Consider the following 115343-nt stretch of genomic DNA (forward strand, 5'->3'; position numbering starts at 1 on the left):
CGGAATGTCGTTGACCTTCGAGAGATCGGCGCCGGCCGCGAGGATGAACGGCTTGCCCGTAATGGCCACTCCCGCGATCTCTCCCGAGCGTGCACGCGTTCGCAGGGATTCGATCGTCGCGTCGAGTTCCAGCAGTCCGATGGGACCGAACGTGTTGGGACGCGTGTGGTCTTTTCCGTTGTCGAGGGTCACAAGGGCGAGTGTCTTGCCCGACGGCATCGTGACGTCACGCACGTAGTTGTGGGTCACGACCTCATCGCGCGACATCTCGACAAGCGGATTGAAGTCGATGTTCGAGTAGTTCGTCTGAGTCACTTGCGACGTCCGTTCCACGAGGGGTTCTCCCAGATCACTGTTCCGCCTTGACCAAGGCCGACACACATGGCGGTGACGCCGTAGCGCACCTCGGGATGCTCGGCGAACTGCGCCGCCAGTTGGATCATGAGGCGAACACCAGATGCTGCCAGGGGGTGTCCGACGGCGATCGCACCGCCCCACGGGTTCACCCGCGGATCGTCGTCAGCAATGCCGAAGTGGTCGAGGAACGACAGCACCTGAATGGCAAAGGCCTCGTTCAGCTCGAAAAGTCCGATGTCGTCGATGCTGAGTCCGGCCTTGCGCAGCGCCTTTTCCGTCGACGGCACGGGTCCAAGTCCCATGATCTCCGGATCGACACCGGCAAATCCGAAACTCACCATGCGCATCTTGGGGGTCAGGCCGAACTCCTTCACGGCGTCCGCGCCGGCGAGAAGGCTCACGGTTGCACCGTCGGTCAGGGGAGACGACGTGCCAGCCGTTACGCGGCCGTGCGGGCGGAACGGTGTCCGCAGCCCGGCGAGCCCTTCCATCGTCGTCTCCGGGCGCATTCCCTCGTCTTGCGTCGCAAGGCCCCAGCCCGACTCGCTGCGCGTCGCGACGGGAATCAGGTCAGGCTGCAGCTTTCCGTTCTCGTAAGCGGCAGCGACCTTGTGCTGACTCAGCATGCCGAAGCGGTCAGCGCGTTCCTTCGTCAGATGCGGAAACCGGTCGTGAATGCGCTCGGCGGTCTTGCCCATGTCGAGGGCGTCGGCGCTGACGAGCTTCTCGGCGAGGAATCGCGGGTTCGGGTCTGCGCCGATTCCCAACGGGTGGCGACCCATGTGTTCGACACCGCCCGCGAGGGCGACATCGTATGCTCCGAACGCGATGCCCCCGCCGACGGTGGTCACGGCAGTCATCGCACCGGCGCACATGCGGTCGATGGCAAAGCCCGGAACCGACTGCGGCAGGCCCGCCAGCAGCGCGGTCGTGCGACCCAGTGTCAGACCTTGGTCTCCCTGCTGCGTCGTCGCGGCGATCGCCACGTCATCGATGCGGTCCTTCGGCACATCGGGATTTCGCTCGAGGAGCCCGGTCATCGCCTTGACGACGAGGTCGTCGGCGCGCGTCTGCCAGTACATGCCCTTCTCGCCCGCGCGACCGAACGGGGTTCGGACGCCGTCAACGAAATAGACGTCAGCGTTGCTCGTCACTCTGCCTCCTTAGGGGTTCTTCTCGACCCTACGAGGCGGAGTTGGCGTGATGGAATCCTTTGCTTGTTTCTACGATGCAGATTCCGGCTCGGGCGCGCCGATTTGGGCAGCATCCACAAACGCTTGGGCGATTGATTGTGCGGTCGCTTCACATTGCCACGCACGTGCTCCGGACGCACGGAGCCTTGCGGCGATTGCCTCGGCGTTCACCGATGCTGGCGGGTGCCAGGCCACCTCCCGCAAGAGCGAGGGTTTCAGCACGTTCTCCACCGGCATGCCAAGTGCGTCCGCGATCTTCGCGATCGCTGGCTTGGCGCGTTTGAGGCGCGCGTCGGCTTCCGGGTCGCGATCTGCCCACGCGCGCGGCGGTGGTACGTGATCGCCGTTGCCTCGTCGCACCTCCGGAATGTCGTCGGTCGTGAGTCCGCGTTCGACGGCCGACCACCATCTGTCGAGCTCAGTTCTGCTGGCCCGTCCGGTGAACTCACGCAGACCGGCGAGTGCTTCCTTGGTCTTAGGCATCGATTTGACGACCGTGACGAGGGAGCGGTCGGGAACGAGTCTGCCCGGTGCGGTGTCAGTCTCGCGCGCGAGCTCGTCACGCGCGTGCCAGAGCTCGCGTGCAACGGCCAGATGCCGTGAACCGCGAACCGAGTGGATGCCGCTGAGTTTGCGCCACGGATCGGGGCGGGGCGGCTTCGGCTCCGCATGAAGCTCGGCGTCGAACTCTTCCCGCGCGATGCGCGTCTTGCGCTGATCGACGAGGCGCTGCTCAAGCTCGTCGCGCACGTCGACGAGCAGCTCGACGTCGAGTGCAGCGTACTCAAGCCATGGTTGCGGCAGGGGGCGCGTCGACCAATCGGCAGCTGAGTGCTCCTTTGCGAGGTGAACGCCGAGCGTGTCCTCGACGACGGCCCCGAGCCCGACTTTTGACATGCCGAGCAATCGCGCGGCCAGCTCCGTGTCGAAAAGCGTGTGCGGATCGATGCCGACGTCGCGCAGGCTGGGCAGATCCTGGCTTGCCGCGTGCAGGACCCATTCGTCGTCGCCGATGGCCTCGTTGAGATCGTCGAATCGGCCGATCGCTGGCGCATCGAAGAGGAAGACGCCGGAGCCCCGCCGGAACACCTGAATGAGGTAGGCCTTCTGAGAGTAGCGGTAGCCGGAGGCGCGTTCCGTATCGATCGCGACAGGTCCTGACCCTGCGGCAATCGAGCGCAGGGAACTGGCGTATTCGGATGCTGTGTCGATGACGTGACGATCAGTCACGAGCCGTCCTGCGGGCGGAAAGCAATGTCACTCCTTCGGTCGTGGGCGGAAGGCCGGCGAGCATGCACAGCAGCTCGGCCCACCCCTCCACGTGGGCGGACACACTCGACTCGAGAGGTGTCCACGATGCCCTCAATTCAATCTGAGCTCCGTCTCCCTGGTCGGCTAGCTCACCAAACCCCGTCGAGAGGATTCTGGTGGCGGTCCCTGACGCGGCGGTGTACTTGGCGTCGCGAGCGTCGAGTGCATCGACGAGCCAGGACCAGGCGACATCAGTGAGAAACGGGTCGAGCCCGATCTCTGTCTCAAGCGGCGCTTGCGCAAAGCAAACAACGCGAAAGCGTCCGTGCCACGACGACGGCTCACTTGGATCGTACAGGATGATGAAGCGACCAGTGCCGAGTTCGGAATCCGTTCCGTGAGCGCTCGGCCGAACATCCGCCGACAGCGCAAGCGCGTGCGGGGCAAGCTGAGCCGGCGCTGGAATCTCAGAGACGACAAGCTCTTCGCGAAGTGCAGCAGCGCGCACGGCTGCCGCGGCCTCGGTGAATTCCTGGGGCACGTCTTCGATTTCCGATCGGTCAGCCACACCCAGAGACTAGAGTTATTCTGCGATGAAACGACCGTGCCACGCCGACCGGCGCTCCCGACGACTGTGGCCGCTGAGTGCCTCCGCCCTCGCCGTTGCCGCTTTCGGCGGCTTCGCCGGCGTGACGGCAGAGGTCGCCCGACGTGTGGTGATTCCCGACGTGTCGCGGGCGAACAACACCAAAGTCGTGCACGTCGACGCTTCTGAGCAGACGATCACGCTCTCATCGACTCCAGACACCCGGCTTCCCGGGCGCTACGGCCTCTGGGTCAATCGGCTGAGCGACTACGTGCGTCTTGGCGAGATCGTGGCTGAGACACCGCGCACGGTGACCCGTCGCGTGCTCTCCGACCTGCCCGATCCTGTCCGCCACGGAGGAGCGTCGTTCAGCGGCTGGTACTACCGGGATGTCGCGGCTCTCGGTCTGCCCGTGCAGGACTGGGACGTCCCCACAGAGAACGGGGCAGCACCCGCCTGGTACTTTCCGAGCGACGCCCCGCTCGCGCGAGGGTGCGCAGTGCTCGTGCATGGCCGAGGAGTGCAGCGCAACGAGGTGCTGCGCGCCGTGCCGGTCATTCGTGCGCAAGGATACGACTGTCTCGCCATCTCGTACCGCAACGACGGCGACGCCGCGGCCTCACGCGACGGTCGCTACATGCTGGGGCAGACCGAGTGGAAAGACGTGGATGCGGCCATGCGCGAAGCCGCGCGCGCCGGTCACACGCGCTTCGTTCTCATGGGCTGGTCGATGGGCGGCGCCGTGTGCCTTCAGACGGCGGCACGATCGGAACGCACGTCTGACATCGCCGGCCTCATTCTCGAGTCGCCCGTCGTGGATTGGCGCACGGTGCTGCGGTATCAGGCCCGAGCCTCCCGCATCCCATCTCTCGTTCGCGACGCGGCCATGTGGCTCGTCGGCAGTCGACTGAGCCGCCTGGTCACGGGGCAGCGAATTCCGATCGATTTCGACCGGCTCGATCGTGTCGCGCACGCGGTCGACCTGCGGCATCCGGTGCTTATTCTGCACAGCGACGACGACGGATTCGTGCCGTCGGATGCCTCGCACGCCCTCGCCGAGGCGCGCCCAGACCTCGTGACCCTCGACACCTTCGCGGTCGCGAGGCACACGAAGCTCTGGAACTACGACAGCTCGCGCTGGAACCGTACGATCACGCGCTGGCTCGCGTCGCTCAGCTGAGTCAGCGGGCGTCGGCGCTCTTTTCGCGCACCTGGCGCTTGATGCGCGCGAGCATCCCACTCATTCCGCTCAATCGAAGCGGCGAAACCGCTCGGCCGAGACCGAGCATCTGCGGGAAGTCGTCGGGCACAGCGAGCACGTCGTGCATGCTGAGCCCCTCGAGTCCCTGGGCGAGGATGCTTGCGAAACCGCGCGTCGTCGGTGCTTCGCGCGGTGCCGATGCGATGACCGATACCTCGTCGTCGGCGACCTCGACCGTCAGGAACACGGGCGACTGGCACTCGACGACTCGCTCGAGCAAGTCGGGATGGTCAGCGTATCGATCGGGAAGCTCGGGCAGCTCGTTCGCGAAATCGAGCAGCAGCAGAAGCCTGTCCTGCTCCTCAAGGTCAAGAAACTCGTCGCGGATCTCCGCGAGCGCTCCCGTCACCGGTGCATCGGACATGCCCTTGGTCCCTTCTTCACGCGCGCCGCGGCTGTGGAGCGGCGCCCGGCTCATCGCCGATCACAATAGGAACGCCGACAGAGCTGCCCCATTCCGTCCACGAGCCATCGTAGTTGCGCACGTTCTGAAGGCCGAGCAGGTGACGAAGCACGAACCACGTGTGGCTCGAGCGCTCTCCGATGCGGCAGTAGGCGATCACATCGTCGCTTGTGCCAAGCCCTGCCGTTTGCCGGTACACCGCGTCGAGCTCGCTCACAGGCAGGAACGTCCCGTCCTCTGCGACGGCCTTGCCCCACGGCACGTTCGCTGCGCTCGGAATGTGCCCCGCCCGCAGGGCACCCTCTTCTGGATATGCGGGCGCCGTCGTACGATCGCCGCGGTACTCCTCGGGGGACCTGACGTCGACGAGCGGCTTTCCGAAGTGCGCAAGCACGTCGTCGCGATAGGCGCGCAAGGTCGAATCATCGCGGGCAACGACGGGGTACTCCGTGGCTGATCGCTGTGCAGCATCCGTTGTGAGCGCTCGCCCTTCGGCGATCCATTTGTCTCGCCCGCCGTCGAGAAGACGCACGTCGGCGTGACCGAAGAGGCTGAAGACCCAGAGCGCATATGCGGCCCACCAGTTGCTCTTGTCGCCGTAGATCACCACGGTGTCGTCGCGCGCGATTCCCTTGCGGCTCAGCAGCGCGGAAAATCCCTCGCCGTCGACGTAGTCGCGGGTCACCGGGTCATTGAGCTCGGTGTGCCAGTCGATCTTCACAGCTCCGGGAATATGCCCGGACTCGTACAGCAGAACATCTTCGTCGGATTCGACGACGACCAGACCTGGGGAATCGAGGTGCTCCTGAAGCCAGTCCGTGCTGACGAGACGGCTCGGGTCGGCGTAACTCGCGAACTTCTCGGTTCCTGCATCGGCCTCAACGGTCATCGTTCCTCCTCTGTACTCATGGCGGGCACGCCGGTTCACGGCGTTAAGCTGGATGCTGTCATGCCCGACGATACGCTCGCGGGCTGAGTGTTGTCGTGCGCCAGCGTAAGAGTCTGACACAAGCCGACAGCCCGCATTCACGTGAAGGCCCGCCACCCGATGAATATTCCCCCGTCACAGACCGGGACCGTCAAACACCTCGTCGACCGCCGTCCCGAGATGTCGGGGGAGGACCTCGCGGCGAACCTCGTGCCGCCGCCTCAGTTCGCCACGGCGAGCTTTGACTCCTATCGGCCCGACGATGACTATCCCTCGCAAGCTGCCGCCGTCGACTACCTGCGCACGTTCTCTGCAGGGGCGGTCCCGAAGAAGCCGAAACTGTTCTCTCGCAAGCCAAAACAGGATGCTGTGAAGCCCGGCGTTTACCTGGACGGCGGCTTCGGCGTCGGTAAGACGCACCTGCTCGCGGCGCTGTGGCACGCCGAACCCGGAACGAGGAAGTACTTCGGGACGTTCATCGAGTACACGGCGCTCGTTGGTGCCCTCGGCTACTCGGGCACCGTGAAGCTGCTCTCAGGATCGACGCTCATCTGCATCGACGAGTTCGAACTCGATGACCCGGGCGACACCATGATGATGACGCGACTGCTGACCGAGCTGGCCGCACAGGGCACCCGGCTTGCGGCGACGTCGAACACGCCGCCGAACGCCCTTGGCGAGGGACGATTCGCCGCGCAGGATTTTCTTCGCGAGATCCATTCGCTCGCGAGCACGTTCGAGACGCTCCGTATCGACGGCGTCGATTACCGCAGGCGCGCCATCGAAGGCCACTGCGCAACAGCGACCGACGCCGAGATCGACACGGCGCTCGAGCAGGCGACAGCATCTGGTTCCAGCATGACCGACGACGACTTCTCAGCCTTGATCGAGCATTTAGCCGTCGTGCACCCTTCTCGGTTCATCCGACTGCTCGACAACGTCGACGAGATCGCCCTCCGCGACGTGACGCAGCTGGACTCGCAGGCCGCAGCTCTGCGCCTCGTGGCATTCATCGACCGCGTGTACGACGCACAGCTCCCGATCATCGCGAGCGGCATCCCCCTCGACACGGTCTTCTCAGAAGAGATGCTCTCCGGCGGTTTTCGCAAGAAGTATCTGCGCGCCATGTCTCGCATGATCTCTCTGACGACGCAGTCCTGAAACGCCCCGTTCACACGCGAACGGTTCTGTAACCGGGCCGAAACGCACGGTGTCAGTCGTCGAAACATTCCCGCCAGATGCTGAGTGCACGGCGACGTCCGTCGCCGGCAGCACTATCGAGAGGCAGGGAACATGGATACCGGAAGCATTGCCTGGGCCGTCGTGGCCACAGCGCTTGTGCTCCTCATGACGCCGGGCGTCGCGTTCTTCTACGGAGGGCTCGTCAAAGCGAAGAGCGTCGTGAGCATGATGATGATGAGCTTCGGGGCTCTCGCTCTGATCAGCGTGCTGTGGGTGCTCTATGGCGCCAGCATGAGCTCGGTCACGGGCCTCTGGGACTTCTCGGGGAACCCTCTCACCGACCTCGGTCTCACAAACCTCGCCGCAGGGGAGACGGCGAACACCGACCTGCTGGGATCAGCCTTCGGCGCGACGTTCGCCATTATCACCGTCGCCCTGATCTCCGGCGCGATCGCCGACCGCGCACGATTCGGCTCATGGATGCTGTTCGCCGGCGTGTGGGCGACGGTCGTGTATTTTCCGGTGGCCGCGTGGGTGTGGGGCGGCGGCTGGATCCTGCATCTCGGCACCGTGCTCTTCGGCGAAGACAGCACCACAGCCGTGATCGACTACGCGGGCGGAACAGCAGTGCACATCAACGCCGGCGCTGCCGCGCTTGCGCTTGTGCTCGTGCTCGGAAAGCGCACGACGTTCGGCACCGTCGCCGACAAGCCTCACAATGTCCCCCTCGTGCTGCTCGGTGCCGCGCTGCTCTGGTTCGGCTGGTTCGGCTTCAACGCCGGTGCCGAGTGGACAAACGACCTCGCGAACGTAGGGCTCATCACCATCAACACGCTTGGCGCAACAGCGGCCGCAATCATCGGCTGGCTCATCGTCGAGCGGGTGAAAGACGGCAAGCCGACGTCCGTCGGGGCTGCTTCGGGCGCCGTATCAGGTCTCGTCGCCATCACGCCTGCGTGCGCGAACCTCACGCCAGGCTGGTCGCTGCTTCTCGGGATCATCACGGGAGCCGTCTGCGCTCTTGCCGTCGAGCTCAAGTTCCGGCTCGGCTATGACGACGCTCTCGACGTCGTCGGCATTCATCTGGTCGGCGGCCTCATCGGCACCGTATACCTCGGGTTCTTCGCCACAGGCACGGGACTGTTTCTCGGGGGAGGGCTTCAACAGCTCACGCTGCAGATGCTCGCCGCCGGTGCCGTGCTCGCATACAGCTTCGGTGTCGCCTGGCTCGTTGCAACAATCATCGAGAAGACAATCGGCTTCCGTCTCGCACCCGATGCTGAGGTCGCGGGAATCGACAACTCGGTGCACGGAGAAAGTGCCTACGACATGGCCGTGCGGGAAACGGTCTGACGTCTCGTTTGCCCGTCCCTGTGTGCGTGCGGGGACGGGCAAACCTCTCGCTACGCTGAGAGTATGACCCGACTTTCCAGCAGCTATCGCACGACAGAGACCGACCAGATCACTCAGGATGCTGAAGATGTCACTGCCGCACGCGAAATGATCGAAAAGGCGGTTCCCGACGGGTTCGAGATCATCCAGCTCGATATCGGCAAGACCGAGGAAGGTGCTCGCGTGACGGGCATTATCCGGTCGACGACGATCACGCCGATTGAGGCGTCTGGACCCGATTACCCCAGCGCACTCGAGGCACTGCGCGCACAGGTTCCGGATGGCTGCGTCAGCACGGGCATCCTGATCGTCGAGGAGTGAGCCGGGCTCCGCAGCGCGACGAAGCCCGAACATGAAAAAACCCCGACACTCTGAGGTGCCGGGGCGGAACGTGGGCGATACCAGATTCGAACTGATGACCTCTTCCGTGTGAAGGAAGCGCGCTAACCAACTGCGCCAATCGCCCGCATCGGCGGCCTCTGGCCGGTGCGACACTCGATACTAACCGAGAAAGTTTGTCCGCGCACAATCGGCATTAGCGACAGCATCCGAAGCCATAAACGACACGCGCGAGATGCGCCGGTTTGAACATTCGCGGACTTTTCGGTTACAGTTTTTGAGCACGCAGAAATGCGAGCAACGCGGATGTGGCGCAGTGGTAGCGCATCACCTTGCCAAGGTGAGGGTCGCGAGTTCGAATCTCGTCATCCGCTCGAGTGCTGAGGATCAGTCTCAAGGCTGGTTACGGCCTGTGGGCATCACCCACACGCGGTGGCGTGGCCGAGAGGCGAGGCAGCGGCCTGCAAAGCCGTCCACACGGGTTCGAATCCCGTCGCCACCTCGCCTCAAATGAAATAGCCCAAACGGGCGCGATTGGCGCAGCGGTAGCGCGCTTCCCTGACACGGAAGAGGTCACTGGTTCGATCCCAGTATCGCGCACAGAAAAACCCTTCGGCTTCGGCCGAGGGGTTTTGTGTTTCTCGAGCGCGGTCCAGGGCACAGCGCAAGGCGACTAAAGTTGACTAGGTCACATGCCAGCCAGCCAAGGAGTGAAGACCGGTGCCAGACGGATTCGATCTGTTTTCTGACCGCTCCGTTGTCGCCATGCGCGTCAACGGCGAGCTCAAAGATCTCGCGACGACGGTAACGGCGGCAGACGAGGTGGAAGCGGTCGATATCACGTCCGCCGACGGTCTGAACATCCTGAGGCATTCGGCCGCGCACGTGCTCGCGCAGGCCGTACAGCAGATCAACCCCGAGGCGAAGCTCGGAATCGGGCCGCCCATCACCGATGGCTTTTACTACGACTTCGACGTCGTGGAGCCCTTCACGCCTGACGATCTCAAGGCGCTGCAGAAGAGCATGGAACGCATCGTGAAGCAGGGACAGCGCTTCGTCCGTCGCGTCGTGACCGAAGACGAAGCACGCGCAGAGCTCGCATCGGAGCCGTACAAGCTCGAGCTCATCGGCCTCAAAGGCAACTCGGGCGACAGCGAAGAGAATGAGAACGTCGAGGTGGGCGGTTCGGAGCTCACGATCTACGACAACGTCGACCCGAAGACCGGCGAGACGCTGTGGAAAGACCTGTGCCGCGGACCGCACCTCCCGTCAACCCGGCTCATCGGCAACGGCTTCTCACTCATGCGCGTCGCCGCCGCATACTGGCGCGGGTCTGAGAAGAATCCTCAGCTGCAACGCATCTACGGCACCGCGTGGCCAACGAAGGACGAGCTGCGGGCCTACAAGACGCGGCTCGAAGAAGCGGCGAAACGCGACCACCGTCGTCTGGGGGCAGAACTCGACCTGTTCAGCTTTCCCGATGAGATCGGATCAGGCCTCGCGGTGTTCCACCCCAAGGGCGGAATCATTCGCGCGGAGATCGAAAACTACATGCGCGAGCGACTCGTCGCCAACGACTACGAGCTCGTCAACACACCGCACATCACCAAGGGGCATCTGTACGAGATCAGCCAGCATCTGAACTGGTACAAAGACGGCATGTTCCCGCCCATGCACCTCGACGAGGTCATCGGCGAAGACGGCGCCGTCGTCAAGCAGGGTCAGGACTATTACCTCAAACCCATGAACTGCCCCATGCACAACTTGATCTATCGAGCGAGGGGACGCAGCTACCGAGAGCTTCCACTACGACTCGCGGAGTTCGGGACGGTCTATCGATACGAGAAGAGCGGTACCCTCGCCGGGTTGACGCGGGTTCGCGGCCTGACTCAAGACGACGCGCACATCTACGTGACCGAGGAGCAGATCCGCCCGGAGGTCGCACGGCAGCTTGAGTTCGTTCTCGAGACGCTGCGCGGCTACGGACTCGACGACTTCTATCTGGAGCTGTCAACGAGAGACCCAGAGAAGTCCGTCGGCTCTGATGAGGCATGGGAAGCGGCGACGGAGACCCTCAGGCAGGTCGCGCTCGAGTCCGGGCTCGAGCTGGTCGATGATCCGGGCGGCGCCGCCTTCTACGGTCCGAAGATCTCGGTTCAGGCTCGCGACGCCATCGGACGCACGTGGCAGCTCTCGACCGTGCAGCTCGACTTCAACCAGCCGGAGCTCTTCGAGCTGGAGTACACGGCTGCAGATGGCAGCCGCAAGCAGCCGACGATGATTCACAGAGCCCTGCTGGGGTCGATCGAGCGCTTCTTCGCGATTCTGCTGGAACATTATGCGGGCGCATTCCCGGTATGGCTTTCGCCGGTTCAGGTCGTCGGCATTCCCGTCGCCGACGAGTTCGGGCCGTACCTTGATGACGTCGCATCGCGCCTCCATGAACGCGGCGTCCGTGTCGAAGTCGACCATTCGGACGACCGCATGCAGAAGAAGATTCGCACGCACACCAAGTCGAAGGTTCCTTTTCTGCTCATCGCCGGCGAAGAAGACCGCTCGCAGGGCAGCGTGAGCTTCCGGTTCCGCGACGGCACGCAGCTCAACGGCGTTCCGGTCGATGAAGCGGTGTCTCGAATCGTCGCGAGCATTGAAACCCACGAGCATGTCGTAACAGCGTGGGCACAATGACGCACGAGCAGGAACCCAAGGCCGAGACCCCCCAGGACTTCCACCTGGCGGGCGTGCCCGACGAATTCCAGCGGCTGTGGACGCCGCACAGGATGGTCTACATCCAGCAGGGTGAGCCCGAAACTGAGGACTGCCCCTTCTGCAGGGCTCCGAGCATGGCGGATGAAGACTCTCTCATCGTCGCTCGCGGTCGGCACGCCTTCGTCATCTGCAATCTCTTCCCGTACAACTCGGGTCACCTTCTCGTGTGTCCGTACCGTCATATTTCGACGTATGATTTGGCCACGCCAGAGGAAGTTGCTGAGATCGGAGAGCTGACCCAGATCGCGATGCGCGTGGTGCGCTCCGTCTCAGGCAACCACGGTTTCAACCTCGGGATGAACCAGGGCGCCGTTGCCGGAGCCGGAATCTCGGCGCACCTGCACCAGCACATTGTGCCGAGGTGGGCGCAAGACGCCAACTTCCTTCCCATCATTGCCAAGACCAAAGCGCTTCCTCAGCTGCTCGGAGAGGTTCGTGAGACCCTCGCCGAAGCTTGGCCGAAGCCCGAACACACAGAAAATGAGCATCATGACTGAGAGCAACTCGCAGAACGAATTCGGCACCGGCCGCGTCAAGCGCGGACTCGCGGAGATGCTGAAAGGCGGCGTCATCATGGACGTCGTCACGCCCGAGCAGGCGCGAATCGCCGAAGACGCCGGAGCCGTCGCCGTGATGGCGCTCGAACGCGTTCCCGCCGACATCCGCGCTCAGGGCGGCGTCGCGCGAATGAGCGACCCCGATCTCATTGATGCGATCGTCGCAGAGGTGTCGATTCCCGTCATGGCCAAGGCTCGCATTGGGCACTTCGTGGAGGCGCGGGTCCTCGAGGCCCTTGACGTCGACTACATCGACGAGTCCGAGGTGCTCAGCCCGGCCGACTACGTCAATCACATCGACAAGTGGCAGTTCACGGTTCCCTTCGTCTGCGGTGCGACAAACCTCGGAGAGGCACTCAGGCGCATCAACGAGGGCGCCGCAATGATCCGCTCAAAGGGCGAGGCTGGCACGGGCGACGTGTCCGAGGCCACCAAGCACATCCGCAAGATCACCTCAGAGATCCGCGGCCTCACCGCACTGTCGACAGACGAGCTCTACGTAGCCGCGAAGGAGCTTCAGGCGCCTTTCGCACTCGTCGAGGAGATCGCACGCACAGGAAAGCTTCCCGTCGTGCTGTTCACAGCCGGGGGAGTGGCTACGCCTGCGGATGCTGCCATGATGATGCAGCTCGGCGCCGACGGCGTCTTCGTGGGATCGGGCATCTTCAAGTCAGGCAATCCAGAGCAGCGTGCCGCCGCCATCGTGAAGGCGACCACCTTCCATGACGACCCCTCGGTCGTTGCCGACGTCTCTCGCGGCCTTGGCGAGGCGATGGTCGGAATCAACGTCGGCGATCTTCCTGCACCGCACCGCTTGTCTGAGCGTGGCTGGTAGACCCCGGATCGGCGTACTCGCCCTGCAGGGCGACGTCAGAGAGCACCGGACAGCGCTGAGCCATTTCGACGTTGACGTCGCCTCCGTGCGGACTGCAGAAGAGCTTGCTCACGTCGACGGCCTCGTTCTCCCGGGTGGCGAGTCGAGCGTCATCGACAAGCTGAGTCGCCTCTTCGGAATCGCCGAGCCGTTGTCGACGGCAATCGGCGACGGGCTGCCGGTCTTCGGAACGTGCGCAGGACTCATCATGCTCGCTCGACGACTGACGGACGGCATCGCCGGGCAACAGACTTTCGGGGGACTGGACGTGACGGTGCAGCGGAACGCGTTCGGCTCGCAGACGGACTCGTTCGAAACCGATGTGGACGTTGCCCTTCTCGGAGCTCCGCCCGTGCACGCAGTATTCATCAGGGCACCACTCGTCACGGACGTCGGGCCGGCCGTTCGGGTTCTGGGCCGCCTCGGTGACGGCAGGGTCGTCGCCGTCGAGGATGGCAACGTGATCGGCACATCGTTCCACCCGGAAGTCTCCGGAGAGCTGCGCTTTCATGCACGTTTCGTCGAGCGTGTTCATGCCCGTGCGGCGTGAGGCGCCACGCCGCGGAACTCAGCCTGCCGTAGAATGACAGCACGCTAATAAGACGCAGTAAGGGAGCACATGTCAGGGCACTCTAAGTGGGCGACGACAAAGCACAAGAAGGCGATCATCGACCAGAGGCGCGCCAAGTCGTTCGCGAAGCTCATCAAGAACATCGAGGTTGCCGCCAAAATCGGTGGAGCAGACCTCGCCGGAAACCCGACCCTCCAGGATGCCATCCAGAAGGCGAAGAAGACGTCGGTTCCGAACGACAACATTGATCGCGCGGTCAAGCGAGGTGCTGGTCTCACCGGCGAGACGATCGATTACACGACGATCATGTATGAGGGCTATGGCCCCAACGGCGTCGCCCTCCTCGTCGAGTGCCTCACCGACAATAAGAACCGAGCGGCCGCCGACGTGCGCACGCTGATGACGCGTAACGGCGGCACGATGGCCGACCCCGGAAGCGTTGCCTACAACTTCGCTCGGAAGGGTGTCATCGTCGTTCCACAGGAGGAGACGACCGAGGACGACATCCTCGCTGCAGTACTAGAGGCCGGAGCTGAAGAGGTTCAAGAAGAGGGGGACACCTTCGAGATCATCACAGAAGCTACCGATCTCGTGCCCGCGCGTTCTGCCCTTCAAGCGGCGGGAATCGACTACAACTCGGCTGATGTCGCGTTCGTGCCCAGTCTCAAGGTCGAGATCGATGCGGACACAGCGCGCAAGGTTTTCAAGCTCATCGACGCGCTCGACGATTCCGATGACGTGCAGAATATCTACAGCAACTTCGACCTCAGCGCGGACGTTCGCGCCCAGCTCGAAGACGACGAAGACTGACACGTGTCCCTTCGAGTTCTCGGCATCGACCCAGGGCTCACGCGCTGCGGCATCGGAGTGATCGACGTCGCCTCGAACCGCGAGGCCCAGCTCGTCCACTTCGGGGTGCTTCGGAGTGAGGCCAATGCCGAGATCGAAGCACGGCTTCTGACGATATCCCGCGGCATCGAAGACGTTCTCGATACGCACGCGCCTCATGCCGTCGCTGTCGAGCGCGTCTTTGCCCAGCACAACCTGCGCACGGTTATGGGAACGGCTCAAGTCAGCGGAATAGCGCTTGCCGCTGCCGCGAGGCGCGGGCTTCGCGTGGGACATCACACGCCGTCTGAGGTCAAGGCTGCGATCACGGGATACGGCTCAGCTGACAAAAAGCAGGTGGCGACGATGGTCGCCCGGGTTCTGCGGCTCGAGTCGCCTCCGACTCCCGCAGATGCCGCCGACGCGCTCGCACTCGCGCTGTGCCATGCCTGGCGCATCGGAAGCCGTGTCACTCCCGCGGGAACCGCGGCCGAAACCCCGGCGCAGCGCGCGTGGCAGGACGCAGAACGAGCATCGCGTAAGCGGAGCGCGCCGCGAGCCTGAAGCGGTTCGTCAGAGGCACCACGTAGGCTGAGAACGTGATTTCTTCGGTACGCGGGACTGTGCTCTCGACGCATGACGGCAACGTGGTCATCGAAGTGGGCGGAGTCGGTCTCGCCGTCCAGGTCACGCCAGAGCACGAGCTTGCGCTCCGTGTCGGAGAACCGGCGTTCGTTCACACGAGCCTGATCGTCCGCGAAGACGCGCTGAGCCTCTTCGGGTTCGAAACCAGTGAGCAGCTCGAGATCTTCGAACTGCTCCTCAGCGTCAACGGTGTCGGTCCCAAATCCGCACTTGGGGTTCTCTCGACACTCGGTCCGGGTCAAGTTGCTGCGGCCGTCGAGAATGAGGACGATAAAGCGTTCCGCGCGGTCAGTGGAATCGGCCCCAAGACGGCAAAGCTCATCATCCTCTCGCTCGCAGGCAAGGTGACGAGCCTCGCGTACGCAGACGATGCGAGCGCTTCGCCGCGCAGCGGGAGCGGCGAAGACGTGATCGTCGCTCTCACAGGGCTTGGCTGGGCCGAACGCGATGCCGAGAGCGCCCTGACCGCTGTGCTCACGGCGCAGCCCGACCTCGCGACCGCGCCCGTGCAGACTCTGCTGCGCCTCGCCCTCGCGCAGCTCGGCCCCGCCACGTCGAAAGGAGGGCGTGCGTGAGCGAAAACGATTTGACCTCGTCCAACGTGCTCTCCGAGGCAGAACTGGCGTTCGAGGGTGCGCTTCGCCCGTCAAGCCTCTCCGAGTTTGTCGGGCAGCCCAAAGTTCGCGGTCAGCTGGAGCTTCTCCTGAAGGCCGCCAGCATGCAGAACCGCACGCCGGATCACATTCTGCTCGCGGGACCTCCCGGACTCGGCAAGACGACACTCGCCATGATCGTCGCCCACGAATCGGGCCAGCCGCTGCGCATGTCGAGCGGCCCGGCCATTCAGCACGCCGGAGACCTTGCCGCCGTACTCTCGAGTCTCGTGCCAGGCGAAGTCCTGTTCATCGACGAGATCCATCGCATGGCACGGTCCGCCGAGGAGATGCTGTACCTGGCGATGGAGGATTTTCGCATCGACATCATGGTCGGCAAAGGAGCGGGTGCAACGTCCGTCCCGCTCGACCTCGCACCATTCACGCTCGTGGGCGCGACAACGCGCTCGGGACTCCTGCCGAACCCACTTCGCGATCGTTTCGGCTTCACGGCCCACCTCGAGTTCTATGACGACGATGACCTTGCGAAAGTGATCGAGAGGGCAGCGCCCATGCTCGACTTCTCTCTCGACGGTGAGGGCATCGCGGAGATCGCAGGGCGGTGCCGGGGGACTCCGCGCATCGCAAATAGACTGCTTCGACGCGTTCGCGACTATTCGCTCGTTCACGGCACGGCCGGCGACGTCACGGCTGTTCGCGAGGCTCTTCGGCTCTACGACGTCGATGAGCTGGGTCTCGACCGTCTCGATCGCGCCGTCATGAATACGATTCTCACCCGGTTCGGAGGAGGCCCCGTCGGCTTGAGCACCCTCGCCGTCTCCGTGGGAGAGGAGGGTGAGACCATCGAGAGCGTCGTGGAACCGTTCCTCGTGCGAATCGGCCTGCTGACGCGAACTCCGCGAGGCCGCATGGCGACGCAGCTGGCCTACCGTCACTTCGGCATTGCCTCCGCCCAGGAGTCGCTCCCACTCGATACCCTATAATCGACTCTGGCCCACCGGCCGTCCCCCAACCAGCGGTATTGCGCCGCGGAAAGCCGTGTATTTATATGGACCCGTTAACTCTTGCTATGTTGGCCATCCTGGCCGTTCTGATCTTCTTCATGTTCCGGAACAGCCAGAAGCGCAAGCGCGAGCAGCAGGAGCTGCAGTCCAAGGTAGCTCCGGGTGCTGACGTCATGACCAACTTCGGGCTCTTCGGCACGATCGTGTCGATCGATGACGAAGACAACAAGGTGGAGCTCCAGACCGGGCCCGGTGTTGTGCTCACCGTGCACCGTCAGACGATTGCGCGCGTTGTCGAAGACACAAATGATGCCGCCGACAATGACGATGAGGACGCGACGGACGACACGACCGAAACCGACGACGCGCAAGACAGCTCGTCGAATGGCGACAACAAGTCCGACAACGCGTAGGCCCTTCTCGAGGCGCCAGGCATCCCGCAACTAGAAAGCTGAGTACATAGGTGTCTCCACGCTCCACACCGACCCGACAGGCCACGAGGTCACTTTCGTGGCTGGGCTTCATCATCCTCGTGCTGCTCGCAGTCCTGACGGGCGGTGTGCTCTGGGGCGGCGCTTCGTTTATCCCGAAGCTCGCGCTCGATCTCGAGGGCGGGACACAGATCATCCTCGAGGCAGAAGTCGAGGACGGCTCATCTGTGTCGCAGGAGCAGCTTGACCAGGCGGTGTCGATCATTCGACAGCGGGTCAACGCCTCGGGTGTCACGGAAGCCGAGGTGACAACGGAGGGCGGACGCAACATCGTCGTCGCGATTCCCGGCGTCGCCGACCAGGAGACTCGCGACCGCGTGACGTCGACAGCAAAGCTCTCTTTCCGACCCGTTCTCGTTGCGGGTGAGCCGTCGAATGAGTTCGTCGGTGAAGATGGCCAGGCCACACCTTACCCGTCGCCGGAGCCGACGGTGCCAGACGAGCCAACCGCATCGCCGACGAATGCCAGCGATGACAGCTGGATCACGCCCCGGCTCCAGCAGGAGTACCAGGCCTTCGACTGCGATGCCGAACGAGCCGAAGCAGCAAACGCGCCAGAAGACGAAGCCATTGTTGCGTGCGAGGCCGACGGCACGGTGAAGTACATTCTCGGACCTGTCGAGGTGGAAGGCGCGCACATCAGCGATGCCTCTGCCGGAATGGGACAGACGCAGACAGGCGCGACAACCGGGCAGTGGGTCGTCAACCTGGAGTTCGACGGCACGGGTGCCAAGGCATTCGCCGACGTGACGTCGCGCTTGACGGGTGCCGAGTCGCCGAAGAACCAATTCGCGATCGTCCTCGACGGAGAGGTCATCTCGGCCCCGAGGTCGCAGGCCGTGATCTCCGACGGTAAGGCGCAGATCAGCGGAAACTTCACAGAGGACTCAGCTAAGGCTCTCGCCGATCAGCTGAAATACGGCGCGCTTCCCATCAACTTCACGGAGCTCAGCTCCAACCAGATCTCCGCGACCCTCGGCTCTGCTCAGCTTGAAATCGGCTTTATCACCGGCCTCATCGGACTGCTGCTCGTCGTCATCTACACGCTGTTCCAATACCGGCTCCTCGGCTTCGTGACGATCTTGTCGCTCGTCATCGCCGCGGCACTGACCTATCTCGTGATCGCGATTCTCAGCTGGCGAGAGGGGTATCGTCTGTCGCTCGCGGGCATCGCCGGCCTGATCGTCGCAATCGGCTTCACTGTGGACTCCTTCATCGTCTACTTCGAGCGAATACGCGACGAGCTCCGCGATGGGCGAGGGCTCGAATCCGCTGTCGAGGCAGGCTGGAAGCGCGCGGCACGCACGATCTACTCGGCTAAGGGCATCAACCTCCTCGCGGCCGTCGTTCTCTATGTGCTCGCCGTGGGAAATGTGCGCGGTTTCGCATTCACGCTCGGCGTGACCACGATCATCGACGTCCTTGTCGTCGTCATCTTCACGCACCCCATGCTGCAGCTTCTTGCAAAGACGCGCTTCTTCTCGAGTGGGCATCCGCTCTCCGGGCTCGACCCAGAAGCGCTCGGTGCGGTGTACCGCGGCAGAGCGCAGTTTCGAACTCCGGTGTCAGCCAAGCGTTCAAAGATCGCGTCCTCAAGCAAGGAAGCTCAGAAGCGCCAGACGATCGCCGAGCGGAAGAAGGCCGAACTGGCTTCTACCGGCTCCGCGAAGAACGACGAGAAGGATTCCTGATGGCCAGCTTCGTTCGATTCGGAAACGACCTCTACACGGGAAAGCGCTCCGTCAACTTTGTCGGAAACCGCCGCGTGTGGTTCTCGATCGCCGCCCTTCTGGTGATTGCGTCGATCCTCACCCCGATCATCAAGGGCGGCTTCAACTTCGGGATCGAGTTCACGGGCGGCTCCCAATTCTCCATCTCCAACGCTCAGAGCACGAACCAGGATCTTGCGACGGATGCTGTCGCGGAGGTCGTTCCCGACGCCGTGGCACGTGTCGTGATCGTCGGCGAAGACGGCGTGCGCGTGCAGACCGACCAGCTGACGGCCGACCAAACGCACGAGATCACGAGGATCCTCGCCGAGTCTTACGGGGTCGACACCTCCGACGTCAATACAAACTTTGTTGGCGCGACGTGGGGCAGCGACGTCACCCGAATGTCTTTGACCGCCCTTGTGATATTCCTCGTGCTGACGTTCATCATCATGGCGCTGTACTTCAGAACGTGGAAGATGTCGGCAGCGGCGATCATCACGCTCGCCGACGTGCTCGTGATCACTCTCGGTGTCTACGCAGCATCCGGTTTCGAGATCACTCCAGCGGCAGTCATCGGATTCCTGACGATTCTCGGGTACTCGCTCTACGACACCGTCGTGGTCTTTGACAAGATTCGTGAGAACACGCACGAAGACGGTGAGGACTCGCCTCGAACGTTCTCAGAATCTGTGAACCTCGCGGTCAACCAGACGCTCGTGCGGTCGATCAACACGTCCGTCGTCGCCGCGCTGCCTGTCGCGGCGATCCTCGTGATCGGTGACTTCCTTCTGGGAGCAGAGACCCTGCGCGACATTTCGCTGTCGCTCTTCGTGGGAATCATCGTCGCGACGTACTCGACGATCTTCGTCGGAGCGCCCCTGTACGCACTGTTCCGTCAGAACGAGCCGGACATCAAGAAGCGCGATGCGCGCGTGCTCGCGGCACGAGAGAGGGCATCACGCGCCGAGCCGGTCAGCTAGCCCGCTCCGGAGCAGTATCCTTGAGAGCTCAAGGAGGTGATCCGCGATGACAGAGACGACGACTCCTCAGTCAGCGTCGCTGCGTCGGCTCGTGCCGCGCATTTTCTCGCGCGCGCAGCCCGTCGGCGCCGTGGATCGGCTTATTCGCACGGTGCGCATGCACCAGCCCAAGGCTGACGTCTCGGTCATCGAGCGCGCTTACACGGTGGCGGAGAAGGCGCACAGGGAGCAGAAGCGGCGCAGCGGAGAGCCGTACATCACACATCCCGTGGCGGTCGCCCAGATTCTCGCGGATCTCGGCATCGGCTCGAAGACGATAGCTGCTGCGCTCCTGCATGACACCGTCGAAGACACGGAGTACACGCTCGACGAGCTGAGGGCGGAGTTCGGCGACGAGATCGCGATGCTCGTCGACGGCGTCACGAAGCTCGACAAGGTCAAGTACGGCGAGGCGGCGCAAGCAGAGACCGTTCGCAAGATGATCGTTGCGATGTCGAAGGACATTCGCGTTCTGATCATCAAGCTCGCGGACCGCCTCCACAATGCCCGAACCTGGGGCTTCATGCCGCCGGAGAAAGCAGCGAAGAAGGCGACGGAGACACTCGAGATCTACGCCCCGCTCGCGCACAGGCTGGGAATCCAGGCCATCAAATGGGAGCTCGAGGATCTGTCGTTCGCAGTTCTGCAGCCGAAAATCTACGCCGAGATCGAGAGCCTCGTCAAGCAGCGCACGCCGCAGCGGGAACACTTCATCCAGCAGGTCATCGACGCGATCAACGACGACCTCAAGGCCCAGAAGATTCGCGGAAAGGTCGTTGGCCGGCCCAAGCAGTACTATTCGATCTACCAGAAGATGGTTGTGCGCGGCCGCGACTTCGACGAGATCTACGACCTGGTCGGCATCCGCGTGCTCGTCAACAGCGTCCGCGACTGCTATGCGGTGCTCGGGGCCATCCATGCGCGCTGGACGCCGATTCCCGGCCGGTTCAAGGATTACATCGCGACACCGAAGTTCAACCTGTATCAGTCGCTGCACACGACGGTGATCGGCCCGGAGGGAAAGTCCGTCGAGATCCAGATCCGCACCCACGAAATGCACCAGCACGCCGAGTACGGTGTCGCCGCTCATTGGAAGTACAAAGAGCGGATGAACGGGGGCAAGGGCTCCGGCCCGTCGTCGGACACCGACCTGGCATGGCTCGCCCACATCTCGGACTGGCAGGCAGAGACCGCAGATCCAAGCGAGTTCCTGGATTCTCTGCGCTTCGAAATCGGCGCCAAGGAAGTTTACGTCTTCACGCCTAAGGGCCGCGTCATCGGGCTTCCGTCCGGCGCGACCCCGGTGGACTTCGCTTATGCGGTGCACACCGAGGTGGGCCACCGCACCATGGGCGCCCGAGTCAACGGTCGGCTCGTGCCCCTGGAGACCGCTCTCGCCAGTGGGGACGTCGTCGAGGTGTTCACCTCGAAGAACCCGGACTCCGGCCCGAGCCAGGATTGGCTCGGTTTCGTCAAGAGTCCTCGCGCCCGCAGCAAGATCCGGCAGTGGTTCACGAAGGAACGCCGAGACGAGGCGATCGAGCAGGGCAAGGATGCTATTGCGCGAGCATTCCGCAAGCAGAACCTTCCGCTGCAGCACTTGGACTCGCTCAACGAGGTTGTCTCGCAGCTGCACTACAACGACGTCTCTGCGCTGTACGCGGCTGTGGGAGAGGGACACGTCTCCACACAGTCGGTTCTGGAGAAGATCGCGGCGATCGTGCACGGAGACGCCGAGTCCGAACACACTGTTGTCGACATGCCGGTGCGCGGGCGGCCACGGGGTCGCCAGACGAACAGCGAATCCGGAGTCCTGGTCAGGGGAGCGCCCGACATCCTCGTCAAGCTCGCCAAATGCTGCACGCCAGTGCCCGGCGACGAGATCGTCGGCTTCGTCACTCGCGGTTCAGGCGTGTCGGTGCACCGATCCGACTGCCACAACGTCCAGTCGCTTGTGCGGGAGCCGGAACGGATGATCGACGTGGAATGGGCGCCGACCTCCAAGGGGCTGTTCCTCGTAAACATCCAGGTCGAGGCTCTCGATCGGGCGGCATTGCTCTCGGACATCACTCACGTGCTCAGCGAACATCACGTGAACATTCTCTCGGCGACCGTCACGACGTCTAACGCCCGATTGGCGATAAGCCGGTTCGTGTTCGAGATGGGGGATACGACTCACCTCGAGCGCGTGCTGAACGCCGTGAGACGGGTCGATGCCGTGTACGACGTGTACCGCGTCAACGGAGGCTGAGTCGCTGTTACGCCGCTTCAGGGCGTTGCTGGCCTCGTTCAGCAGCAGAGATCACGCGCGCGAAGAACTCAAGACCTCCCGTCTTTCCCGGTCGACGGCGGGCTGCTGCCAGGTCGTTCGCACAAGCACGCACGACATCTGGATCGTTGTCGCACAGGGAGAGGACGAGATCGATGTCATGAACCGTCCGGTGCACATCGATCGCGATGTCGCTGATCGTGCGCGAACGTGTCGTCACGAGAGGACTGCTTTTTCCGAACCGCGTGACCTCTGACGCATGGACGCTGATCTCCCGATAGCGGACTCCCGCCCTCCACGCCCCTGGGGGCCGTGTCCGGGGCCTCAACTCAAGCGCGCCGATGACAGCGGTTCCTGCACCGTGCACCCACGCGGCGGTTCTGCCCACGACGATGTCATGCTCGTTCACAGCAGGGGCGAGCGCGAGAGCTCTCAGTTCTGGCCTGTCAGGTTCGTCGACGGCGCAATATCCCTCATGGACTCCCCACAGCAGACCATCGAGCCTCGCTGCGCTGAGAACGGCGATCGGCAGGTCGGAGCCATAGAGCACGGGCGGAATCAAACGGGTCACGACTCCATGGTCACTGAATCCCGCCGCTGCAGTGCAGGCACGCCCACGGGTGTGGAGAATGCGCGGCAACGACGCCCTCTGTGGACAGCTAGTCGAGCGCCTTCAGCCACTCCCTCTGCGTGCGCAGCGTCTCTGCAACCTCATCGGCGCGCTTGTGGTCTCCGGCCGACTTCGCCTCGTCGAGCTCTGCCTCGAGTTTCGACAAAGAATCGTGAAGCTGCGACGCGAGCCCCTCGGTGCGCGCCTTCTTCTCGGGGTTGTTCTTTCGCCAGTTGTCTTCGTCGCGTTTGCGCACGGCCTGCTCGATGCGACGCAGGCGCTCTTCCACGCTCTTCACCTTGTCGCGCGGGACACGGCCGATCTCTTCCCAGCGCCTCTGAATGCCGAGCAGCTGCGACTTCGCCTTGTCGAGGTCCTGTTCATCGGCAATCGGCTCAGCTTCTCCGAGCAATTCAAGCTTTTTGTCGTAGTTCTCTTTGTACTCGGCGTCGTCTCGCGCGTCGACTTCGGCTTTGGCCGCGTAGATTTCATCTCCAGCCGCCTTGAACCGCGCCCAGAGCGCATCGTCGTGCTTCTTGCCGGCCCGACCGGCGCGCTTCCAATCGTCAAGCAGACGACGGTACCCAGGAACGCCGTCGACGCCCCGCGGCACCAAGGCTTGGGCCTGTTCGATGAGCTCCTGCTTACGCTGCCTGGCAGAGCGATGCTGAGCATCGAGTTCAGCGAAAAAGGCGCGTCGTTCTTGCTCGATGGTCGTGCGCGCCGTCCGGAATCGCTTCCACAGCGCATTCGCCTGAGCCTTCGGCAGTCGAGGACCGTCTTGCTGATGCGCCTGCCAGCGCGCGAAGAGATCAGCAACCTGAGTTGTCATCTGCTTCCACTGCACGCGAGCGGGATCGAGTGCGGCGAGAGCTTCGATCTCTTCGACGATCGACTCGCGCTCGGCGATCGCCTGCTTCTGCGCTTCGTCCGCTTCGGCCTGCTGCTGTTCACTCAACTCATCGACGGTCGTATCAAGCGCGGCTACTCGTGCACGCAGCGACTCGACGTCTCCGACCGCGCTCGGCTCGCGAAGGTTCTCGGTCAGATTGGCGACGGCTTTGGCAATATCCTTTGCCGGCGCTCCGCGCTTGGCGCGCTGCTCGAGCAGGGTGACCTGCCCTGCGAGATCGGTGAACTTGCGCTCAAAGTACGCGAGAGCCTCGTCTGGCGTACCGTCGGGAAACTGCCCGACCTCTCGCCAGGCGTCGCCCTCGCGAACGAACACCGTTCCAGTCTCGTCTGCGCGACCCCACGGTTGTTCTTGTGTCTCTGCCACGTGCCTCTACCTAGTTGTTTCGTGACCGCGCTCACGGTCGTGCGGAACTGAGTTTCCAGCCTATTATGCGGTGTGAAGTACCGGGGCGGTCTCTACTCAACCGTTATGCCGTTGATGACCGTTTCGACGGCAGGGGGGCCGTCGGCAGAGCCGTCGGCCGTTCCTTCGTCGACCACCGCCTTCTTGAGTTCGTCGAGTCCGCTCGTCACGGTTCCCAGAACGGTGTATCCACCGGCTTGATCCGACGGGATCGTCGTGTCTTCGTAGACGATGAAGAACTGGCTGCCCATGCTCTCGCCGTTGTTGCCCTGTCGCGCCATCGCGATCGTGCCCGCGGGGTAGAAGTCATCTTGGGGAGCGTTCTCGATCGGCCCCCAGCTGTAGCCGGGGCCTCCGGTGCCGTCACCGTTCGGATCCCCGCATTGAAGAACGCCGAAGCCTTCTGTCGTCGTGAGGCGGTGGCAGCTGAGCCCGGCGTAGAAGCCTTCCTGGCTCAGGTAGATCATGTTGGACACGCCCTGTGGTGCGGCAGCGCCGTCGAGAGTGATGTTCAGCGGGATATCGTTGATCGTCATCTGGCCCGTCCACTCGCGGTTCTCTGCGAGAGAGGCGTCAGGCTTCGAATACTGCGAAGCGGATGCTGTCGGCGTCGGCGTCGTGCTGGCCTCAGGGCTGCCAGGGCCCTCCGCGAAGTAGAACACTTGGGCGAAGCTCACGCCGACAGCCACCAGAACCACGAGCACGCCGGCGATCCAGTTGTCACGAACGCGGCGCTTGCGACGGTGGTCGTGCACCGTTTGGCGCGCCTGATACGCGCGAAGCCGATTGCGATCGAGACGTGCCTTCTTCTCGTCCTGCTTGCTAGGGGCCACAGATTCCTCCAACGTGTTGGCCGACGCCCGGGTGCGCGGCCGGTCCGCCGCGAGCGAGACTGCGGCGTTACCCAGAAGAACTTTACTTCGGGAGCGGTCGCGCGGTGCAAAGCTTACCGTCATGTCTGTCAGGCGGAGCCGATAGCCTGACGGAATGGCGAACACCGGTGCGGCGTACCAGCAGTCCAACGTGCCTCTTGCCGTGCGCATGCGACCGCGCAGTCTTGACGAGGTCGTGGGACAGAAGCACCTGCTCGCGCCAGGATCACCCCTCGTGGCTCTCGCGAGCGACTCCGGAGGAACCTCCGGCTCAGTGTCGGTGATCTTGTGGGGTCCGCCGGGGACAGGCAAGACGACGATCGCGCAGACCATTGCCAATTCGTCCGGACGCCGGTTCGTTGAACTGTCTGCCGTCACGGCGGGGGTCAAGGACGTCCGTCGCGTTATGGAAGAGGCGCTCAACAGCAGAGACCTCTACGGGCTTTCGACCGTGCTCTTCCTCGACGAGATCCACCGGTTCACGAAGGCGCAGCAAGACGCCCTGCTTCCGGGAGTCGAAAACGGATGGGTGATCCTCGTCGCGGCGACAACCGAGAACCCCTCGTTCTCCGTGATCTCGCCGCTGCTCTCTCGCTCGCTGCTGCTCACCCTTCAGCAGCTCACCGACGACGACCTCGGTGAACTCGTCGATCGGGCAACACACGACGAACGGGGGCTCGGCGATCGTGTGAGCCTCGACGACGACGCACGCGACGCGATCATTCGACTCGCCTCGGGCGACGCCAGGCGCGCGCTCACCGCCCTCGAAGCAGCCGCCGTCTCAGCATCCGCCGACTCAGACTCGCCCGTGATTACGGCCGATACGGTCTCCCAGGCTGTCGATCGCGCTCTCCTCCGCTACGACAAGAACGGCGACGAGCACTATGACGTCATCAGCGCGTTCATCAAGTCCATTCGAGGTTCCGATCCGGATGCCGCGCTTCACTACCTGGCACGCATGATCGAGGCCGGCGAAGACCCCCGCTTCATCGCCCGCCGCATCGTCATCTCAGCATCGGAGGACGTCGGCATGGCTGATCCTGCGGCACTGCAGGTCGCGGTCTCTGCCGCGCACGCCGTTCAATTCATCGGGATGCCGGAAGGGCGGATTCCCCTCGCGGAAGCTGTTGTCTACCTCGCGACCGCGGCGAAATCGAACGCGGCGTATCTCGGCATCGACGAAGCGATCGCCGATGTTCGAAACGGACGGATCGGTCGAGTGCCACTGCATCTGCGCGACGCACACTACCCCGGAGCGAAACGGCTCGGACACGGCAAGGGCTACGTCTATCCCCACGATGCAGAACTCGGGGTCGCCCGCCAGCAGTACCTTCCCGATGAGCTCGTCGACCGCCAGTATTACCGGCCAACGCAGCACGGCAACGAACGCGACGTCTCGACGCGATTGCAGAAGCTCCTGCGTATCATCCGCGGCTCACAGTCCTGACTGCGCGTGCTAAGCTATTCGTTGGCCTAAACCGACGAGCACGAGCGGCTGCGAGCTCGATCGCGTGATGGGAGCCGTTCTGTAGCCGAACGACCTGGCCAATCCCTCTGCCCTGCCGTGCGCTCACGCGCGCTCGCAAAGCACTGTTAGAGATTTCATACCGAAAGGACACCGTGTCAAACACGTCCCGTTCAAAGACGCGCCTCTCGCGCGCACTCGGCGTCGCCCTGACCCCGAAGGCCGCGCGCCACATGGAGAAGCGTCCCTATGCTCCTGGTGAGCACGGCCGCACCAAGCGCAAGGCAGATTCCGACTACTCGGTTCGCCTGAAGGAGAAGCAGCGTCTCCGTGCCCAGTACGGCATTCGCGAGAAGCAGCTGAAGATCGCGTTCGAAGAGGCACGACGCCACAAGGGCCTGACAGGTGAGAACCTCGTCGAGATCCTCGAGTCACGTCTCGATGCCCTCGTTCTGCGCGCCGGCTTCGCACGCTCCACCGCTCAGGCCCGCCAGATGGTCGTGCACCGCCACATCATGGTCGACGGCAAGATCGTCGACCGCCCCTCGTTCCGTGTCAAGGAGGGTCAGCTCATCCACGTGAAGACCCGCAGTGAGTCAAGCGAGCTCTTCCAGGTCGCTGCTGCTGGCGGACACGCCGAGGTGCTTCCGAAGGTTCCCGGCTACCTCGAGGTTGAGCTTGACAAGCTGCAGGCACGTCTCGTTCGCGCCCCGAAGCGCGCCGAGATCCCCGTGACCTGTGAGGTTCAGCTGGTCGTCGAGTACTACTCGGGTCGCTGATCACAGCACCATCGGAGGGTCACGGTTCGCCGTGGCCCTCCTTTGCGTATGCGGACGCTCTGCGGCAGAGCGCACCGGGTAGGATTGTCGAGGGCTTCGAGGAACATTCGACGAGGAGATGAAGATGAAGAACCTGCTGTTGCTTCTCGTGGGCGTCGCGACCGGATTCGTCGTGGCCCACAAGGTCAATCAGACGCAAGGCGGCCGCGAGTTCTTCGCCGACGTCGATGCCAAGATGCGTGAGTTCACCGACACCGTCGCCGAAGCGTACCGCGAACGCGAGGCAGAGCTGCGAGAGACGATCGACTCGCTCGTCGAAGACGCAGAGGCGGCGATCGACGATCTCAACAAGCGGTGACAACACTTTTCATCATTCACGAACGAACGGACATATGAAGACTTCCGAGATCCGTCAGCGCTGGCTTGATTATTTCGGGGAGCGGGGCCACACGGTTGTTCCGAGCGCCTCGCTTGTGAGCGAAGACCCAACCGTGATGTTCACGATCGCCGGAATGGTGCCGTTCATCCCGTACCTGACCGGGCTGATTCCCGCGCCGTATCCGCGAGCGACGAGCGTGCAGAAGTGCATCAGGACGAACGACATCGAAGAGGTGGGGAAGACCCCGCGGCACGGCACGTTCTTCCAGATGACTGGAAACTTCTCGTTCGGCGACTACTTCAAGAAGGGCGCGATCGAGTACGCCTGGGATCTGCTGACGACGTCGGAGTCCGACGGTGGGTACGGGTTTTCCGAGAAGGATCTCTGGGTCACCGTCTACAAAGATGACGACGAGGCCATCGCTCTGTGGAAGAGCATCGCCGGGCTGCCGGACGAGCGCATTCAGCGTCTCGATAAGGACACGAACTACTGGTCGACGGGTCACCCGGGCCCGGCCGGGCCGAGCTCAGAGATCTTCTTCGATCGCGGGCCGGCCTACGGCCCAGACGGCGGCCCCGCCACCGATGACGATCGTTACGTCGAGATCTGGAATCTCGTGTTCATGCAGTACGAGATCGAGAACGTGCGCAGCAAGACCGAGTTCGACATCGTCAGAGAGCTTCCGTCGAAGAACATCGATACCGGCATGGGTCTTGAGCGCGTCGCCTTCCTCAAGCAAGGCGTCGAGAACATGTACGAAATCGACCAGGTACGGCCTGTCCTCGATCGCGCGTCCGAGCTCTCGGGCCGCCGTTATGGCGCCGATCACGACGACGATGTGCGCATGCGCGTTGTCGCCGATCACGTGCGCTCGTCGCTCATGCTCATGAGCGACGGCGTCATGCCCTCGAATGAAGGACGTGGATACATTCTGCGGCGGCTTCTTCGCCGCAGCGTCCGCGCCATGCGTCTTCTCGGCGTCGAAGGCCCCACATTCCCTGAGCTCTTCTCGGCCTCACGCGATGCCATGTCTCCCGCATACCCCGAAGTCGCCCGGGACTACGATCGAATTTCCCAGGCAGCGTATGGCGAAGAAGACACGTTCTTGCGCACACTCGCCAGTGGAACGACGATTCTCGACCTCGCGGTCGACTCGTCGAAGAAGACCGGAAGCAGCGTGCTGGCGGGTGACACCGCATTTCTCCTGCACGACACGTACGGCTTTCCGATCGACCTCACTCTCGAGATCGCCGACGAAGCCGGACTGACCGTGGACCGCGACGCGTTCGACTCGCTCATGTCGCAGCAGAAGCAGCGGGCGAAGGCGGATGCGAAGAACAAGAAGTCGCAGGTGGCGGATCTCAGCGTCTACAGCGCGTTCCGCGCACTCGGGGAGACGCAGTTTCTCGGCTACACCGAGATGACAGCCGACTCGCGCGTGCTAGGCATCATCGTGGACGGAGAATCCGTGACGAGCGCGGCTGCAGGTCAGACCGCTGAGGTCATTCTCTCGGAGACGGCACTCTACGCGGAGTCCGGCGGTCAGGATGCTGACAAGGGCACGATCGTCGGCGACGGCTTCGAGCTCGAGGTGCTCGACGTGCAGCGCCCCGTCAAGGGCCTCATCAGTCACACCGTCACCGTGACGCGCGGCGTCGTCTCTGTTGACGCGGCTGCCACAACGGTTGTCGACGCCGAGTACCGGCGCGGCGCACGCCAGGCCCACTCGGGCACCCACGTGATTCACGCAGCGCTTCGGCAGATCCTCGGCCCCAACGCGCATCAGTCCGGTTCATACAACAAGGCCGGGTATCTCCGGCTCGACTTCTCGTGGAACCAGGCTCTGTCGCGCGAGACCCTCACGGAGATCGAAGAGATCTCGAACAACGCCATTCGCGACAATCTCGATGTTGTCACACGGGAGATGCCGCTCGACGAGGCTAAGTCGCTCGGCGCAATGGCGCTCTTCGGTGAGAAGTACGGCGACGTCGTGCGTGTCGTCGACATCGGCGGGCCGTGGTCTCGCGAGCTCTGCGCCGGAACGCACGTGTCGACGAGCTCAGAGATCGGCATGATCAATCTCGTGAACGAGTCGTCGGTCGGCTCGACGAACCGGCGCGTCGAATCACTCGTCGGTCTTGAGGCTTTCGACGACCTTGCGGCCGAAAGAGCGATCGTGCGCGAACTCACGGCCTCGCTCAAGACGCCGAGAGAGCAGCTTCCCGGTCGAATCACCGACCTCGTCGCGAGCCTCAAGCAGGCAGAGAAGAAGATCAAGGAGTACGAGCAGCAGGCACAGGCGCAGCGTGTACCCGAACTGCTCGGCACCGTTGAGACCGTCGGTGCCACGCGCGTCGTGGCGCAGTCGCTCGGGTCGATGGGCTCGGCCGACGATGTTCGGACGCTCGTCACGACCGTCCGCGAACGTCTCGGAAGCGAACCCGCTGTCGTCGCGCTTGCGGCGAACGTGAAGGATCGTCCCGTGATCATCATCGCCACGAACGAGGCAGCGCGTTCCGCGGGAATCCGGGCAGGGCAGCTCGTTCGCACCGCTGCAGGCGTTCTCGGGGGCGGCGGAGGCGGCAAAGACGACATGGCGCAGGGCGGGGGACAGGACCCAGCAGCGATTCCCGCGGCCCTGACAAGCGTTGTCGACGCCGTGACGAGCTGAGCGTGTGCGATTTTCGCACGGGAGTGCGTCTCGGCGTCGACGTGGGCAAGGCCCGCATCGGCATTGCCCGGTGCGACCCTCTCGGCATGCTCGCAACACCCGTCGAGACCGTTGCCCGCGACAGTTCGGGCTCTGCGGACGTGACGAGAATCGTCGAGATCGCGCACGAGCAGAATGCACTCGAGATCGTCGTCGGTCTTCCGCTCTCACTCTCGGGTGCGCACACCCCGTCGACGGAGGACGCCGTGGCGTTCGCCCATCGGCTGGCCACGACCGCGGGGCGCCCGGTCCGACTCGTGGATGAGCGGCTCTCGACCGTGACGGCGCACTCCGCGATGAAGGATACCGGCCGCTCTCAGAAGCGTTCCCGTAAGATCATTGATCAGGTTGCCGCTGTGATCATCCTGCAACATGCGATCGACACCGAGAAGACGACGTCAGAGCCGCCTGGAGTCCAGGTGGAGACAACACCGGAATCGTGAGTACGAATGCCCACTGAGCCCACCCCAGGCGAGGACCCGCTTCGCCATTTGTTCGACGAGCACGCCGACGAGCCGTCAGAATCTCGTCCTCTCTCGCGGCGAGAGCGCCGCATGCGCGAGAACGCCAGCAGTGACGCGGCTGACGACGCGCCGGCCGCCGATGGTGACACAGCGACCACTGATTCGGCGCACGGAGCTCCTCGCGACGACGCGGGGGAGAGCGCGCCATCGGAACCCGTCACGTCGAGCTTCGACCTGCTCGTCTCGCAGACCGTCGCAGAAGACCGCGCCGCACGGCGCCGGAGGCGCGGACAGGCCTCGTCCGAGAAGCCGAAGAAGCGCTCGAGCGTGATTCTGTGGACCGTGCTTCCGCTCATCGTCATCGCGGCGATCGTCGCGAGCGGGTTCTACGTGTGGAACACGTTCGAGCCTCAGATCCGCAGCGTCATGGGCTGGCAGGAGCCGATCGACTACGAGGGCGACGGCACGGGCGAGACCCTCGTCGTCATTGCAGAGGGCGACACCGGATCAGACATCGCCGCGACGCTCGCCGAGTCGGGCGTGACGAAGACCTCGAAGGCGTTTTATCAGCTTCTGCTCACACAGGAGCCAGAGCCGACGTTCCAGCCGGGCACGTACTCGCTCAAGAAGAAGATGAGCGCCCAGGCCGCTCTCTCCGCACTGCTTGATCCCGACAACAAGGTGGAGCGCACGGCGCTCATTCGCGAGGGCATCACCGGAGAGACGATTCTTCAGCGTCTCAGCGAAGCTACAGAGATTCCCCTCGACGAGCTGCGCGAGGCAGCATCCGACCCGACGGCATTCGGGATTCCCGAGACTGCCCCGTCGATCGAGGGCTGGCTGTTCCCCGCTGTGTACCAGTTCGAGCCCGACATGAGCGCACACGACGTCATTCAGACGCTTGTCGACCGCATGTTCCAGGCGCTCGACGAGGCCAACGTCGCACCAGAGAACCGCGAGACCGTGCTGACCACCGCCTCGATCATTCAGCGAGAGGCTCGGCAGGAAGATGACTTCTACAAAGTCTCGCGAGTCATCCAGAACCGCCTCGACAAGGGCATGAAGCTGCAGATGGACTCGACCGCGCAATACGGGGTCGACACCGGAAGCGACTCCGTCTGGTCGAGCAAAGAAGCGCTCGAATCCGACAGTCCGTGGAACACGTACAAGCACGAGGGTCTTCCGATCGGTCCCATTGCAAGCCCCGGAGATCTCGCTATCGACGCCGCCGTCAATCCAGCTGCCGGGGATTGGCTGTACTTCGTGACTGTCAATCTCAAGACCGGAGAGACGGTGTTCTCGACGACGAACGCCGAACACGAGAAGGCCGTCGAGAAGCTGCGCGCCTGGTGTGCGGAGAACCCGGGAAACGGATGCTGATGCGCGACCGGCTCGCCGTTCTCGGTTCTCCGATCGCACACTCGCAGTCGCCCGCCCTCCACTCGGCCGCATACCGGGTCATGGGGCGGCCGTGGAGCTACGACCGCATTGAGATGCGCGAGCACGAGCTCACGGCGTTTCTGAACAGCGCTGACGCCGCGTGGCGAGGGCTCTCCCTCACGATGCCGCTCAAGAAGGCTGCATTCGCAGCATCCGAGACTCTCGATGACGATGCCCGCCTCACTGGCGTCGTGAACACTCTTCGACTGAACGATGGACCGGTGGCCGGCTTCAACACCGATGTCGAGGGGATCGTGCGCGCCGTGCGCGCAGCAGGGTTGCGAGCACCGGACGCTGTTCTCGTTCTCGGCGGTGGCGCCACCGCGGCCTCTGCTCTCGTCGCCGCAGGCCGGCTCGGCGCGTCCCACGTGGAGATCGCCGTGCGCGCGCCGGCGAAGGCGCAAGGACTGTTCCCTCTTGCGCACGAGGTCGGTGTCGAGCTCGCGATTCGCGAGCTGTCGTCGAGCGTCGTCGCATCGCACGCGGACGTGATCGTGAGCACACTGCCCGGCGGAAGCGAAGCCGCAGAGCAGTACACGGCCGATACCCGGCGGCACGCACTGCTGTTCGACGTTGCGTATTCCCCATGGCCAAGCGCCGTCGCCCGCGCGTGGCACGACGTCAACGGCTCCGTCATCAACGGACTCGGGATGCTCGTGCATCAGGCTCTGCTCCAAGTGCGCGTCTTCGCGTCGGGCTCACCCGACGCGGTACTTGACGACGAACAACGCGTGCTCGCGGCAATGCTCGACGCCGTGCATCTCGAGGCCGACGGCCGAGCATGATGGAAGCAACAGCGTCACGCGGTCACCGTGTCATCGACGCTGTGGAAAGATAGAGGCATGCTTCGTTGGCTCACGGCCGGAGAATCCCACGGCCCCGAACTCATCGCTGTGCTTGAAGGGCTCCCGGCCGGCGTGCCCGTATCGCTCGACGCCGTACGCGCTGATCTTGCCCGTCGCAAACTCGGCTACGGCCGAGGCAGCCGCATGAAGTTCGAGCAAGATGAGCTCACACTCTCAGGCGGTGTCGTTCAGGGGACCTCACTCGGCAGCCCAATCGCCATCCGGATCGGCAACACAGAGTGGCCGAAATGGACAGAGGTGATGAACCCGGAGCCCACGGAACTCAGCGAGAAGTCCCGCGGACGGGGCGCCCCGCTCACACGACCGCGCCCCGGGCACGCCGACCTCGTCGGCATGCAGAAGTACGGCTTCGACTCCGCGCGACCGATTCTGGAGCGCGCCAGCGCTCGCGAGACGGCCGCGCGCGTCGCTCTCGGCGCTGTCGCTCGCGCATTCCTCGCTGAGCTCGACATCCGTCTCGTCAGCCACACGCTCTCGATCGGGCCGGTCCGAGTGCCGGACGACGCGCCGCTGCCTCGCCCCGAGCACGTTGAGCAGCTCGATGCTGACCCGCTGCGCTGCTTCGATGCAGAGACAAGCGATCGGATGGTCGCAGAGGTCGACGACGCGCGTAAAGCGGGAGACACGCTCGGCGGCGTCGTCGAGGTGCTGGCGTACGGCCTTCCGCCCGGCCTCGGATCTCACGTGCACTGGGACCGACGCCTCGACGGACGCCTCGCCCAGGCGCTCATGGGAATCCAGGCAATCAAAGGCGTCGAAGTCGGCGACGGCTTTACAACGACGACACGACGCGGCTCGGAAGCGCACGACGAGCTCTACACGGACGACGGCTCGATCCATCGGACGAGCGATCGAGCAGGCGGCACCGAGGGCGGAATGTCCACGGGAACCGTTCTGCGCGTGCACGCGGGAATGAAGCCCATCGCCACCGTCCCGCGAGCGCTGCGCACCGTCGATGTTGTCACGGGAGACGAAGCAACCGCGCACCACCAGCGTTCCGACGTGTGCGCGGTTCCCGCGTCGGGAGTTGTCGCTGAGGCAATGGTCGCCCTTGTACTCGCCGACGCAGTTCTGGAGAAGTTCGGCGGCGACGCGGTCGACGAGACACGCCGCAATCTCGAGTCGTACCTCGAGAGCATCCCCACGACCTTGCGCTCGGCGGGAACCGCCGAAACGTCGCTCTGAGATGGTCGTGAAGCAGCTCCCACTCGTGTTCATCGGGCCCATGGGCTCCGGAAAGACTCGCATCGGCCGGCGCGTCGCCAAAGCGTTGGGGGAGCGGTTCATCGACACCGACAAGTCGATCGTCACAGAGCACGGTCCGATCAGCGCGATCTTCGAAGAACATGGAGAAGAGTACTTTCGCGGACTTGAACGCCGCGCTGTCGCCGAGGCGCTGACCGCGAAGGCCGTCATCTCGCTCGGCGGCGGAGCCGTCGTCGATGTGGAAACACAGCGCCTCCTCGAGGGCCACACCGTGATCGAGCTCACGGTGACGGCCGAGGCCGTGCTCGCGCGCATGGACACCTCGAAGCGCCCCCTCTTGAAGAACGGGCCAGAGGCGTGGGAGCGCATCTACGATGAGCGTCGCGCCGTGTACGCCCGTCTCGCGACGGCGACCTTCGACACGTCATCAGGCCCGATCTCACGCATCGCCGATGACATCGTCGCCTGGGTGAGAAACTGACGAAGGAAGGACACCATGACGGACACCACCGAGATCACCGTCGAGGGCACGGACCCCTACAGCGTCACGATCGGCCGAGCGAACCGGCTGGAGGCCGCCGCGCAGCTGAGCTCCTCCGTGGCGAAGGTGCTCATCGTCCACCCGCCGACACTCGCCAAAGCCGCAGAAGAGCTTCGCGAAGTGCTGTCAGACGGAAGGCAGGTTCTGCTCGCTGAGATTCCGGATGCTGAGGCAGGAAAGCGCGTCGAGGTCGCAGCGTTCTGCTGGCAGATCATGGGACAAGCCGACTTCACGCGAACGGACGCTGTCATCGGATTCGGCGGGGGAGCCGTGACCGACCTCGCCGGCTTCGTCGCCGCGACCTGGCTGCGCGGCGTCGAGCTGCTGCAGATTCCTACGACGGTTCTCGGAATGGTCGACGCCGCCGTCGGCGGCAAAACGGGGATCAACACGGCCGAAGGCAAGAACCTCGTTGGCGCGTTCTACGCACCGAAGGCCGTCGTCGCCGACCTTGACACGCTGGAGCCCCTACCGCGGAACGATGTTCTCGCGGGCTTCGCTGAGGTCGCGAAATGCGGATTCATCGCCGAGCCCGAGATCCTCGACCTCATCGAGAACGATGTCGACGCGGTCACGAATCCCGCAACCGAGCAGTTCCGCCGCGCGGTCGAGCTCTCGATCGGGGTCAAGGCGCGCGTCGTGGGCGAGGACTTCCGCGAATCTGGCTTGCGCGAGATCTTGAACTACGGGCACACCCTCGGGCATGCCATCGAGCACACGGAGCGCTATCAGTGGCGGCACGGGGCCGCGGTGAGCATCGGAATGGTGTACGCCGCAGAGCTGTCGCGCCTTGCGGGGCGGCTCTCGGACGACGCGGTGGATCGTCATCGCAGCATCCTTGGCTCCCTCGCGCTTCCGATGGAGTACCCCGTCGGGCGTTGGAAGACACTGCTGGCCACGATGCAGCGCGACAAGAAGGCACGTGCAGGGATGCTGCGGTTCATCGTTCTCGACGACTTCGCACGGCCCACCGTCTTGCAAGCGCCCGACCAGTCCCTGCTCTTCTCGGCCTACCAGGAAATCGGATCGTAGGCCATAGGCTGTTTTCATGACGCGCATTCTCGTTCTCAACGGCCCCAATCTCGGCCGTCTCGGTACACGGGACCCCGAGGTCTATGGCACGCAGACGCTCGACGACCTGCGGCGCATTCTGAGTTCCGATGCCGGAGGGCACGACATCGTCGTGCGGCAGACCGACGCCGAGAGCGAGCTGCTGGGCTGGCTGTACGAAGCGATCGACGCGGAAACGCCCGTCGTCCTGAACGCCGGGGCCTGGACGCACTACTCCTACGCCCTGCACGACGCCGTCGAGATGGTGACCTCGTCTGGCGTGCCCGTCATCGAGGTGCACATCTCTAACCCGCACGCGCGCGAGCAGTTTCGCCATACGAGCGTGCTGACGGCCGTGGCGACCGGTGTGATCGCGGGTTTCGGGTTCGACTCGTATCGCCTCGCCGTGGCGCAGCTCGTGCGCTGAGCGTGTGCTTCTTTGGCGGCGTCGCGCGCTGCCGGTAAACTTGCACGCCGGGCCGCATTCGGCCCCTCATCTTCCACCGAACGGACATCCATTTCATGGCATCAACCGCTGACATCAAGAACGGCGCCGTCCTCAGCATCGACGGCAACCTGTGGAGCGTCATCGAGTTCCAGCACGTCAAGCCAGGCAAGGGCGGCGCGTTCGTGCGCACAAAGCTCAAGAACGTCGTCTCAGGCAAGACCATCGACAAGACGTTCAACGCGGGAACCAAGCTCGACTTCGAGAACGTCGATCGTCGCGAATACACGTACCTCTACAACGACGGCGACTCGTTCGTCTTCATGGACCAGAGCGACTACGACCAGATCCAGGTTCCCGCCGCCGTGGTCGGCGACGCCGCCAACTTCATGCTCGAGAACCAGTCGATCACGATCGCGATGCACGACGGAAATCCGCTGTACGTCGAGCTTCCGGCATCCGTGATTCTCGAGATCACGTACACAGAGCCCGGCCTCCAGGGCGACCGGTCGACGGGCGGCACAAAGGGCGCGACCGTCGAGACAGGCTACGAGATCCAGGTTCCGCTGTTCGTCGAGACCGGAACAAAGGTCAAGGTCGACACTCGCACGGGCGACTACCTCGGTCGCGTCAACGACTAGTGAGCGCACGTTCAAAAGCGCGCAAGCGCGCCATCGACATTCTGTACAGCGCCGACGTGCGCCAGCAGGATGTTCGGGAGGCGCTGAGCGCCGAAGCACAACGCGCGGCGAGCGAGCCGGCACGAGAGGCCTCGTGGCTCTACGCTCGCGACATCGTCGACGGTGTCATTGAAACGCGCGCCGAGATCGACGAGCAGATCGAAACGTATGCGCAAGGCTGGACGATTGCCCGCATGCCGGCGGTCGACCGTGCGATTCTGCGCATCGGAGTGTGGGAGATCCTGCATAACGACGAGGTGCCGACGGGCGTCGCGATCAACGAAGCCGTCGAGTCGGCGAAGACGCTCTCGACCGATGAATCTGCTGGATTCGTCAATGGGCTCCTCGGCAAGATCGCGGAGGCCGCCGGCAGCGTGTGACTGCGCGCGGTCGCCGTGCGATAAGATCAGTCGACCAACATCCTTTAATGCCGTCCAGAGAGGCGGAGAAGGGAGTGGCGCATTGAGCATGCGCACTGTGCTGCACGCTGCAGACATCTCTCGAGCGCTCACCCGCATCGCACACGAGGTTCTCGAGTCGAACAAGGGCGCAGATCGCCTCGTCGTTCTCGGCATTCCGACCCGCGGGGTTGCGCTCGCAGACCGAGTGGCAGAGCTCATCAGCTCGATCTCGGGCACTCGCGTCCCCTCCGGCGCGCTCGACGTGACGATGTACCGCGACGACCTGGCTCGTCATCCCACCCGCACGCCCGCGCCGACCAGCATTCCGGAAGGCGGAATCGACGGCGTGACTGTGGTGCTCGTCGACGATGTTCTGTTCTCGGGCCGGACCATTCGCGCTGCACTCGATGCTCTGGGAGACATCGGGCGACCTCGGGCCGTGAGACTTGCGACGCTCGTTGATCGTGGGCACCGTGAACTGCCCATTCGGCCAGATTTCGTCGGGAAGAACCTCCCCTCGGCGTCGCACGAGCGCATCAACGTGCGCGTCGTCGAATATGACGGCGAAGACGCGGTGACGATCGAGGAGGTCGGCCGCTGATGCGCCACCTGCTCACAACGAAAGACGTCTCTCGCGACGCCGCCATCGGACTGCTGGATGTCGCAGAGGATATGGCCGCGACGCAGCGCAGAGAAGTCAAGAAGCTGCCGACGCTGCGCGGAAAGACAGTCGTCAATCTGTTCTTCGAGGACTCCACACGCACGCGCATCTCGTTCGAAGCAGCGGCGAAGCGACTCTCGGCTGACGTCATCAACTTCAGCGCGAAGGGATCGAGCGTGTCCAAGGGCGAAAGCCTCAAAGACACAGCGCAGACCCTCGAGGCCATGGGCGCGGATGCTGTCGTCATCCGGCACAGCTCATCCGGCGCTCCTCGAACCCTCGCCTCCAGCGGATGGATCTCAGCTGGCGTCATGAACGCGGGCGACGGCATGCACGAGCATCCGACCCAGGCGCTCCTCGACGCCTTCACCCTGCGCGCACGCACACACGGAGCAGCGACGAGGGGAAGAGGCCTTGACGGTCTGCACATCGCCATCGTCGGCGACATTCTGCACTCCCGTGTGGTGCGCTCGAATGTGTGGCTGCTCACGACGCTCGGGGCCACCGTCACCATCGTCGCGCCGCCGACGCTCGTTCCCGTCGACGTCTCGGCATGGCCCGTCAGGGTCTCCTACGACCTCGACGAGGTACTCAAGACCCGTCCGGATGCCGTCATGCTGCTGAGAATCCAGGCCGAGCGGATGCATGACGCGTTCTTCCCCAACTCCCGCGAGTACACGCGCAGGTGGGGACTCGACGACGAGCGCTTCGCGATGCTTCCGAAGAGTACGATTGTCATGCACCCTGGGCCGATGAATCGCGGCCTTGAGATCTCGTCGTCGGCCGCTGACTCTGCACAGTCGACGGTGCGCGAACAGGTCACCAACGGAGTGTCGGTGCGAATGGCCGCGCTCTACCTGCTGCTGTCCGGCGAACGAGAGGAAATCCAGTGACGACCCAGACCCTGCATATCTCGGGCGCTCGGCTGTCGAGTGGGCAGGCAGCGGACATCCTCGTCGAGGGCGGCATCATCACCGAGGTCGGCAGCGTGGGTGCTCCCGCAGGCGCGACGCGCATCGATGCCGACGGCCTGCTCGCGCTGCCCGGGCTCGTCGACCTGCACACCCACCTGCGCGAGCCTGGCTTTGAACAGAGTGAGACCGTACTCACCGGAACCCGGGCTGCGGCAGCCGGAGGGTTCACAGCGGTCTTCGCCATGGCGAACACGTCACCGGTCGCAGATACCGCTGGGGTCGTCGAGCAGGAGCTCGAGCTCGGGCACCGCGCGGGGTACGCGACCGTGCAGCCGATCGGCGCGGTGACCACGGGGCTCAAGGGCGAACGTCTTGCAGAGCTTGGCGCTATGGCTTCATCGCGAGCTCGTGTGCGCGTCTTCTCCGACGATGGTTTCTGCGTTTCCGATCCGCTGCTGATGCGTCGCGCACTCGAGTACGTCAAGGCGTTCGACGGCGTCATCGCACAGCATGCGCAAGAGCCGCGCCTGACAGAAGGCGCGCAGATGAACGAGGGAGCACGTTCGGCGGAGCTCGGCCTCACGGGCTGGCCCGCGGTCGCTGAAGAGTCGATCATCGCCCGCGATGTGCTCCTGGCCGAGCACGTCGGGTCGCGCCTGCACGTCTGCCACGTCTCGACGGCGGGCAGCGTCGAGGTGATCCGCTGGGCTAAGGCTCGAGGCATCGATGTGACTGCTGAGGTCACGCCGCATCATCTGCTTCTCACCGATGATCTCGTCGCCGGGTTCGACGCTCGCTTCAAGGTGAACCCGCCCTTGCGAACACGTGAAGACGTGACAGCGCTGCGGGAGGCCCTCGCTGACGGAACGATCGACATCGTCGCGACAGACCATGCACCGCACCCGGCCGAGAGCAAGCAGTGCGAATGGGATGCTGCGGCAAATGGCATGGTGGGACTCGAGTCCGCGCTCAGGGTCGTTCATGAGTCCGTCGTCACCTCGGACCAGCTGGGCTGGACCGACGTCGAGCGTGTGCTGAGCAGCTCTCCCGCCCGCATCGGGCGGCTCCGGGGACAGGGTGAACCGCTTGCTCAGGGCAGCAGCGCCAATATCCTGCTGTACGACTCGAGCGTGCGCGGGGCATTCACGCGCGACGCCCTTCACGGTCGCAGCGCGAACTCACCGTACCTCGATTGGGAGTTGCCAGGCCGCGTCGTGACGACCATCCATAACGGCGCGATTACGGTCGCCGATGGCACGCTCGCAGATCCAGAAGAGATCGGGCAGGAGGCGATCGTCAATGGATAAGGTCGTTCCAGGGCTCATTCTCGCAGCGCTCGTGCTGCTGATCTTCACCGTCATGTGGCGATCGTGGCGACGACGCTCCTCGGCAGACGCCGAGCACGGTGTCACAGCGGTTCCGTCGTCATTCGCTCCGACCGCAGAGTTCGACGTGCACTACGTCGCGACCACCCGCGGTGGCGAGCCGTTGGAACGCCTCGCGCTCCCCGGACTCGCCTTCCGCGGCGCAGGCCAGCTGCGAACGGCTCCGTCAGGAATCGCGCTTGGCGTCGACGGGGAACAGCCCGTGTTCGTTCCCGCGTCGGCCCTGCGCACCGTCGATACCACCAATGTTGTCATCGACCGGGTTGTCGAGCCAGGCGGGATAGTCCGCATCTCGTGGACTCTTGCCGACGGAACACCCTGCGACAGCTACGTGCGTCTCCGCGAACCGTCGAATCAGCCGACGATGTGCGCGGCTATCTCAAACCTCATCCAGAACGTCCGAGACCGCTCGGATCGTGAAAGCGAAAGCAACGCATGACCACTACGACACCGTTCAGCCCGCAACCTCCAGCCGTCCTCGTTCTCGAGGACGGAACCCGATACGAAGGTGACGCCTACGGTGCCACGGGCATCACCCTGGGCGAGGTCGTCTTCGCCACCGGCATGACCGGATACCAGGAGACACTCACCGATCCCTCGTACGCCGGTCAGATCGTTCTCATGACGGCGCCGCACATCGGCAACACCGGCGTCAACGACATCGACAAGGAATCGACGAAGATCTGGGTCGCCGGCTTCGTCGTCCGCGATCCTTCCCGCGTCGTCTCGAACTTCCGGGCCGAGCGGAGCCTAGACAGCGAGCTGACTACTGACAGAGTAATCGGCATCTCGGGCATTGACACCCGTGCCGTAACCCGCCGCATCCGATCGGGCGGTGCCATGCGCGCCGGGATCTTCTCGGGAGACGCGTTCGACCTGACAGCATCCGAACAGCTCGACAAGGTGCGCAGCGGTGCCCAGATGACGGGCCTCAACCTGTCTGCTGACGTCTCGACGCGTGAGACGTACACGGTGCCTGCCACGAGCGATCGCATCGGCTCCGTCGCCGTTCTCGACCTCGGCGTCAAGACGTCGACGGTGAATTATCTTGCGGAGCGCGGGTTCGACGTGCACGTGATGCCGCAGGACATCTCGACGCAGCAGCTGCTTGATCTGGCGCCCGATGCACTGTTCTACTCGAACGGACCGGGCGATCCAGGGGCATCAGACCGGCATGTCGACATGCTCCGCACCGTGCTCAGGGAGGGGATCCCGTACTTCGGCATTTGCTTCGGCAACCAGCTTCTCGGGCGCGCACTCGGATTCGGCACGTACAAACTTCCGTTCGGGCACAGGGGAATCAACCAGCCTGTTCTCGACACGAGCACCGGACGCGTGGAGATCACCTCGCACAACCACGGCTTCGCCGTTGACGCCCCCATCGAGGGGATCAGCGAATCCACCGAGGGATTCGGTCGGGTGGAGGTCAGCCATTACGACCTCAATGACAACGTCGTCGAGGGACTGAACTGCCTCGACATCCCGGCATTCAGCGTGCAGTATCACCCGGAGTCGGCCGCAGGGCCGCACGACGCCATGTACCTCTTCGATCGATTCCGTGAGATGGTCATCGCACGCAACGATCACTCAGACACGAACAACGCGGGAGACAACAACTAATGCCGAAGCGCGACGACATCAACAGCGTTCTGGTCATCGGCTCAGGGCCGATCGTGATCGGGCAGGCATGCGAGTTCGACTACTCGGGAACCCAGGCGTGCCGCGTGTTGCGTGAGGAAGGCGTTCGCGTGATCCTCGTCAACTCGAACCCCGCAACGATCATGACGGATCCGGACTTCGCCGACGCAACATACGTCGAGCCGATCTCATGGCAGGTGATCGAGACGATCATCGCGAAAGAGAAGCCCGACGCCATTTTGCCGACGCTCGGCGGACAGACTGCGCTCAATGCTGCCGTGCAGCTGCACGAGCATGGCATTCTCGAGAAGTACGGGGTCGAGCTCATCGGCGCGAGCTTCGAGGCGATCCAGAAGGGCGAGGACCGCCTCGCCTTCAAGAATCTCGTTCTCGAGTGCGGCGCTGACGTTGCAGCATCCAAAATCTGCCACACCATGGACGAAGTACTCGAAGGCGCCGACGAACTGGGGTATCCGCTCGTCGTGAGGCCGAGCTTCACCATGGGCGGCCTCGGCTCCGGATTCGCCTACGACGAAGACGACCTGCGCCGTATCGCGGGTGCCGGTCTGCACGACTCGCCGACGCACGAGGTTCTTCTCGAAGAGTCGATTCTCGGGTGGAAGGAGTACGAGCTCGAGCTCATGCGCGATGCGTCCGACAACTCGGTGGTCGTCTGCTCGATCGAGAACGTCGACCCGGTCGGCGTTCACACAGGAGACTCCGTCACAGTGGCGCCAGCACTCACACTCACTGATCGGGAGTATCAGAACCTTCGGGACATCTCGATCGACATCATCCGGGCCGTTGGCGTCGACACGGGCGGCTGCAACATCCAATTCGCCGTCGATCCGAGCAACGGCCGCGTCATCGTCATCGAGATGAACCCGCGCGTCTCGCGCTCGAGTGCGCTTGCGTCGAAGGCAACGGGGTTCCCGATCGCGAAGATCGCCGCGAAGCTCGCGATCGGCTACCGGCTCGACGAGATCCCGAACGACATTACCCGTGTGACACCGGCAAGCTTTGAGCCGACGCTCGACTACGTCGTCGTGAAGGTGCCGCGCTTCGCTTTCGAGAAATTCCCCGCCGCAGACCCCACGCTCACGACGACCATGAAGTCGGTGGGCGAGGCCATGGCGATCGGCCGCAACTTCACCACGGCGCTGCAGAAGGCCCTGCGCTCCCTGGAGAAGCGCGGTTCGTCGTTCCACTGGGAGGCGGAGGACCGCACGGTCGACCAGCTTCTCGCCGAGATCACGGTTCCGACCGATGGGCGCATCGTTCTCATCCAGCAGGCTCTGCGCAAGGGCGCAACGCCGGAGCAGATCTTCGAGGCGACCAAGTTCGATCCCTGGTTCACCGATCAGATCGTGCAGATCAACGAGATCGCTGACGCGATCGCGCAGGCACCGATGCTCGACGGGGCGGTCATGCGGCTGGCCAAGAACCATGGCTTCTCTGATGCGCAGATCGGTCAGCTCCGGGGGTTCGCCGAGGAACAGGTTCGCGAGGTGCGTCACCTGCTGGGTGTGCGTCCCGTCTACAAGACCGTCGACACGTGCGCGGGAGAGTTCCCGGCCCTCACGCCATATCACTACTCGAGTTATGACCACGAGACCGAGGTCGAGCCGAGCGATCGGCGCAAGGTCGTCATTCTCGGCTCGGGGCCCAACCGCATCGGTCAGGGCGTCGAGTTCGACTACTCGTGCGTTCACGCGTCATTCGCGCTGCACGATGCCGGCTTCGAGACGATCATGATCAACTGCAACCCCGAGACGGTCTCGACAGACTACGACACGAGCGACCGGCTGTACTTCGAGCCGCTCACGCTCGAAGACGTGCTCGAGGTCATCGACGCGGAGTCTGCGTCAGGAGAACTGGTCGGCGTCATCGTGCAGCTGGGAGGGCAGACGGCGCTCAGCCTCGCCAAGGGGCTCAAAGCCAATGGCGTGCCCATTCTGGGAACAACGCCAGAGGCAATCGACTCGGCTGAAGAGCGGGGTCAGTTCGCAGCGATCCTCGATCAGGCGGGTCTGCTTGCTCCCCGTAACGGGACGGCCACTGACCGAGACGGAGCCATTGCCGTTGCCGAGGACATCGGGTATCCCGTCCTCGTGCGCCCGAGCTTCGTCCTGGGCGGACGGGGCATGGAGATCGTCTACGACCGCGACGCGCTCAGCGACTACTTCACACGCATCGACGATCAGGGAATCGTCGGCCCCGAGCATCCGTTGCTCGTCGACAGGTTCCTCGACGATGCGATCGAGATCGACGTGGACGCTCTCTACGACGGAAACACGCTCTACATCGGCGGCATCATGGAGCACATCGAAGAGGCCGGCATCCACTCCGGCGACTCGAGCTGCACGCTTCCGCCCGTCACGCTCGGACCGACTCAGATCGATGCCGTGCGCGTCGCCACCCGGGCGATTGCCGAGGGAATCGGCGTGCGCGGACTGCTGAACGTGCAGTTCGCGATCGGGCAGGGCGTGCTCTACGTTCTCGAGGCGAATCCCCGGGCGTCGCGCACCGTTCCCTTCGTCTCGAAAGCCCTGGGCATCCCGCTCGCCAAGGCAGCGTCGCTCGTGATGACAGGCTCGACAATCGAGTCGCTGATCGCCGACGGGCTCATTCCGGCGAAGGACGGTTCGGAGGTCGGCCTCGAGTCGCCCGTCGCTGTGAAAGAGGCCGTGCTGCCGTTCAAGCGGTTCCGCACCCGCGACGGTCGCATCGTCGATTCGATCCTCGGACCGGAGATGCGGTCGACGGGAGAGGTCATGGGAATCGACAAGGACTTTCCGACGGCCTTTGCGAAGAGCCAGGAGGCGGCGTATGGCGGGCTTCCCCTCGAAGGGACGGTCTTCGTCTCGGTTTCCGACAGTGATAAGCGCTCGGTCGTGCAGTCGGTGCTCCGACTGCACGAGCTCGGATTCACGATTCTCGCGACCGAGGGAACATCGCGCGTGCTCACCCGCTACGGCGTGCCGACGCAGACCGTGAACAAGGTGAGCGAAGGCGGAGAGAATATCGTCGACCTCATCGAGCGAAACGACGTCGACATCGTCGTGAACACGCCCAGCGGAAGTTCTGCTCGCGCGGACGGCTACGAGATCCGCGCGGCAGCGGTCGCCGCGGACAAGCCGTTGTTCACCACCGTTGCCGAGCTCTCGGCCGCTGTCGCCTCGTTCGGTGCTGTCCGCAACGGCTTCCAGGTGACGAGTCTCCAGGAGTATCAGCGCGAGCGGGATCTCGTTTGATGCCCACGGCCTTCGGCGACCGCCTCGCGTCGGTGTTCGACGCGAGCGGCCGCCTGTGCCTTGGTATCGACCCTCACGCGCACCTCCTCGCGTCGTGGGGTCTTCCCGACACGGCAGACGGCGCTCGCGAGTTCGGTCTACGTGCCGTGGACGCCGCCGCAGCCTCTGTCGGAATCGTGAAGCCTCAGGTCGCGTTCTTCGAACGGTTCGGCTCGGCGGGATACGCGGCGCTCGAGAGTGTTCTCTCGGCGGCTCGCGCCGCCTCGTTGCTGGTCATCGCGGATGTGAAGCGCGGTGAGATCGGCTCGAGCATGCTCGGCTACGCGTCGGCGTGGCTGACGCCGGGTTCACCGCTCGAGGCGGACGCCGTCACTCTCAACCCGTATCTCGGCGTCGGAGCGCTCATCGAGACGTTCGAGACAGCGCAGCGCAATCACAAGGGCGCATTCGTGCTCGCGGCGACCTCCAACCCCGAGGCGACCGTGCTTCAGAAGTCAGCGGCACCCGACGGTCGCAGCGTCGCGAGCAGCATCGTGGCGGACGTCGGTGCGTGGAACGCGCAGAACGCCGTCGGAGGGCGCGCGAGCATCGGGATCGTCGCGGGGGCGACACTCGATCTGAACGTCTTCGGAATCGACACGACAACCGCTGCTGACCCCGTTCTTCCCGTTCTCGCGCCAGGCTTCGGGTTCCAGGGCGCTCGTGTCGAAGATGCCTCATCCATCTTTGGTCGGCTATCGCCGGGTGTGATCGTCAGTGAATCCCGAAGTATCCTGTCAGCCGGGCCTGTTGACATCGCGCGCACAGCCGCACAGCGCGCCACGGAAGTGAGGGAGTCCTTTGTCTGAACCGTCGCACCGTCGGCCACCTGAGGTGGACCGCCAGGCAGCATCCCGCGCCGCTGTCGCCGCACGCCGTGCCCGTGCCGCTGTCAAGTCCGATGTCGCCTCCGGTCGGCGTTCCGCTCTCGACGTGCTGCAGACGGCGTTTGCCGATCCGGAGGGCGTCGAGGGTCGCATGCGCGTCACGGATCTTCTGATCAGCGTTCCCGCCATCGGCGCGACAAAGCTCGAGCGCATCCTGTCTGACCTGCGCATCTCGCGCGCCAAGCGCATCGGCGGTCTCGGCGTGCACCAGCGCGAGCGACTCAGCGCATTTCTGACACAGCGCGAATCGACGAACAGGGCTCGCCGTCGCAGTCGTCTCGTCGTGCTTGCCGGGCCAACGGCCGTCGGCAAGGGAACCGTTGCCTCATACATTCGCGACAACTATCCCGATGTGCTCCTCAGCGTGTCCGCGACAACGCGGGCTCCTCGGCAGGGAGAGGTCGATGGCGTGCACTACTTCTTCGTCGACGACGCCGAGTTCGATCGCATGATCGCAGAGGGTGAGCTGCTTGAGTACGCGACGGTGCACAACTCGTACCGCTACGGCACCCCGCGCTCTCCGATCGAGAAGGCCCTTGCCGAAGGCAGCAGCGTCTTGCTCGAGATCGATCTGCAGGGAGCGCGGCAAGTACGAGCGCGCATGCCCGAGGCCACTCTGGTGTTTCTGCTTCCGCCGACCTGGGACGAGCTTGTGCGCCGCCTCGTCGGCAGAGGCACAGAGGATGCTGTCGAGCGAGCTCGTCGCCTTGACACGGCGCAGGTCGAACTTGCCGCGCAAGACGAGTTCGATTACCGCGTGACGAACACCACTGTCGGCGAAGCCGCGCAAGAAGTCGTAGAATTGATAAAGACTCGCGGCCGGGGCCCCCGTCGGGCACAACCTGAAGCTGCATTTACCGCCGCCGAAACCACACGAGGAGTGTGACCAGACTTATGGCTGACAAGCTCAAGGGAATCATTGACCCGCCCATCGACGACCTGCTTTCGAAGGTCGACTCCAAGTACCAGCTCGTGATCTTCGCCTCCAAGCGGGCTCGCCAGATCAACGACTACTACGCGGACCTGCACGAAGGCAGCCTCTTCGACAACGTCGGCCCTCTCGTTGACTCGACCGTCGATGACAAGCCGCTCTCGGTTGCACTGCACGAGATCAACGAAGACAAGCTGGTTCTTCGCCCGCTCTCTGAGTGATTTTCACCGGAATGTCGGTGGTGCAGCGGATGCTGGAACCACCGACATTTCTTTGCGTAGCTACGACACGGTAGGGACCTTTCATGACCGAACTGCGACTTTTCACCTCTGAATCTGTCACCGAAGGGCATCCCGATAAAATCTGCGACCAGATTTCCGACAGCATCCTCGATGCTCTGATCGCCGTCGACGCGCGCAGCCGAGTCGCCGTCGAGACGATGGTGACGACCGGCCTCGTGCATGTCGCGGGCGAGGTTTCGACATCGGGATACGTTGAGATTCCCGCGATCGTCCGTGACGTCATCCGCCGCATCGGGTACACGTCAAGTGAGGCCGGGTTCGACGCGGACTCGTGCGGGATCGAGGTATCGATCGGCTCTCAGTCCAATGACATCGCGCAGGGAGTCGACGGCTCCTTCGAGACGCGCGAGCAGGCATCGTCCGATCCCTACGACCAGCAGGGCGCAGGCGATCAGGGAATCATGTTCGGATACGCCACGAACGAGACCCCAGAGCTCATGCCGATGCCCGTCTGGATCGCTCACAGGCTCTCTGAGCGCCTCGCGACGGTGCGCAAGTCGGGCGAAATCGACTATTTGCGCCCAGACGGCAAGACTCAGGTGACGGTCGGCTACGACGGCGACGTTCCTCGAGCGGTGAAGACGATCGTTCTGTCGACCCAGCACGCGCCAGAGGTATCAACCGAGCAGCTCAGAAAAGACGTGCACGAGCACGTCATCGCACCTGTTCTCGAACCGCTCGATCTCGACACGTCGTCATACGAACGATTTATCAACCCGACGGGCACGTTCGTGCTCGGCGGGCCGAAAGGCGACGCAGGGCTCACAGGTCGCAAGGTCATCATCGATACATACGGCGGTGCAGCCCGGCATGGCGGAGGAGCCTTCAGCGGGAAGGACCCGTCAAAGGTCGACCGCTCCGCCACGTACGCGATGCGCTGGGTGGCCAAGAACGCCGTCGCTGCGGGGCTGGCCGACCGCATCGAGGTTCAGGTGGCGTACGCGATCGGCAAAGCTGCGCCCGTCGGCCTGTACGTCGAAACCTTCGGCACAGGCCGTGTGTCCGACGCGGCGATCGTCACCGCCATCAGAGAGGTCTTCGATCTGCGCCCTGGAGCGATCATCGACCAGCTCAACCTGCTCCGGCCGATTTACGCTCAGACGGCGACGTACGGTCACTTCGGACGCGAACTTCCGGACTTCACGTGGGAGACCACCGACCGCGCTGACGCGCTCCGGGCAGCATCCGGTCTGTGACTATGGCCGCCCGTGTCGCCCGGGTGATGATCGATTCACCCGTTCCGGCTCTCGACCACCTTTTCGACTACGCGATACCTCCCGTATTCGCAGACGATATCCGGGTGGGATGCCGCGTGCGCGTTCCGCTGCGTTCCGGAGGTCGTCTTGCTGACGGCTACGTCGTCGAACTCGCCGACTCCACGACGTTCGATGGCGAACTCAGCGAACTCGATGACCTGATCTCGAGCGTGCCCATTCTCGCTCCGGAGGTGTGGCGCGTCGCCCGCACTGTCGCCGATCGCGCAGCAGGCTCTGCGAGCGACATCGTTCGCCTCGCCGTACCCAAACGCCACGTCAGGGTCGAGAAAGCGTGGCTCGAAGCAGAACCATCGATGGGAGCTGTCGAACCCGCACCGCTCGAGGGATATCCCGCATCAGCCGACCTTCTCTCCGGGGGAACCCGCACAGCGATGTCGGCGATACCTCAGCTGAGCACAACGGAAGATGGCGCGACCATCGGTCGCTGGGCGCAATCAGCGGTCGAACTCGCCACTCAGGTGCTGGCTCGAGGCCGCAAAATCATCATCGCGGTTCCCGACTACCGCGACCTGGGGCAGGTGCTCTCGGCGCTCGCGCCCCGTGTTCCCCCGGCTCTCGTATCGCGGCTCGATGCCAAGCAGCCGGCCGCGCAGCGCTATCGGGCGTTTCTCGAATGCCTGAACGCAGGGCCACGGGTGATCGTCGGCAATCGCTCCGCGGTGTACGCACCCGCATCCGACCTTGACGCGATTCTCCTGTGGGACGACGGTGACGACCTGCATGCAGAACCACTTGCTCCCTACGTGCACACGCGAGACGCTGCGCTGGTCAGGCAGCAAGACTCTGGATGCGCGCTCATTCTGATGTCGCACGCTCGCAGCGTCGAGAGCGAGCGTCTTGTCGAGATCGGCTGGCTGCGCTCCGTGTCGCCGGAGAGGCACGTGCAGCCGCGCGTTGTGCTGACAAACCCTGCCGTCGATGGTGACGCCGCCCGCATCCCCTCGACGGCGTGGAAGACCGCACGCTCTGCGCTCGATGCCGGTCCTGTGCTCGTGCAGGTTGCGAGACCGGGCTATGCTCCCGTCGTCGCCTGTCAGCGCTGCCGTACCGGCGCACGATGCGCCGCGTGCGGTGGTCCGCTCGGGATACGAAAGCCGGGCCGCCCGCCCGAGTGCACATTATGTGGCGCGATCGCCGCCGAGTGGCGGTGCGACGAGTGCGGTGACACTCACCTTCGCCTTGTCTCGCGCGGCTCTGCGCGTACGACGGAAGAGCTGGGCAGGGCATTTCCCGGCACATCCGTCATCACCTCCGACGGCGACCACCCCGTGGAACGCGTGCCCGCGAAGCCGGCACTCGTTGTCGCCACCCGCGGCGCAGAGCCCATCGCTGAGGGCGGATACAGAGCCGTTCTGCTGCTGGATGGAGATCGGATGCTCGCGCGGGAGGCCCTGACGATCGCGAGCGACTGCCTTCGCTGGTGGTCCAACGCCGCAGCTCTCGCCGCGACGGGTGCTCCTGTCGTGCTCGTCGGCGTCGCCGGCAGGCTGGGGACGGCGTTCGCAACCTGGACATCGCACGCGTTCGCTGCCGAGGAATTGGCCGACCGACGTGAGCTCGGCTTCCCACCGGCGGTGCGGACTGTCTCAGTCAGCGGAGATCTTGCGGCCGTCGAATCAGCGGTCGCATCACTCGACACGACCTCCTACCGTGATGTGCTCGGTCCAAGTGAGCTGCCCGACGGGGGTGTACGGTCGATTGTGCGCTTCGACTACTCTGCAGGGCCCGAGGTCGCGCGTGCGCTGCGAGCGGCGATCATCGCCAACGCGACACGACGCCGACGAAGCCCTGCGGCGAAAGGCGGATACCGGCCGCCGCCGACACTGCGCATTCGCTTTGATGAAACGGAGCTCGTCACATGAGAATCGTCTTCGCCGGAACGCCTGCAGCGGCAACGCCGTCGCTCGAGGCGCTGCACCATTCACGCCACGACGTGTGCGCCGTCGTCACGCGAAATGATGCGCCTCAGGGGCGCAAGCGCGTGCTCACGCCCTCGCCCGTCGCGCAGACCGCCGCCGAGCTGGGAATTCCCCTGATCAAAGCCAACCGGCTCGATGACGATGTAACCGCTCGTGTCGCCGCCCTTGATGCCGACCTCGGAGTCATCGTCGCGTACGGCGGGCTCGTGCGTGCGCCGCTGCTTGCCACACCGGCACACGGCTGGATCAACCTGCACTTCTCAGCGCTGCCGACCTGGCGCGGCGCGGCCCCTGTCCAGCGCGCGCTCATCAACGGAGACACGACAATAGACACCACGGTGTTCCAGCTGACGGAGGGGCTTGACGAGGGTGACATCTGGCGCTCGTCGTCAACGCGCATCGCTCCCGACGAGACAGCCGGCGAGCTTCTCACCCGATTGGCCAGGAGCGGAGCGGACGACCTCGTCGCCGCTGTCGACGGCATCGAAGACGGGACGCTCACGCCCCGGGCACAAGCGGGCACCCCGACGTATGCGAGCAAACTGGCCCTCGCCGACGGAGCCCTCGACCTCAGCGAACCGCTCAGCGCGGTCTACAACCGATTCCGAGGCGTCACGCCGGAGCCGGGCGCGCACGTCCTCGTCGACGGTGAGCGCTTCAAGATCCACGCTGCGGAGCAGGGCGACGATCACATTCCGCGGCTACCACCAGGCTCGTTCGACATGGTTGACGGGCGTGTTCTGCTGGGTACGGGGAGTTCGCCCCTCGTGCTCACCCGGGTCCAACCTTCCGGAAAGCCTGCGATGAATGCCGCTGACTGGTGGCGCGGACAGCAGGGGAGGCCGCTCGCAGCCCAGGTGGGAGAGTCCGCATGAGCGCCGGCGATCGCACGGCTGGGCCGCGACGGCGCCGCGGCTCCACCAGCATCCAGGCCAGCCGCTTGGTTGCTTTTGACGTGCTCATGGCCGTCGATGCCGACGAAGCATACGCAAACCTGCTGCTTCCGCACGAGATCGCACGCGCGTCGCTCGCGCCGAACGATGCCGCCCTCGCGACCGAGCTCTGCTACGGCACGCTGCGTCGCCGAGGGCACTATGACGCCGTCATCGAGAACGCCGCGCATCGCCCCATCGATCACATCGACATGCCCGTGCGCAACGCTCTGAGGCTCGGCGCTCACCAGCTGCTCGCGACGCGCGTCGCTCCGCATGCGGCCGTGAACGAATCGGTGGCGCTCGCGCGGCGCTTCGCGAGCCACTCATCGGCGGGATTCGTCAATGGCGTGCTTCGCACCATCTCGAGGGACGATGACGCGGCGTGGACCGAGCGCCTTCTTTCCGACGTCGACGATGCCGCAGAGGCACTGTCGATCGAGCATGCTCATCCCGCGTGGATTGTGAGGGCATTCCGAACGGCGCTCGAAGCCGAGGGTCGCGGCGACGAGCTCAGTGCCCTGCTGCGGGCGGACAATGAGGCACCCCGCGTCAACCTCGTGGCGTTGCCTGGTCGCGCTGACCTGCCGCAGCACGCCGAACCGAACCGGTATTCTCCCGTGGGATTCCGGGTGGGAACGGGAGACCCGGATGCTGTCGTAGGACGTTCCGAGGGCACTCTGCGCGTGCAAGACGAAGGGTCCCAGCTCGCTGCACTCATGCTCACCCGAGTTGCCCCCGTGCGCGAGGGGGAGCGCTGGCTCGACCTCTGCGCCGGCCCGGGCGGAAAGAGCGCTCTGCTCGCTGCCGAAGCCGCTTCTGGCGGAGCGACACTCGTCGCCAACGAAGTGACGCCGGCGCGCGCTGAGCTCGTTCGCCGCGCGACCGCGCCATTCGCCGAGATCGTCGACGTCGTCACAGGCGACGGGCGCGACGTCGGCGCACAGCATCCGGACTCCTTCGACCGCGTGCTCGTCGACGCACCGTGCACGGGACTCGGCGCCCTTCGGCGACGACCCGAAGCGCGCTGGCGCAAACGCCCCAACGATGTCGCAGAGCTCTCGGCCCTTCAGGCGGAGCTTCTGCGCTCCGCGATCGCGGCTACCGCACCGGGCGGAACGATCGCGTACGTCACGTGTTCGCCGCACTTGGGGGAGACCCGCGCGATCGTTGGTGAGACGCTGCGGCGCATGCGCGATACCGTCACGGCGATCGACGCACCGGAGGTTCTGCGCGGCATCGTCGGCGACATCGATCTCGGCGCACCCGACCCGGACCGCAACCCGGCGATTCCGAACGTTCAACTGTGGCCGCACAGACACGGCACCGACGCGATGTACGTCGCGCTGCTGCACAAGGCCGACCGGTGACCCGTCGATAGGATCGAGCCATGGCCACACGCATCAACCCCAGCATCCTCGCCGCCGATTTCGTCAATTTCGAACGCGACCTCGGCCGCATCGCCGACGCGGATCTCGTGCACGTCGACGTGATGGACAATCACTTCGTGCCGAACCTCACCTTCGGTCTTCCCATGGTGCAGCGCGTTCAAGAGGTCTCCCCGATTCCCCTCGATGTTCACCTCATGATCGATGACGCCGACCGGTGGGCCCCCGACTATGCCGAGACCGGGGCGTTCTCGGTGACCTTCCATGCCGAGGCCGCGGACGATCCCGTCGCGCTCGCCCGGCGCATTCGCGAGATCGGTTCTCGAGCGGGCATCGCTCTCAAGCCCGGAACCGACCCTGAGCCGTATCTCGAGCTGCTTCCCGAGTTCGACCAAGTGCTCGTCATGACCGTCGAGCCTGGCTTCGGGGGTCAGAAGTTCATGCACGAGATGATGCCGAAGCTCCGCTCCGTGCGCACGGCGGCAGAGCGCGCCGGTCTCGACATCTGGCTTCAGGTCGACGGCGGTGTCACCCTCGAGACAATCGAGGTTGCCGCCGAGAACGGCGCGGACACGTTCGTGGCCGGTTCAAGCGTGTTCGCCGGCGGAGACCCGGCAGACCAGATACGGATGCTGCGCGAGCGCGCTGCCGCGCACAGCCACCAGTGAGCGCTGCCGCTGATCCCGCGCCCACCTCGACCGAGTAGGCTTGAGCCGTGAAGACTTTCGACGAGCTTTTTGCCGAACTGAGCGAGAAGGCAGCGAACCGGCCCGCCGGATCGGGCACCGTTGCCGAACTCGACTCCGGCGTGCACTCCATCGGAAAGAAGATCGTTGAAGAGGCAGCCGAGGTGTGGATGGCGTCAGAGCACGAGTCCGACGAGGCCGCCGCTGAAGAGATGTCGCAGCTCCTCTACCACGTTCAGGTCATGATGCTCGCCAAGGGCTTGAGCCTCGACGACGTCTACCGACATCTCTGAGAGCGGTCGTCCCGCAGCATCCTCACCTGACGTACCCCAGACACGAGAGCACAACCGAATGTTGCGAATCGCAGTGCCCAATAAGGGCTCGCTGGCCGAGACGGCCGCTGGAATGCTGGTCGAAGCCGGCTACCTCACTCGTACAGATCCCAAGGCGCTCCACCTCATCGATGCGCGCAACGACGTCGAGTTCTTCTACCTTCGCCCGCGTGACATCGCGACCTACGTAGGTTCTGGCGCCCTCGACGCCGGAATCACGGGGCGTGATCTGCTGCTTGACTCGGCATCGCAGGCGAACGAGATCGCGGCGCTCGATTTCGCCGACTCGACGTTCCGCTTCGCCGGCCCGGTCGGCCGCTTCAGCGAGCTGAACGACCTCAACGGCGCGCGCATCGCCACGAGCTACACGGGTCTCGTCGGCGACTTCCTCACACGACACGGCGTGTCGGCCGAGCTCGTGAAGCTCGATGGTGCCGTCGAGTCCGCCGTCGATCTCGGGGTGGCGGATGCTGTCGCCGACGTCGTGTCGACCGGAACGACCCTGCGCAACGCCGGTCTCGAAATCTTCGGCCCGGTCATTCTCGACTCCACAGCTGTCGTGATCTCAGCCCCGCAGCAGAAGCCGGGAACGGACGTGCTGCTGCGGCGGCTGCAGGGCGTGCTCGTTGCGCGGCGCTTCGTGCTCATGGACTACGACCTGCCTGCGTCACTGCTCGAGCGGGCTACCGAGGTCGCGCACGGCATCGAGTCGCCGACCGTCTCGCCTCTCAAGGACCCCGACTGGGTCGCTGTTCGCGTGATGGTTCCTCGCAAAGACATGAATCAGATCATGGACGCCCTGTACGGCCTCGGCGCACGAGCGATTCTCGTCAGCGCCATCCACGCCGCTCGTCTGTAGGAGAAACGCACATGACTCTCGCTGTCCGCGTGATTCCCTGTCTCGACGTGTCCGATGGCCGCGTCGTCAAGGGGGTCAACTTCAAGAACCTGCGCGACCAGGGCGATCCGGTCGAGCTCGCGCAGCGCTACTACGAGCAGGGCGCAGACGAGCTCACGTTTCTCGACGTGTCTGCGACAGTGGAGGGCCGCGCGACCATGTACGACGTGGTGCAGGCGACGGCCGAGAAGGTCTTCATTCCGCTCACCGTCGGGGGAGGAGTGCGCTCCGTTGACGACGTCTCGCGCCTTCAGGCGCATGGCGCAGACAAGGTCGGCGTGAACAGCGCGGCGATCGCGCGACCGGACGTGATCGACGAGATCGCGGATCGCTTCGGCGCGCAGGTGCTGGTGCTCTCTCTCGACATCACTCGCGATGACCGCATGCCCTCCGGTTTCGTCGTCACGACCCACGGTGGTCGTCGGCGCACGGATATCGATGCTGTCGCCTGGGCCAGAGAAGCCTCGGAGCGCGGCGCGGGCGAGTTGCTCGTCAATTCGATCGATGCAGACGGAACGAAGAACGGTTTCGACATCGAGCTCATCGCCCTCATGCGAGAAAATTGCGCGGTGCCCGTCATCGCCTCAGGCGGAGCCGGCGCTGCAGAGCACTTCCCTCCGGCGATCGGTGCCGGCGCTGATGCTGTGCTCGCGGCGAGCGTCTTCCACTCCGGGCAGCTCACGATCGGCGATGTCAAGAACGCGCTCCGCTCGACGGGGGTGACCATCCGATGAGCGACATTGACAGCATCCTCTCTCGTGCCCGTTTCAGCGACGACGGCCTTCTGCCTGCGATCATCCAGCAGTGGGACACGCTTGAGGTGCTCATGATGGGATACATGGATGCGGAGGCGCTGCGTCGCACCCTCACGACCGGTCGCGTCACATTCTGGTCGCGGTCGCGCAACGAATACTGGCGCAAGGGCGACACATCCGGCCACGTGCAGCTGGTCAAGCAGGCCGCGCTCGACTGCGACGCCGACACGCTCCTGGTCTCGGTCGACCAGATCGGGGCTGCGTGCCACACCGGCACTCGCACGTGCTTCGATGCCGACGTGCTCGACCCGGTCGTGCTCAAGGACGCGCGATGACGCACATGCCCTCCACGACGACGCGAGCGCAGTTCGACGACCATGCATCGCGCATGCGCGTCGTCCCGGTGGTTCGCGAGATATTCGCCGACAGCGAGACCCCTGTCGGGATCTATCGCAAGCTTGCGGCGGGTGCGCCGGGAAGCTTTCTGCTGGAGTCGGCAGAGGGAGGCATCTGGTCGCGGTATTCGTTCGTGGGCGTCTCGTCGTATGGCGTGCTCACTCAATCGGGTGATGCGCCTCGGTGGCTCGATTACGGGCTCTCGGCCGAGCGCGCCATTGGCGATCTCACCGGGCTGAGCCCCTTGGACGCCGTCGCCGCGCTGAGCACACGATGGTCGGGGGAGGCGGTTCCCGATCTTCCGCCCCTCACCGGGGGACTTGTCGGCTTTCTCGGGTGGGAGTCGGTGCGTCAGATCGAGAATCTGCCGAACGCGCCGCAGGCCGAGCACGATGTCCCAGGTCAGGCCATGTGCTTCGTCGCGGACCTCGTCGTTCTCGACCACCGCCGGGGCACCGTTCAGCTGATCGCCAACGTCCTCACGGACGACTCTGATCTCGACACGCTGTGGCTTGACGCACAGGAGCGCCTGAGCGCGTTGCAGAACGGCATTGCCGCTCCGAGCGACGCCCAGCTTGCTCACGTCGACCTCTCACTGTCTCCGACGCCGCGCCTTCGCACCCGCAAGGCGGACTTTCTCGCGGCGGTCGAGAAGAGCAAGGCCTACATTCGCGACGGAGACATCTTTCAAGTTGTGCTGTCGCAGCGTTTCGAACTCGACACCGATGCGTCGCCGGTTGACGTCTACCGGATGCTGCGCGCTCTGAACCCGAGCCCGTACATGTATCTGCTCAGTCTCGACACTCCCGAGGGCGTGCCGTACGCGATCGTCGGCTCATCACCCGAAGCGCTCGTCAAGGTGCAGAACGGTCACGTCGTCACCCACCCGATCGCGGGTTCACAGCCGCGCGGGCGCACACCTGACGAGGACGTCGAATTCGAGACGACCCTTCGCTCCGATGACAAAGAGCGTGCGGAGCATCTGATGCTCGTCGATCTCGCTCGCAACGACCTGGCGAAGGTCTGCGTTCCCGGCACCGTCGATGTGACCGAGTTCATGCGCGTTGAGCGGTTCAGCCACATCATGCACCTCGTATCGAGCGTCGAGGGAGAACTTCGCGGCGGGGCGACAGCCATCGATGTCTTTCGCGCCACGTTTCCCGCAGGCACGCTCTCTGGCGCTCCGAAGCCGCGCGCCCTCCAGATCATCGATGAGCTCGAACCCGCCCAGAGGGGCGTGTACGGCGGCGTCGTCGGCTACATCGGCTTCGCGGGCCAGGCCGACCTCGCGATCGCCATCCGCACGGCCACGCTCATGAACGGAACAGCGATCGTGCAAGCGGGCGGGGGAGTCGTCGCGGACTCGGTTGCCGAGTCGGAGTATCAGGAATCATGCAACAAGGCAGCTGCGCCGCTCAGGGCTGTCGCGATCGCCAGCGCGATGGTGAGAATCGGGGACGAATGACCGGACGTCGCATCAAGAGCATCCTCATCGTCGTGACCCTCGCCGTGAGCGGTTGCGCGCTGCTCACGTGGACGCAGCCGTGGTTTTCGCTGGTGCTCACACAGGGCACCCATGCGGGCACAGACGTCGACGTTCCGGGTGAGGCGGCAGGTCCTGCCGTGGCAGCGCTCGGTCTTGCCGGCCTCGCGCTCGGAGGCGCGCTCGCGATTGCGGGACGCATGCTTCGCGTCGTCTTCGGGGTGCTCGAAGTGCTCATCGGAGGAAGCCTCATCGCGTCTGCGATCGTCGCAGTCAGTGATCCGGCGGCCGCGAGCTCAAAGACGATCACCGAGTTCACGGGCGTCGCTGGAGACAGCGCCTCCCACGATCTCGTCGCACAGAGTTTCGCGACGGCGTGGCCCTATGTCTCGCTCGCAGCCGGGATCATTCTCGCCGTGCTCGGCATCGCGGTCATCGTCACATCGCGACGTTGGCCTGCCTCAGGGCGCAAGTTCGATGCGCCGGCGGCGGAGCCGAGTGGGGCGACGCACGATGCCGTCGACAGCTGGGACGAGCTGAGCCGCGGTGAGGACCCCACGCGGTAGCAGATAGACTTGGTGGCGTTCCCCGCCAGAGAAGGAGTTTACGTGACCCCCGAATCGATCGACCCCGGACACGGCCATTCACCGGCCGCATGGACCGCTGTCATCATCATGCTCGTCGCTTTCACCATCGGCACGGTCATGCTGTTCATCGGCCAGCCATTTGGAGTCATCGCAGCTGCAGGTCTGCTCGTCGTCGGGCTCATCGTCGGATGGATCCTCAAATTGGCGGGATTCGGAGTCAACGGTCCGCGCTACCAGCCGAAGGGCCACTGAACCGGTGTCCGACCTCCTGACGGAGCTCACGCACGGCGCGCGAGAAGACGCTCAAGCTCGCCGGGCGGTCACACCGCTGGCTGCCGTCGAAGACGCCGCTGCTGCTGCCGATGCGCCCCTCGATGCGCTTGCGGCGCTTGCGCCTGCCGATCGCGTGAAGATCATCGCGGAGGTCAAGCGAGCCAGTCCGTCACGCGGCGACCTCGCAGACATTCCCGACCCCGCGCACCTCGCATCGCTCTATGCGTCGGGCGGCGCAAGCGCCATCAGCGTACTGACCGAAGGGCGGCGCTTCAAGGGCTCGCTCGATGACCTCAGCGCTGTGAAGCAGACGGTGCCTGTTCCTGTTCTGCGCAAAGACTTCGTCTCCGACCCCTACCAGGTCTTCGAGGCGAGAGCCGCTGGCGCCGACATGGTGCTCCTCATCGTCGCTGCGCTCGACCAGGGGCAGCTTCGTGAGCTTCACGGCCTCGTCACCGATCTCGGCATGACGTCGCTCGTTGAGGCTCACACGGCAGAAGAGCTTGATCGCGCTCTCGAACTCGATGCAAAACTCATCGGCATCAACGCGCGCAACCTCAAGACATTCGACTTAGATCGCGATCTCTTCGGCACGCTGTCGAGCACGATTCCCGCCGGCGTCGTGAAGGTCGCCGAATCCGCCGTCGCGGGACCCGACGACGTCGCCCACTACCGCGAGGCGGGAGCCGACGTCGTGCTTATCGGCGAAGCGCTTGTCACTAGCGATCCCGTCTCAACCCTCCACCGATTCTTGGCGGTCTGAACATGTCTCTTCAACATTCGTCTGGACCATACTTCGGCGACTACGGCGGGCGCTATGTCCCCGAATCGCTCATCGCAACGCTCGACGACCTCACACAGGCTTGGGAGGCGGCGAAGGTCGATCCCGAGTTTCAGCGGGAGCTCGACGAGCTTCTGCGCACCTATGTCGGCCGTCCCTCGGTGATCACGGAAGTGCCCCGATTCGCTGAGCACGCGGGCGGCGCTCGTGTGATTCTGAAGCGCGAGGACCTCAACCACACCGGTTCGCACAAGATCAACAACGTGCTCGGCCAAGCCCTGCTCACCAAGCGCGTCGGCAAGACCCGCGTGATCGCCGAGACGGGTGCAGGGCAGCATGGCGTCGCGACGGCGACGGCAGCCGCACTCTTCGGGCTCGATTGCGTCATCTACATGGGCGAAGTCGATACCGAGCGTCAGGCGCTCAATGTTGCGCGCATGCGCCTGCTCGGCGCCGAAGTGGTCGCCGTCAAGACGGGGTCGCGCACGCTCAAAGACGCGATCAACGAGGCGATGCGCGACTGGGTGACGAACGTCGAGACGACGAACTACATCTTCGGCACGGTCGCGGGCCCGCATCCGTTCCCCGCGATGGTGCGCGATCTGCAGAAGGTGATCGGCGAGGAGGCCCGCGAACAGGTGCTCGAGCTGACTGGTCGGCTGCCGGATGCTGTCGCAGCATGCGTCGGCGGAGGCTCAAACGCCATGGGCATCTTCCATGCGTTCCTCGACGATGCCGACGTCGCCCTCTACGGATTCGAGGCGGCGGGAGAAGGGATCGACACGCCCAGGCACGCGGCAACCATCACGAAGGGCCGCCCGGGCATGCTGCACGGAGCGCGAAGCTTTCTCCTTCAGGATGACGACGGTCAGACGATCGAGTCGCACTCCATCTCCGCCGGGCTCGACTATCCGGGCGTCGGGCCCGAGCACTCGTGGCTCGCATCGATCGGCCGAGCGTCCTATCGACCGGTGACGGATGCTGCCGCCATGGACGCTCTCCGGCTTCTCAGTCGCACAGAGGGCATCATCCCTGCGATCGAGTCCGCGCACGCCCTGGCGGGAGCACTCGAGCTCGGCCGCGAGATCGGCAGCGATGCAACCATTCTCGTGAGCCTCTCGGGCCGCGGCGATAAAGACATGGAGACCGCGGGCTCCTACTTCAACCTGATCGACGAGGGAGCCGAACAATCGTGACCGGTGTAGCCGAGACCCTTCGCGCGAAACGAGAATCAGGCGACGGCGCTCTGATCGGATACCTTCCGATCGGCTTTCCCAACTTCGACGACAGCATCGATGCCGCTGTGGCGATCGCCAAGGGCGGTGTCGACGTGATTGAGCTCGGCGTTCCGTATTCTGATCCCGTCATGGACGGTCCCGTCATTCAGGCGGCTACGCAGCGCGCGCTCTCCGAGGGGTTTCGGCTGTCACACGCGTTCGAGGCTGTGCGGCGCATCACCGCGGAGTGCGACGCCGATGTTCTGCTTATGACGTACTGGAACCCCGTGGTTCAGTACGGAGTCGAACGCTTCGCCGACGACCTTCTCGACGCCGGCGGCGCGGGCCTCATCACCCCTGACCTGATTCCCGATGAGGCAGAGGAATGGCTCGCAGCGTCCGAGCGCACAGGACTCGACCGCGTCTTTCTCGCGGCACCGTCATCGAGCGACGCGCGGCTCGCCCAGGCCGTGTCCTCGAGCAGAGGATTCGTCTACACGGTGTCCACCATGGGCATCACGGGCGCACGCACCGACATCGATACCGCGGCGCGCACGCTCGTCTCGCGCCTCCGGGATGCCGGTGCCGAGAACGCCTGCGTCGGGCTCGGCATCTCCACCCCGGAGCATGTGCGCGAAGTGCTGGAGTATGCTGACGGCGCGATCGTCGGATCGGCGCTCGTGAAGGCGCTGAGCGACGGCGGAGTCACAGCAGTCGGCGACCTTGCCCAGCAGCTCGCCTCCGGAACAACGCGTACGCGATCGATTTGAAAGGCTCATGGTGATCCTTCCCGCAAGCATTCCGAGTCCGGACGTCAGCTTCATTCAGCTGGGGCCGTTCACGATTCACTTCTACGCGCTGTGCATTCTCGTGGGCATCATCGCCGCGACGCTCATCACGAACACCCGGCTCACACGGCGCGGAGCTGAGCCCTGGATCATCATCGATCTTCTGCTCTGGGTTGTTCCCCTCGGAATCATCGGCGCGCGAGTCTTTCACGTCTTGACGCACCCCGACGATTACTTCTATCCGGGCGCAGACCTGCTGAGGACCCTCTACATCTGGGAGGGGGGAATCGCCATCTTCGGTGCCCTGATCGGCGGTGGAATCGGCGCGTGGATCGGCTGCCGCGTTCTCGGGCTTCGCTTCTCGGTCTTCGCTGACGCACTCGCTCCAGGCCTGCTCGTCGCGCAGGCGTTCGGCAGATTCGGCAACTGGTTCAATCAAGAGCTGTTCGGCCTGCCCACCGATCTTCCCTGGGGGCTCGAGATCGACGCGTCGAATCCTGCCTATCCGGTCGGCCTTCCCGCAGATGTCCTGTTTCACCCGACGTTCCTCTACGAGGTCATCTGGAACCTTCTCGGAGCCGCTGTGATCGTCTGGCTCGGGCGACGTCTGACTCTCGAATGGGGACGCCAGTTCGCCCTCTACCTCATCTGGTACGGCGCTGGGCGCATCGTCTGGGAGTCGATTCGCATCGACCCGAGCGAGGTTTTTCTCGGCCTGCGTGTGAACGTGTGGGCAGCGATCATCGCCCTCGTACTCGGAATCGTCATCTTCATGGTGCAGCGCGAACGGCACCCTGGTCGCCTCCCGAGCGCCTATCTGCCTGGACGTAACACGACCGAAACAGAGGGAGAGTTAGACTCTGAATCCCCTGAATCGGTGTACGTCGATCTCAGTGACGACGCTGACGGAGTCTCCGACCAGGGAGAGCCCGCCGCCACAAGCAAGCGAGGCTCGTAGTACCGAACTCCAGCGGTCACGGACCACCGGGTTCAGTCCAGACCTTCTCCGGTCTGTATCCCCGGCGGGACGCCGTTGCCCCGTCTTAGCATCAACTGAGGGCATCGCTATTCATGACCACTCGATCTCCCTACTCCCGATTCAGCCTCGTTCCTGACAAGCAGGGGTTGTACGACCCGTCCTTCGAGTCAGACGCGTGCGGTCTGGCCATGGTTGCGACGCTGCGCGGGCACGGTGGCCACGACATCATCGACGCAGCGCTGGCAGCGCTGCGCAATCTTGAGCACCGTGGAGCCACCGGGTCCGACGCGGGGACCGGGGACGGTGCCGGCATCCTGTTGGAAGTTCCTGACGCCTTTCTTCGCGCGGCGGTTTCGTTTTCGCTTCCTAGCGTCGGCGAATACGCCGTCGGTTCTGTGTTCCTGCCGACCGACGGTGAGGAGCGCAATGACGAGAAGCGCTCAATCGAATCGATCGCGGCAGACGAAGGGCTCGAGGTTCTCGGCTGGCGCGTGGTCCCGACGGAGCCGTCGCAACTGGGTCGTCTCGCTCGAGACGCCATGCCTGTGATCGAGCAGCTCTTCGTGTGCACCGGTGCGTCTGCTCCGGGTGACACTCGAGAGCACGGTGTGGCTCTCGACCGCATCGCGTACAGGCTCCGAAAGCGCGCAGAACGCGAAATCGGGGCCTATTTTGTTTCTCTGTCGAGCCGCACGATCGTCTACAAGGGAATGGTCACGACACTGCAGCTCGAACCGTTCTATCCCGACCTCTCCGACCACGCGTTCGCGTCCCGCGTCGCCATCGTGCATTCCCGGTACTCGACGAACACGTTCCCGTCGTGGCCGCTCGCACAGCCGTTGCGCATGATGGCGCACAATGGCGAGATCAATACGGTGCAGGGGAACCGGAACTGGATGCGGGCTCGTCAGTCTCAACTAGCATCCGATCTCCTCGGCGATCTCACGCCGCTTCTCCCCATCGTCACCGAGGGCGCGAGCGACTCCGCTTCCTTCGACGAGGTGCTCGAGCTTCTCACGCTCACGGGCCGTTCGCTGCCGCACGCAATGCTCATGATGGTTCCCGAAGCGTGGGAGAAGCGCACGGACCTGGACCCGGAACGCCGAGCCTTCTTCGAGTACCTCTCGATGCAGATGGAGCCGTGGGACGGCCCGGCGGCGCTGACGTTCACCGACGGCTCGGTCGTCGGCGCCACGCTCGATCGAAACGGTCTGCGCCCGGGCCGCTGGCTCGAGACCGATGACGGGCTCGTCGTGCTGGGAAGCGAGATCGGCATTCTCGACGTCGCGCCCGGAACGGTGGTGCGCAAAGGCCGGCTGCAGCCTGGCCGCATGTTTCTCATCGACCTCGACGAGGGCCGCCTCATCGACGACGACGAGATCAAAGATTCGCTGACAGCGTCTCAGCCCTGGGGCGAATGGCTCGAGCAGGGCCGGATCAACCTCACGGATCTGCCGGAGCGCGAGCACGTGATCCACACTCCCGCGTCGGTCATCCGTCGCCAGCGCACCTTCGGCTACACCGAAGAAGAAGTGAATCGCATCCTCAAGCCGATGGGCGCGACAGGCGCCGAACCGCTCGGGGCAATGGGAACAGACACGCCCGTCGCTGTGCTCTCCGATCGCCCGCGGCTGCTGTTCGACTACTTCTCGCAGCGATTTGCGCAAGTGACGAACCCACCGCTCGATTCGATCAGGGAGCGTGTCGTGACCTCCCTGACGCTCACGCTCGGCCCAGAACGCAACCTCTTGGCCTCGGGTCCCGAGCACGCACGTCAGATCGTTCTCGACTTCCCGGTGATCGACAACGACCAGCTGGCGAAGATCGAGCACATCGACCCGCTGCCGAACGGGACGACGACAGCGATCATCCGCGCGCTCTACCGCTTCGACGAAGGCCCCGGCGCGCTGCGCGACCGGCTGGACGCGATCAATGCGGAGGTCGATGCGGCGATCGCCGCGGGCGCTCACTTCATTGTGCTGAGCGACCGCGATTCAACGAAGGATCTCGCACCGATCCCTTCCCTGCTTGCTGTGGCATCTGTCCACCACCATCTCATCCGCGCCGAGAATCGCATGAAGGTCGGCCTCATCGTCGAAGCGGGCGACGTGCGCGAAGTTCATCACGTCGCCACGCTCATCGGCTACGGCGCCTCTGCCGTGAACCCGTACCTCGCCATGGAGACATGCGAAGAGCTCGTGCGACGTGGTGAGATCACGGGCGTGACAGCTGATCAGGCCGTCGCAAATGTGATCTCCGCCCTCGGCAACGGCGTGCTCAAGATCATGTCGAAGATGGGCATTTCCACCGTGTCGTCGTACGCCGGCGCCCAGACCTTCGAAGCCGTCGGACTCAGTCAGGAATTCGTCGACACATACTTCACCGGCACCGTATCGCGACTCGGCGGCGTGGGGCTCGACGTGATTCAGTCCGAGAACCTCGCCAGGCACTCGTCAGCGTTCCCCGCCAATCCGCCCAGCCGCGCGCACGATCGCCTCGAGACCGGCGGCGAATACCAGTGGCGGCGCGACGGGACGCCCCATCTCTTCAACCCTGACACAGTGTTCCGGCTCCAGCATTCCACGCGCTCGCGCCGATACGACATCTTCAAGCAGTACACAGACCTGATCGATGATCAATCCGAGCGCCTCATGACCTTGAGGGGGCTCTTCGGATTCGTCGACGACCAGCGACCTCCGGTGCCGCTCGACGAGGTCGAGCCCGTGTCGCAGATCGTCAAGAGGTTCTCGACCGGGGCGATGAGCTACGGCTCGATCTCGCAGGAAGCGCATGAGACTCTCGCCATCGCCATGAACCGTCTCGGCGCGAAGTCGAACACGGGAGAAGGCGGCGAAGACGTCGAACGGCTGCTCGACCCGACACGGCGAAGTGCCATCAAACAGGTGGCGTCGGGACGATTCGGCGTCACGAGCATGTACCTCACGCACGCCGACGACCTTCAGATCAAGCTCGCCCAGGGCGCCAAGCCGGGAGAAGGAGGGCAGCTTCCGCCGGGCAAGGTCTATCCGTGGGTAGCCCGAACACGTCACGCGACAGCTGGCGTTGGACTCATCTCGCCGCCGCCTCACCATGACATCTATTCGATCGAAGACCTCAAGCAGCTCATCTTCGATCTCAAGCGGGCGAATCCGCACGCTCGCGTGCACACGAAGCTGGTGAGCGAGTCGGGGATCGGTGCGGTCGCCGCCGGTGTCGCCAAGGCGCTGAGCGATGTCGTGCTGATCTCTGGCCACGACGGAGGAACAGGTGCGAGCCCCCTGAACTCGCTCAAGCACGCAGGAACTCCGTGGGAACTCGGGCTCGCCGAGACGCAGCAGACTCTGCTTCTCAACGGTCTGAGGGATCGGGTGGTCGTGCAGGTGGACGGTCAGCTCAAGACGGGGCGCGACGTTGTCATCGCGGCGCTTCTCGGCGCCGAGGAGTTCGGGTTCGCGACAGCGCCGCTCGTGGTCTCGGGCTGCGTCATGATGCGCGTGTGCCACCTCGACACGTGCCCTGTGGGCGTCGCTACCCAGAATCCAGAGCTGCGCAAGCGCTTCTCAGGCAAGCCCGAGTTTGTTGTGACGTTCTTCGAATTCATTGCTGAGCAGGTGCGCGAGTATCTCGCCGCTCTCGGTTTCCGTACGCTCGACGAGGCGATCGGGCACGCAGAGGCGCTTGACGTGACGCGGGCCGTCTCGCATTGGAAGTCTGACGGGCTCGATCTGACGCCGATCCTCGGAGCATCTCAGACCTCAGCGCGCGTCGATGACGGGCCGATGCGGCACATGAGGGAGCAGAATCATGAGCTCGACAGCCACTTCGACGTTGAGCTGATTCGGCGCAGCGCGAGAGCGCTCGACGGCAGGGGACCTGTGCGCATCGAGCGTCCGATCATCAACACAGAGCGCGCCGTCGGAACGATGCTGGGGCACGAGGTCACGCGCCGGTTCGGCGAGAACGGCCTTGCCGAGAACACGATCACCGTCGCGCTCTCCGGCTCCGCAGGGCAGTCGTTCGGCGCCTTCGTCCCGCGGGGAATCACGCTTCGACTCGAGGGAGACGCCAACGATTACGTCGGCAAGGGGCTTTCGGGTGGGCGCATCGCCATCCGCCCGGATGCTGCTGCCGGGTTCGTGCCCGAGCAGAACGTCATCGCGGGCAACGTGGTCGGATACGGCGCGACGTCGGGGAGCATGTTCATAAACGGCGTCGTGGGGGAGCGGTTCTTCGTGCGCAACTCCGGCGCGACGGCTGTCGTCGAAGGTGTTGGTGACCACGCCCTCGAGTACATGACAGGCGGACTCGCGGTGATTCTCGGCACGACCGGGCGGAATCTCGGAGCGGGCATGTCGGGGGGAAGCGCCTACATCTACAGGCTCGACGAGTCCCGCGTCAATCGCGAGGCCGTGGTGTCAGACGAACTCGAGCTGACTGCCCCAGGCCCTGGCGACCGCGAGATCATCACGGATCTGCTCGCGCAGCACCAGGCCGAGACCGGCTCGCCCCTCGCCTCGCGGATGCTGGACGACATCGACGCCGTCCTCGGGGACTTCGTCAAGATTCAGCCGCGCAACTACGCGGCGGTACTCGAAACACGGCAGCACGCAATCGCCGAGGGGCTCGACCCGGACGGTGACGAAGTGTGGAAGCGAATCAGGGAGGCTACCCGTGGCTGATCCGACAGGGTTCTTGAAGACGACCGAGCGCGAACTGCCGAAGCGCAGGCCCGTGCCCGTGCGCATCATGGACTGGAAGGAAGTCTATGAGCGACAGGACCGCGACCAGCTTCAGCGCCAAGCGGGACGCTGCATGGACTGCGGCATCCCCTTCTGCCATCAGGGCTGCCCGCTCGGCAACCTGATCCCCGAGTGGAACGATCTCACGTGGAAGGGCGACGCGCGCGCGGCATCCGACCGCCTGCACGCGACGAACAACTTTCCTGAGCTCACGGGGCGCCTGTGCCCGGCGCCTTGTGAGAGCGCGTGCGTGCTCGGAATCAACCAGCCAGCCGTCACGATCAAGCAGGTCGAGGTGTCCATCGCCGACCAGGCTTTTGACAGCGGCTGGATCGACGCGCAGCCGCCCGAGAGGCTCACAGGCAAGACTGTCGCCGTCGTCGGATCGGGGCCAGCCGGTCTCGCGGCCGCTCAGCAGCTCACGCGCGCAGGGCACACGGTTGCCGTGTACGAGCGCGACGACCGGATCGGCGGCCTGTTGCGCTACGGCATTCCCGATTTCAAGCTCGAGAAGCAGATTCTCGACAAGCGGCTCAAGCAGATGCGTGAAGAGGGCACTCGATTCCGCCCGGGTGTCAGCATCGGCACGGACATCACGTGGGACGAACTCCGTGCTCGATTTGACGCTGTCGTCGTCGCGACAGGAACGCCGGTCGCCCGGAACCTCGATATCCCCGGACGTGAGCTCGACGGCATCCACCTCGCGATGGACTACCTTGTTCGCGCCAATCACGCCGTCGCCGGCGATGACGTCGCGAATCCCATCTCGGCAACGGGAAAGCACGTCGTCGTGCTCGGCGGCGGCGACACCGGCTCGGACTGCATCGGCACGGCACACCGTCAGGGCGCAGCATCCGTCACGAATCTGGCGATCGGGCGCAAACCCTCTGCCATGCGTCCCGAACACCAGCCATGGCCGATGACGCCGACGGTCTTCGAGGTACAGACGTCTCACGAGGAAGGCGGGGAGCGGGAGTACCTTGTCTCGACTGTCGAGTTCGTCTCTGACGATGCCGGAGCGGTGCGCGCACTGCGTGTCGCCGAGACCGAGTACCTAGATGGACGCAGGGTCCCCAAGGCCGGAACGGAGTACGAGATTCCGGCAGACCTCGTGCTTCTCGCCTTGGGATTCACCGGTCCCGAGACCGACACGGAGCACGAGCAGCTCGGACTCGCGGTCAGCGATCACGGCGCATTCGAGCGTTCAGCCGACTACCAAACTGCGACGCCCGGCGTCTTCGTGGCAGGGGACGCGGGTCGAGGACAATCGCTGATCGTCTGGGCAATCGCCGAAGGACGTTCGGCAGCGGCCGCCGTTGACCGGTATCTTGAAGGGGAGAGCGAACTCCCGTGGCCTGTCGCACCGACGGACCGCCCGATCGCTCTCTGACCCCGCGTTCCGGGAGGGCGCGGTGCTGTTCTAGGAAAACCAGCGCATTCCCCCTGCGCAGGACATGGAGAAACTCATACATGAGACGAGCAAAGATCGTCGCAACGCTCGGGCCGGCGACATCCAGCTACGAGAAGATCCGCGCGCTGATCGACGCGGGCGTGAACGTAGCCCGGATGAACCTCAGCCACGGCAGCTACGACGTGCACGAGGGCGTCTATGCGAACGTGCGCAAAGCTGCGGCCGATGCCGGCCACCCCATCGCCGTTCTCGTCGACCTGCAAGGTCCGAAGATTCGTCTCGGCACCTTCGCTGATGGGCCGCACGAGCTTGAGGAGGGCGACATCTTCACCATCACCACGGAAGACGTGGCTGGTGACGAAAACATCTGCAGCACGACGTTCAAGGGCCTGCCCGACGACGTGTCTCCCGGTGACTTCCTGCTGATCGACGACGGCAAGGTGCGCGTGCAGGTTCTCGAGACCGACGGCGTGCGCGTCAAGACAAAGGTCGTCGTCGCGGGCCCCGTGTCGAACAACAAGGGAATCAACCTTCCCGGCGTCGCCGTCAACGTTCCCGCCCTCTCCGAGAAGGACGAGGCAGACCTGCGCTGGGGTCTCAGCCTCGGCGCGGACTTCATCGCCCTCTCGTTCGTACGCAATGCCGCCGACATCGAGCGCGTGCACGAGATCATGGATGAAGAGGGAATCACGCTTCCCGTCATCGCGAAGATCGAGAAGCCGCAGGCCGTCGACGCGCTGGACGAGATCATCGACGCCTTCGATGGCATCATGGTGGCTCGCGGAGACCTCGGCGTCGAGCTTCCGCTTGAGGCTGTTCCGCTTGTGCAGAAGCGCGCGGTCGAGCAGTGCCGTCGCATGGCGAAGCCGGTGATCGTTGCGACGCAGATGCTGGAGTCGATGATCTCGAGTCCTGTTCCAACGCGCGCCGAGACGTCAGACGTCGCGAATGCCATCCTCGATGGTGCCGACGCCGTCATGCTGAGCGGCGAGACGAGCGTGGGGGAGTATCCCGAGATCACGGTGCAGACGATGGCGCGCATCATCGCGGCGACAGAGGAGCACGGGCTCGAACGCATCGCTCCGCTCGGCAGCAAGCCGCGCACCCAGGGCGGCGCGCTGACTCTCGCAGCATCCGAGGTCGCCGACTTCGTCGAGGCGCGGTACCTCTGCGTCTTCACCGAGTCAGGCGATTCCGTGCGGCGCATGGCTCGACTGCGCACGAAGATCCCGGTTCTCGGATTCACGCCGAACGAGGCGATTCGCCGGCGCATGCAGCTCAACTGGGGCATCGAGTCGTTCCTGGTCGACAGCGTCACGCACACGGACGAGATGTTCGGGCAGGTCGACGACATTCTCCTTGCCGAGCAAATGGTCGAGGAGGGCGAGAAGGTCGTCGTCATCTCTGGTTCGCCTCCCGGAATCTCCGGGTCGACGAACGACGTGCGCGTGCACACGATGGGCGATGTCCATCAGGGCGTCGCACCGGCGTACGCGCTGCGACACAAGCAGTAGGCAGACAGACACGAGGATGCCGGAGAGCACAGCGCTCTCCGGCATCCTTTTGCGTTCTGCGGTACGCCGTGGGCGAAACGAGCGGCGATCGCGTTCTGACCTGATCCCTCGGGAATGCGGCGTCGTGAGCCGTGCAGGGCGGCTCCACGTGATGTCCGTCGAAACCGCGCTGATGCGCGAAAAGACGCCGCAGAGCACGGTGATCTGACGACGTCTTCTGGTGTGCCGGTGGTGGGACTCGAACCCACACGCCCGTGAAGGCAAAGCATTTTGAGTGCTCCGCGTCTGCCATTCCGCCACACCGGCTCACACAACCTCGACAAGCGTATCGTAGGATTCTAGGGTGACTGAGCAAGAGACAACCTCGAACACCCCCCGCCGCGTCGTCGTCGCCGAGGACGAATCGCTGATTCGACTCGACATCGTCGAGATCCTTCGAGACAACGGATTCGAAGTCGTCGGAGAAGCTGGCGACGGTGAAACGGCCGTCGCCCTCGCGACCGAACTTCGGCCCGACCTCGTGGTCATGGACGTGAAGATGCCGAAGCTCGACGGAATCTCTGCCGCCGAACGGCTCAGCAAGGCGCAGATCGCTCCCGTCGTGCTGCTGACGGCGTTCAGCCAGAAGGACCTGGTGGAACGTGCATCCGAGGCAGGTGCTCTGGCGTACGTCGTCAAGCCGTTCACCCCGAACGACCTCCTGCCGGCAATTGAGATCGCTTTGAGCCGGCACCAGCAGATCATCACGCTCGAGGCAGAAGTCGCCGACATGGTCGAGCGCTTCGAGACCCGCAAGCTCGTCGACCGTGCCAAGGGGCTGCTCAACGAGAAGATGGGGCTCACGGAGCCCGAAGCCTTCCGCTGGATCCAGAAGGCGTCGATGGACCGCCGTCTGACCATGCACGACGTTGCTCAGGCCATCATCGAACAGCTCAGCGCGAAGAAGAGCTGAGCGTCGTCACACGTTTACGGAACGCCCGTGCAGTATCGGCTGCGCGGGCGTTTCGCATGTGCGGTAGCGTGCGATCCGCGCCATGGCGGGGGACGTCTCATTCGCGTAACGGCAGCGCGTCCTTTTGACACGCTGTGAAATCCCGCCGTATCGTACTCAGCACGGACCCCCAAACGAGGACATTCCCTCACGAAAGGTACACGTGACAAACAAGAGAAGACTGCTTGCCGGCGGAGCGATGGTTGCTTCGCTCGCGTTGATGACGGGCCTGACGGCGTGTTCCAGCGGAGGTGGCGCCGACGAGGACGCACCGCTTGAAGATTCCTACGTCGTCGCGACCGACACGTCGTTCGTGCCGTTCGAGTTCAAGGAAGGCGGCGAGTACGTCGGCTTCGATATCGATCTGATCAATGCGATCGCAGATGAGGCCGGCTTCAAGGTCGACTTGAAGACCACGAACTTCGATGGAATCATTCCAGGACTCCAGACTGGAACGTTTGACATTGCGATCGCGGGCATCACGATCAAGCCAGAGCGTGCCGAGAAGGTCGACTTCTCTGACCCGTACTACAAGTCAGGTCTGCGAATTGGCGTGCCTGTTGACAACGAGGACATCACCAGCGTTGAGGACCTCGCGGGCAAGAACATCGCGACGCGACTTGGCTCGACGAGCGCCGACTACATCAACAACAACATTGATGGCGCCAAGGCCCAGACCTTCGAGCAGCTCGACCAGGCGTACCTTGCCGTGCAGAACGGCACGTCAGACGCGATTCTCTACGACGCTCCGAACGTGGCGTACTACATCAAGACGAAGGGCGAGGACAGCCTCAAGATGGTCGGCGACCTGCTTGAAGCGCAGGATTACGGCATCGCGATGGCTCAGGGCAACGAGAACCTCGTCAAGGCCGTCAACGAGGCGCTTGCCACCATCAAGGAGAACGGCACATACGACGAGATCTACAAAAAGTGGTTTGGTGAGGCCCCGCCGAGCGAGTAGACCAGCGACGTCGGAATACAACATCACATGATCAGCAACGGGCACGCAGGGAGCTTCCCCGTGCCCGTTGCCTGTGAGAGGCACACATGATTATTCATACGGCTACATTCGATTGGCTCGGCGTCGTGGAATTCCTTCCGCAGCTGTTCGTCGGTCTGTATTACACGCTCCTCGTCTCGATCGTCGGCTTGCTCATCGGCTTCGTCCTCGGAGCGATCTTCGGTCTCGGGAGAATCTCGCGAAACAAGATCCTCTACGGAGCAGCAACCGTCTACGTCGAAGTCTTCCGCGGGGTGCCGATCCTTATTCTGGCGATCTGGGTCTTCTACGCACTGCCCATGTTGCTCGGATTCAACATTGCCCCGCTCATCGCCGGAATCATCTCCATCGGCCTGAACTCCGGTGCCTACATCGCCGAAGTGGTTCGCGGCGCTGTTCAGTCGGTCGAGAAGGGCCAGATGGAGGCCGGTCGATCCTTGGGAATGAGCCACCACTACACGATGCAATACGTGGTCTGGCCTCAAGCCTTCAAGCGCATGATTCCCCCGCTGGGCAATCAGTTCATCGTGAGCATCAAGGACACCTCTGTGTTGTCCGTGATTCTCGTGCCCGAGCTGGTCTTCCAGGGCCGACTCGTCGTGGCGAGCCACTTCAACGCTCTTGAGATCTACACGACCGTTGCGGTCTTCTACCTCATCGTCACGATAACGCTGTCCAAGGTGCTCAACATCACCGAGAAGAGGCTGACATACTCATGATCATTCACGTTGCGGATCTGCATAAGAAGTTCGGAGACAACGAGGTTCTCAAGGGGATCAACTGCGATGTTGAGCCTCAGGAGGTTGTCTGCATCATCGGCCCGAGTGGCTCAGGAAAGAGCACTCTCCTGCGTTGCCTGAACATGCTCGAAGACATCACGAGCGGCGAAGTGGTCATTGACGGCCAGAGCCTCACGGACAAGAGCACGGACATCAACGCTGTCCGTACCGAGATCGGCATGGTCTTTCAGCAGTTCAACCTCTTTCCGCACAAGTCCGTCATCGAGAACATCACGCTCGCGCCGCTGAAGGTACGCAAGCTTTCGCCCTCAGCAGCACGCGAACGCGCGCTTCGGCTCCTCGACAAGGTCGGACTCGGCGATAAGGCTGACGCGTACCCCTCGCAGCTGTCCGGCGGGCAGCAGCAGCGCGTTGCCATTGCGCGCGCTCTCGCCATGGAACCGAAGATGATGCTCTTCGACGAGCCGACGAGCGCGCTCGATCCCGAGCTCGTGGGCGAGGTTCTCTCCGTCATGAAGCAACTCGCCCTCGAGGGAATGACGATGGTCGTGGTCACACACGAGATGGGCTTCGCGCGTGAGATGGGTGACCGCGTGCTCTTCATGGACGACGGCTACGTGGTCGAAGAGGGCTCCCCAGAACAGATCTTCGACGCCCCTCAGAACGAACGCACGAAGGCGTTTCTCGACAAGGTTCTCTGAGGCAGCAGCTTCGAATGGCCCGTCCGGCTTCCGGTCGGGCCATTCGGCATTATGAGCCTGGGCGTTCCTTGATCAGATTCGTGATGCGCACGGTTGAGCATCGACGACCGTGCTCATCGGAGATCTCGATCTGGTGCACGGTCATGCTCCGCCCGAGGTGAATCGGCGTGCACACTCCCGTGACGGTGCCCGACGTTGCCGCGCGCGTGTGCGTTGCATTGATGTCCACGCCGACGGCGAGACGTTCCTCGCCTGCATAGAGGTTCGCCGACATCGAACCAAGCGATTCGCCGAGAACGACGTACGCGCCGCCATGCAGAAGCATCGCCGGCTGCGTATTGCCCTCGACGGGCATCGTCGCGACAGCGCGGTCCACGCTGAACTCTGTGATCTCGATGCCCATCTTCTCGGCAAGGGCGCCTAATCCGCGCTTGCGCACGTATTCGAGGGAGTCGGATGCTGTCTGGCTCATGAACACCTTCGCGTTCTCGTTCCCGCACCGATGTCGTCGGTGACTTGTAGGCTGGGACCTGTGTCGGACAACGAAAAGCCTACCCTGCTCGTCATCGATGGCCACTCGCTCGCGTTTCGCGCGTTCTACGCGCTGCCCGTCGACAGCTTTCAGAACAGCGAGGGGCAGCACACCAACGCGATTCACGGGTTCATCGCGATGCTGCTCAATCTTCTGAAGAACGAGAAGCCGACACATATCGCGGTTGCCTTCGACATCTCGCGCTACTCATTCCGCACGCGCGAGTACCCGGAGTACAAGGGCACGCGAGGCGAGACCCCTCCCGAGTTCATCGGGCAGATTCCGCTTCTTCAAGAAGCCCTCAAGGCGATGAACATCACCACGATCTCCATCGAGGACTTCGAGGCAGACGACATTCTCGCGACGCTCTCGGTCCGCGGCACAGACAGCGGATACCGCGTGCTCGTCGTCTCGGGCGACCGCGACACCATTCAGCTCGTCAACGATGACGTGACTCTGCTCTACCCATCGCGCCAGGGAGTCTCCGACCTCACACGCTACGACCCGGCGAAGGTCAAAGACCGTTATGACATCGAGCCGCACCAGTACCCCGAGATCGCGGCGCTCGTCGGTGAGACGAGCGACAACCTTCCCGGCGTGCCCAAGGTGGGGGAGAAGACCGCGATCAAGTGGTTGCATCGCTTCGGCAGCCTCGACGAGATCATCGCGCACGCCGACGAAATCACGGGCAAGGTCGGCGAGAGCTTCAGAGAGCACAAAGACAACGCCGTGCGCAACCGCCGGCTCAATCGTCTCGTGACCGATGTCGAGCTCCCGTGCGAGCTCGACTCGCTCGAGAAGCAGCCGATCGATCAAGGGGCGGTTCGCGAGGTCTTCGCCAAGCTGGAGTTCCGCACGCTTCTCGATCGCGTCATGAAGCTCGAGGGCGTCGAGAACGCTGAGCCTGCCGCGCCGGAGATCACGGCTCCCGAGGCACAGAACCTCCTCGATGAAGAACTCGCCGCGTGGTTGAGCCGCCAGTCGACCTCGAGCGAACACGGCATTGCCGTCTCCGTCGAAATCGCCGACGGCCGTCCCACGGGCATTGGACTCGCGAGCGCGACCGAGTCCGTCGCTCTCGCATGGCAGCCGGAGCGCGCAGATTATGCTCCGTTCGAGACGTGGCTCGCTGACGCGAGCGCCCCGAAGGTGATGCATAGCGGCAAGCAGCAGCTCAAGGCGCTGCGAAGCGCAGGGCTCACCGTCAACGGCCTCGCATTCGACACGTTCGTTGCAGGATGGCTGCTGCGCCCGGGCGGTCAAGACAAGACGCTTGCTGACCTCGTGCTGCGCTACCTCGACGAAAAACTTCCCGAGGCAGATCCGAATCAGCTCGTCCCCGCCATCGAGCCCTCGTCGGCCGCCGCTCTTGCCTGGTACACCCACCGCCTCGTCGACCCGCTTCTCCAACGCCTCGACGAGGGCTCCACTCGAGTGCTCCGCGACATCGAAATGCCGATCGTCGACGTGCTCGCGACCGTCGAAGCCCGAGGAGTGGCCGTCGACCGACAGCACCTTGATGAGCTCTCGGACTCGCTCGGCGCGACCGCTCGCGATCTGGCGCAGAGGGCGTTCGCCGAAATCGGACGCGAGATCAACCTCGGATCTCCCAAGCAGATTCAAGAGGTTCTGTTCGAACAGCTCGAGATGCCGACAACACGTGCGACAAAAACGGGCTATTCGACGGATGCTGCGTCCCTCGCCGATCTTCAGGCCTCGCACCCGCATCCGTTCCTCGGTCTGCTTCTCGAGCATCGCGATGCAACCAAGCTGCGCCAGATTGTGGACTCGCTCGTGAAGGCAATCGCAGATGACGGTCGCATCCACACGTCGTACGTGCAGACGGGGACCTCAACGGGACGCATCTCGTCGACCGATCCCAATCTGCAGAATATTCCCGTTCGCACGCAGACGGGGCGGCACATTCGCGAGGCCTTCCGCGTGGGCGACAGCCACGACAGCCTGCTCACGGCCGACTACTCCCAGATCGAGATGCGCATTATGGCCCATCTATCCGAGGACCCGGGACTCATCGAGGCGTTTCGCACGGGGGAGGACCTTCACCGGTTCGTGGGCGCCCGCATCTTCGGCGTCGAGCCTGCCGACGTCACCTCTGAGATGCGCGCAAAGGTCAAGGCGATGTCGTACGGCCTCGCCTACGGGCTGAGCGCTTTCGGGCTGTCACGGCAGCTGCGCATCGACAACAAAGAGGCGAAGCAGCTCATGTCTGACTACTTCGAACGCTTCGGCGCCGTGCGCGACTACCTGCGCAACGTCGTCGAGCAGGCGAAGGTCGACGGCTACACGACGACGATCTTCGGCCGACGTCGTCCGTTTCCCGATCTCAAGAGCCCCAATCGCACGCTGCGGCAGAATGCCGAGCGGGCTGCTCTCAACGCACCCATCCAGGGCTCCGCCGCCGACATCATCAAGATCGCAATGATCAACATCGAGAGCGACATCCGTGAGGCCGAGCTCACGAGCCGCATGCTGATGCAGGTGCACGATGAACTCGTCTTCGAGGTGAGCGACGGCGAGCACGACGAGCTTGAGCGCATCGTGCGCACCCGCATGGGGGACGCCGCAAACCTCAGCGTTCCCCTCGACGTCCAGGTCGGGTACGGCCCGAACTGGGACGCCGCGGCGCACTGATTGCACGCACAGCGCGTGCGCCCATACGCTCGAGACATGACTGCACAACAGAAGAGGATGCCCTCTGCGATCGACGCGATCGCCGAATCCTGGGTCGACACGCTCGTCGACTTGGAACCCACGATCGGTACGTATATCGGCCGGAATGAGGCGAACGACCGCTTCGCCGACTACTCGCCGACAGGAATCGAGCGAGAGCGCGAGGCTCTTCTGGCAGCGAGAGCGTTACTCGACGTGCAGTTGCCCGTGGACGATGTGGATGCTGTGACGAAGGCGGATCTTGGTCGAGAACTCGATCTGTCGATTGAGACGCTCGACGCCGAGCTTCCGCTGCGCAACCTCAACGTCATCGAGTCGCCGACCCAGGAGATTCGCGAAGCATTCGACCTCATGCCGACCGCGACCGTCGAAGACTGGGCAACGATCTCAGCGCGGCTCAGCCGCGTTCCCGAGGCGATCGACGGCTACCTCGACACGCTGAAGCTGGGCATCGAGCGCGGCGTCACGCCGGCACGGCGCCAGGTTCGTGAGGTCGCCGCTCAAGCGCGCAAGGTCGCAGCATCCGATGGATTCTTCACCTCATTCGCCTCTACTGCCGCCCCGACAACAGGGGACCTGCCTGCCGCGCTCACCGCAGATCTGCGGCAGCGCGCCCGATTCGCGAGCGAGGCATATGCGCGACTCGCGGCATTTCTCACCGACGAGCTCGCGCCGGTCGCGACGGAGCGCGACGCGATCGGCCGCGATTTGTACGAGCTGACGTCCCGGCAGTTTCTCGGAGCGAAGATCGATCTCGACGAAACGTACGAGTGGGGCATTGACGAGCTTGCTCGCATGGTCGACGAGCAGGAGACGATCGCGCGTCAGATCAAGCCGGGGGCATCGGTGCTCGACGCAATCGCGCACCTCGACGGCGACCAGAGCCGTAAGCTCCACGGCACCGACGCGCTGCAGAGATGGATGCAGGCGACGAGCGACAAGGCCGTCGCTGATTTGGCGCAGTCCCACTTCGACATCCCTGACGAGATCAGGACGATCGAGTGCATGATCGCTCCGACGCAAGAAGGCGGCATCTACTACACGGGGCCGACGGACGACTTCTCGCGACCTGGAAGAATGTGGTGGTCAGTGCCCGAAGGGGTCACGGAATTCGACACATGGCGCGAGCTCACGACCGTGTACCACGAGGGGGTACCCGGGCATCACCTGCAGATTGGGCAGGCGGTGTACAACCGTGACTCGCTCAACTCGTGGCGACGCCTGCTCGCGGGAACGTCGGGGCACGCTGAGGGATGGGCCCTGTACGCTGAGCGCCTCATGCAGCAGCTCGGCTACCTCGACGACCCGGCTGACCGGCTCGGGATGCTCGACGGCCAGCGCATGCGCGCAGCGCGCGTCGTTCTCGACATCGGCGTGCATCTCGAGAAGCAGCTGCCTGACGGGTCGGGCGCGTGGACGGCGGACTACGCGTTCGACTTCATGAGCCGCAACGTGAACATGAACGAAGGTTTCGTCCGCTTTGAAGTGAATCGCTATCTCGGCTGGCCCGGGCAGGCACCGTCGTACAAGGTCGGCCAGCGCATCTGGGAACAGCTTCGAGACGACGCCGCGGCGCGCGCCGACGGCGCATTCGACATCAAGGACTTCCATCGGCGCGCTCTCGCGCTCGGAGGCGTCGGACTCGACACGCTGAAGGACGCACTCGCCCAGGGATGACCGCGGGAAAAGCTGCCGTTTGATTCGGGCGTGCATACCCCGCTAAGATAGAGTGTCACTTTTGTGACGTCCTATCCGCCTGCCCACTGCGCACGACAAACACGCGTCGCGGGCCCGACCATATGTCCACCCTGGAGCATTTACTTATATGACAACCGCAACGACCGCCAAGCAGGTCGCCATCAACGACATCGGATCTGCTGAAGATTTCCTGGCAGCGGTCGAAAAGACACTGAAGTTCTTCAATGACGGTGACCTCATCGAGGGCACCGTGGTGAAGATCGACCGCGACGAGGTCCTCCTCGACGTCGGCTACAAGACTGAGGGTGTTATCCCCTCCCGCGAACTTTCCATCAAGCACGACGTCGATCCGACAGAGGTCGTCGAGGTCGGCGACAGCGTTGAAGCGCTCGTTCTCCAGAAGGAGGACAAGGAGGGTCGCCTCATCCTGTCGAAGAAGCGTGCTCAGTACGAGCGCGCCTGGGGTGACGTCGAGAAGATCAAGGAATCCGACGGCGTCGTGACTGGACAGGTCATCGAGGTCGTCAAGGGCGGCCTGATCGTCGACATCGGCCTCCGCGGCTTCCTTCCCGCATCGCTCATCGAGCTTCGCCGCGTGCGCGACCTGACGCCGTACCTCGGCCAGGAGCTCGAGGCGAAGATCCTCGAGCTCGACAAGAACCGCAACAACGTGGTTCTGTCTCGCCGCGCTCTGCTCGAGCAGACGCAGTCCGAGAGCCGCACCTCGTTCCTGAACAACCTTCACAAGGGTCAGGTCCGCAAGGGAATCGTCTCGTCGATCGTCAACTTCGGTGCGTTCGTCGACCTGGGTGGAGTGGACGGTCTCGTTCACGTTTCCGAGCTCAGCTGGAAGCACATCGAGCACGCCTCGGAGGTCGTTGAGGTGGGCCAGGAGGTCACCGTCGAGATTCTCGAGGTCGACCTGGACCGCGAGCGCGTCTCGCTGTCGCTCAAGGCGACGCAGGAAGACCCGTGGCAGGTGTTCGCCCGCACTCACGCGATTGGACAGATCACTCCGGGCAAGGTGACGAAGCTCGTTCCGTTCGGCGCATTCGTTCGCGTTGCCGACGGCATCGAGGGCCTCGTGCACATCTCGGAGCTCAGCTCGAAGCACGTCGAGCTCGCCGACCAGGTCGTTTCCGTCGGCCAGGAGGTCTTCGTCAAGATCATCGACATCGATCTTGAGCGTCGCCGCATCTCGCTGAGCCTCAAGCAGGCCAACGAGGGCGTCGACCCCGAGGGCACCGAGTTCGACCCCGCCCTCTACGGCATGGCCACGGAGTACGACGACGAGGGGAACTACAAGTACCCCGAGGGCTTCGACCCCGAGACCAACGAGTGGAAGGAAGGCTTCGAGACCCAGCGCGAGAAGTGGGAGCAGGACTACGCTGCAGCCCAGGCTCGTTGGGAAGCTCACAAGAAGCAGGTCGCAGCCGCTCTCGCCGACGAGTCCGATGTCGAGGCACCCGCGGCAGCATCGAACTACGCGGGAGACGCGAACTCAGCGGGAACCCTCGCCGACGACGCTTCGCTCGCGGCTCTTCGCGAGAAGCTTTCGAACACCAACTAATCACTGACACACCGAGGGTCGGCTCAGCACGTGCTGAGTCGACCCTCGGCTTTTCCAATCGCCGACTGAGGAATTCTCCCTGCTAGTGTTTTCACATACTGTTCCATGCCGAGTCATCCTCGGCTTCCGACAAGCTCAAGGTGCGCAGTGAAAGTTGATTCGTTGACGGAGTTCCTGTCGATCGAGTATGCGGATGCCTCGCTGTTGCGCAACAGCCCCCAACAGAGCCGAAGCAGGCAGAGCCTGGAGAAGATCCTCCGCACCTGCGGTGAGATCATCGACGAGTCCGGTCATGCCGGAGTCACGACTGCTGAAGTAGCCAAGCGCGCGGACATGGCCATCGGGACCGTCTACCGCTTCTTCCCCGATCGCATCGCCCTGCTGCTCGGCGTGTACGACTTCATGATCTCCCGGTACATCGAGATCGCGCTCGACACGTTCGCAGAACACCCGGCGGAGACATGGCAAGAGGCATTCACGACGCTCGTCGAGAGCACGTGCACCGCCCGCCGAACGATTCCCGGATACAAGGCGACGCACTACCGCATCCTTCCCGACGGCCCGAACGAGAGCAAGTACCAGGAGCGAACGGGCGCGTACATCGACGCGGTCGTCGGGCTGCTGAGCCAATACGACGACGTGCCCTCGGGCCCGGAGTGGCGTGACAAGGTCGGCATTTCAATCGAGCTGTCGCGGACGATGCAGCGCGTCGCTTTCGACGCCGATCCCCACGGGGACCCAACGCTCATCGCAGAGGCCGCATCTGTGCCTCTGCAGTACCTTTCGACGTACATCGACGAGGTGAGCTGACGGAATGCTCGTCGGCCTCACCGGCGGGATCGCTTCTGGCAAATCGACCGTCGCCGCGATGCTTCGTGATCGCGGAGCCGTGATCGTCGACGCGGACGTACTAGCGCGTGAGGCCGTTGCTCCCGGAACGGAGGCTCTTCGCAGCATCCGTGAGCGCTTCGGCGAAGACATCGTTCACCTCGACGGCTCGCTGAACCGCGCCGCCCTCGGACGTATCGTCTTCGGCGACGCCGCTGCTCGCGAGGATCTCAATACGATCGTTCATCCTGCCGTGCGCGAGCTGGCGCAGGAACGATTTCGTGACGCGGCCGACGCCGATCCTCACGCGATCATCGTCTACGACGTTCCGCTGCTGGCCGAGACCGGCATGGCCGGTCAGTTCGACCTCGTCGTGCTCGCTGACGCCTCCGCTGCAGTGCGCCGTCAGCGCCTCGTCGACATTCGCGGGCTGGCTCCAGACGAGGCATCCCGCCGGGTCGAGGCACAGGCGCCTGACGATGAGCGTCGTCGTATTGCGGATGCCGTCATCGACACGACGACGTCGCTCGAGGCGACTCGCGATGCCGTCGACGAGCTCTGGCGACGGCTGAATAGCGAGACCGACAGCTAGCCCAGCCGAACGTCAGAGGCTGGTCCTAGACTCGGAGCATGGAACCGACACGCTCCGTTCATCCGTTCAGGGTCGTCAGCGAATACGAGCCGAGCGGCGATCAGCCAGCGGCGATCGCAGAGCTCGCGAGCCGGGTCAATGCCGGAGAGACCGACGTTGTGCTGCTCGGTGCGACCGGTACCGGAAAGTCCGCGACGACGGCATGGCTCGTCGAAGCCGTTCAGCGTCCAACGCTCATCCTCGCTCACAACAAGACTCTCGCCGCGCAGCTTGCAAACGAGTTCCGTGAGCTCATGCCTGAAAACGCCGTCGAGTACTTCGTCTCGTACTACGACTATTACCAGCCCGAAGCGTACGTGCCGCAGACGGACACGTTCATCGAGAAGGACTCGTCGATCAACGCAGAGGTCGAGCGCCTTAGACACTCGACAACCAACTCTCTTCTCAGCAGACGCGATGTCGTCGTTGTCTCGACGGTCTCGTGCATTTTCGGACTGGGTGCCGCCGAAGAATACCTCGAAGCGATGGTCGCGCTGCACGCGGGGCAGCGCATCTCTCGCGATGAGCTCGTTCGACGGTTCATCGGCATGCAGTACAACCGAAACGACGTTGATTTCTCGCGCGGAAACTTTCGCGTCCGTGGTGACACGATCGAGATCATCCCCGTCTACGAAGAGCTCGCCATTCGAATCGAGATGTTCGGCGATGAGATCGAGGCGCTGTATGCGCTTCACCCGCTCACCGGCGACATCGTCAAGACTCTCGACGCGGTTTCGCTGTTCCCGGCGACGCATTACGCGGCCAGCCCCGAGACGATGCATCGTGCGATCGGCACCATCCAAGACGAGCTGCAGGAGCGGCTTGCCGAACTCGAGAAGCAGGGAAAGCTGCTCGAGGCGCAGCGGCTGCGCATGCGCACGACGTTCGATCTCGAGATGATGGAGCAGATCGGATTCTGCTCGGGCATCGAGAACTACTCCCGGCACATCGATGGACGTCAGGCCGGCGAAGCTCCGCACTGCCTCCTGGACTATTTTCCCGACGACTTCCTCGTCGTCATCGATGAGTCGCACGTCACGGTTCCGCAAATCGGCGCCATGTACGAGGGCGACGCCTCGCGCAAGCGCACACTCGTGGAGCACGGTTTCCGACTGCCGAGCGCGCTCGACAACAGGCCTCTCACTTGGGATGAGTTCTCGGCGCGCGTCGGCCAGACGGTCTATCTCTCAGCAACGCCAGGGCGCTACGAACTCGGTGTCGCAGACGGCGTCGTCGAGCAGATTATTCGCCCGACAGGGCTCGTGGACCCCGAAATCGTCGTCAAGCCGTCCGACGGCCAGATCGACGACCTTCTCGAAGAAATTCGCACGCGTGCAGAGCGCGACGAGCGTGTGCTCGTGACAACGCTGACGAAGAAGATGGCTGAGGAGCTCACTGACTTCTTAACCGAGGCGGGTGTGCGGGTTCGATACCTCCATTCCGACGTCGATACGCTGCGGCGTGTCGAGCTGCTCACCGAGCTTCGAGCCGGAACGTACGATGTTCTCGTCGGTATTAACCTTCTGCGTGAGGGTCTCGATCTTCCCGAAGTCTCGCTCGTAGCGATCCTGGATGCTGACAAAGAAGGCTTCCTCCGCTCGTCGACGTCACTCATCCAGACGATCGGCCGCGCCGCGCGCAACGTCTCGGGTCAAGTGCATATGTATGCAGACAATATGACCGACTCCATGCGTTTCGCCATTGACGAGACGAACAGGCGCCGCGAGAAGCAGATCGCCTACAACACGGAGAACGGCATCGACCCCACGCCGCTGCGCAAGCGCATCGCCGACATCACCGATGTCCTCGCCCGTGAAGGAGCGGACACCGAGAGACTTCTCGCCTCGCGGGGAGTGGAGCGCACGTCGTCGCCCACACCACAGCTGCGGCACCACGAAGGACTCGCAGCCGAAGGCGCGAACGATCTCGAGGCGATCATCGCTGATCTGAATGCTCAGATGTTGACCGCCGCGGGGGAGCTCAAGTTCGAACTGGCAGCGCGCCTCCGCGATGAAGTCTCCGAGCTCAAGAAGGAGCTGAGGAACATGGAGAAGGCGGGTCATATCTGACTCACCGCCCCACACGATAGTGTGGAGCAATGCGGTGCACCGCGCGCGCGTCGACGACGATGACAGCGGCATGAGAAGGCGTTTGCTGCTCCCCGTCGTCGTCGCGTGCGCTGTCGCGATCGTCCTCATCACTGCCGTGCAGGGCCCGGTGCTTTTCGGCAAGCCGAGACTCGAGCTCATCGTGCCTCGGGTTGAGTCGACCATCACGTCATCGCCAGAACGATCGGCGCCCGACACAGACATACCGCCGAATCCCGATCCTGGGTCGAACGGTCTCCTCAATCCGCTCTCGATCCTGATCGCGCTCGGGGCCCTCGTCGCCGCGGCGCTGGTCACCGTGGCCTTCCTGATCGCGCGCGCTGCGCGTCGCCGGAAACGCCTCGAGCCCGCACACGCCGGAGTCTCGGCGCTGCCCGTGCAGCCGACGGATCACCCTCAGCCCGAGTCCGTCGACATCGCACCCGAGCTTGCGCGCGGCATCGAGCGGGCGCTCGGCGTCCTCGACACACACGCGGATCCACAGAATGCCGTCATCGAGGCATGGCTCGGCCTGCAGCAATCTGCTGAGGATTCCGGATTCCATCTGCGCCCGTCAGAGACACCGGCTGAATTCACCGTACGCGTGCTTGCCCGAGACCAGAGCATCGCCGCCGACCTTCGAACGCTCCTGGACCTCTACCAGGATGTTCGCTTCGGCGACCGGCGTGCGACAGCATCCGATATTGGCACAGCCCGCACGTCACTTCTCGCCATTCAAAAGGCTTGGGCATGAGAGTCGGCCGCGTAATCGGAGTGCTCGTGCTCAGCGTCGCTGTCGGCGCTGGATTCTGGCTCATCGGCCTCGACGCACCATTCGCCGTGACCTTCGGATTGCTGCCTCCGGTCATCGCTCTACTCTGGGAGTGCCGCGCTGACAACGATCCGCTGCCCTGGGAGCCCTCGGAGCCGACGAGCGTGACGGGCGCGAGACACGACATCGTGCGCCTGGCGTGGTCTCTGCGCGCGACAGACGGCCGCGTCGGTGACGCCGCACTCAAACGCGTTCGCGCGATCGCCGCGCACCGCCTCCAGGCGCATGGCCTCGATCTCAGCGATCCCGCCGATGCGCCAGCGATCATCGCCCTGATCGGCGACCACGCCTACGGCGTCGTCGCTCCGTCATCGCTTCGTCGTCCCGATCGAAGCGAGATCGATGCCGCGCTTTCGCGACTGTCCGCACCCGTGAGCAAGGAGAACACATGACCGAGTCGATGTCCGTAAGCCGCGTCGCCGAGCTGAGCCGCGAGGTGCTCGATCGCGTTCGCGAGGTCGTCGTTGGTATGAGCGGCCCTCTCGACCTCGCTCTCGCGACGATCCTCGCCGGCGGGCACGTGCTGTTCGAAGACGTTCCCGGACTCGGCAAGACGCTCGCCGCGCGCAGCCTCGCGAGTGCGCTCGGGCTGGACTTCCACCGCATCCAATGCACGCCAGACCTGCTTCCCTCCGACATCACGGGATCGTTCGTCTATGCACCGTCGACGGGCGAGTTCGCGTTCCGTCCCGGACCGCTTTTCGCGGGGCTCGTTCTCGCAGACGAGATCAACCGCACGACGCCGAAGACTCAATCCTCGTTTCTCGAGGCGATGGCCGAGGGCCACGTGACGGTCGAGGGGCAGGAATTCACCCTGCCTCGACCGTTTCACGTCATCGCGACATCGAATCCGATTGAGTTCGAGGGAACCTACGCCCTCCCCGAAGCTCAGCTCGACCGGTTCATGGTGCGACTCGGCGTCGGGTATCTCACGGCAGACGACGAACAGAGGATGCTGCTCGCGCGCGCGGAGCGAAGGCGCGATGACGCCCGGGTCGCTCCCGTCGTCGATGCCGAGACGCTCATGCGCATGCAAGAGGGAGTGGAATCGGTGCACGTGGACGCGGACATCGCTCGGTACTGCGTCGACCTTGCCGCGGCGACCCGAGCCGACCAGTCCGTGCAGGTCGGGGCGTCTCCGCGTGGTTCGCAGGGACTGATGCTCGTTGCGAGAGCGGTCGCGGTGATGGCCGGTCGAGACTACGTCACGCCCGACGACGTCAAGCGTACGGCGATCCCCGTCCTCGCGCATCGGCTCTCGCTCACGCCGCAGGCATGGGCCAATGGCGTGCAGCCGGAGCACATCGTCTCGGCAGTGCTCGGCGCCGTCGCCGGCCCGCCGACCGTCAGGGCGACGACCGAATGAGCACGTCGCGTCACGTGGTCGGCTGGCATGCGAGCGGCTCGATCGCAGGAGCTCTCATCGCGGGAGTCGTGACGCTCGCAGCCGGGATTGTCACGTCGCGGGCCGACGTGGCGTGCCTCGCGCTTCCTCTGCTCAGCTGGGTCGCATGGTGCTGGCAGAATCGGCCTACTCGGGACATGCAGGTAGCGAGCACGATCACGACCGCGTATGGGCCTGAGCAGGCCGGACTCATCACGGGCTCGCTGCACGTCACGGCGAGCTCCCACGTCGCAATGGCTGAAACGCGGATGCTGGTGGGCGCCGCGCGCCGGTCGGCGGCTGTGCTCGACTGCCGACGAGACGCCAGCCTCTCCGTTTCGGTGCCCGTTCAGCACTCAGGGCCGTCCGATGTCCTCACGGTCACCATGCGATTCGCGAGCGCCGACGGTGCGTTCATCTCACAGCCCACGTCCCCCCACACCGCCGAACAACTCATCCGACCCGACATCGTGACGCTTCCGCACGTGCTCCTGCCCCATCGACTGCACGGCCTCACGGGCGGGCATGAGTCAACGCGTCCGGGGGAGGGCGGCAGCTTTCGTGATATTCATCCGTTCACCCCCGGCGACCGCCTCCGCCGTATCGACTGGAAGGCCACGGCGCGTCTTGCCCGGCGCGACGGTGACCTTTACGTACGGCGAACTTTTGCCGAGAGTGACGCCACCATCGTGATCGTCATGGACACCGGCGACCAGCTCGGCGAGGTCGTTGCCGAATGGGCAAGCGGCAGGCCGCACAAGAGCGGAACCACATCGATGGATGCTGCTCGAGAGGCCGCTGCGTCAATCGCGGTCGCGTACACGGATGCGGGCGACCAGGTCGCCCTTCAGAACCTTGCCCTCGGAACCCGTCAAGTGCGCCGCGGTTCGGGCGCCCGCCACCGCGAGCGTCTGCTTGCAACAATCACCGCGACACGGCCAAACGGCGTGGGCTGGACGCGTAGACGAGCACCCCTTGTGGCCTCGGGAGCCCTGATCTACGTGCTCTCGACATTCATCGACAGTGAGGCGGCGTCGCTCGCCTCGATGTGGCGCGCGGCGGGGCATCGCGTCATCGCGATCGATACCCTGCCGATCGCGATCACCCGGGGTCTCACGCCCGAGCAGGCCACCGCCCACACGATCCTCATGATGGAGCGAGACGATCGTTTGCGCGAGCTGCAGGCCACGGGTGTGAGCGTCGTCCGCTGGGCGGACGCTGCCGGGCTTCCGACGCGTGCCGCACAGTTCTCGGCGCTCGCTCGCGAGCGGGAGGGCTCTCGATGAGCCGCGCGGGAGCGGCCGCCCATGTGCCTCGCGCCCTGCCCTCGTGCGTCGTGCACGTCGGCGTCGCGGTTGTGGCGGTAACCCTGTCCGTCATGATCATTCCGACGAGGTTCTGGCTCATCGTCGCCCTCGTTCTCAGCATTGCCGCGGCCGCTGTCCCACGCGTCTATTCGGCGTGGGGACTGGCGGTGCTACTCGCGCTCTACCAGCTGTCGGTCGAGCCATCGGCCGCGGATTGGCGCACGTACACGCTGCTCGCCGGCATCCACCTGCTTCACGTTCTCGCCGCGCTCTCCCTCGTCGTCCCTCTGCGCGGACGCATCGATGCGCGACTCTTTCTTCGCGTGCTCCGGCGTTACGCCGTCGTGCAGCTTCCGTGTCAGGCGCTTCTCGTGATCGTGCTGGCCGTCGTCTCGCCGGCATCCGCCTCCATCGCGCTCCCGTGGCTCGCACCCGTCGCCGCCCTGCTGCTCATCGCGCTGACCGCCGCCCTCATCGCGCCGTTCGCGCGCAACCCGCGATAGCGCCGCGCTCAGCTCTCGCTGATCAGGGGAACGAAGACGACGCCACCGAGGTCGGTCTCGACGATCTCGCCATCGGCATCTCGACGGATGCTGCGAAGCCGCTGCCCCGCACGTCCGCCGACCGGCGCGACGATCCGTCCTCCTGGAGTGAGCTGCTCACTCCAGGTGGACGGTATCTGCTCAACTGCCGCCGCGCAGACGATGGCGTCGAACGGCCCGCGGTCGCGGGCTCCCTCAGCACCGTCCCCGACGAGCAGCTCGATGTTGTCGTATCCCAGCTCGCGGATGACCGACGCCGCCTGCTGTGACAGGGAGGCGATCCGCTCGATCGACACGACGCTCGCGGCCATCTTCGACGCGACTGCAGCGGCGTATCCCGATCCTGTGCCGATGTCGAGCACCACGTCGTGCTCATCGATCGCCGCGGCCTGCAGAGTCGCCGCCACAATGTAGGGCTGCGAGATGGTCTGCCCGTCGCTGAGCGGAAGCGGATGGTCTTCGTAGGCGCTGGCGGCGAGCCGCTCGGGAACGAACCGCTCACGGGGGACCTCAGCCATCGCCGAGAGCACACGCTCGTCTGTGATGTCGCGCGCCACGAGGTGCTCACGCAGCATCCGCTCTCTCTCCCGTTCAAAGTTTGTGCCCATGCCGCCATTGTGCCCCCGCAGTCGCCGTCTGTGAACCCTTTCTGAGTGCTCTGTCGGTGGCCACGATTAGGCTAGGGGAGTGACGATTTCACCAGCTTCCTCGAACTCCACGCTGTCTGTCAGCGGGGCCCGTGTTCACAACCTCGACAACGTCGACGTCGACATTCCGCGCGACTCCCTCGTTGTCTTCACCGGCCTTTCCGGATCGGGCAAGTCTTCGCTCGCCTTCGACACGATCTTCGCCGAGGGACAGCGTCGGTACGTCGAATCCCTCTCGGCGTATGCACGCCAGTTTCTCGGGCAGGTCGATCGTCCAGACGTCGACTTCATCGAGGGGCTCAGCCCCGCCGTGTCCATCGACCAGAAGTCGACGAACCGCAACCCTCGCTCGACCGTGGGAACGATCACCGAGGTCTACGACTACATGAGGCTGCTGTGGGCGCGCATCGGCGTTCCCCACTGTCCTGAGTGCGGCGAGCCTATCGGCCGGCAGACCGTGCAGCAGATCGCTGACCAGCTCATGACACTCGAGGAGGGCACGCGCTACATGGTGATGAGCCCCGTCGTCTCGCAGAAGAAGGGCGAGTTCGTCGATCTCTTCACGGAACTCAGCGCGTCGGGCTACGCTCGCGCCGTCGTCGATGGCGAGACCGTGCAGCTGAGCTCTCCGCCCACGCTGAAGAAGTCATACAAGCACGACATCTCCGTCGTGGTCGACCGGCTCGTCGCCGGCCCCGAGATTCTGACGCGACTCACCGACTCACTCGAAACGGCACTGCGGCTCACCGACGGCGTCGTGCAGATCAGCTTTGTCGACGAAGAGGGCGACGACGCGATTCGCACGTTCTCCGAGAAGCTCTCGTGCCCTAACAACCATCCCATTCATCTTGCAGAGGTGGAGCCGCGCACCTTCTCATTCAACGCTCCGTTCGGTGCCTGCCCCGAGTGCTCGGGACTCGGCACCCGCATGTCCGTCGACGCCGACCTCTTGCTCGGCGACGAGCAGCTGAGCATCAATCAGGGCGTCATCGTCCCCTGGACGACCCAGGGCAAGGGGCTTTACCAGTACTACGAGAAGCTGCTCGTCGGTCTCTCCAACGATCTCGACTTCTCACTCGACACCCCGTGGGAAGGACTCCCGAAAGCGGTCCGTGAGGCCGTGCTGCGCGGAAAGGACTTCAAGGTCCGTGTGAAGTGGCGCAATAGGTTCGGGCGCGAGGTCTCGTATTCCTCGGGATTCGAGGGGGTCATTCCCTACATCGAGCGTCAGTATATGCAGGCCGAGACCGATGTGCAGCGGGCACGATGGGCGGAGTATCTCCGAGAGATTCCATGCCCCGTGTGCGACGGAAAGCGACTCAAGCCAGAGGTTCTCGCGGTGCTCGTCAACCGGGCGAGCATCGCAGACGTAGCCGACCTCAGCCTCACAGACGCACGGTCGTTCATGGAGGAGCTCACGCTCAGCGACCGAGACGCTCGCATTGCCGCACAAGTGCTGCGCGAGATCAAGGTGCGCCTCGACTTCCTCATTCAAGTCGGGCTCAACTACCTGACGCTGTCGCGTTCCGCGGGCTCGCTCTCGGGAGGCGAAGCCCAGCGCATACGACTTGCAACGCAGATCGGGTCGGGACTGACCGGCGTGCTGTACGTTCTCGACGAGCCGAGCATCGGCTTGCACCAGCGCGACAACAGACGGCTCATCGAGACGCTCGTCGCACTGCGCGACCTCGGTAACACGCTCATCGTGGTCGAGCACGACGAAGACACCATTCGAACGGCAGACTGGGTCGTCGACATCGGACCGGGAGCGGGCGAGGGCGGCGGCAAAGTCGTGCACTCGGGAACGGTGTCAGAACTGCTCGCGAACAAGCGATCGATGACCGCCGACTATCTCGCCGGACGACGCCAGATCGAGACGCCCGCCGAGCGTCGCCCCGTCGCTCCAGACCGCATGATCTCGGTCATCGGAGCGTCGGCGAACAACCTGCGCACTGTCTCTGTCGATTTCCCCCTCGGTCTGTTCACCGCCGTCACGGGCGTTAGCGGATCGGGCAAGTCATCGCTCGTCAACGACATCCTCTATCGTGTGATGGCTAACACACTCAACGGCGCGCGCAAAGTGCCAGGCAAGCACACTCGAGTGACGGGACTCGACAAACTCGACAAGGTCGTGCATGTCGACCAGGCTCCCATCGGCCGCACGCCGCGGTCGAACCCGGCCACGTACACGGGCGTCTTCGACCGCATCCGCACGCTCTTCTCAGAAACCCCCGAGGCGAAGGCCCGTGGCTACCTGCCCGGTCGCTTCAGCTTCAACGTCAAGGGAGGGCGCTGCGAGGCGTGCTCGGGTGACGGCACGATCAAGATCGAGATGAACTTTCTGCCCGACGTGTACGTCGCATGCGAGGTATGCGGGGGAGCTCGCTACAACCGCGACACGCTCCAGGTGCACTACAAGGGCAAGAACATCTCCGAGGTTCTCGACATGCCGATCGTCGAGGCGGCTGACTTCTTCGAGCCCATCACGGCGATCCATCGCTACCTCAAGACACTCGTCGACGTCGGACTCGGATATGTCCGGCTCGGCCAGAGCGCGACGACTCTGTCGGGCGGTGAAGCGCAGCGCGTCAAGCTCGCGACCGAGCTGCAGCGCCGCTCGAATGGCCGTAGCGTCTATGTGCTCGACGAGCCAACGACGGGACTGCACTTCGAAGACGTGCGCAAGCTGCTTCTCGTGCTCGGCAGCCTCGTCGACAAGGGGAACACGGTCATCGTGATCGAGCACAACCTCGACGTGATCAAGTCGGCCGACTGGATCGTCGACCTCGGGCCCGAGGGCGGCGCGGGCGGTGGTCAGATCGTGGCAACCGGCACGCCGGAGCAGGTGGCACGGTCGACCGAGAGCTACACGGGGATGTTCCTGAAAGAGATCTTCGACGCCGAGGCCGGCGACGCACGCCAGGCGGGCTGACCGTGGGCGAGCACCTGCACTATCGGCCCAAGCCGGGGGAGATTCCGACGCAGCCAGGCGTTTACCGTTTTCGAGACACGAACCGGCGCGTGCTGTACGTGGGAAAGGCGAAGAACCTCCGCGCCCGCCTGAGCAACTACTTCGCGCCGTTGCGCTCTCTTCACGAGAGAACGCGTCGCATGGTGACAACAGCGTCAAGTGTCGAGTGGACGGTCGTCGGCAGCGACGTCGAGGCGCTCCAGCTGGAATACACCTGGATCAAGGAGTTCGAGCCGCCGTTCAACGTCAAGTTCCGCGACGACAAGACCTACCCGTACATGGCGATCACGCTCGCTGACGAAGCACCGCGCGTGATGGTCACGCGCAATCCGCGCATCAAAGGTGCACGCTACTTCGGTCCCTACCCGAAGATCTGGGCCGTGCACGACACGATCGATCTCATGATCAAGGCCTTCCCGATCCGCACGTGCTCCGACGCGAGCTACAAGCGCGCGATGCAATCGGGCAAGCCGTGTTTTCCCGGGCAGATCGGAAAGTGCGGAGGCCCGTGCTCGATGAGGGTGAGCGTCGAAGAGCACCGCCGCATCGTCGACGACTTCATCAGCTTCATGAGCGGGAACGACAAACGCTTCACGCGCGAGCTCCAGACGAAGATGAAGGATGCTGCCGAACGGCAGGACTACGAAGCGGCAGCCCGATTTCGCGATCAGCTGCAGTCGCTCGAGGCGGTCCTCGACAAGAGCACCGTCGTGATGAAGGACTCCGTCGACGCCGACATGTTCGGCATCGAGCACGATGAGCTTTCTGCGGCCGTCCAGCAGTTCGTCGTGCGCGGAGGCCGCATTCGAGGCGTGCGTTCGTGGACGGTCGACAAAGAGCTCGACGTCACAACGGGCGACCTCATCGAGGGCGTCATCCGCACCGCTTACAGCGCCCCCGGCGTCGACGTGCCCCGCGAGGTCATCGTTCCCGTGCAACCCGACGATGCGGCAGAGATCTCCGCATGGCTCACCGAGGTGCGCGGTCGAGGCACCGTTCGGCTGAAGACTGCGCAGCGCGGCGAGAAGGCCGCCCTCATGGAGACAGCCGTGCTCAATGCGAAGCAGGCGCTGATTCGGCACAAGACCCGGCGCAGCTCCGATTTCGCGTCGCGCAGCCAAGCACTCGCCGACCTTCAAGACGCTCTCGGCATGACGCAGGCTCCGCTGCGAATCGAGTGCTATGACATCTCTCACTTGTCGGGAACGAACGTCGTCGCCTCCATGGTCGTCTTCGAAGACGGTCTCGCGCGTAAAGATCAGTACCGCACGTTCTCGATCGCCGAGACCACTGACGATACTGATTCCATGTTTCAAGTGCTGACGCGCCGCCTGGCCCACCTCGACGATGCGCCAGCAGACGAAAACGCGGATGCGGCGCCCAAGCGTTTCTCCTACCCGCCACAGCTTCTGCTCGTTGACGGCGGACAGCCGCAGGTGGCTGCGGCAAAGCGCGCTCTCGACGAATCGGGCCGCACGGGAATCCAGATCGCGGGCATCGCGAAGCGTCTTGAGGAGCTGTGGTTGCCCGAGAGCGACTTTCCGGTCATCCTGCCACGCAACAGCGAAGCCCTCTACCTCGTGCAACGGCTGAGAGACGAAGCGCACCGCTTTGCCATCACATACCAGCGCAAGCGCCGAAAGCGCGACATCTCGTCGGTTCTCGCGGACGTACCCGGAGTCGGACCGGCCCGGGTGAAGACGCTCCTCACCCATTTCGGCTCCGTCGCGCGTCTCAAGGCGGCGACACCGGAGGAGATCACGGCCGCGCCGGGGGTGGGCCCTGCACTCGCGCAAGCCATCCACGCACGGCTCCATACTCGATAGGCTGGTATCCACCCGAGACACCTGAACGAAAGACGCACCATGACCAGCGACGAACCAGCATCCGAGCAGGAAGTCCTCATCGTCACGGGCATGTCGGGTGCCGGGCGCTCGAGCGTCGCCAACGCTCTCGAGGACCTCGACTGGTACGTCGTCGACAACCTCCCGCCGCAGATGCTGCGACCTCTCGTCGATCTGGCAGAACGCGCCGAGGGCACCGAAAAGCTGGCTGTCGTTGTCGACGTGCGCGGCCGCGACTTCTTCGCTGACCTGCGCTCGATGCTCCAAGGGCTGAGAGAAGGCACGCACTTGCGCGTGCTGTTCCTCGATGCGGCAGACGACGCGCTCGTCAGACGGTACGAGGCCGTGCGACGACCGCATCCTCTGCAAGGCGAGGGCACGATCCTCGATGGCATTCGCATCGAGCGCTCACGGGTCGCGGCGATTCGAGAGCTCAGCGATCTTGTCATCGACACGACGGACTTGAACGTCCACCAGCTCGGGTCGACCGTACGCGACCTCTTCAAGACCGAGGCGACGCCGGAGCTGCAGGTGACGGTGATGAGCTTCGGATTCAAATATGGGATCCCGACAGACGCCGATATGATTGCAGACGCGAGATTTCTGCCAAACCCCTTCTGGGTTCCAGAACTGCGGACGCATACGGGCCTCGATTCTGAGGTTGATTCCTATGTCTTCACGCAGCCCGGAGCCGAGGAGTTTCTCGACGCATACGCTTCCGCGCTCAAACCGGTTCTCACGGGATACCAACGCGAGAATAAGCGTCATGCCGTCGTGGCGGTGGGGTGCACGGGCGGGAAGCACCGCTCTGTCGCAATGGCTGAGCGTCTCGCCGCAATACTGGAAAACCAGCCCGACGTCATGGTCAACGTCAAGCACCGAGACCTCGGCCGCGAATAACCGCACGGGCAGCTGAGCAGATGGGACAACGATTGGCTCTTACAGCCGATGTCAAAGATGAACTGACCGCCGTCGACGAGAAGCGCAATACGGTGCGGGCGGCCGAGCTCGCCTCGCTCCTGCGCTTCAGCGGCGGACTCCACATCATCTCCGGCCGGATCGCCATCGAGTCCGAGGTAGATTCTCCGCGAATCGCACGCCGCGTGCGCAAGGACCTCGCCGAGCTCTACGGTGTCCGCAGCGAGGCCACAGCGGTCTCGCCATCCGGTTCCCGTCGAACGCCCTATTTTCTCGTTCGGGTGGTCGCTGGGGGAGAGACCCTGGCTCGACAGACGGGTCTGCTCGATTCGCGCCGCCGCCCGGTGCGAGGCCTTCCCAATCGGCTGACGACCGGCTCGCGCGACGAGCTCGCGGCGATCTGGCGAGGAGCATTCCTCGCGAGAGGAACGCTCACGGACCCCGGCCGATCGGCCGCGCTCGAGGTTGCGTGCCCGGGGAACGAGTCCGCGATGGCTCTCGTGGGAGCGGCAGGGCGCATGGGTATCTCCGCAAAAGCGCGCGAGGTCCGCGGCATCCATCGTGTCGTCATTCGTGACGGCGAGGCGATCGGCGCCATGCTCACCGCGATGGGCGCTCACAAGACCGTCACCGAGTGGGAAGAGATGCGCCAGCGCCGCGAGGTGAGGGCGACAGCGAATCGCCTGGTCAACTTCGACGATGCGAACCTGCGCCGATCGGCGCAAGCGGCCGTCGCCGCGTGCGCTCGGGTGGAGCGGGCTCTCGAGATCCTCGGCGACGACGTGCCGGAGCACCTCGCATACGCCGGCAACCTGCGCCTCGAGCACCGCGATGCGAGTCTCGACGAGCTGGGCCACTTCGCAACACCGCCCATGACGAAAGACGCCGTCGCAGGCCGCATCCGCCGCCTGCTCGCCATGGCAGACAAGAAGGCGAGCGATCAGGGAATCCCCAACACGCAAGCTAATCTTCCGACGGCGCTCGACTGATCGACGTTCCTCGTCATGTTCGCGTCTGTCGGGTAGCCAGATCGTCCGTCAGGACTAGACTGAGGGAGTCACTCAGTGCCATGCGCGACTGATCGCGCGTGAGACGAAACGGAGAGATCTACATGGCTGAATACACACTTCCTGAGCTCGGATATGACTACGGCGCCCTCGCGCCGAGCATCTCTGGCACGATCATGGAGCTCCACCACTCGAAGCACCACCAGGCGTACGTCACGGGCGCGAACACCGCCATCGAGAAGCTCGCGGAAGCGCGCGAGTCCGGCGATTTCGGCAACATCAGCAAGCTCGAGAAGGACCTCGCGTTCAACCTCGGCGGCCACGTCAACCACTCGATCTTCTGGACGAACCTCTCGCCCAACGGCGGGGACCGCCCGACCGGAGAGCTCGAGGCAGCGATTGCCGACAACTTCGGGTCATTCGAGAAGTTCCAGGCGCAATTCAACGCCGCCGCACTCGGCATCCAGGGCTCCGGGTGGGCCGCCCTCATGTGGGACTCGATCGGCCAGAAGCTCATCACGCAGCAGTTCTATGACCAGCAGTCCAACTTCCCTGCGGGAACCATCCCTCTGCTGCTTCTCGACATGTGGGAGCACGCGTTCTACCTTGACTACCAGAACGTCAAGGGAGATTACGTGAAGGCATTCTGGAACATCGTCGACTGGGCGAACGTTCAGGAGCGCTTCGCAACGGCACGTGAGAAGACCTCAGGCCTGCTGGTACTGTCGTAAGTCAGACAGGGTTGTCCCGGGCGCCTGTCTGGGACAATCCTCTCCAGCTCGCTCGCGAGACTAAGTGAAAACGCGCTGTCCAGCGCCCAGTTACAGGAGTCATCCTTGTCAGTAAAGATCGGCATCAACGGGTTCGGCCGCATTGGTCGCAACTTCTTCCGCGCAGCCCTCGCCAAGGGCAGCGATCTCGAGATCGTCGCCGTCAACGACCTCACGGACAATAAGACACTTGCCCACCTCCTCAAGTACGACTCGATCACCGGTCGACTCGACGCCGAGGTCAGCTTCGACGGTGAGCAGATCACCGTCGACGGCAAGTCCATCAAGGTTTTCGAAGAGCGCGACCCCGCCAACCTTCCGTGGGGCGACCTCGGAGTTGACATCGTCATCGAGTCGACGGGCCGCTTCACGAAGGCCACCGATGCCCGCAAGCACATCGACGCAGGGGCCAAGAAGGTCCTGATCTCGGCGCCGGCGACGGACGAGGATGCGACGTTCGTGCTCGGTGTCAACGAGCAGGACTACGATCCCGAGAACCACAACATCATCTCGAACGCGTCGTGCACGACGAACTGCCTCGCGCCGCTGGCAAAGGTCTTCAACGACACTTTCGGAATTGAGCGCGGCCTCATGACGACGGTCCACGCTTACACGGCAGACCAGAACCTCCAGGACGGCCCGCACAAGGACCTGCGCCGTGCGCGCGCTGCCGCCGTCAACATCATCCCGACGTCGACGGGCGCCGCAAAGGCCATTGGGCTCGTCCTTCCCGAGCTCAAGGGCAAGCTCGACGGCTTCGCTCTTCGCGTTCCTGTTCCTACCGGATCAATCACCGACCTGACCGTCGAAGCGTCGCGCGACGTCACCGTCGATGAGGTCAAGGAAGCGTACAAGAAGGCTGCGGAAGGTCCTCTCAAGGGCATCCTGAAGTACACAGAAGACGAGATCGTGTCGAGCGACATCGTCAACGACCCGCACTCGTCGATCTTCGACGCCGGTCTGCTGCGCGTGATTGGCAATCAGGTCAAGCTGTCGAGCTGGTACGACAACGAGTGGGGCTACTCCAACCGTCTTGTCGACCTCACCGAGTACGTGGCCGAGCGCCTCTAGGCGCCGAGGATCATCAGCGTGCTTCGCACTTTGGAATCGCTGGGTTCGCTGAGCGGCAAACGCGTCGTCGTCCGGTGTGATCTCAATGTCCCTCTCAAGGACGGGACCATCACCGACGACGGGCGCGTTCGCGCGTCTCTGCCGACCCTCAATGCCCTGATCAATCAGGGGGCTCGTGTCGTCGTCATCTCGCACCTCGGCCGCCCCAAGGGATCACCTGACTCCCAGTACAGCCTCGCGCCTGTCGCGCAGCGTCTCAGTGAGCTACTCGGCAGTCCCGTGACGTTCGCGACAGACACCGTCGGCCAGGCGGCCGCTGACGCCGTCGCCAACCTGAAGGACGGACAGATCGCACTGCTAGAGAACCTGCGCTTCAATGTGGGGGAGACCAGCAAGGACGACAACGAGCGCAACGAGTTTGCAGCACAGCTCGCAGAATTCGGTGACGCGTTCGTCTCAGATGGATTCGGCGTGGTCCACCGCAAACAGGCGAGCGTCTACGAGCTGCCGCAGCTGCTTCCCAGCGCGGCGGGAACGCTCATCGAAGCAGAGCTCACGGTACTCGACCAGCTCACGGAGAATCCGCAGCGCCCGTATTCGGTCGTGCTCGGCGGCTCGAAGGTATCCGACAAGCTCGGCGTGATCGAGCATCTGCTTCCGCGCGTCGATTCGCTGCTCATCGGCGGTGGGATGCTCTTCACATTCCTCGCGGCGCAGGGCCACAAGGTCGGTTCAAGCCTGCTCGAGAGCGACCAGATTGACACCGTCACGAGATATCTCGCCGACGCGCGTGAGCGCGGGGTCGAGATCATCCTTCCGACAGACGTCGTGGTCGCATCGTCGTTCAGCGCGGACGCCGAGCACGAGGTTCGTCCCATTGAGTCGATCGAAGACACACCATTCGGCGCCGACGGACTCGGGCTCGACATCGGGCCCGAGACCTCGCAGCTGTTCTCACAGCGCATCGCCGCATCGAAGACCGTGTTCTGGAATGGCCCGATGGGCGTCTTCGAGCTGTCTCCGTTCGCCGCAGGAACCAAGGCGATCGCCGACGCTCTCACACGCGTCGACGGCTTGAGCGTCGTTGGCGGGGGAGACTCTTCCGCGGCTGTTAGAGCACTCGGATTTGACGACGACCAGTTTGGTCACATTTCGACGGGGGGCGGTGCCAGCCTCGAGTTTCTCGAAGGCAAGAAGCTTCCCGGACTGGAGGTTCTCGGATGGCAGCAGTAACTCGCACTCCGCTCATCGCGGGCAACTGGAAGATGAACCTCGATCATCTTCAGGCGATCGCATTCGTGCAGAAGCTCGCGTGGAGTCTTCAAGACGCGAAGCACGATTTCGACGCCGTCGAGGTCGCCGTGTTCCCGCCGTTCACTGACCTTCGCAGTGTGCAGACGCTCGTCTCGGCAGACAAGCTGCCCCTCGGATATGGCGCTCAAGACGTATCGTCACAGGACTCGGGAGCGTTCACGGGGGAGATCTCGGGAGCATTCCTCAGCCAGCTCGACTGCCGCTACGTGATCATCGGGCACTCGGAGCGCCGCACGCTGCACAATGAGAGCGACGATGTCGTTCGTGCGAAGACAGCCGCGGCTCTCAAGCACGGCATCACCCCGGTGATCTGCGTTGGTGAGACGGCCGAGGACCTCGAGAAGCACGGCTCCTCTGCGGTTCCGGTCGCTCAGCTGCGCGCGGCCGTTGAGGGGGTTTCGGCCGACGCCGATATCGTCGTTGCGTACGAGCCCGTCTGGGCGATCGGCTCCGGCCAGGCAGCGACTCCGGAGCAAGCAGAGCAGGTTGCGGCTGCGCTTCGGTCCGTGCTCTCCGAATCGCTGGGAGAGGATGCCGCTGCACGCACGCGCATTCTCTACGGCGGCTCGGTGAAGTCGGGCAACATCGCAGGCTTCATGCGCGAGCCGAACGTGGATGGCGCGCTGGTCGGAGGAGCAAGTCTCGACGTGACCGAGTTCTCGAACATCTCTCGTTACCAGAAGCACGTCGGCGTCTAACCGCCGAAAGTTCGGGCACGGCCTGGTCTCGCGTATAATCGTCGTGGTCTTGCCGTGCCCGGCACACCCCAGTGAAAGGTCCCCTGTGGAGATTCTCCAGATCATCCTGCAAGTACTGCTCGGTATCACGAGCCTGCTCCTGACGTTCCTCATTCTGCTGCATAAGGGTCGCGGTGGCGGTCTTTCCGACATGTTCGGTGGCGGAATGGGGTCGAACCTCGGGGCATCCGGAGTCGCCGAACGGAACCTGAACCTCATCACGGTGCTGCTGGGGACGATCTGGTTCGCCTGCATTATCGTTCTCGGGCTCATCACGAAGTTCCAGTCAGGAGTCTAGGGGACACGCATGGCACTCGGAGGAAACACAATTCGCGGAGCTCGCGTCGGGGCAGGACCGATGGGCGAACAGGACCACGGGCATCACGCTGATCGGGTAGCGATCTCGTTCTGGGACGCACTGGGAAACGAGACCGTGCGCTACTTCGCTGCTGACGTCCCCGAGGAAGAAATTCCCGAGACGATCAACTCACCGACGTCGGGGCTCCCGGCCGGACGTGACAAGAGCAATCCGCCCGAGGCGCTGAGAAACGAGCCATACAAGACGCACCTCGCCTACGTCAAGGAGCGTCGCACAGACGAAGAAGCGGAGCAGCTGCTGCACGATGCACTGACGCAGCTCCGCGCGCGCCGAGGGACGGCCTGACCCTCTCGAACGCACGAAACGGCTGGGGCCCTGCACGATGTGCAGGGCCCCAGCCGTTTCTATGCGTCAGTACGACTGTGCAATCAGGTTCTCGGGAACCTCGGCCGCGGCTTCGCGATCCACAAAGAATACCGTGCGACGGCGTCCCTTGATGCCGGCGATCGGCACTTCAGAGTAGGCGGCTCCCGCAAGTGCCAGCCCGAGAGACGACGCCTTCTCGGCGCCGGCGATCTCCACCCAGATGCGCTGAGACGAGTTCAGCGCCGGCCGCGTGAGTGTCAGCCGCTCGGCAGGGGGCTTCGGCGAGTCGGTCACAGGCAGCACCAATGATGACTTTTCGAGAACCTGCGGATGGTCCGGAAACAGCGACGCGGTGTGCCCATCGGGTCCGACGCCGAGGAACGTGATGTCGAATCGGGGGAGCGACCCGTCTCCGTCTGCGTGATCCGTCAGCTCAGAAGCGTACGCTTCGGCTGCTGCGCCGATTTCAAGACCTGAATCAGTCGAGGGCATCGGATGGATGTTGGATGCCGGAATCGCGATGTGGTCCAGAAGCGCCGTGCGCGCCTTGGCGTCGTTGCGATCTTCGTGGCCAGCCGGCACGTAGCGCTCGTCACCCCACCAGAAGTGAACTCGACTCCAGTCGACCGTGTCCCTGGCCGGGTTCGCGTTGATCTGCGTCAAGACATCGAGAGCGACGCGTCCTCCCTCCAACACGATGTTCACACGGTCCTGCTCATCAAGAAGGTCGACGACCTTCGTCAGAAACCGCGCGGCGATGGATGCTGCAAGAGCAGACTTGTCGTTGTGGATCAGCACTCGGCGGTCATTCGTCACTGGACACCCTCCGTGGGCTCGGCACCTTCGCCGTCAAGCAAGGCGAGTCCCTTCGTTATCACATCACCATACAGAACATCCGGATCGAGGCGACGCAGCTCTTCAGCCAGGCAGTCGCGGAGGGTCCGTCTTGGAAGTGCGATGTCCTGCACTGGCTGACCGGGAATTTCCAGTGTTGCGATGTTCGAGAGGGGTCGCTCAAGCGAGATCGTTCCGGAAGCACGTGTCATCTCGACTCCGTGAATGCCACCGACTCCGCCGACATTGTGGGTGAGATCGCACGTCACGGGAACGTTCAGCTGGAGGCGCAACCATGCGGCGAGCAGCGTCGTCGACGGCGAATCGGCTGCTCCGGTCACGCGTACGGACGTGATCTGCTCGTATGGTGGCTGGTCGAGAACAGCGGCAAGCTGCGCGCGCCACAGTGTCAGTCGCGTCCATGCAAAGTCCGTGTCGCCCGGGCGGTGCGACGCCGCAAGGTGGCGAAGCGCGTCATGCGGGTCGGCGTGCGCCGAGGCATCCGTGATCCGGCGCTGGGCGATCTGACCGATCGGGGACGCAGAGACGTCGTCCGGGGTCTCACCTGGCCACCACGCAACAACCGGAGCATCGGGCAGCAGAAGCGCGGTGACCAGGCTCACCTTGTTCTGAGTCGCCTCGCCGTAAGCCCGCAAGATGATGACCTCGCTTGCTCCGGCGTCGCCGCCGACGCGAATCTGCGCATCAATGCGCGTGTCGTCGTCGTCTTGCGACCCCGCGACCGAGATCACGATCACGCGCATAGGGTGCTCACGCGAGGCGTCGTTCGCCGCTTCGATCGCGTCTTCCTCGTCACCCCGGTTGGCGATGATGACGAGCGTCAGAACGCGACCGAGCGCGATGACACCGCCCTCGTCCCGCAGCAGAACGAGCCGCTTCGAAATGGCACTCGTCGTCGTGTCAGGAATGTCGATGATCATGGGCGCCTCCAGGTGCGACCGTCGCGGGCCAGGAGCTCATCGGCCGACGTCGGCCCCCAGGTCCCGGGCTCGTACTGTTCCAGCGGGCCACCTTGCGCAGCCCAGAATTCTTCAACGGGATCGAGAATCTTCCAGGAAAGCTCGACCTCCTCGTGCCGGGGGAAGAGCGGCGGATCACCGAGGAGCACGTCGAGGATGAGCCGCTCGTAGGCCTCGGGGCTCGCCTCGGTGAATGCGTGCCCGTAGCCGAAGTCCATCGTGACGTCGCGCACCTGCATGCCCGCACCCGGGACTTTCGATCCGAAGCGAATCGTGACGCCCTCGTCGGGCTGAACGCGAATCACCAGTGCGTTCTCCCCGAGCTCTGCCGTCTGCGCCTCAGCGAAAAGATACTGCGGGGCGCGTTTGAAGACCACAGCAATCTCGGTCACCCGCCTGCCGAGTCGTTTACCGGAGCGCAGGTAGAACGGCACTCCTGCCCATCGGCGGGTGTTGATGTGGAGCTTCATCGCCGCATAGGTCTCGGTCGTCGACTCCGGGTTCATCCCGTCTTCCTCGAGAAACCCGCGCACCTTCTCGCCGCCCTGCCAGCCGCCGGAGTACTGTCCACGAGCCGTGCCGGCCCCGAGGTCCTCCGGCAGACGAACAGCAGCGAGAACCTTCTCCTTCTCTGCGCGCAGGTCTGCAGCATCGAACGATCCAGGCTCTTCCATAGCGGTCAAGGCAAGGAGCTGCAGAAGATGGTTCTGAATGACATCGCGAGCCGCCCCGATGCCGTCGTAGTACCCGGCACGGCCGCCAACGCCGATGTCTTCGGCCATGGTGATCTGCACGTGGTCGACGAAGTTCGCATTCCAGATCGGCTCGAACAGCTGGTTGGCGAAACGCAGTGCCATGATGTTCTGCACGGTTTCTTTGCCCAGGTAGTGGTCGATGCGAAAGACGGAGTCCGCGGGGAACACAGACTCGACGACATCATTCAGCTCTCGCGCCGTCTCCAGGTTGCTGCCGAACGGCTTCTCGATCACGACGCGGCGCCACTGACCGTCACTTTGCTCGGCCAGCCCCGATCGCTTCAGCTGCGAGGTCACCTGGGGGAACGCTTTCGGGGGAATCGACAGGTAGAACGCGTGATTCCCCATCGTTCCCCGTGTACGGTCGAGTTCCTCGATCGTCTCACCGAGCCTCTTGAAGGCCTCATCGTCACCGAACTCGCCCGAAACGAAGCGGATGCCCTGCGAAAGCTGGTCCCAGACCTCCTCGCGGAACGGAGTACGCGCATTATCGCGAACCGCGTCGTGCACGACCTGGCAGAAATCCTGATCCTCCCAGTCGCGCCGCGCGAAACCGACGAGCGCGAATCCCGGCGGCAGAAGCCCCCGGTTGGCCAGGTCGTACACCGCCGGCATCAGCTTCTTGCGTGACAGGTCGCCCGTCACTCCGAAGATAATCAGGCCACTGGGACCGGCAATGCGATTGAGCCGACGATCAATGCTCAGCCGCAGGGGGTTGAACTCTGGTGTGATGTTCACCGGGGACATTCGTCTCCTTGGCAGCATCCGGAAACCGGAGACTGCATTCTCTGTTCTAGTTGATGGCCTCGAAGAGGGCGAGCGCATCGTCCTGCGGACGCGTGAGGTTCACCGCGAGCACGGGCCGTCCGTGGTCACGCAGCACTCCGGCGTCTCCCGCGGCCTGAGCCTCGATGAGCTGTCCGAACGTGAAGGGACGCTCGGGAATCTCCAGGTCGACGGTTGTCGACTGGGTGATTTGCAGGTATACGCCCTGTGCCGGACCGCCCTTGTGGTACTGACCGGTCGAATGCAGGAACCTCGGACCCCAGCCGAACGTGACGGGGCGGCCCGCTCGCGCAGCGAGCATGCTGCGCAGGCCCTCGAGCTGAGGCAGTTCCAGCCGATCGACATACGCCTGAACCGACAGGTATCCGTCGGCGGGCAGTTCTGCGATCAGGCGGTCGACGGCCTCACGAACCGTCGAAGCGCCCGCGACCAGTTCGTCATCACCGCGCACCTCGATGCCGCCGTCCGTGAAGGCGGGGGAGGCAGGCTCGGGGCGGTCATCGAGAAGCCCGCGCGCTGCGGCCTTCGCCGACTCCACGTCGGGCTGATCGAACGGATTGATCCCGAGGATGCGGCCTGCGACCGCGACCGCGTACTCCCACACCAGCATCTGGGCGCCGAGGGAGCCGCTGACGAGGATCTCGCCGTCGTGGCGATCACGCGGAAGCAGATGGGTGGCGTCTGCGTTCTCGACGAGCCGCACAATCTGAACATCGTCCGGCACGTTCTCGAGCTCAGGGGCGAGCGTGTCGAGAACGACGGGAAGAATTCCGGTGCCTTCTTTGCCCGTCGACTCGGCGATGAGCTGCTCGGCCCAATCGGGGAAGCCAACGATATGCGTTCCGTCGGCAACGATCCCGAGCTTGTCCTTACGCGGGGACGTGGCAGAGATCGCTGCGCCGAGGATCAGCCCCGGGTTGCTCTCATCGTCGACGGAGAGCTCTGCGAGCACCTGATCGGCCTCATCGAGAAGTGCAGCGATGTCGACGCCTGCGAGTCCCGACGGAACAAGGCCGAATGCCGTGAGCGCCGAGTACCGGCCGCCAACGTTCGGGTCAGCATTGAAGACGGTGAAGCCACCCTCGCGTGCGGATACGTCGAACGGCGAACCCGGATCCGTCACGATGATGACACGCTCGCGCGCGTCGATTCCCGCGTCGGTGAACGCCTTCTCGAAGACGCGCCGTTGGCTGTCCGTCTCGACGGTCGACCCGGACTTCGACGAGACGACAATCGCCGTGTTCTGCAGTCCCGCGTCGAGCGCCGCGCGGACCTGCCCGGGCGCAGTCGAGTCGAGAACCGTGAGATCGGCGCCGAACGTGCGAGTGATCACTTCGGGAGCGAGCGACGAGCCGCCCATGCCAGCGAGAACGATGTGGTTCACGCCGTCGGCTGCGAGCTTGTCGCGCAGCGCGATGATCTCGGGGACGAGGGGCCGCGACACGGCGACCGCTTCCGTCCATCCGAGGCGTTTAGCCGACTCCGACTCGGCCTTCGGGCCCCAGAGCGTCGGGTTCTGTTCGGTGATTCCCGACGCGACGAGATCGGCGACGAGTGTGGGAACCACCGAGCGGACGGCCTCCTCGGCCGCCCCGCTCACGTGGATCTCGATGCTCATCGCGATTCCTCCATCGCGACCTTGACGTCTTCGACGAGTTCGTTCCAGGAGACGATGAACTTCTCAACGCCTTCCTTCTCGAGCACCGCGGTGACGTCGTCGTACGAGATTCCGGCCGCGGCAACGGCGTCGAGAACGCCATTCGCCTCGTCGTAGCTCCCGGTCACGGTGTCTCCCGTGACGTCGCCATGATCGAATGTCGCCTCAAGCGTCTTCTCAGGCATCGTGTTGACGACGCCCTGGGCGACGAGCCCTGTCACGTAGAGCGTGTCGGGGAGCGACGGGTCCTTGACGCCGGTCGACGCCCACAGCGGACGCTGCGCGTTGGCGCCGCTGTCGAGCAGTGCCTTGGCGCGCTCAGAAGCGAACTCCTGCTCGAACACCTGATAGGCGAGCTGCGCGTTCGCGATTCCCGCCTTGCCCTTGAGCTCGGCCGCTTCGTCCGTGCCCACGGCGTCGAGACGCTTGTCGATCTCTGAATCCACGCGCGAGACGAAGAACGATGCGACCGAATGGATGGTGGACAGATCGATGCCCGCCTGCTTTGCCTGCTCGAGGCCCGTCAGGTAGGCGTTGATGACCTCGCGGTAACGCGTCAGGCTGAAGATCAGCGTCACGTTGACGCTGATTCCCTTCGCCGTCGCCGCAGTGATCGCCTCGAGTCCTTCGACGGTCGCCGGAATCTTGATCAGCACGTTGGGTCGCTTGAGCGTCTCCCAGAGCGACGTAGCCTGTGCGATCGTTCCGGCTGCGTCATGCGCAAGACCCGGCTCGACCTCGATCGACACGCGGCCGTCGACGCCGTTCGTCTTGTCGTAGATCGGGCGGAACACGTCGGCCGCGTCGGCGACGTCCTTCGTCGTCACCTCGCTGATGACCTCGTCGACGCTCTTGCCTGCTGCGGTGAGTTCGGCCACCTGCGCGGCGTAGCGGTCACCGTTCTTGATGGCCTTGGCGAAAATCGTCGGGTTGGTCGTGATCCCGACCACGTTGCGGTTCTCGATCAGATCGGTCAGATTGCCGGTCTCGATGCGCTCTCGCGAGAGATCGTCGAGCCAGATGCTGACGCCTGCAGCCGAAAGCTGTGCAGTGGGTGTCTCAGTCATGATCTTTTCTCCTCTGCCCGGCTCAGTTGGCGCCGAGCGTTTCCTTGGCGGCGTTCACGACGGCTTCGGCGGTGATTCCGAACTCGCGGAACAGTGTCTTGTAATCCGCAGATGCGCCGAAGTGCTCGATCGACACCGAACGACCGCGGTCTCCGACGATGCTGCGCCATGTGAGGTCGAGGCCTGCCTCGACCGAGACGCGAGCGGTGACGGATGCCGGAAGCACCGACTCCCGGTACTCATCGGACTGCTCATCGAACCATTCAAGCGATGGTGCTGCGACGACACGGGCGTTGACGCCCTCTGTGCGCAGCTGCTCGCGCGCTTCGAGTGCAAGCTGAACCTCAGAGCCGGTCCCGATGAGAATGACGTCGGGTGTTCCGTTCGGAGCCTCGGCGAGCACGTATGCACCCTTCGAGACATTGGATGCTGCGGCAAGGGTGTCGCCCGACGCCTCGCCGGTTCCGCGGTCGAACACCGGGATGTTCTGGCGAGTGAGCGCGATTCCCGTGGGGCCCTCCTGACGCTTCAAGATCTCAAGCCACGCGTAAGCGACTTCGTTCGCGTCGGATGGACGGACGACCGAGAGATTCGGAATTGCGCGAAGCGTCGACAGCTGCTCGATCGGCTGGTGCGTCGGGCCGTCTTCGCCAAGTGCGACCGAATCGTGCGTCCATACGAAGACGCTCGGCACGTTCATGAGCGCGGCGAGACGCACGGCAGGACGCTGGTAGTCGCTGAAGATCAGGAACGTTCCGCCGTAGGCGCGTGTCGGCCCGTGCAGCACGATTCCGTTCAGGATCGCCGCCATCGCGTGCTCGCGGATGCCGAAGTGCAAGACGCGCCCGTACGGGTTGCCCTTCCACATGTCGGTGGAGCGCTCGGACGGCACAAACGACGCCGCGTCATCGATCGTGGTGTTGTTCGATGCTGCGAGGTCGGCTGATCCGCCCCAGAGCTCCGGGAGCTCCGCGCCGAGTGCCGAGAGAACCTTTCCGGAAGCGGCTCGCGTCGACACCTCTGTTCCCGCGTCGAAGCGGGGGAGGGCGTCTTCGATGCCATCGGGAAGCTGACCGCCGAGGAGGCGGTCGAGAAGCGCACTGCGCTCGGGATTTGCAGATTTCCAAGCGTCGAAGGACTTCTGCCATTCGGCGCGCTGCTGAGCGCCGCGCTCGCCCGCACCGCGGGTGCGAGAGATAACCTCGTCCGGCACCTCGAACGTCTGCTCGGGATCGAATCCGAGGATCTCCTTGAGCTCTGCGAGCTCCTCGCCACCGAGCTTCGCGCCGTGGATGGCTCCGGTGTTCTTCTTGTTCGGTGCCGGCCAGCCGATGATCGTCTTGAGCACAATAAGCGTCGGCTTACCGGTCTCCGCCTTGGCCGACTCGATCGCCTCGTGGAGCTCCTGCACGTCTTCGACGTACTCGCCGGTCTTCTTCCAGTCGACCGTGAGAACCTGCCAGCCATAAGCCTCATACCGCGCGGCGACGTCTTCTGAGAAGGCGATGTCGGTGTCATCTTCGATCGAGATCTGGTTGCTGTCATAGATCGCGATGAGGTTGCCGAGCTCCTGGTGACCAGCGAGTGAGGATGCTTCGCTCGTGACGCCTTCTTGAAGGTCGCCATCGCTCGCGATGACGTACACGTGGTGGTCGAACGGGCTCGTGCCCTCGGCAGCATCCGGGTCGAAAAGCCCGCGCTCGAACCGCGCGGCATACGCGAACCCGACGGCGGAGGAAAGGCCCTGACCGAGAGGGCCCGTGGTGATCTCCACACCCTTGGTGTGGCCGTACTCCGGGTGTCCCGGCGTGAGCGATCCCCAGGTGCGCAGCGACTTCAGATCGTCGAGCTCAAGGCCGTCGCCGGCGAAGTAGAGCTGGATGTACTGCGTGAGCGATGTGTGACCCGCCGACAGAATGAAACGGTCGCGACCGAGCCACTTCTCGTCGTTTGGGTCGCGCCGCATCACCTTCTGAAAGAGGAGATAGGCGGCTGGAGCAAGACTCATCGCCGTTCCGGGGTGGCCGTTCCCGACCTTCTCAACAGCATCCGCAGCGAGAACGCGTGCGGTGTCGACGGCCTTGTTGTCAATGGAATCCCATTGCAGTGCTGCCACGATGTTTGACCCTTCTGGTTGTTCGTCCGGGCCTGCCGGCCCGCCGAAGCGTTTACACGCACATTGGCTACTTTGGCACGTCGCGGTCCCTCACCTTTCGTGCGTGCTGATGATGGGCGCCGCGAAGCTAGGCGAGCACCCCCAGTATAGAGATAGCTACCCAACCCCGCGCACATCTATGTCAACGTGTGAAGCCGCGCAGATGTTCCACGGCTCGCCGTTCGCACAATGGCCTAGAATTGGGAGGTACCCAGCAGTCGAGGAGCAATGGACGTCACCACCCCCACCCCAACCGCAGCGCGCCCGCTCGGCTTTCGGCGCAAGGCAGCCGCATATATCTCCCTGACCAAACCGCGTGTAATGGAGCTGCTGCTCGTCACGACGGTTCCGGTGATGATTCTCGCCGAGGGAGGTATCCCGAACTTGTGGCTCGTCGCCGCGACGGTCATCGGCGGTGCGATGAGCGCTGGTTCCGCAGGCGCTTTCAACTGCTATATCGATCGCGACATCGACCGTCACATGAAGCGAACCGAGAATCGGCCGCTTGTGACCGGCGAGCTGACGCCTCGAGAGGCTCTCGTGTTCTCGTGGGCTCTCGCCGTGGCGTCGACCGTGTGGCTCGCGGCGACGACGAACCTGCTTGCCGCGGGGCTTTCGGTGGTTGCGATCTTCTTCTACGTCTGCGTGTACACGCTCTGGCTTAAGCGCCGCACGGAGCAGAACATCATCTGGGGCGGAATTGCGGGATGCTTCCCCGTGCTCATCGGATGGTCGAGCGTCACGGCATCCCTCGACTGGGAGGCGTGGATTCTCTTCGCCGTCGTCTTCCTCTGGACTCCGCCGCACTACTGGCCGTTGTCGATGAAGTATCGATCCGACTACAAGGAAGTCGGCGTGCCCATGCTTGCTGTCGTACGAGGGCGCGCTGTCGTCGGCCTGCAGACGATTCTGTATGCCTGGGCGACGGTCGCATGCTCACTGCTGCTGATCCCTCTCGCACCCATGGGCGTCACGTACACGGCGATCGCGCTCGTGGCCGGAGGCTGGTTCATTTACGAAACGCACCGTCTGTACGGTCTTGCGATCCGTGATGAAGAAGCATCGCCCATGCGCGTGTTCCACGGCTCGATCACGTACCTGTCGCTTCTGTTCCTCGCCGTCGGCGTCGATCCGCTGCTGCCGTTCTAATCGGTACCGCAGCGGACCCGTCGCGTGCAGAGAAGCTCACGCGGCCGCACGGTTAGCGCAGCTCGCGCGGTCGCCTGAGGTAGTAGAGAACCGCGGACATGAGCGCAGCGACGATGCATGCGAGGACCATGTGGCTGCCGACCAGGATCTCAGGCAGTCCGAGACGCGACTGGGCGACTCCGATGAGGATCTGCGCACCTTGAGCGGCGACAAGCCAGGTCAGCCATACGCGGGGCGACCTGATTCCGCGCGTCCAGGCTGCGATGAAGAGCACCAGCGTGAGACCGAGCATGACGTAGGCCGGCCATGAGTGCACGTGCTGCATGATCTCTGGCGGGAGGTCGTTGCGCGCCGCACCCTGATCACCCGCGTGCGGGCCGGCTCCGGTGGTCAGGATGCCGATAAGAACAGAAATCGCGACGAAGAACGCTGCGATGTGCGCCAGTCGGGCGAACCAGCCGGGAACCACGAGAGCCCGTGGGCCGGGTTTCGTGTACACCCGCATGACGAGCACCGCGCCAAGCACCACGAGCACGACGCTCAAGACGAAGTGGAGTCCAACGACGTAGGGGTTGAGCCCCGAGAGCACGGTGATGCCGCCGACACCGGCCTGCAGAAGAACGCTGCACGCGGGTATGACCGCGAGCACGAAGAGGTCCCTGCGCTCCTTGCGGTATTTGAGAACGCACAGCAAAGCGAAGATCGCGATGGCCTGCAGAACGAAGAACAAGGTTCGGTTGCCGAACTCGATCACGCCGTGCAGCCCCATCTCGGGCGTCGAGATAAATGAGTCGGCCGTGCATTTCGGCCACGTGGGGCAGCCAAGACCGGATGCCGTCAGGCGCACAGCGCCGCCCGTGCCGACGAGAACGGTCTGAAAGATCACGTTCAGCCAGACGGCGACGCGGACTCGCTTGTCGTCGACGTTCGTCGGCAGCCAGCGCCAGAACCGCTGGAGCACGTTCTCCCTCGTCGCTTCTCGGGGTTCGGGGTGGCGTCCTGAAGACACACGGCTCACTGCGGCATCCTTAACTCTTACACGTCGGGGAAGACGCCCCGGCTTCGTGTCGTCTGTGTACCCTCACATTTTCGCCGACACAACCTGTAGAATTGCATTGTTCAAGTAATCAACCCGAAACGGCTCGTTGCGAGCTGCAGATTCGAATTGTCTCGAACAATTGTAGGTTCACGCCGACGCGGACCACACTTCCTCGCATTCCCCTTCGAGAGTGCGCAGGTCAAGCCGTGAACAGAGATCCTGTTTCTTAGCGGTTCTAGAGAGGTAGATATGTCAGATGTTCTGATCGACCGCCCTGAACTCGAAAGCCTTGGTGTTTACGAGTTCGGCTGGAGCGATTCAGACGAAGCCGGAGCATCGGCCCGTCGTGGCTTGAACTCCGACGTCGTCTCCGACATCTCGCGGCTCAAGAATGAGCCCGAGTGGATGTTGAAGCGCCGCCTGAAAGCCCTCAAGCTCTTCGAGCGCAAACCAATGCCATCGTGGGGCGCCGATCTCTCTGAGATCGACTTCGAGAACATCAAGTACTTCGTCCGTTCCACGGAGAAGCAGGCAACGTCGTGGGAGGACCTCCCCGACGACATCAAGAACACGTACGAGCGTCTTGGCATCCCCGAGGCGGAGCGCTCGCGTCTCGTCGCCGGCGTTGCCGCGCAGTACGAGTCCGAGGTCGTCTACCACCAGATTCGCGAGGACCTCGAACAGCAGGGTGTCATCTTCATGGACACCGACACCGCCCTGCGCGAGCACCCGGAGTTCTTCGAGGAGTACTACGGAACCGTCATTCCCGCAGGCGACAACAAGTTCGCCGCGCTCAACACGGCAGTGTGGTCTGGCGGCTCGTTCGTCTATGTGCCGCCCGGCGTTCACGTTGACATTCCCCTGCAGGCCTACTTCCGCATCAATACCGAGAACATGGGCCAGTTCGAGCGCACGCTCATCATCGCCGACGAAGGCAGCTACGTTCACTACATCGAGGGCTGCACGGCGCCCATCTACAAGAGCGACTCGCTGCACTCGGCCGTGGTCGAGATCGTCGTGAAGAAGAATGCTCGCGTTCGCTACACCACCATCCAGAACTGGTCGAACAACGTCTACAACCTCGTCACTAAGCGCGCGATCGCCGAAGAGGGCGCGACGATGGAGTGGGTAGATGGCAACATCGGCTCCAAGGTGACCATGAAGTACCCGTCAATCTATCTCACGGGTGAGCACGCCAAGGGCGAGACTCTTTCCGTCGCCTTCGCGGGACCAGGGCAGCACCAGGATGCTGGCGCGAAGATGATCCACATGGCGCCGTACACCCAGTCGTCGATCACGTCGAAGTCGATTGCGCGCGGCGGTGGCCGCGCCGGATACCGCGGCGAAGTGCGCGTCGACCCGTCGGCGCATCACTCGTCGAACTCGGTCGTCTGCGACGCTCTGCTCGTCGATACGATCTCGCGATCCGACACGTATCCGGCAATCGATATTCGCGTCGACGACGTACAGCTGGGTCACGAAGCGACAGTCTCGAAGGTCAGCGAGGAACAGCTGTTCTACCTCATGAGTCGAGGGCTTGAAGAGACCGAGGCCATGGCGATGATCGTGCGCGGCTTCATCGAGCCGATTGCGCGCGAGCTCCCCATGGAGTACGCGCTCGAGCTCAACAAACTCATCGAGATGGGCATGGAAGGATCCGTCGGCTAACAATGACTGTCACAGACACCACGGCTTCACACGACAAGCCTGCGCAGCACGGATTTACCGAGCATTCCGATGGCGGCTGGGGGCTCGTTCCCATTCAAACCCGGTCCGAGCGCTTCCGCTCGACGAACGTTGCCGATTTCGAGACTCTGACCGGCCGCGAGGCCGAGTGGCGGTACACGCCGGTCGAGCGTCTCACCGCGCTCAGCGACGGCGAGCTCGACGGCGCTCCCTACACGATCTCGGTCAGCGACTCCGACGGAGTCTCCGCTGAGTGGGTCGACATGGACGACGCGCGCGTCGGCAGTGCGGCACTCCCGGAGGACCGCCCTTCGGCCAATGCGTGGTCGCAGACCGAGAAGGCGTACGCGATCACGATCTCCGGTGAAGAGGCGAAGACCGTGACGGTTGAGCGTTCGGCGCTGGGAACCGGAGCGCGCGCGGCGCACACGGTCATCACCGCCGAGCCGAACAGCCAGGCGCTGCTGATCCTCAAGAACAGCGGCGATGCGCTCCTCGCTGAGAACGTCGAGATCGTTGTCGGGGAGGGCGCCCGGCTCACCGTCGTCAGCGTGCAGTGGTGGGACGACGCCGCGCTGCACCTGGGTTCGCACTTCGCGCGCGTCAACCGCGACGCCACACTCAAGCACGTGCTCGTGACGCTCGGCGGCAGCCTCGTGCGGGTCAACCCGTCGCTGCACCTCGCGGAGCAGGGCTCCGACGTCGAGTCTCTCGGGCTCTACTTCGCCGACGCGGGCCAGCACCTCGAACATCAGGTCTACGTGCACCATGAGGCTCCGTACTCCCGCAGCCGCGTCACCTACAAGGGCGCACTGCAGGGGGAGGGCGCCCACACCGTGTGGATCGGCGACGTTCTGATCGGACCGGACGCGACCGGCACCGACAGCTACGAGCAGAACCGCAACCTCGTGCTCACCGACGGCACGCGCGCCGACTCCGTTCCCAACCTGGAGATCGAAACCGGCGACATCGCCGGTGCCGGACACGCGAGCGCGACCGGCCGATTCGACGACGAGCAGCTCTTCTACCTCGAGGCGCGAGGCATTCCAGAAGAAGAAGCTCGACGCCTGGTCGTACGCGGATTCCTCACGGAGATCATCCAGCAGATCGGCGACCCCGATCTGCAGGAAAGCCTCGAGAACGCTGTGGAAGAGGAGCTCGCCTCGACCAAGCTCGTGGAAGTGTCGCGCTGACGTGGCATCTGTCAAAGCTTGCGAATTGAGCGATCTCACCGTCGACGAGGCGAAGCGATGCGTGCTCGACGGCGTCCCCATCGCCGTCGTGCTCGACTCCTCCGGTGCTGTGCACGCGATCGGCGACACCTGCACCCACGGCGACATCTCGCTGTCTGAGGGCTTCGTCGAAGACGGCGCGCTCGAGTGCTGGGCCCACGGATCTCAGTTCTCACTCACCACGGGCAAGCCGCTCTCCCTCCCGGCATACGAGCCCGTGCCCGTGTACTCCGTCGACATCGTCGACGGCTCCATCTTCATTGACCCGACCGTAACGAAAGAGATTTAGTCCATGTCTGTCATCGAGATTCGTGACCTGCACGTCAGCGTCGAAACCGATCAGGGAAACAAGCCCATCCTCAAGGGCGTCGACCTCACCATCAACACGGGCGAGACCCACGCCATCATGGGCCCTAACGGCTCGGGAAAGTCGACGCTCGCTTACACGATCGCCGGTCACCCGAAGTACACGGTCGACTCGGGAAGCATCACGCTCGACGGTGAAGACGTTCTCGAGATGTCCGTCGACGAGCGCGCACGCGCAGGCCTCTTCCTGGCGATGCAGTACCCTGTCGAAATCCCCGGCGTCACCGTCACCAACTTCCTTCGCACGGCAAAGACGGCGATCGATGGCGAGGCTCCCGGAATCCGCGGCTGGATGAAAGACGTTAAGACGTCCATGGAGAACCTCCGCATGGATCCGAGCTTCGCAGCCAGAAACGTGAACGAGGGATTCTCGGGCGGCGAGAAGAAGCGCAACGAGATCCTCCAGCTCGAGCTTCTCAAGCCGACATTCGCTGTGCTTGACGAGACAGACTCCGGCCTCGACGTCGACGCGCTGCGGATCGTGTCCGAGGGTGTGAACCGCGCGAAGGAGAACACCGGCCTCGGCGTTCTGCTCATCACGCACTACACGCGGATCCTGCGCTACATCAAGCCCGACTTCGTTCACGTGTTCGTGAACGGTCGCGTCGCTGAAGAGGGAGGCCCCGAGTTGGCCGACCGCCTTGAGGAAGAAGGCTACGATCGCTTCCTGACGGAAACCGCCGTATCATAACAGTATGGTTACAACGCTCAGCCCTGAGAAGTTCGACGCGGTCGAAGAGGCCCTGAAGGATGTCATGGACCCTGAGCTCGGCGTAAACGTCGTTGACCTCGGGCTCATTTATGACCTCAGTTGGGATGACGAGACAGATTCGCTCATCATCCATATGACGCTGACCAGCGCTGGCTGCCCACTCACAGATGTTCTGGAGCAGCAGACCGCCGAATCGCTTGAGGGAGTGGTCGACTCCTTTCGCATCAATTGGGTGTGGATGCCGCCATGGGGGCCCGAGCGCATCACCGACGATGGTCGTGACATGATGCGCGCCCTCGGCTTCGCGATCTGATCACCGAATTCCGTCATGGCTCGGCTCCCCACAGGAGCCGAGCCATGACGCTGTCCACCGCAACACCTGCCCGGCCTCAGCCGGGAGAACGGAATCGCCAGTGCTGAACGTCAGCGACCTCGAGATCCGCGTCGGCGCGCGCGTACTGATGCAGAACGTCAGCTTTCGCGTGCAGCCCGGTGACAAGATCGGCCTCGTCGGACGCAACGGCGCGGGCAAGACGACACTCACGAAGGTTCTCGCCGGCGACCGGCTTGCAGACGAGGGAACGGTCGAGCGTTCGGGCGAGCTTGGATACCTTCCGCAGGACCCGCGTTCCGGCGATCCGGAGGAGACCGCGCGCACACGCATACTGAACGCCCGCGGAATCGGGGACCTCGTGCACGGAATGCACGCCGCGACCGAGCAGATGGCGAGCACCGACGAGGCGACGAGCACCGCGGCGATGAAAAAGTACTCGCGTCTCGAAGAGCAGTTCAACGTTCATGGCGGATATGCTGCCGAGGCGGAGGCAGCATCCATCGCGAGCAATCTGAACCTGCCCGATCGCATTCTCGATCAGCAGTTGAAGACTCTCTCAGGCGGTCAGCGCCGCCGCATCGAGCTGGCTCGCATCTTGTTCTCGGATGCCGGAACGATGATACTCGACGAGCCCACCAACCACCTCGATGCAGATTCGATCGTGTGGCTGCGCGATTTCCTGCAGAACTACAACGGTGGCTTCATCGTGATCAGCCACGATGTCGAGCTTGTGGGGGAGACGGTCAACCGCGTGTTCTATCTTGACGCGAATCGCACGACCATCGACATCTACAACATGAACTGGAAGAACTACCAGCGTCAGCGAGAAGCCGACCAGGAGCGTCGCAAGAAGGAGCGTGCGAACGCAGAGAAGAAGGCGTCTGCTCTGCAGCAGCAGGCTGCGAAGTTCGGCGCAAAGGCGACGAAAGCCGCTGCCGCGCATCAGATGGTGGCACGCGCAGAAAAGCTCCTCTCCGGTCTCGAGGACGTGCGTCAGGCAGACCGCGTGGCAAAGCTGCGTTTTCCGACTCCTGTACCGTGCGGCAGAACACCGCTCATGGGCAAGAGCCTGAGCAAGAGCTACGGCTCACTCGAGGTCTTCAGCGCCGTCGATCTCGCGATCGATCGCGGCTCGCGCGTGGTCATTCTCGGCTTGAACGGCGCGGGAAAGACCACCATGCTGCGCATTCTTGCAGGAGTGGACGCCCCGGACACAGGGGTGATCGAAGCAGGTCACGGACTGCGAATCGGCTACT

The 115343-nt window shown here is 63.9% G+C and carries 107 protein-coding genes and 5 tRNA genes (2 of these 112 running past the window's edge); 92 read left to right on the forward strand and 20 right to left on the reverse strand.

The window, feature by feature from the left end; translation table 11 throughout:
- The 4 genes from ATJ78_RS11075 to ATJ78_RS11090 all read right to left on the reverse strand — a co-directional run.
- Window positions 1–267, reverse strand: partial view of a 3-hydroxyacyl-CoA dehydrogenase NAD-binding domain-containing protein gene (locus ATJ78_RS11075; RefSeq protein WP_098409336.1) — the 5' portion only. The gene continues 1830 nt to the left of window position 1, outside the view; only the first 267 of its 2097 coding nucleotides appear in the window; its start codon is at window positions 265–267; its stop codon lies beyond the left edge, outside the window.
- Window positions 268–311: 44 nt separating this feature from the next.
- Entirely contained in the window at window positions 312–1511 is a 1200-nt protein-coding gene (locus ATJ78_RS11080; protein WP_098407648.1) for a thiolase family protein, read from the reverse strand.
- Between the two features lie 69 nt (window positions 1512–1580).
- Window positions 1581–2780, reverse strand: coding sequence for an HRDC domain-containing protein (locus ATJ78_RS11085; protein ID WP_098407649.1), 1200 nt, complete (start codon window positions 2778–2780; stop codon window positions 1581–1583).
- Complete coding sequence (locus ATJ78_RS11090; protein WP_098407650.1) at window positions 2773–3369, reverse strand: DUF3000 domain-containing protein; 597 nt, start codon at window positions 3367–3369, stop codon at window positions 2773–2775. Before ATJ78_RS11090 ends, ATJ78_RS11085 begins: the two co-directional genes overlap by 8 nt.
- Window positions 3370–3394: 25 nt before the next feature.
- Here ATJ78_RS11090 and ATJ78_RS11095 point away from each other — a divergent pair, with 25 nt between their 5' ends.
- On the forward strand, window positions 3395–4567 hold the full coding sequence (locus ATJ78_RS11095) for an alpha/beta hydrolase family protein (RefSeq protein WP_098407651.1): 1173 nt from the start codon (window positions 3395–3397) through the stop codon (window positions 4565–4567).
- A gap of 1 nt (window position 4568) precedes the next feature.
- Here the strand turns inward: ATJ78_RS11095 and ATJ78_RS11100 are convergent, their stop codons facing one another.
- The gene (locus ATJ78_RS11100) at window positions 4569–5012 is read right to left on the reverse strand and encodes a SufE family protein (protein WP_098409337.1); all 444 of its coding nucleotides are present in this window, start codon (window positions 5010–5012) and stop codon (window positions 4569–4571) included.
- A 16-nt stretch (window positions 5013–5028) separates the two neighbouring features.
- Window positions 5029–5940 (reverse strand): sulfurtransferase, encoded by a 912-nt coding sequence (locus ATJ78_RS11105; protein ID WP_098407652.1) that lies wholly within the window; start codon window positions 5938–5940, stop codon window positions 5029–5031.
- 159 nt (window positions 5941–6099) lie between these two features.
- Between ATJ78_RS11105 and zapE the strand changes: the two genes are divergently transcribed.
- The 3 genes from zapE to ATJ78_RS11120 all read left to right on the forward strand — a co-directional run bounded on the left by zapE (window position 6100) and on the right by ATJ78_RS11120 (window position 8874).
- Window positions 6100–7140 carry a cell division protein ZapE gene (zapE, locus tag ATJ78_RS11110; RefSeq protein ID WP_098407653.1) on the forward strand — a complete coding sequence of 347 codons (1041 nt, stop codon included), beginning with the start codon at window positions 6100–6102 and terminating at the stop codon, window positions 7138–7140.
- 132 nt (window positions 7141–7272) lie between these two features.
- The gene (locus ATJ78_RS11115; protein WP_098407654.1) at window positions 7273–8514 is read left to right on the forward strand and encodes an ammonium transporter; all 1242 of its coding nucleotides are present in this window, start codon (window positions 7273–7275) and stop codon (window positions 8512–8514) included.
- 63 nt (window positions 8515–8577) lie between these two features.
- A complete protein-coding gene (locus ATJ78_RS11120; protein ID WP_098407655.1) occupies window positions 8578–8874 on the forward strand; it encodes a hypothetical protein in 297 nt (98 codons plus the stop codon).
- 71 nt (window positions 8875–8945) lie between these two features.
- On the opposite strand, the gene ATJ78_RS11125 is transcribed toward ATJ78_RS11120, so the two are convergent.
- Window positions 8946–9019: transfer RNA gene (locus tag ATJ78_RS11125), tRNA-Val, on the reverse strand.
- A 175-nt stretch (window positions 9020–9194) separates the two neighbouring features.
- On the opposite strand from ATJ78_RS11125, the gene ATJ78_RS11130 reads away from it, so the two are divergent.
- From ATJ78_RS11130 to ATJ78_RS11200, 15 genes are all read left to right on the forward strand, one after another.
- Window positions 9195–9266: transfer RNA gene (locus ATJ78_RS11130), tRNA-Gly, on the forward strand.
- Between the two features lie 57 nt (window positions 9267–9323).
- Window positions 9324–9394: transfer RNA gene (locus ATJ78_RS11135), tRNA-Cys, on the forward strand.
- Between the two features lie 26 nt (window positions 9395–9420).
- A tRNA-Val gene (locus ATJ78_RS11140) sits at window positions 9421–9492 on the forward strand.
- Between the two features lie 165 nt (window positions 9493–9657).
- Window positions 9658–11580 carry a threonine--tRNA ligase gene (gene thrS, locus ATJ78_RS11145; RefSeq protein ID WP_245836401.1) on the forward strand — a complete coding sequence of 641 codons (1923 nt, stop codon included), beginning with the start codon at window positions 9658–9660 and terminating at the stop codon, window positions 11578–11580.
- Window positions 11577–12158, forward strand: a complete 582-nt coding sequence (locus tag ATJ78_RS11150; RefSeq protein ID WP_098407657.1) for an HIT family protein — start codon at window positions 11577–11579, stop codon at window positions 12156–12158. The genes thrS and ATJ78_RS11150 overlap by 4 nt, the downstream gene beginning before the upstream one ends.
- Complete coding sequence (pdxS, locus tag ATJ78_RS11155) at window positions 12151–13053, forward strand: pyridoxal 5'-phosphate synthase lyase subunit PdxS (protein WP_211288460.1); 903 nt, start codon at window positions 12151–12153, stop codon at window positions 13051–13053. Before ATJ78_RS11150 ends, pdxS begins: the two co-directional genes overlap by 8 nt.
- A complete protein-coding gene (gene pdxT, locus ATJ78_RS11160) occupies window positions 13043–13642 on the forward strand; it encodes a pyridoxal 5'-phosphate synthase glutaminase subunit PdxT (protein ID WP_245836291.1) in 600 nt (199 codons plus the stop codon). Before pdxS ends, pdxT begins: the two co-directional genes overlap by 11 nt.
- Window positions 13643–13711: 69 nt before the next feature.
- Complete coding sequence (locus tag ATJ78_RS11165; protein WP_098407660.1) at window positions 13712–14473, forward strand: YebC/PmpR family DNA-binding transcriptional regulator; 762 nt, start codon at window positions 13712–13714, stop codon at window positions 14471–14473.
- Between the two features lie 3 nt (window positions 14474–14476).
- Window positions 14477–15055: a crossover junction endodeoxyribonuclease RuvC gene (gene ruvC / locus ATJ78_RS11170; protein ID WP_098407661.1), complete on the forward strand. Its 579-nt coding sequence runs from the start codon at window positions 14477–14479 to the stop codon at window positions 15053–15055.
- 35 nt (window positions 15056–15090) lie between these two features.
- Window positions 15091–15711 (forward strand): Holliday junction branch migration protein RuvA, encoded by a 621-nt coding sequence (gene ruvA / locus ATJ78_RS11175; protein WP_098407662.1) that lies wholly within the window; start codon window positions 15091–15093, stop codon window positions 15709–15711.
- Entirely contained in the window at window positions 15708–16733 is a 1026-nt protein-coding gene (gene ruvB, locus ATJ78_RS11180) for a Holliday junction branch migration DNA helicase RuvB (RefSeq protein WP_098407663.1), read from the forward strand. The genes ruvA and ruvB overlap by 4 nt, the downstream gene beginning before the upstream one ends.
- Before the next feature lie 86 nt (window positions 16734–16819).
- Entirely contained in the window at window positions 16820–17167 is a 348-nt protein-coding gene (gene yajC / locus ATJ78_RS11185; RefSeq protein ID WP_245836292.1) for a preprotein translocase subunit YajC, read from the forward strand.
- A 50-nt stretch (window positions 17168–17217) separates the two neighbouring features.
- Entirely contained in the window at window positions 17218–18936 is a 1719-nt protein-coding gene (gene secD / locus ATJ78_RS11190; RefSeq protein WP_098407665.1) for a protein translocase subunit SecD, read from the forward strand.
- On the forward strand, window positions 18936–19937 hold the full coding sequence (gene secF / locus ATJ78_RS11195; protein WP_098407666.1) for a protein translocase subunit SecF: 1002 nt from the start codon (window positions 18936–18938) through the stop codon (window positions 19935–19937). The genes secD and secF overlap by 1 nt, the downstream gene beginning before the upstream one ends.
- 46 nt (window positions 19938–19983) lie before the next feature.
- A complete protein-coding gene (locus tag ATJ78_RS11200; RefSeq protein ID WP_098407667.1) occupies window positions 19984–22227 on the forward strand; it encodes a RelA/SpoT family protein in 2244 nt (747 codons plus the stop codon).
- A gap of 7 nt (window positions 22228–22234) precedes the next feature.
- Here ATJ78_RS11200 and ATJ78_RS11205 read toward each other — a convergent pair whose 3' ends face one another.
- From ATJ78_RS11205 to ATJ78_RS11215, 3 genes are all read right to left on the reverse strand, one after another.
- Window positions 22235–22816 (reverse strand): hypothetical protein, encoded by a 582-nt coding sequence (locus ATJ78_RS11205; RefSeq protein WP_143741412.1) that lies wholly within the window; start codon window positions 22814–22816, stop codon window positions 22235–22237.
- An 88-nt stretch (window positions 22817–22904) separates the two neighbouring features.
- A complete protein-coding gene (locus ATJ78_RS11210; protein ID WP_211288461.1) occupies window positions 22905–24134 on the reverse strand; it encodes a DUF349 domain-containing protein in 1230 nt (409 codons plus the stop codon).
- A gap of 92 nt (window positions 24135–24226) precedes the next feature.
- Window positions 24227–25006: a peptidylprolyl isomerase gene (locus ATJ78_RS11215; protein WP_098407669.1), complete on the reverse strand. Its 780-nt coding sequence runs from the start codon at window positions 25004–25006 to the stop codon at window positions 24227–24229.
- 154 nt (window positions 25007–25160) lie between these two features.
- Between ATJ78_RS11215 and ATJ78_RS11220 the strand changes: the two genes are divergently transcribed.
- The 41 genes from ATJ78_RS11220 (at window position 25161) to pyk (ending at window position 69837) form a co-directional block, all read left to right on the forward strand.
- Window positions 25161–26492 carry a replication-associated recombination protein A gene (locus ATJ78_RS11220; RefSeq protein WP_098407670.1) on the forward strand — a complete coding sequence of 444 codons (1332 nt, stop codon included), beginning with the start codon at window positions 25161–25163 and terminating at the stop codon, window positions 26490–26492.
- Window positions 26493–26665: 173 nt separating this feature from the next.
- Window positions 26666–27289 carry a 30S ribosomal protein S4 gene (gene rpsD, locus ATJ78_RS11225; protein WP_098407671.1) on the forward strand — a complete coding sequence of 208 codons (624 nt, stop codon included), beginning with the start codon at window positions 26666–26668 and terminating at the stop codon, window positions 27287–27289.
- 124 nt (window positions 27290–27413) lie between these two features.
- Entirely contained in the window at window positions 27414–27647 is a 234-nt protein-coding gene (locus ATJ78_RS11230; RefSeq protein ID WP_098409339.1) for a hypothetical protein, read from the forward strand.
- Between the two features lie 34 nt (window positions 27648–27681).
- A complete protein-coding gene (gene alaS / locus ATJ78_RS11235; RefSeq protein ID WP_098407672.1) occupies window positions 27682–30339 on the forward strand; it encodes an alanine--tRNA ligase in 2658 nt (885 codons plus the stop codon).
- A gap of 2 nt (window positions 30340–30341) precedes the next feature.
- Window positions 30342–30821 (forward strand): Holliday junction resolvase RuvX, encoded by a 480-nt coding sequence (gene ruvX, locus ATJ78_RS11240; protein WP_098407673.1) that lies wholly within the window; start codon window positions 30342–30344, stop codon window positions 30819–30821.
- Window positions 30822–30827: 6 nt separating this feature from the next.
- On the forward strand, window positions 30828–32222 hold the full coding sequence (gene mltG, locus ATJ78_RS11245; RefSeq protein ID WP_245836293.1) for an endolytic transglycosylase MltG: 1395 nt from the start codon (window positions 30828–30830) through the stop codon (window positions 32220–32222).
- Window positions 32222–33067 carry a shikimate dehydrogenase family protein gene (locus tag ATJ78_RS11250; RefSeq protein ID WP_245836294.1) on the forward strand — a complete coding sequence of 282 codons (846 nt, stop codon included), beginning with the start codon at window positions 32222–32224 and terminating at the stop codon, window positions 33065–33067. The genes mltG and ATJ78_RS11250 overlap by 1 nt, the downstream gene beginning before the upstream one ends.
- 57 nt (window positions 33068–33124) lie before the next feature.
- On the forward strand, window positions 33125–34333 hold the full coding sequence (gene aroC, locus ATJ78_RS11255; protein ID WP_098407674.1) for a chorismate synthase: 1209 nt from the start codon (window positions 33125–33127) through the stop codon (window positions 34331–34333).
- A 7-nt stretch (window positions 34334–34340) separates the two neighbouring features.
- Entirely contained in the window at window positions 34341–34835 is a 495-nt protein-coding gene (locus ATJ78_RS11260; RefSeq protein ID WP_245836295.1) for a shikimate kinase, read from the forward strand.
- Window positions 34836–34850: 15 nt separating this feature from the next.
- Window positions 34851–35927, forward strand: a complete 1077-nt coding sequence (gene aroB, locus ATJ78_RS11265; protein WP_098407676.1) for a 3-dehydroquinate synthase — start codon at window positions 34851–34853, stop codon at window positions 35925–35927.
- A 16-nt stretch (window positions 35928–35943) separates the two neighbouring features.
- Complete coding sequence (locus ATJ78_RS11270; protein WP_098407677.1) at window positions 35944–36372, forward strand: type II 3-dehydroquinate dehydratase; 429 nt, start codon at window positions 35944–35946, stop codon at window positions 36370–36372.
- A gap of 95 nt (window positions 36373–36467) precedes the next feature.
- On the forward strand, window positions 36468–37031 hold the full coding sequence (efp, locus tag ATJ78_RS11275) for an elongation factor P (RefSeq protein WP_098407678.1): 564 nt from the start codon (window positions 36468–36470) through the stop codon (window positions 37029–37031).
- Window positions 37031–37450, forward strand: coding sequence for a transcription antitermination factor NusB (gene nusB, locus ATJ78_RS11280; RefSeq protein ID WP_098407679.1), 420 nt, complete (start codon window positions 37031–37033; stop codon window positions 37448–37450). Before efp ends, nusB begins: the two co-directional genes overlap by 1 nt.
- An 82-nt stretch (window positions 37451–37532) precedes the next feature.
- Window positions 37533–38072 (forward strand): bifunctional pyr operon transcriptional regulator/uracil phosphoribosyltransferase PyrR, encoded by a 540-nt coding sequence (gene pyrR, locus ATJ78_RS11285; protein WP_098407680.1) that lies wholly within the window; start codon window positions 37533–37535, stop codon window positions 38070–38072.
- On the forward strand, window positions 38072–39025 hold the full coding sequence (locus ATJ78_RS11290) for an aspartate carbamoyltransferase catalytic subunit (protein ID WP_098407683.1): 954 nt from the start codon (window positions 38072–38074) through the stop codon (window positions 39023–39025). Before pyrR ends, ATJ78_RS11290 begins: the two co-directional genes overlap by 1 nt.
- Window positions 39022–40353, forward strand: a complete 1332-nt coding sequence (locus ATJ78_RS11295; protein ID WP_098407686.1) for a dihydroorotase — start codon at window positions 39022–39024, stop codon at window positions 40351–40353. Before ATJ78_RS11290 ends, ATJ78_RS11295 begins: the two co-directional genes overlap by 4 nt.
- Window positions 40346–40870 (forward strand): PH-like domain-containing protein, encoded by a 525-nt coding sequence (locus ATJ78_RS11300; protein WP_098407688.1) that lies wholly within the window; start codon window positions 40346–40348, stop codon window positions 40868–40870. The genes ATJ78_RS11295 and ATJ78_RS11300 overlap by 8 nt, the downstream gene beginning before the upstream one ends.
- A complete protein-coding gene (gene carA, locus ATJ78_RS11305) occupies window positions 40867–42051 on the forward strand; it encodes a glutamine-hydrolyzing carbamoyl-phosphate synthase small subunit (RefSeq protein ID WP_098407690.1) in 1185 nt (394 codons plus the stop codon). Before ATJ78_RS11300 ends, carA begins: the two co-directional genes overlap by 4 nt.
- Window positions 42051–45323 carry a carbamoyl-phosphate synthase large subunit gene (carB, locus tag ATJ78_RS11310; RefSeq protein ID WP_098407692.1) on the forward strand — a complete coding sequence of 1091 codons (3273 nt, stop codon included), beginning with the start codon at window positions 42051–42053 and terminating at the stop codon, window positions 45321–45323. Before carA ends, carB begins: the two co-directional genes overlap by 1 nt.
- Window positions 45323–46171 (forward strand): orotidine-5'-phosphate decarboxylase, encoded by an 849-nt coding sequence (gene pyrF, locus ATJ78_RS11315; protein WP_098407693.1) that lies wholly within the window; start codon window positions 45323–45325, stop codon window positions 46169–46171. Before carB ends, pyrF begins: the two co-directional genes overlap by 1 nt.
- Complete coding sequence (gene gmk, locus ATJ78_RS11320) at window positions 46164–47135, forward strand: guanylate kinase (RefSeq protein ID WP_098407695.1); 972 nt, start codon at window positions 46164–46166, stop codon at window positions 47133–47135. The genes pyrF and gmk overlap by 8 nt, the downstream gene beginning before the upstream one ends.
- Before the next feature lie 8 nt (window positions 47136–47143).
- Window positions 47144–47401: a DNA-directed RNA polymerase subunit omega gene (gene rpoZ / locus ATJ78_RS11325; protein WP_098407697.1), complete on the forward strand. Its 258-nt coding sequence runs from the start codon at window positions 47144–47146 to the stop codon at window positions 47399–47401.
- A gap of 83 nt (window positions 47402–47484) precedes the next feature.
- The gene (gene metK, locus ATJ78_RS11330; protein ID WP_098407715.1) at window positions 47485–48678 is read left to right on the forward strand and encodes a methionine adenosyltransferase; all 1194 of its coding nucleotides are present in this window, start codon (window positions 47485–47487) and stop codon (window positions 48676–48678) included.
- 2 nt (window positions 48679–48680) lie between these two features.
- Window positions 48681–50621, forward strand: coding sequence for a primosomal protein N' family DNA-binding protein (locus tag ATJ78_RS11335; protein ID WP_211288524.1), 1941 nt, complete (start codon window positions 48681–48683; stop codon window positions 50619–50621).
- Window positions 50618–51553 carry a methionyl-tRNA formyltransferase gene (fmt, locus tag ATJ78_RS11340; protein ID WP_098407722.1) on the forward strand — a complete coding sequence of 312 codons (936 nt, stop codon included), beginning with the start codon at window positions 50618–50620 and terminating at the stop codon, window positions 51551–51553. The genes ATJ78_RS11335 and fmt overlap by 4 nt, the downstream gene beginning before the upstream one ends.
- Complete coding sequence (locus ATJ78_RS11345; RefSeq protein ID WP_098407726.1) at window positions 51550–52980, forward strand: RsmB/NOP family class I SAM-dependent RNA methyltransferase; 1431 nt, start codon at window positions 51550–51552, stop codon at window positions 52978–52980. Before fmt ends, ATJ78_RS11345 begins: the two co-directional genes overlap by 4 nt.
- Before the next feature lie 20 nt (window positions 52981–53000).
- Window positions 53001–53666 carry a ribulose-phosphate 3-epimerase gene (gene rpe, locus ATJ78_RS11350; protein ID WP_098407754.1) on the forward strand — a complete coding sequence of 222 codons (666 nt, stop codon included), beginning with the start codon at window positions 53001–53003 and terminating at the stop codon, window positions 53664–53666.
- A 47-nt stretch (window positions 53667–53713) separates the two neighbouring features.
- Complete coding sequence (locus ATJ78_RS11355; RefSeq protein ID WP_098407769.1) at window positions 53714–53977, forward strand: phosphoribosyl-ATP diphosphatase; 264 nt, start codon at window positions 53714–53716, stop codon at window positions 53975–53977.
- A 58-nt stretch (window positions 53978–54035) separates the two neighbouring features.
- The gene (hisG, locus tag ATJ78_RS11360; protein ID WP_098407790.1) at window positions 54036–54875 is read left to right on the forward strand and encodes an ATP phosphoribosyltransferase; all 840 of its coding nucleotides are present in this window, start codon (window positions 54036–54038) and stop codon (window positions 54873–54875) included.
- 11 nt (window positions 54876–54886) lie between these two features.
- On the forward strand, window positions 54887–55648 hold the full coding sequence (gene hisF / locus ATJ78_RS11365) for an imidazole glycerol phosphate synthase subunit HisF (protein ID WP_098407795.1): 762 nt from the start codon (window positions 54887–54889) through the stop codon (window positions 55646–55648).
- Window positions 55645–56004 (forward strand): phosphoribosyl-AMP cyclohydrolase, encoded by a 360-nt coding sequence (hisI, locus tag ATJ78_RS11370; protein WP_098407797.1) that lies wholly within the window; start codon window positions 55645–55647, stop codon window positions 56002–56004. Before hisF ends, hisI begins: the two co-directional genes overlap by 4 nt.
- 5 nt (window positions 56005–56009) lie before the next feature.
- Window positions 56010–57530 (forward strand): anthranilate synthase component I, encoded by a 1521-nt coding sequence (locus ATJ78_RS11375; RefSeq protein ID WP_098409342.1) that lies wholly within the window; start codon window positions 56010–56012, stop codon window positions 57528–57530.
- Entirely contained in the window at window positions 57527–58114 is a 588-nt protein-coding gene (locus ATJ78_RS11380; RefSeq protein ID WP_098407800.1) for a Trp biosynthesis-associated membrane protein, read from the forward strand. Before ATJ78_RS11375 ends, ATJ78_RS11380 begins: the two co-directional genes overlap by 4 nt.
- Window positions 58115–58156: 42 nt before the next feature.
- Window positions 58157–58387 (forward strand): HGxxPAAW family protein, encoded by a 231-nt coding sequence (locus ATJ78_RS11385; RefSeq protein ID WP_098407807.1) that lies wholly within the window; start codon window positions 58157–58159, stop codon window positions 58385–58387.
- Window positions 58388–58391: 4 nt separating this feature from the next.
- The gene (gene trpC / locus ATJ78_RS11390) at window positions 58392–59171 is read left to right on the forward strand and encodes an indole-3-glycerol phosphate synthase TrpC (RefSeq protein ID WP_098407811.1); all 780 of its coding nucleotides are present in this window, start codon (window positions 58392–58394) and stop codon (window positions 59169–59171) included.
- A gap of 2 nt (window positions 59172–59173) precedes the next feature.
- Window positions 59174–60385, forward strand: coding sequence for a tryptophan synthase subunit beta (gene trpB, locus ATJ78_RS11395; RefSeq protein WP_098407814.1), 1212 nt, complete (start codon window positions 59174–59176; stop codon window positions 60383–60385).
- The gene (gene trpA / locus ATJ78_RS11400; RefSeq protein ID WP_098407817.1) at window positions 60382–61176 is read left to right on the forward strand and encodes a tryptophan synthase subunit alpha; all 795 of its coding nucleotides are present in this window, start codon (window positions 60382–60384) and stop codon (window positions 61174–61176) included. The genes trpB and trpA overlap by 4 nt, the downstream gene beginning before the upstream one ends.
- 7 nt (window positions 61177–61183) lie before the next feature.
- The gene (gene lgt, locus ATJ78_RS11405) at window positions 61184–62152 is read left to right on the forward strand and encodes a prolipoprotein diacylglyceryl transferase (protein ID WP_098407820.1); all 969 of its coding nucleotides are present in this window, start codon (window positions 61184–61186) and stop codon (window positions 62150–62152) included.
- A gap of 113 nt (window positions 62153–62265) precedes the next feature.
- On the forward strand, window positions 62266–66852 hold the full coding sequence (gene gltB / locus ATJ78_RS11410; protein WP_098407826.1) for a glutamate synthase large subunit: 4587 nt from the start codon (window positions 62266–62268) through the stop codon (window positions 66850–66852).
- Window positions 66845–68302 (forward strand): glutamate synthase subunit beta, encoded by a 1458-nt coding sequence (locus tag ATJ78_RS11415; RefSeq protein ID WP_098407830.1) that lies wholly within the window; start codon window positions 66845–66847, stop codon window positions 68300–68302. Before gltB ends, ATJ78_RS11415 begins: the two co-directional genes overlap by 8 nt.
- Before the next feature lie 80 nt (window positions 68303–68382).
- The gene (gene pyk / locus ATJ78_RS11420) at window positions 68383–69837 is read left to right on the forward strand and encodes a pyruvate kinase (RefSeq protein WP_098407833.1); all 1455 of its coding nucleotides are present in this window, start codon (window positions 68383–68385) and stop codon (window positions 69835–69837) included.
- Window positions 69838–70060: 223 nt separating this feature from the next.
- On the opposite strand, the gene ATJ78_RS11430 is transcribed toward pyk, so the two are convergent.
- Window positions 70061–70143 (reverse strand) — tRNA-Leu (locus ATJ78_RS11430).
- A gap of 37 nt (window positions 70144–70180) precedes the next feature.
- Here ATJ78_RS11430 and ATJ78_RS11435 point away from each other — a divergent pair.
- The 4 genes from ATJ78_RS11435 to ATJ78_RS11450 all read left to right on the forward strand — a co-directional run bounded on the left by ATJ78_RS11435 (window position 70181) and on the right by ATJ78_RS11450 (window position 73269).
- Window positions 70181–70789 (forward strand): ANTAR domain-containing response regulator, encoded by a 609-nt coding sequence (locus ATJ78_RS11435; protein WP_098407840.1) that lies wholly within the window; start codon window positions 70181–70183, stop codon window positions 70787–70789.
- A gap of 202 nt (window positions 70790–70991) precedes the next feature.
- On the forward strand, window positions 70992–71789 hold the full coding sequence (locus ATJ78_RS11440; protein ID WP_211288463.1) for a transporter substrate-binding domain-containing protein: 798 nt from the start codon (window positions 70992–70994) through the stop codon (window positions 71787–71789).
- An 86-nt stretch (window positions 71790–71875) separates the two neighbouring features.
- Window positions 71876–72547: an amino acid ABC transporter permease gene (locus ATJ78_RS11445; RefSeq protein ID WP_098407843.1), complete on the forward strand. Its 672-nt coding sequence runs from the start codon at window positions 71876–71878 to the stop codon at window positions 72545–72547.
- A complete protein-coding gene (locus tag ATJ78_RS11450) occupies window positions 72544–73269 on the forward strand; it encodes an amino acid ABC transporter ATP-binding protein (RefSeq protein WP_281253380.1) in 726 nt (241 codons plus the stop codon). The genes ATJ78_RS11445 and ATJ78_RS11450 overlap by 4 nt, the downstream gene beginning before the upstream one ends.
- 49 nt (window positions 73270–73318) lie before the next feature.
- Here the strand turns inward: ATJ78_RS11450 and ATJ78_RS11455 are convergent, their stop codons facing one another.
- Window positions 73319–73741 (reverse strand): hotdog fold thioesterase, encoded by a 423-nt coding sequence (locus ATJ78_RS11455; RefSeq protein ID WP_098409345.1) that lies wholly within the window; start codon window positions 73739–73741, stop codon window positions 73319–73321.
- Window positions 73742–73801: 60 nt separating this feature from the next.
- Between ATJ78_RS11455 and polA the strand changes: the two genes are divergently transcribed.
- The 11 genes from polA to ATJ78_RS11510 all read left to right on the forward strand — a co-directional run bounded on the left by polA (window position 73802) and on the right by ATJ78_RS11510 (window position 87332).
- Complete coding sequence (gene polA, locus ATJ78_RS11460; RefSeq protein ID WP_098407848.1) at window positions 73802–76453, forward strand: DNA polymerase I; 2652 nt, start codon at window positions 73802–73804, stop codon at window positions 76451–76453.
- Window positions 76454–76489: 36 nt separating this feature from the next.
- Window positions 76490–78169: a DUF885 domain-containing protein gene (locus ATJ78_RS11465; RefSeq protein WP_098407852.1), complete on the forward strand. Its 1680-nt coding sequence runs from the start codon at window positions 76490–76492 to the stop codon at window positions 78167–78169.
- Between the two features lie 148 nt (window positions 78170–78317).
- On the forward strand, window positions 78318–79760 hold the full coding sequence (gene rpsA, locus ATJ78_RS11470) for a 30S ribosomal protein S1 (protein ID WP_098407855.1): 1443 nt from the start codon (window positions 78318–78320) through the stop codon (window positions 79758–79760).
- A gap of 147 nt (window positions 79761–79907) precedes the next feature.
- Window positions 79908–80570, forward strand: a complete 663-nt coding sequence (locus ATJ78_RS11475) for a TetR/AcrR family transcriptional regulator (RefSeq protein WP_169923445.1) — start codon at window positions 79908–79910, stop codon at window positions 80568–80570.
- Between the two features lie 4 nt (window positions 80571–80574).
- Window positions 80575–81180, forward strand: coding sequence for a dephospho-CoA kinase (gene coaE / locus ATJ78_RS11480; protein WP_098407865.1), 606 nt, complete (start codon window positions 80575–80577; stop codon window positions 81178–81180).
- Between the two features lie 38 nt (window positions 81181–81218).
- Window positions 81219–83288 carry an excinuclease ABC subunit UvrB gene (uvrB, locus tag ATJ78_RS11485; RefSeq protein WP_098407869.1) on the forward strand — a complete coding sequence of 690 codons (2070 nt, stop codon included), beginning with the start codon at window positions 81219–81221 and terminating at the stop codon, window positions 83286–83288.
- Window positions 83289–83322: 34 nt separating this feature from the next.
- The gene (locus ATJ78_RS11490) at window positions 83323–84060 is read left to right on the forward strand and encodes a DUF4129 domain-containing protein (RefSeq protein WP_143741413.1); all 738 of its coding nucleotides are present in this window, start codon (window positions 83323–83325) and stop codon (window positions 84058–84060) included.
- Window positions 84057–84530 (forward strand): hypothetical protein, encoded by a 474-nt coding sequence (locus ATJ78_RS11495; protein ID WP_143741414.1) that lies wholly within the window; start codon window positions 84057–84059, stop codon window positions 84528–84530. Before ATJ78_RS11490 ends, ATJ78_RS11495 begins: the two co-directional genes overlap by 4 nt.
- A complete protein-coding gene (locus ATJ78_RS11500) occupies window positions 84527–85504 on the forward strand; it encodes an AAA family ATPase (protein WP_098407878.1) in 978 nt (325 codons plus the stop codon). Before ATJ78_RS11495 ends, ATJ78_RS11500 begins: the two co-directional genes overlap by 4 nt.
- Window positions 85501–86808 carry a DUF58 domain-containing protein gene (locus ATJ78_RS11505; RefSeq protein ID WP_169923446.1) on the forward strand — a complete coding sequence of 436 codons (1308 nt, stop codon included), beginning with the start codon at window positions 85501–85503 and terminating at the stop codon, window positions 86806–86808. Before ATJ78_RS11500 ends, ATJ78_RS11505 begins: the two co-directional genes overlap by 4 nt.
- Entirely contained in the window at window positions 86805–87332 is a 528-nt protein-coding gene (locus tag ATJ78_RS11510) for a hypothetical protein (protein WP_098407887.1), read from the forward strand. The genes ATJ78_RS11505 and ATJ78_RS11510 overlap by 4 nt, the downstream gene beginning before the upstream one ends.
- Before the next feature lie 8 nt (window positions 87333–87340).
- Here ATJ78_RS11510 and ATJ78_RS11515 read toward each other — a convergent pair whose 3' ends face one another.
- The gene (locus tag ATJ78_RS11515) at window positions 87341–87979 is read right to left on the reverse strand and encodes a protein-L-isoaspartate(D-aspartate) O-methyltransferase (RefSeq protein WP_098407891.1); all 639 of its coding nucleotides are present in this window, start codon (window positions 87977–87979) and stop codon (window positions 87341–87343) included.
- Between the two features lie 79 nt (window positions 87980–88058).
- Here ATJ78_RS11515 and uvrA point away from each other — a divergent pair, with 79 nt between their 5' ends.
- The 10 genes from uvrA (at window position 88059) to ATJ78_RS11565 (ending at window position 99314) form a co-directional block, all read left to right on the forward strand.
- Window positions 88059–90950 (forward strand): excinuclease ABC subunit UvrA, encoded by a 2892-nt coding sequence (gene uvrA, locus ATJ78_RS11520; protein ID WP_098407895.1) that lies wholly within the window; start codon window positions 88059–88061, stop codon window positions 90948–90950.
- Between the two features lie 2 nt (window positions 90951–90952).
- Complete coding sequence (gene uvrC, locus ATJ78_RS11525) at window positions 90953–92815, forward strand: excinuclease ABC subunit UvrC (protein ID WP_098407900.1); 1863 nt, start codon at window positions 90953–90955, stop codon at window positions 92813–92815.
- Between the two features lie 39 nt (window positions 92816–92854).
- Window positions 92855–93733, forward strand: a complete 879-nt coding sequence (gene rapZ, locus ATJ78_RS11530) for an RNase adapter RapZ (protein ID WP_098407902.1) — start codon at window positions 92855–92857, stop codon at window positions 93731–93733.
- A gap of 32 nt (window positions 93734–93765) precedes the next feature.
- A complete protein-coding gene (gene whiA / locus ATJ78_RS11535) occupies window positions 93766–94740 on the forward strand; it encodes a DNA-binding protein WhiA (protein WP_098407908.1) in 975 nt (324 codons plus the stop codon).
- Between the two features lie 122 nt (window positions 94741–94862).
- Complete coding sequence (locus ATJ78_RS11540) at window positions 94863–95489, forward strand: superoxide dismutase (protein WP_098407911.1); 627 nt, start codon at window positions 94863–94865, stop codon at window positions 95487–95489.
- A gap of 105 nt (window positions 95490–95594) precedes the next feature.
- Complete coding sequence (gene gap, locus ATJ78_RS11545; protein ID WP_098407914.1) at window positions 95595–96599, forward strand: type I glyceraldehyde-3-phosphate dehydrogenase; 1005 nt, start codon at window positions 95595–95597, stop codon at window positions 96597–96599.
- A gap of 18 nt (window positions 96600–96617) precedes the next feature.
- Complete coding sequence (locus ATJ78_RS11550; protein ID WP_098407917.1) at window positions 96618–97832, forward strand: phosphoglycerate kinase; 1215 nt, start codon at window positions 96618–96620, stop codon at window positions 97830–97832.
- Entirely contained in the window at window positions 97820–98611 is a 792-nt protein-coding gene (gene tpiA / locus ATJ78_RS11555; RefSeq protein ID WP_098407919.1) for a triose-phosphate isomerase, read from the forward strand. Before ATJ78_RS11550 ends, tpiA begins: the two co-directional genes overlap by 13 nt.
- 85 nt (window positions 98612–98696) lie before the next feature.
- Window positions 98697–98948: a preprotein translocase subunit SecG gene (secG, locus tag ATJ78_RS11560; protein ID WP_098407922.1), complete on the forward strand. Its 252-nt coding sequence runs from the start codon at window positions 98697–98699 to the stop codon at window positions 98946–98948.
- 9 nt (window positions 98949–98957) lie between these two features.
- On the forward strand, window positions 98958–99314 hold the full coding sequence (locus tag ATJ78_RS11565; RefSeq protein WP_098407924.1) for an RNA polymerase-binding protein RbpA: 357 nt from the start codon (window positions 98958–98960) through the stop codon (window positions 99312–99314).
- A 66-nt stretch (window positions 99315–99380) separates the two neighbouring features.
- Here the strand turns inward: ATJ78_RS11565 and pgl are convergent, their stop codons facing one another.
- Genes pgl through tkt form a run of 6 tightly spaced genes read right to left on the reverse strand, consistent with a single transcriptional unit; the run spans window position 99381 to window position 107530 of the window.
- Window positions 99381–100151 (reverse strand): 6-phosphogluconolactonase, encoded by a 771-nt coding sequence (gene pgl / locus ATJ78_RS11570; RefSeq protein ID WP_098407925.1) that lies wholly within the window; start codon window positions 100149–100151, stop codon window positions 99381–99383.
- Window positions 100148–101110, reverse strand: a complete 963-nt coding sequence (locus ATJ78_RS11575; RefSeq protein ID WP_098407929.1) for a glucose-6-phosphate dehydrogenase assembly protein OpcA — start codon at window positions 101108–101110, stop codon at window positions 100148–100150. The genes pgl and ATJ78_RS11575 overlap by 4 nt, the downstream gene beginning before the upstream one ends.
- Window positions 101107–102651 carry a glucose-6-phosphate dehydrogenase gene (gene zwf, locus ATJ78_RS11580; protein ID WP_098407932.1) on the reverse strand — a complete coding sequence of 515 codons (1545 nt, stop codon included), beginning with the start codon at window positions 102649–102651 and terminating at the stop codon, window positions 101107–101109. The genes ATJ78_RS11575 and zwf overlap by 4 nt, the downstream gene beginning before the upstream one ends.
- A 46-nt stretch (window positions 102652–102697) precedes the next feature.
- Window positions 102698–104308: a glucose-6-phosphate isomerase gene (locus ATJ78_RS11585; RefSeq protein WP_098407936.1), complete on the reverse strand. Its 1611-nt coding sequence runs from the start codon at window positions 104306–104308 to the stop codon at window positions 102698–102700.
- Complete coding sequence (gene tal, locus ATJ78_RS11590) at window positions 104305–105414, reverse strand: transaldolase (protein ID WP_098407938.1); 1110 nt, start codon at window positions 105412–105414, stop codon at window positions 104305–104307. The genes ATJ78_RS11585 and tal overlap by 4 nt, the downstream gene beginning before the upstream one ends.
- A gap of 22 nt (window positions 105415–105436) precedes the next feature.
- Window positions 105437–107530, reverse strand: coding sequence for a transketolase (gene tkt / locus ATJ78_RS11595; protein WP_098407943.1), 2094 nt, complete (start codon window positions 107528–107530; stop codon window positions 105437–105439).
- Window positions 107531–107797: 267 nt separating this feature from the next.
- Between tkt and ATJ78_RS11600 the strand changes: the two genes are divergently transcribed.
- Complete coding sequence (locus ATJ78_RS11600) at window positions 107798–108718, forward strand: heme o synthase (protein WP_098407947.1); 921 nt, start codon at window positions 107798–107800, stop codon at window positions 108716–108718.
- A gap of 52 nt (window positions 108719–108770) precedes the next feature.
- On the opposite strand, the gene ATJ78_RS11605 is transcribed toward ATJ78_RS11600, so the two are convergent.
- A complete protein-coding gene (locus ATJ78_RS11605; protein ID WP_245836296.1) occupies window positions 108771–109736 on the reverse strand; it encodes a COX15/CtaA family protein in 966 nt (321 codons plus the stop codon).
- 270 nt (window positions 109737–110006) lie between these two features.
- Here ATJ78_RS11605 and sufB point away from each other — a divergent pair, with 270 nt between their 5' ends.
- The 6 genes from sufB to ATJ78_RS11635 form a co-directional block, all read left to right on the forward strand.
- Window positions 110007–111425: a Fe-S cluster assembly protein SufB gene (gene sufB / locus ATJ78_RS11610; RefSeq protein WP_098407953.1), complete on the forward strand. Its 1419-nt coding sequence runs from the start codon at window positions 110007–110009 to the stop codon at window positions 111423–111425.
- A gap of 2 nt (window positions 111426–111427) precedes the next feature.
- Complete coding sequence (sufD, locus tag ATJ78_RS11615; RefSeq protein ID WP_098407956.1) at window positions 111428–112636, forward strand: Fe-S cluster assembly protein SufD; 1209 nt, start codon at window positions 111428–111430, stop codon at window positions 112634–112636.
- 1 nt (window position 112637) lies between these two features.
- Entirely contained in the window at window positions 112638–112964 is a 327-nt protein-coding gene (locus ATJ78_RS11620; RefSeq protein ID WP_098407962.1) for a non-heme iron oxygenase ferredoxin subunit, read from the forward strand.
- A gap of 3 nt (window positions 112965–112967) precedes the next feature.
- Complete coding sequence (sufC, locus tag ATJ78_RS11625) at window positions 112968–113732, forward strand: Fe-S cluster assembly ATPase SufC (protein ID WP_098407967.1); 765 nt, start codon at window positions 112968–112970, stop codon at window positions 113730–113732.
- A gap of 4 nt (window positions 113733–113736) precedes the next feature.
- Window positions 113737–114066 (forward strand): metal-sulfur cluster assembly factor, encoded by a 330-nt coding sequence (locus tag ATJ78_RS11630; RefSeq protein ID WP_098407971.1) that lies wholly within the window; start codon window positions 113737–113739, stop codon window positions 114064–114066.
- A gap of 100 nt (window positions 114067–114166) precedes the next feature.
- Window positions 114167–115343, forward strand: the 5' portion of a protein-coding gene (locus ATJ78_RS11635; RefSeq protein WP_098407975.1) for an ABC-F family ATP-binding cassette domain-containing protein. 422 nt of this gene lie beyond the right edge of the window; only the first 1177 of its 1599 coding nucleotides appear in the window; its start codon is at window positions 114167–114169; the stop codon falls past the right edge of the window.

This window comes from Paramicrobacterium agarici (genome assembly GCF_002563955.1).
Taxonomy (GTDB): Bacteria; Actinomycetota; Actinomycetes; order Actinomycetales; family Microbacteriaceae; genus Paramicrobacterium; species Paramicrobacterium agarici.

Coding starts and splice junctions, on each gene's coding strand:
- sufD (WP_098407956.1), top strand. CDS start 111,428: ATGACTGTCACAGACACCACGGCTTCACACGACAAGCCTGCGCAGCAC.
- ATJ78_RS11375 (WP_098409342.1), top strand. CDS start 56,010: ATGCCCTCCACGACGACGCGAGCGCAGTTCGACGACCATGCATCGCGC.
- thrS (WP_245836401.1), top strand. CDS start 9,658: ATGCGCGTCAACGGCGAGCTCAAAGATCTCGCGACGACGGTAACGGCG.
- ATJ78_RS11250 (WP_245836294.1), top strand. CDS start 32,222: ATGCGCGACCGGCTCGCCGTTCTCGGTTCTCCGATCGCACACTCGCAG.
- ATJ78_RS11335 (WP_211288524.1), top strand. CDS start 48,681: ATGGCCGCCCGTGTCGCCCGGGTGATGATCGATTCACCCGTTCCGGCT.
- ATJ78_RS11495 (WP_143741414.1), top strand. CDS start 84,057: ATGAGAGTCGGCCGCGTAATCGGAGTGCTCGTGCTCAGCGTCGCTGTC.
- ATJ78_RS11345 (WP_098407726.1), top strand. CDS start 51,550: ATGAGCGCCGGCGATCGCACGGCTGGGCCGCGACGGCGCCGCGGCTCC.
- ATJ78_RS11150 (WP_098407657.1), top strand. CDS start 11,577: ATGACGCACGAGCAGGAACCCAAGGCCGAGACCCCCCAGGACTTCCAC.
- sufB (WP_098407953.1), top strand. CDS start 110,007: ATGTCAGATGTTCTGATCGACCGCCCTGAACTCGAAAGCCTTGGTGTT.
- zapE (WP_098407653.1), top strand. CDS start 6,100: ATGAATATTCCCCCGTCACAGACCGGGACCGTCAAACACCTCGTCGAC.
- ATJ78_RS11115 (WP_098407654.1), top strand. CDS start 7,273: ATGGATACCGGAAGCATTGCCTGGGCCGTCGTGGCCACAGCGCTTGTG.
- rpe (WP_098407754.1), top strand. CDS start 53,001: ATGGCCACACGCATCAACCCCAGCATCCTCGCCGCCGATTTCGTCAAT.
- ATJ78_RS11500 (WP_098407878.1), top strand. CDS start 84,527: ATGACCGAGTCGATGTCCGTAAGCCGCGTCGCCGAGCTGAGCCGCGAG.
- secF (WP_098407666.1), top strand. CDS start 18,936: ATGGCCAGCTTCGTTCGATTCGGAAACGACCTCTACACGGGAAAGCGC.
- trpB (WP_098407814.1), top strand. CDS start 59,174: ATGTCTCTTCAACATTCGTCTGGACCATACTTCGGCGACTACGGCGGG.
- alaS (WP_098407672.1), top strand. CDS start 27,682: ATGAAGACTTCCGAGATCCGTCAGCGCTGGCTTGATTATTTCGGGGAG.
- ATJ78_RS11300 (WP_098407688.1), top strand. CDS start 40,346: ATGGATAAGGTCGTTCCAGGGCTCATTCTCGCAGCGCTCGTGCTGCTG.
- ATJ78_RS11165 (WP_098407660.1), top strand. CDS start 13,712: ATGTCAGGGCACTCTAAGTGGGCGACGACAAAGCACAAGAAGGCGATC.
- ATJ78_RS11465 (WP_098407852.1), top strand. CDS start 76,490: ATGACTGCACAACAGAAGAGGATGCCCTCTGCGATCGACGCGATCGCC.
- aroB (WP_098407676.1), top strand. CDS start 34,851: ATGACGGACACCACCGAGATCACCGTCGAGGGCACGGACCCCTACAGC.
- hisG (WP_098407790.1), top strand. CDS start 54,036: ATGTTGCGAATCGCAGTGCCCAATAAGGGCTCGCTGGCCGAGACGGCC.
- ATJ78_RS11575 (WP_098407929.1), bottom strand. CDS start 101,110: ATGATCATCGACATTCCTGACACGACGACGAGTGCCATTTCGAAGCGG.
- uvrB (WP_098407869.1), top strand. CDS start 81,219: ATGGAACCGACACGCTCCGTTCATCCGTTCAGGGTCGTCAGCGAATAC.
- ATJ78_RS11585 (WP_098407936.1), bottom strand. CDS start 104,308: ATGAGCATCGAGATCCACGTGAGCGGGGCGGCCGAGGAGGCCGTCCGC.
- ATJ78_RS11220 (WP_098407670.1), top strand. CDS start 25,161: ATGGCGAACACCGGTGCGGCGTACCAGCAGTCCAACGTGCCTCTTGCC.
- ATJ78_RS11505 (WP_169923446.1), top strand. CDS start 85,501: ATGAGCACGTCGCGTCACGTGGTCGGCTGGCATGCGAGCGGCTCGATC.
- coaE (WP_098407865.1), top strand. CDS start 80,575: ATGCTCGTCGGCCTCACCGGCGGGATCGCTTCTGGCAAATCGACCGTC.
- hisI (WP_098407797.1), top strand. CDS start 55,645: ATGAGCGACATTGACAGCATCCTCTCTCGTGCCCGTTTCAGCGACGAC.
- ATJ78_RS11095 (WP_098407651.1), top strand. CDS start 3,395: ATGAAACGACCGTGCCACGCCGACCGGCGCTCCCGACGACTGTGGCCG.
- tal (WP_098407938.1), bottom strand. CDS start 105,414: ATGACTGAGACACCCACTGCACAGCTTTCGGCTGCAGGCGTCAGCATC.
- metK (WP_098407715.1), top strand. CDS start 47,485: ATGACCGAACTGCGACTTTTCACCTCTGAATCTGTCACCGAAGGGCAT.
- ATJ78_RS11105 (WP_098407652.1), bottom strand. CDS start 5,940: ATGACCGTTGAGGCCGATGCAGGAACCGAGAAGTTCGCGAGTTACGCC.
- ATJ78_RS11120 (WP_098407655.1), top strand. CDS start 8,578: ATGACCCGACTTTCCAGCAGCTATCGCACGACAGAGACCGACCAGATC.
- aroC (WP_098407674.1), top strand. CDS start 33,125: ATGCTTCGTTGGCTCACGGCCGGAGAATCCCACGGCCCCGAACTCATC.
- ATJ78_RS11445 (WP_098407843.1), top strand. CDS start 71,876: ATGATTATTCATACGGCTACATTCGATTGGCTCGGCGTCGTGGAATTC.
- efp (WP_098407678.1), top strand. CDS start 36,468: ATGGCATCAACCGCTGACATCAAGAACGGCGCCGTCCTCAGCATCGAC.
- carB (WP_098407692.1), top strand. CDS start 42,051: ATGCCGAAGCGCGACGACATCAACAGCGTTCTGGTCATCGGCTCAGGG.
- ATJ78_RS11200 (WP_098407667.1), top strand. CDS start 19,984: ATGACAGAGACGACGACTCCTCAGTCAGCGTCGCTGCGTCGGCTCGTG.
- ATJ78_RS11230 (WP_098409339.1), top strand. CDS start 27,414: ATGAAGAACCTGCTGTTGCTTCTCGTGGGCGTCGCGACCGGATTCGTC.
- ATJ78_RS11380 (WP_098407800.1), top strand. CDS start 57,527: ATGACCGGACGTCGCATCAAGAGCATCCTCATCGTCGTGACCCTCGCC.
- ATJ78_RS11450 (WP_281253380.1), top strand. CDS start 72,544: ATGATCATTCACGTTGCGGATCTGCATAAGAAGTTCGGAGACAACGAG.
- carA (WP_098407690.1), top strand. CDS start 40,867: ATGACCACTACGACACCGTTCAGCCCGCAACCTCCAGCCGTCCTCGTT.
- zwf (WP_098407932.1), bottom strand. CDS start 102,651: ATGTCCCCGGTGAACATCACACCAGAGTTCAACCCCCTGCGGCTGAGC.
- fmt (WP_098407722.1), top strand. CDS start 50,618: ATGAGAATCGTCTTCGCCGGAACGCCTGCAGCGGCAACGCCGTCGCTC.
- ATJ78_RS11630 (WP_098407971.1), top strand. CDS start 113,737: ATGGTTACAACGCTCAGCCCTGAGAAGTTCGACGCGGTCGAAGAGGCC.
- ATJ78_RS11565 (WP_098407924.1), top strand. CDS start 98,958: ATGGCACTCGGAGGAAACACAATTCGCGGAGCTCGCGTCGGGGCAGGA.
- mltG (WP_245836293.1), top strand. CDS start 30,828: ATGCCCACTGAGCCCACCCCAGGCGAGGACCCGCTTCGCCATTTGTTC.
- rpsA (WP_098407855.1), top strand. CDS start 78,318: ATGACAACCGCAACGACCGCCAAGCAGGTCGCCATCAACGACATCGGA.
- gltB (WP_098407826.1), top strand. CDS start 62,266: ATGACCACTCGATCTCCCTACTCCCGATTCAGCCTCGTTCCTGACAAG.
- ATJ78_RS11515 (WP_098407891.1), bottom strand. CDS start 87,979: ATGGGCACAAACTTTGAACGGGAGAGAGAGCGGATGCTGCGTGAGCAC.
- ATJ78_RS11540 (WP_098407911.1), top strand. CDS start 94,863: ATGGCTGAATACACACTTCCTGAGCTCGGATATGACTACGGCGCCCTC.
- tpiA (WP_098407919.1), top strand. CDS start 97,820: ATGGCAGCAGTAACTCGCACTCCGCTCATCGCGGGCAACTGGAAGATG.
- yajC (WP_245836292.1), top strand. CDS start 16,820: ATGTTGGCCATCCTGGCCGTTCTGATCTTCTTCATGTTCCGGAACAGC.
- ATJ78_RS11455 (WP_098409345.1), bottom strand. CDS start 73,741: ATGAGCCAGACAGCATCCGACTCCCTCGAATACGTGCGCAAGCGCGGA.
- rapZ (WP_098407902.1), top strand. CDS start 92,855: ATGACCAGCGACGAACCAGCATCCGAGCAGGAAGTCCTCATCGTCACG.
- rpoZ (WP_098407697.1), top strand. CDS start 47,144: ATGGCTGACAAGCTCAAGGGAATCATTGACCCGCCCATCGACGACCTG.
- pdxS (WP_211288460.1), top strand. CDS start 12,151: ATGACTGAGAGCAACTCGCAGAACGAATTCGGCACCGGCCGCGTCAAG.
- ATJ78_RS11510 (WP_098407887.1), top strand. CDS start 86,805: ATGAGCCGCGCGGGAGCGGCCGCCCATGTGCCTCGCGCCCTGCCCTCG.
- ATJ78_RS11270 (WP_098407677.1), top strand. CDS start 35,944: ATGACGCGCATTCTCGTTCTCAACGGCCCCAATCTCGGCCGTCTCGGT.
- sufC (WP_098407967.1), top strand. CDS start 112,968: ATGTCTGTCATCGAGATTCGTGACCTGCACGTCAGCGTCGAAACCGAT.
- lgt (WP_098407820.1), top strand. CDS start 61,184: ATGGTGATCCTTCCCGCAAGCATTCCGAGTCCGGACGTCAGCTTCATT.
- ATJ78_RS11100 (WP_098409337.1), bottom strand. CDS start 5,012: ATGTCCGATGCACCGGTGACGGGAGCGCTCGCGGAGATCCGCGACGAG.
- hisF (WP_098407795.1), top strand. CDS start 54,887: ATGACTCTCGCTGTCCGCGTGATTCCCTGTCTCGACGTGTCCGATGGC.
- pyk (WP_098407833.1), top strand. CDS start 68,383: ATGAGACGAGCAAAGATCGTCGCAACGCTCGGGCCGGCGACATCCAGC.
- pyrF (WP_098407693.1), top strand. CDS start 45,323: ATGCCCACGGCCTTCGGCGACCGCCTCGCGTCGGTGTTCGACGCGAGC.
- ATJ78_RS11290 (WP_098407683.1), top strand. CDS start 38,072: ATGCGCCACCTGCTCACAACGAAAGACGTCTCTCGCGACGCCGCCATC.
- ATJ78_RS11600 (WP_098407947.1), top strand. CDS start 107,798: ATGGACGTCACCACCCCCACCCCAACCGCAGCGCGCCCGCTCGGCTTT.